107 protein-coding genes, 1 tRNA gene and 1 pseudogene (1 of these 109 cut by a window edge) are annotated in these 113,281 nt (G+C 62.2%); 50 read left to right on the top strand and 59 right to left on the bottom strand.

The genetic code is table 11. From position 1 onward, the window contains the following. The 6 genes in view from FF124_RS03365 to FF124_RS03340 are tightly spaced (at most 10 nt apart) and all read right to left on the bottom strand, a layout consistent with a single transcriptional unit that may run on beyond the window. Positions 1-871: the 5' portion of an alpha/beta fold hydrolase gene (locus FF124_RS03365; RefSeq protein WP_138747081.1), read on the bottom strand. Its footprint begins 5 nt before the window's first position; the window shows 871 of its 876 coding nt (coding positions 1-871); the start codon lies at positions 869-871; its stop codon lies beyond the left edge, outside the window. Continuing rightward, positions 871-1,941, bottom strand: a complete 1,071-nt coding sequence (locus tag FF124_RS03360; RefSeq protein ID WP_138747080.1) for a branched-chain amino acid ABC transporter permease — start codon at positions 1,939-1,941, stop codon at positions 871-873. Before FF124_RS03360 ends, FF124_RS03365 begins: the two co-directional genes overlap by 1 nt. Then, complete coding sequence (locus FF124_RS03355; protein WP_138747079.1) at positions 1,938-2,930, bottom strand: branched-chain amino acid ABC transporter permease; 993 nt, start codon at positions 2,928-2,930, stop codon at positions 1,938-1,940. The genes FF124_RS03360 and FF124_RS03355 overlap by 4 nt, the downstream gene beginning before the upstream one ends. Before the next feature lie 9 nt (positions 2,931-2,939). Further along, positions 2,940-3,647 (bottom strand): ABC transporter ATP-binding protein, encoded by a 708-nt coding sequence (locus FF124_RS03350; protein ID WP_138747078.1) that lies wholly within the window; start codon positions 3,645-3,647, stop codon positions 2,940-2,942. After that, entirely contained in the window at positions 3,644-4,411 is a 768-nt protein-coding gene (locus tag FF124_RS03345; protein ID WP_138747077.1) for an ABC transporter ATP-binding protein, read from the bottom strand. Before FF124_RS03345 ends, FF124_RS03350 begins: the two co-directional genes overlap by 4 nt. Positions 4,412-4,421: 10 nt before the next feature. Beyond that, positions 4,422-5,624: a substrate-binding domain-containing protein gene (locus FF124_RS03340; protein WP_210237427.1), complete on the bottom strand. Its 1,203-nt coding sequence runs from the start codon at positions 5,622-5,624 to the stop codon at positions 4,422-4,424. A gap of 104 nt (positions 5,625-5,728) precedes the next feature. Here FF124_RS03340 and FF124_RS03335 point away from each other — a divergent pair, with 104 nt between their 5' ends. After that, positions 5,729-6,325, top strand: a complete 597-nt coding sequence (locus tag FF124_RS03335) for a LuxR C-terminal-related transcriptional regulator (RefSeq protein WP_210237426.1) — start codon at positions 5,729-5,731, stop codon at positions 6,323-6,325. A 167-nt stretch (positions 6,326-6,492) separates the two neighbouring features. Here the strand turns inward: FF124_RS03335 and FF124_RS03330 are convergent, their stop codons facing one another. Then, entirely contained in the window at positions 6,493-7,938 is a 1,446-nt protein-coding gene (locus FF124_RS03330; protein ID WP_138747074.1) for an aldehyde dehydrogenase, read from the bottom strand. Positions 7,939-8,345: 407 nt separating this feature from the next. Between FF124_RS03330 and FF124_RS03325 the strand changes: the two genes are divergently transcribed. After that, a complete protein-coding gene (locus FF124_RS03325) occupies positions 8,346-10,019 on the top strand; it encodes an ABC transporter permease (protein ID WP_138747073.1) in 1,674 nt (557 codons plus the stop codon). Positions 10,020-10,051: 32 nt separating this feature from the next. Here the strand turns inward: FF124_RS03325 and FF124_RS03320 are convergent, their stop codons facing one another. Beyond that, positions 10,052-11,221: an ABC transporter ATP-binding protein gene (locus FF124_RS03320; protein WP_138747072.1), complete on the bottom strand. Its 1,170-nt coding sequence runs from the start codon at positions 11,219-11,221 to the stop codon at positions 10,052-10,054. A 50-nt stretch (positions 11,222-11,271) separates the two neighbouring features. After that, entirely contained in the window at positions 11,272-12,051 is a 780-nt protein-coding gene (locus FF124_RS03315; RefSeq protein ID WP_138747071.1) for an SDR family NAD(P)-dependent oxidoreductase, read from the bottom strand. A gap of 176 nt (positions 12,052-12,227) precedes the next feature. Between FF124_RS03315 and FF124_RS03310 the strand changes: the two genes are divergently transcribed. From FF124_RS03310 to FF124_RS03300, 3 genes are read left to right on the top strand one after another with little or no spacing between them, the layout of a single operon-like run. Further along, positions 12,228-13,073 (top strand): DeoR/GlpR family DNA-binding transcription regulator, encoded by an 846-nt coding sequence (locus tag FF124_RS03310; protein WP_138747070.1) that lies wholly within the window; start codon positions 12,228-12,230, stop codon positions 13,071-13,073. A 47-nt stretch (positions 13,074-13,120) separates the two neighbouring features. Next, on the top strand, positions 13,121-13,921 hold the full coding sequence (locus FF124_RS03305) for a BtpA/SgcQ family protein (RefSeq protein ID WP_138747069.1): 801 nt from the start codon (positions 13,121-13,123) through the stop codon (positions 13,919-13,921). 19 nt (positions 13,922-13,940) lie between these two features. Beyond that, positions 13,941-15,428: an FGGY-family carbohydrate kinase gene (locus FF124_RS03300; protein ID WP_138747068.1), complete on the top strand. Its 1,488-nt coding sequence runs from the start codon at positions 13,941-13,943 to the stop codon at positions 15,426-15,428. Positions 15,429-15,445: 17 nt separating this feature from the next. Here FF124_RS03300 and FF124_RS03295 read toward each other — a convergent pair whose 3' ends face one another. Further along, positions 15,446-16,129 (bottom strand): GntR family transcriptional regulator, encoded by a 684-nt coding sequence (locus FF124_RS03295; protein ID WP_246072163.1) that lies wholly within the window; start codon positions 16,127-16,129, stop codon positions 15,446-15,448. A gap of 112 nt (positions 16,130-16,241) precedes the next feature. Here FF124_RS03295 and FF124_RS03290 point away from each other — a divergent pair, with 112 nt between their 5' ends. The 7 genes from FF124_RS03290 (at position 16,242) to FF124_RS03260 (ending at position 23,636) form a co-directional block, all read left to right on the top strand. After that, positions 16,242-16,889, top strand: coding sequence for a GntR family transcriptional regulator (locus FF124_RS03290; protein ID WP_138747067.1), 648 nt, complete (start codon positions 16,242-16,244; stop codon positions 16,887-16,889). A 113-nt stretch (positions 16,890-17,002) separates the two neighbouring features. Further along, on the top strand, positions 17,003-17,836 hold the full coding sequence (locus FF124_RS03285; protein ID WP_138747066.1) for an ABC transporter substrate-binding protein: 834 nt from the start codon (positions 17,003-17,005) through the stop codon (positions 17,834-17,836). A gap of 78 nt (positions 17,837-17,914) precedes the next feature. After that, positions 17,915-18,607: an amino acid ABC transporter permease gene (locus tag FF124_RS03280; protein ID WP_138747065.1), complete on the top strand. Its 693-nt coding sequence runs from the start codon at positions 17,915-17,917 to the stop codon at positions 18,605-18,607. A 17-nt stretch (positions 18,608-18,624) separates the two neighbouring features. After that, entirely contained in the window at positions 18,625-19,515 is an 891-nt protein-coding gene (gene dapA / locus FF124_RS03275) for a 4-hydroxy-tetrahydrodipicolinate synthase (protein WP_138747064.1), read from the top strand. Between the two features lie 61 nt (positions 19,516-19,576). After that, complete coding sequence (locus FF124_RS03270; protein ID WP_246072162.1) at positions 19,577-22,453, top strand: FAD-dependent oxidoreductase; 2,877 nt, start codon at positions 19,577-19,579, stop codon at positions 22,451-22,453. After that, positions 22,450-23,178, top strand: coding sequence for an amino acid ABC transporter ATP-binding protein (locus FF124_RS03265; protein ID WP_138747062.1), 729 nt, complete (start codon positions 22,450-22,452; stop codon positions 23,176-23,178). Before FF124_RS03270 ends, FF124_RS03265 begins: the two co-directional genes overlap by 4 nt. A gap of 41 nt (positions 23,179-23,219) precedes the next feature. Next, complete coding sequence (locus FF124_RS03260; RefSeq protein WP_138747061.1) at positions 23,220-23,636, top strand: DUF3830 family protein; 417 nt, start codon at positions 23,220-23,222, stop codon at positions 23,634-23,636. A gap of 32 nt (positions 23,637-23,668) precedes the next feature. On the opposite strand, the gene FF124_RS03255 is transcribed toward FF124_RS03260, so the two are convergent. Continuing rightward, a complete protein-coding gene (locus FF124_RS03255) occupies positions 23,669-24,697 on the bottom strand; it encodes a phosphotriesterase family protein (protein WP_138747060.1) in 1,029 nt (342 codons plus the stop codon). A 141-nt stretch (positions 24,698-24,838) separates the two neighbouring features. Here FF124_RS03255 and FF124_RS03250 point away from each other — a divergent pair, with 141 nt between their 5' ends. The 3 genes from FF124_RS03250 to FF124_RS03240 are packed head-to-tail and all read left to right on the top strand — an operon-like array spanning position 24,839 to position 27,676. Next, positions 24,839-25,639, top strand: a complete 801-nt coding sequence (locus FF124_RS03250; RefSeq protein WP_138747059.1) for an aspartate dehydrogenase domain-containing protein — start codon at positions 24,839-24,841, stop codon at positions 25,637-25,639. 8 nt (positions 25,640-25,647) lie between these two features. Further along, positions 25,648-26,976: a M20 family metallopeptidase gene (locus tag FF124_RS03245; protein WP_138747058.1), complete on the top strand. Its 1,329-nt coding sequence runs from the start codon at positions 25,648-25,650 to the stop codon at positions 26,974-26,976. A gap of 4 nt (positions 26,977-26,980) precedes the next feature. Further along, entirely contained in the window at positions 26,981-27,676 is a 696-nt protein-coding gene (locus FF124_RS03240) for a GntR family transcriptional regulator (RefSeq protein WP_138747057.1), read from the top strand. A gap of 56 nt (positions 27,677-27,732) precedes the next feature. Here FF124_RS03240 and FF124_RS03235 read toward each other — a convergent pair whose 3' ends face one another. The 8 genes from FF124_RS03235 to FF124_RS03200 form a co-directional block, all read right to left on the bottom strand. Continuing rightward, positions 27,733-28,584, bottom strand: a complete 852-nt coding sequence (locus tag FF124_RS03235; RefSeq protein ID WP_138747056.1) for a fumarylacetoacetate hydrolase family protein — start codon at positions 28,582-28,584, stop codon at positions 27,733-27,735. A 15-nt stretch (positions 28,585-28,599) separates the two neighbouring features. Beyond that, positions 28,600-29,886 carry an L-fuconate dehydratase gene (locus FF124_RS03230; protein ID WP_138747055.1) on the bottom strand — a complete coding sequence of 429 codons (1,287 nt, stop codon included), beginning with the start codon at positions 29,884-29,886 and terminating at the stop codon, positions 28,600-28,602. A gap of 30 nt (positions 29,887-29,916) precedes the next feature. After that, on the bottom strand, positions 29,917-30,648 hold the full coding sequence (locus tag FF124_RS03225; RefSeq protein WP_138747054.1) for an SDR family oxidoreductase: 732 nt from the start codon (positions 30,646-30,648) through the stop codon (positions 29,917-29,919). Positions 30,649-30,665: 17 nt separating this feature from the next. Continuing rightward, complete coding sequence (locus FF124_RS03220; RefSeq protein ID WP_138747053.1) at positions 30,666-31,772, bottom strand: mandelate racemase/muconate lactonizing enzyme family protein; 1,107 nt, start codon at positions 31,770-31,772, stop codon at positions 30,666-30,668. A 2-nt stretch (positions 31,773-31,774) separates the two neighbouring features. Next, positions 31,775-32,866 carry an ABC transporter ATP-binding protein gene (locus FF124_RS03215; protein ID WP_138747052.1) on the bottom strand — a complete coding sequence of 364 codons (1,092 nt, stop codon included), beginning with the start codon at positions 32,864-32,866 and terminating at the stop codon, positions 31,775-31,777. Between the two features lie 4 nt (positions 32,867-32,870). Next, on the bottom strand, positions 32,871-33,737 hold the full coding sequence (locus tag FF124_RS03210; protein WP_246072161.1) for a carbohydrate ABC transporter permease: 867 nt from the start codon (positions 33,735-33,737) through the stop codon (positions 32,871-32,873). Further along, positions 33,734-34,636 carry a carbohydrate ABC transporter permease gene (locus FF124_RS03205; protein WP_138747051.1) on the bottom strand — a complete coding sequence of 301 codons (903 nt, stop codon included), beginning with the start codon at positions 34,634-34,636 and terminating at the stop codon, positions 33,734-33,736. Before FF124_RS03205 ends, FF124_RS03210 begins: the two co-directional genes overlap by 4 nt. Positions 34,637-34,743: 107 nt before the next feature. Next, the gene (locus tag FF124_RS03200; RefSeq protein ID WP_138747394.1) at positions 34,744-36,066 is read right to left on the bottom strand and encodes a type 2 periplasmic-binding domain-containing protein; all 1,323 of its coding nucleotides are present in this window, start codon (positions 36,064-36,066) and stop codon (positions 34,744-34,746) included. A gap of 187 nt (positions 36,067-36,253) precedes the next feature. Here FF124_RS03200 and FF124_RS03195 point away from each other — a divergent pair, with 187 nt between their 5' ends. The 3 genes from FF124_RS03195 (at position 36,254) to FF124_RS03185 (ending at position 38,289) form a co-directional block, all read left to right on the top strand. After that, positions 36,254-37,009, top strand: coding sequence for an IclR family transcriptional regulator (locus FF124_RS03195; RefSeq protein WP_138747050.1), 756 nt, complete (start codon positions 36,254-36,256; stop codon positions 37,007-37,009). Positions 37,010-37,085: 76 nt separating this feature from the next. Further along, a complete protein-coding gene (locus tag FF124_RS03190; protein WP_138747049.1) occupies positions 37,086-37,910 on the top strand; it encodes an amidohydrolase family protein in 825 nt (274 codons plus the stop codon). 49 nt (positions 37,911-37,959) lie between these two features. Further along, positions 37,960-38,289: an L-rhamnose mutarotase gene (locus tag FF124_RS03185; protein WP_138747048.1), complete on the top strand. Its 330-nt coding sequence runs from the start codon at positions 37,960-37,962 to the stop codon at positions 38,287-38,289. Between the two features lie 115 nt (positions 38,290-38,404). On the opposite strand, the gene FF124_RS03180 is transcribed toward FF124_RS03185, so the two are convergent. After that, positions 38,405-38,737, bottom strand: a complete 333-nt coding sequence (locus FF124_RS03180; protein ID WP_138747047.1) for a zinc ribbon domain-containing protein YjdM — start codon at positions 38,735-38,737, stop codon at positions 38,405-38,407. A gap of 267 nt (positions 38,738-39,004) precedes the next feature. Here FF124_RS03180 and FF124_RS03175 point away from each other — a divergent pair, with 267 nt between their 5' ends. Genes FF124_RS03175 through FF124_RS03160 form a run of 4 tightly spaced genes read left to right on the top strand, consistent with a single transcriptional unit; the run spans position 39,005 to position 42,802 of the window. Beyond that, complete coding sequence (locus tag FF124_RS03175) at positions 39,005-40,069, top strand: Gfo/Idh/MocA family protein (RefSeq protein WP_138747046.1); 1,065 nt, start codon at positions 39,005-39,007, stop codon at positions 40,067-40,069. After that, the gene (locus FF124_RS03170; RefSeq protein WP_138747045.1) at positions 40,066-41,229 is read left to right on the top strand and encodes a CaiB/BaiF CoA transferase family protein; all 1,164 of its coding nucleotides are present in this window, start codon (positions 40,066-40,068) and stop codon (positions 41,227-41,229) included. The genes FF124_RS03175 and FF124_RS03170 overlap by 4 nt, the downstream gene beginning before the upstream one ends. Before the next feature lie 17 nt (positions 41,230-41,246). Continuing rightward, a complete protein-coding gene (locus tag FF124_RS03165; RefSeq protein ID WP_138747393.1) occupies positions 41,247-42,356 on the top strand; it encodes an ABC transporter substrate-binding protein in 1,110 nt (369 codons plus the stop codon). Next, positions 42,356-42,802 carry a MaoC/PaaZ C-terminal domain-containing protein gene (locus FF124_RS03160; RefSeq protein WP_138747044.1) on the top strand — a complete coding sequence of 149 codons (447 nt, stop codon included), beginning with the start codon at positions 42,356-42,358 and terminating at the stop codon, positions 42,800-42,802. Before FF124_RS03165 ends, FF124_RS03160 begins: the two co-directional genes overlap by 1 nt. A gap of 9 nt (positions 42,803-42,811) precedes the next feature. Here the strand turns inward: FF124_RS03160 and FF124_RS03155 are convergent, their stop codons facing one another. Both FF124_RS03155 and FF124_RS03150 read right to left on the bottom strand, forming a co-directional pair. Then, positions 42,812-44,104, bottom strand: coding sequence for an alpha/beta fold hydrolase (locus FF124_RS03155; protein WP_138747392.1), 1,293 nt, complete (start codon positions 44,102-44,104; stop codon positions 42,812-42,814). A 187-nt stretch (positions 44,105-44,291) separates the two neighbouring features. Then, positions 44,292-45,338, bottom strand: a complete 1,047-nt coding sequence (locus tag FF124_RS03150; RefSeq protein ID WP_138747043.1) for a helix-turn-helix domain-containing protein — start codon at positions 45,336-45,338, stop codon at positions 44,292-44,294. A 362-nt stretch (positions 45,339-45,700) separates the two neighbouring features. Between FF124_RS03150 and FF124_RS03140 the strand changes: the two genes are divergently transcribed. Both FF124_RS03140 and FF124_RS03135 read left to right on the top strand, forming a co-directional pair. Further along, entirely contained in the window at positions 45,701-47,440 is a 1,740-nt protein-coding gene (locus FF124_RS03140) for an arylsulfatase (protein WP_138747041.1), read from the top strand. A 141-nt stretch (positions 47,441-47,581) separates the two neighbouring features. Continuing rightward, complete coding sequence (locus tag FF124_RS03135; RefSeq protein WP_138747040.1) at positions 47,582-48,607, top strand: HAD family hydrolase; 1,026 nt, start codon at positions 47,582-47,584, stop codon at positions 48,605-48,607. Between the two features lie 82 nt (positions 48,608-48,689). Here FF124_RS03135 and FF124_RS03130 read toward each other — a convergent pair whose 3' ends face one another. Continuing rightward, on the bottom strand, positions 48,690-49,247 hold the full coding sequence (locus tag FF124_RS03130) for an HNH endonuclease (protein WP_024708466.1): 558 nt from the start codon (positions 49,245-49,247) through the stop codon (positions 48,690-48,692). Positions 49,248-49,363: 116 nt separating this feature from the next. Beyond that, entirely contained in the window at positions 49,364-50,008 is a 645-nt protein-coding gene (locus FF124_RS03125) for a DNA-3-methyladenine glycosylase family protein (RefSeq protein WP_138747039.1), read from the bottom strand. A 34-nt stretch (positions 50,009-50,042) separates the two neighbouring features. Between FF124_RS03125 and gluQRS the strand changes: the two genes are divergently transcribed. Then, positions 50,043-50,933: a tRNA glutamyl-Q(34) synthetase GluQRS gene (gene gluQRS, locus FF124_RS03120; RefSeq protein WP_138747038.1), complete on the top strand. Its 891-nt coding sequence runs from the start codon at positions 50,043-50,045 to the stop codon at positions 50,931-50,933. Here the strand turns inward: gluQRS and FF124_RS03115 are convergent. Further along, on the bottom strand, positions 50,898-51,812 hold the full coding sequence (locus tag FF124_RS03115) for a YihY/virulence factor BrkB family protein (protein WP_138747037.1): 915 nt from the start codon (positions 51,810-51,812) through the stop codon (positions 50,898-50,900). The genes gluQRS and FF124_RS03115 overlap by 36 nt on opposite strands. Positions 51,813-51,904: 92 nt before the next feature. On the opposite strand from FF124_RS03115, the gene FF124_RS03110 reads away from it, so the two are divergent. From FF124_RS03110 to FF124_RS03080, 7 genes are all read left to right on the top strand, one after another. Beyond that, complete coding sequence (locus tag FF124_RS03110; RefSeq protein WP_138747036.1) at positions 51,905-52,738, top strand: SDR family oxidoreductase; 834 nt, start codon at positions 51,905-51,907, stop codon at positions 52,736-52,738. A 14-nt stretch (positions 52,739-52,752) separates the two neighbouring features. Then, a complete protein-coding gene (locus FF124_RS03105; protein ID WP_138747035.1) occupies positions 52,753-53,262 on the top strand; it encodes an O-acetyl-ADP-ribose deacetylase in 510 nt (169 codons plus the stop codon). Between the two features lie 102 nt (positions 53,263-53,364). Next, positions 53,365-53,562: a twin transmembrane helix small protein gene (locus tag FF124_RS03100; protein ID WP_024708460.1), complete on the top strand. Its 198-nt coding sequence runs from the start codon at positions 53,365-53,367 to the stop codon at positions 53,560-53,562. Positions 53,563-53,575: 13 nt separating this feature from the next. Continuing rightward, entirely contained in the window at positions 53,576-54,148 is a 573-nt protein-coding gene (locus tag FF124_RS03095) for a cob(I)yrinic acid a,c-diamide adenosyltransferase (RefSeq protein ID WP_138747034.1), read from the top strand. A gap of 185 nt (positions 54,149-54,333) precedes the next feature. Beyond that, positions 54,334-55,083, top strand: a complete 750-nt coding sequence (locus FF124_RS03090) for an electron transfer flavoprotein subunit beta/FixA family protein (protein ID WP_138747033.1) — start codon at positions 54,334-54,336, stop codon at positions 55,081-55,083. Between the two features lie 12 nt (positions 55,084-55,095). After that, on the top strand, positions 55,096-56,025 hold the full coding sequence (locus FF124_RS03085; RefSeq protein WP_138747032.1) for an electron transfer flavoprotein subunit alpha/FixB family protein: 930 nt from the start codon (positions 55,096-55,098) through the stop codon (positions 56,023-56,025). Positions 56,026-56,074: 49 nt separating this feature from the next. Continuing rightward, positions 56,075-56,497, top strand: a complete 423-nt coding sequence (locus FF124_RS03080) for a secondary thiamine-phosphate synthase enzyme YjbQ (RefSeq protein ID WP_138747031.1) — start codon at positions 56,075-56,077, stop codon at positions 56,495-56,497. Between the two features lie 3 nt (positions 56,498-56,500). On the opposite strand, the gene FF124_RS03075 is transcribed toward FF124_RS03080, so the two are convergent. Then, the gene (locus tag FF124_RS03075; RefSeq protein WP_187326792.1) at positions 56,501-57,229 is read right to left on the bottom strand and encodes an SIMPL domain-containing protein; all 729 of its coding nucleotides are present in this window, start codon (positions 57,227-57,229) and stop codon (positions 56,501-56,503) included. Between the two features lie 182 nt (positions 57,230-57,411). On the opposite strand from FF124_RS03075, the gene FF124_RS03070 reads away from it, so the two are divergent. Further along, a tRNA-Ile gene (locus FF124_RS03070) sits at positions 57,412-57,487 on the top strand. Positions 57,488-57,506: 19 nt separating this feature from the next. On the opposite strand, the gene FF124_RS03065 is transcribed toward FF124_RS03070, so the two are convergent. The 12 genes and pseudogenes from FF124_RS03065 to FF124_RS03020 all read right to left on the bottom strand — a co-directional run. Beyond that, on the bottom strand, positions 57,507-58,619 hold the full coding sequence (locus FF124_RS03065) for a tyrosine-type recombinase/integrase (protein WP_187326791.1): 1,113 nt from the start codon (positions 58,617-58,619) through the stop codon (positions 57,507-57,509). Continuing rightward, positions 58,616-58,789 (bottom strand): hypothetical protein, encoded by a 174-nt coding sequence (locus FF124_RS20500; protein ID WP_187326790.1) that lies wholly within the window; start codon positions 58,787-58,789, stop codon positions 58,616-58,618. The genes FF124_RS03065 and FF124_RS20500 overlap by 4 nt, the downstream gene beginning before the upstream one ends. Beyond that, entirely contained in the window at positions 58,789-60,003 is a 1,215-nt protein-coding gene (locus FF124_RS03060) for a phage portal protein (protein WP_138747028.1), read from the bottom strand. Before FF124_RS03060 ends, FF124_RS20500 begins: the two co-directional genes overlap by 1 nt. Then, the gene (locus FF124_RS03055; protein WP_138747027.1) at positions 60,000-60,536 is read right to left on the bottom strand and encodes an HK97 family phage prohead protease; all 537 of its coding nucleotides are present in this window, start codon (positions 60,534-60,536) and stop codon (positions 60,000-60,002) included. The genes FF124_RS03060 and FF124_RS03055 overlap by 4 nt, the downstream gene beginning before the upstream one ends. Beyond that, positions 60,533-60,808: a head-tail connector protein gene (locus FF124_RS03050; protein WP_138747026.1), complete on the bottom strand. Its 276-nt coding sequence runs from the start codon at positions 60,806-60,808 to the stop codon at positions 60,533-60,535. The genes FF124_RS03055 and FF124_RS03050 overlap by 4 nt, the downstream gene beginning before the upstream one ends. A gap of 2 nt (positions 60,809-60,810) precedes the next feature. After that, positions 60,811-61,194 (bottom strand): phage major capsid protein, encoded by a 384-nt coding sequence (locus FF124_RS03045; protein WP_187326789.1) that lies wholly within the window; start codon positions 61,192-61,194, stop codon positions 60,811-60,813. After that, positions 61,094-61,507: a helix-turn-helix domain-containing protein gene (locus FF124_RS20995; RefSeq protein ID WP_425462505.1), complete on the bottom strand. Its 414-nt coding sequence runs from the start codon at positions 61,505-61,507 to the stop codon at positions 61,094-61,096. The genes FF124_RS03045 and FF124_RS20995 overlap by 101 nt, the downstream gene beginning before the upstream one ends. Before the next feature lies 1 nt (position 61,508). Beyond that, a complete protein-coding gene (locus FF124_RS20725) occupies positions 61,509-61,673 on the bottom strand; it encodes a hypothetical protein (RefSeq protein WP_246072160.1) in 165 nt (54 codons plus the stop codon). A gap of 344 nt (positions 61,674-62,017) precedes the next feature. Next, on the bottom strand, positions 62,018-62,779 hold the full coding sequence (locus tag FF124_RS03035) for an aldolase/citrate lyase family protein (protein WP_138747023.1): 762 nt from the start codon (positions 62,777-62,779) through the stop codon (positions 62,018-62,020). A gap of 11 nt (positions 62,780-62,790) precedes the next feature. Then, a complete protein-coding gene (gene hpaH, locus FF124_RS03030) occupies positions 62,791-63,597 on the bottom strand; it encodes a 2-oxo-hept-4-ene-1,7-dioate hydratase (protein ID WP_138747022.1) in 807 nt (268 codons plus the stop codon). Continuing rightward, entirely contained in the window at positions 63,594-64,472 is an 879-nt protein-coding gene (locus FF124_RS03025) for a fumarylacetoacetate hydrolase family protein (protein WP_138747021.1), read from the bottom strand. Before FF124_RS03025 ends, hpaH begins: the two co-directional genes overlap by 4 nt. 31 nt (positions 64,473-64,503) lie before the next feature. Further along, a pseudogene (locus FF124_RS03020) lies at positions 64,504-65,019 on the bottom strand (VOC family protein); the annotation flags it as partial. A 284-nt stretch (positions 65,020-65,303) separates the two neighbouring features. On the opposite strand from FF124_RS03020, the gene hpaR reads away from it, so the two are divergent. Next, complete coding sequence (gene hpaR / locus FF124_RS03015) at positions 65,304-65,831, top strand: homoprotocatechuate degradation operon regulator HpaR (protein ID WP_425462500.1); 528 nt, start codon at positions 65,304-65,306, stop codon at positions 65,829-65,831. A gap of 42 nt (positions 65,832-65,873) precedes the next feature. Here the strand turns inward: hpaR and FF124_RS03010 are convergent, their stop codons facing one another. The 8 genes from FF124_RS03010 to FF124_RS02975 form a co-directional block, all read right to left on the bottom strand. After that, positions 65,874-66,779, bottom strand: a complete 906-nt coding sequence (locus FF124_RS03010; RefSeq protein WP_138747020.1) for a 2-oxo acid dehydrogenase subunit E2 — start codon at positions 66,777-66,779, stop codon at positions 65,874-65,876. A gap of 1 nt (position 66,780) precedes the next feature. Beyond that, positions 66,781-68,211 carry an NAD-dependent succinate-semialdehyde dehydrogenase gene (locus FF124_RS03005; RefSeq protein WP_138747019.1) on the bottom strand — a complete coding sequence of 477 codons (1,431 nt, stop codon included), beginning with the start codon at positions 68,209-68,211 and terminating at the stop codon, positions 66,781-66,783. Positions 68,212-68,227: 16 nt separating this feature from the next. Next, positions 68,228-69,571 carry a biotin/lipoyl-containing protein gene (locus tag FF124_RS03000; protein WP_138747018.1) on the bottom strand — a complete coding sequence of 448 codons (1,344 nt, stop codon included), beginning with the start codon at positions 69,569-69,571 and terminating at the stop codon, positions 68,228-68,230. Further along, the gene (locus tag FF124_RS02995) at positions 69,561-70,556 is read right to left on the bottom strand and encodes an alpha-ketoacid dehydrogenase subunit beta (RefSeq protein ID WP_138747017.1); all 996 of its coding nucleotides are present in this window, start codon (positions 70,554-70,556) and stop codon (positions 69,561-69,563) included. The genes FF124_RS03000 and FF124_RS02995 overlap by 11 nt, the downstream gene beginning before the upstream one ends. A gap of 12 nt (positions 70,557-70,568) precedes the next feature. Beyond that, positions 70,569-71,552 carry a thiamine pyrophosphate-dependent dehydrogenase E1 component subunit alpha gene (locus FF124_RS02990; protein ID WP_138747016.1) on the bottom strand — a complete coding sequence of 328 codons (984 nt, stop codon included), beginning with the start codon at positions 71,550-71,552 and terminating at the stop codon, positions 70,569-70,571. Between the two features lie 11 nt (positions 71,553-71,563). Then, positions 71,564-72,862: a M24 family metallopeptidase gene (locus tag FF124_RS02985; protein ID WP_138747015.1), complete on the bottom strand. Its 1,299-nt coding sequence runs from the start codon at positions 72,860-72,862 to the stop codon at positions 71,564-71,566. 76 nt (positions 72,863-72,938) lie between these two features. Next, positions 72,939-73,745, bottom strand: coding sequence for an SDR family NAD(P)-dependent oxidoreductase (locus FF124_RS02980; RefSeq protein ID WP_138747014.1), 807 nt, complete (start codon positions 73,743-73,745; stop codon positions 72,939-72,941). A gap of 44 nt (positions 73,746-73,789) precedes the next feature. After that, positions 73,790-75,580, bottom strand: coding sequence for an ABC transporter substrate-binding protein (locus FF124_RS02975; RefSeq protein WP_246072159.1), 1,791 nt, complete (start codon positions 75,578-75,580; stop codon positions 73,790-73,792). 246 nt (positions 75,581-75,826) lie between these two features. Here FF124_RS02975 and FF124_RS02970 point away from each other — a divergent pair, with 246 nt between their 5' ends. The 7 genes from FF124_RS02970 (at position 75,827) to FF124_RS02940 (ending at position 82,815) form a co-directional block, all read left to right on the top strand. Then, positions 75,827-76,789 (top strand): sugar ABC transporter substrate-binding protein, encoded by a 963-nt coding sequence (locus tag FF124_RS02970; protein WP_138747012.1) that lies wholly within the window; start codon positions 75,827-75,829, stop codon positions 76,787-76,789. 92 nt (positions 76,790-76,881) lie between these two features. Then, positions 76,882-77,679: an SDR family oxidoreductase gene (locus FF124_RS02965; RefSeq protein ID WP_138747011.1), complete on the top strand. Its 798-nt coding sequence runs from the start codon at positions 76,882-76,884 to the stop codon at positions 77,677-77,679. Between the two features lie 68 nt (positions 77,680-77,747). Continuing rightward, positions 77,748-78,722: an ABC transporter permease gene (locus tag FF124_RS02960; protein ID WP_138747010.1), complete on the top strand. Its 975-nt coding sequence runs from the start codon at positions 77,748-77,750 to the stop codon at positions 78,720-78,722. A gap of 10 nt (positions 78,723-78,732) precedes the next feature. Further along, on the top strand, positions 78,733-79,734 hold the full coding sequence (locus FF124_RS02955) for an ABC transporter permease (protein WP_138747009.1): 1,002 nt from the start codon (positions 78,733-78,735) through the stop codon (positions 79,732-79,734). Further along, a complete protein-coding gene (locus FF124_RS02950; protein ID WP_138747008.1) occupies positions 79,731-81,242 on the top strand; it encodes a sugar ABC transporter ATP-binding protein in 1,512 nt (503 codons plus the stop codon). Before FF124_RS02955 ends, FF124_RS02950 begins: the two co-directional genes overlap by 4 nt. Continuing rightward, on the top strand, positions 81,242-82,111 hold the full coding sequence (locus FF124_RS02945) for an NAD(P)-dependent oxidoreductase (protein WP_138747007.1): 870 nt from the start codon (positions 81,242-81,244) through the stop codon (positions 82,109-82,111). Before FF124_RS02950 ends, FF124_RS02945 begins: the two co-directional genes overlap by 1 nt. Then, on the top strand, positions 82,108-82,815 hold the full coding sequence (locus FF124_RS02940) for a ThuA domain-containing protein (RefSeq protein ID WP_138747006.1): 708 nt from the start codon (positions 82,108-82,110) through the stop codon (positions 82,813-82,815). The genes FF124_RS02945 and FF124_RS02940 overlap by 4 nt, the downstream gene beginning before the upstream one ends. A gap of 9 nt (positions 82,816-82,824) precedes the next feature. Here FF124_RS02940 and FF124_RS02935 read toward each other — a convergent pair whose 3' ends face one another. The 5 genes from FF124_RS02935 to FF124_RS02915 all read right to left on the bottom strand — a co-directional run bounded on the left by FF124_RS02935 (position 82,825) and on the right by FF124_RS02915 (position 87,534). Beyond that, the gene (locus FF124_RS02935; RefSeq protein WP_187326787.1) at positions 82,825-83,592 is read right to left on the bottom strand and encodes a phosphodiesterase; all 768 of its coding nucleotides are present in this window, start codon (positions 83,590-83,592) and stop codon (positions 82,825-82,827) included. Positions 83,593-83,631: 39 nt separating this feature from the next. Continuing rightward, a complete protein-coding gene (locus FF124_RS02930; RefSeq protein ID WP_138747004.1) occupies positions 83,632-84,495 on the bottom strand; it encodes an NAD(P)-dependent oxidoreductase in 864 nt (287 codons plus the stop codon). Positions 84,496-84,636: 141 nt separating this feature from the next. Beyond that, positions 84,637-85,674, bottom strand: a complete 1,038-nt coding sequence (locus FF124_RS02925) for a TRAP transporter substrate-binding protein (protein ID WP_210237424.1) — start codon at positions 85,672-85,674, stop codon at positions 84,637-84,639. 43 nt (positions 85,675-85,717) lie between these two features. Continuing rightward, a complete protein-coding gene (locus FF124_RS02920) occupies positions 85,718-87,001 on the bottom strand; it encodes a TRAP transporter large permease (RefSeq protein WP_246072158.1) in 1,284 nt (427 codons plus the stop codon). Beyond that, the gene (locus tag FF124_RS02915) at positions 87,001-87,534 is read right to left on the bottom strand and encodes a TRAP transporter small permease (protein WP_138747003.1); all 534 of its coding nucleotides are present in this window, start codon (positions 87,532-87,534) and stop codon (positions 87,001-87,003) included. Before FF124_RS02915 ends, FF124_RS02920 begins: the two co-directional genes overlap by 1 nt. A 126-nt stretch (positions 87,535-87,660) precedes the next feature. On the opposite strand from FF124_RS02915, the gene FF124_RS02910 reads away from it, so the two are divergent. Further along, a complete protein-coding gene (locus FF124_RS02910) occupies positions 87,661-88,518 on the top strand; it encodes a MurR/RpiR family transcriptional regulator (RefSeq protein ID WP_138747002.1) in 858 nt (285 codons plus the stop codon). Between the two features lie 106 nt (positions 88,519-88,624). Here the strand turns inward: FF124_RS02910 and hydA are convergent, their stop codons facing one another. From hydA to FF124_RS02880, 6 genes are all read right to left on the bottom strand, one after another. Then, positions 88,625-90,043, bottom strand: a complete 1,419-nt coding sequence (gene hydA, locus FF124_RS02905; RefSeq protein ID WP_138747001.1) for a dihydropyrimidinase — start codon at positions 90,041-90,043, stop codon at positions 88,625-88,627. 22 nt (positions 90,044-90,065) lie between these two features. Next, on the bottom strand, positions 90,066-90,845 hold the full coding sequence (locus FF124_RS02900) for an ABC transporter permease (protein ID WP_138747000.1): 780 nt from the start codon (positions 90,843-90,845) through the stop codon (positions 90,066-90,068). Beyond that, positions 90,845-91,714 carry an ABC transporter permease gene (locus FF124_RS02895; protein WP_138746999.1) on the bottom strand — a complete coding sequence of 290 codons (870 nt, stop codon included), beginning with the start codon at positions 91,712-91,714 and terminating at the stop codon, positions 90,845-90,847. The genes FF124_RS02900 and FF124_RS02895 overlap by 1 nt, the downstream gene beginning before the upstream one ends. Before the next feature lie 4 nt (positions 91,715-91,718). Beyond that, positions 91,719-92,825 (bottom strand): ABC transporter ATP-binding protein, encoded by a 1,107-nt coding sequence (locus tag FF124_RS02890; RefSeq protein WP_138746998.1) that lies wholly within the window; start codon positions 92,823-92,825, stop codon positions 91,719-91,721. Positions 92,826-92,827: 2 nt separating this feature from the next. Further along, entirely contained in the window at positions 92,828-93,910 is a 1,083-nt protein-coding gene (locus FF124_RS02885; RefSeq protein ID WP_210237423.1) for an extracellular solute-binding protein, read from the bottom strand. 136 nt (positions 93,911-94,046) lie between these two features. Next, a complete protein-coding gene (locus FF124_RS02880; protein WP_138746997.1) occupies positions 94,047-94,940 on the bottom strand; it encodes a MurR/RpiR family transcriptional regulator in 894 nt (297 codons plus the stop codon). Between the two features lie 115 nt (positions 94,941-95,055). On the opposite strand from FF124_RS02880, the gene FF124_RS02875 reads away from it, so the two are divergent. Genes FF124_RS02875 through FF124_RS02865 form a run of 3 tightly spaced genes read left to right on the top strand, consistent with a single transcriptional unit; the run spans position 95,056 to position 98,440 of the window. Continuing rightward, positions 95,056-96,276: a diaminopropionate ammonia-lyase gene (locus FF124_RS02875; RefSeq protein ID WP_138746996.1), complete on the top strand. Its 1,221-nt coding sequence runs from the start codon at positions 95,056-95,058 to the stop codon at positions 96,274-96,276. After that, positions 96,273-97,523 carry a Zn-dependent hydrolase gene (locus FF124_RS02870; protein WP_138746995.1) on the top strand — a complete coding sequence of 417 codons (1,251 nt, stop codon included), beginning with the start codon at positions 96,273-96,275 and terminating at the stop codon, positions 97,521-97,523. Before FF124_RS02875 ends, FF124_RS02870 begins: the two co-directional genes overlap by 4 nt. Beyond that, complete coding sequence (locus FF124_RS02865) at positions 97,523-98,440, top strand: N-carbamoyl-D-amino-acid hydrolase (RefSeq protein WP_138746994.1); 918 nt, start codon at positions 97,523-97,525, stop codon at positions 98,438-98,440. Before FF124_RS02870 ends, FF124_RS02865 begins: the two co-directional genes overlap by 1 nt. 106 nt (positions 98,441-98,546) lie before the next feature. On the opposite strand, the gene FF124_RS02860 is transcribed toward FF124_RS02865, so the two are convergent. Beyond that, on the bottom strand, positions 98,547-99,605 hold the full coding sequence (locus FF124_RS02860) for a LacI family DNA-binding transcriptional regulator (RefSeq protein ID WP_138746993.1): 1,059 nt from the start codon (positions 99,603-99,605) through the stop codon (positions 98,547-98,549). A 245-nt stretch (positions 99,606-99,850) separates the two neighbouring features. On the opposite strand from FF124_RS02860, the gene FF124_RS02855 reads away from it, so the two are divergent. From FF124_RS02855 to yicI, 5 genes are all read left to right on the top strand, one after another. Next, positions 99,851-101,062 (top strand): ABC transporter substrate-binding protein, encoded by a 1,212-nt coding sequence (locus tag FF124_RS02855; protein WP_246072175.1) that lies wholly within the window; start codon positions 99,851-99,853, stop codon positions 101,060-101,062. Between the two features lie 116 nt (positions 101,063-101,178). Continuing rightward, positions 101,179-102,081 (top strand): carbohydrate ABC transporter permease, encoded by a 903-nt coding sequence (locus tag FF124_RS02850; protein WP_138746991.1) that lies wholly within the window; start codon positions 101,179-101,181, stop codon positions 102,079-102,081. After that, positions 102,078-102,905 carry a carbohydrate ABC transporter permease gene (locus tag FF124_RS02845; protein ID WP_138746990.1) on the top strand — a complete coding sequence of 276 codons (828 nt, stop codon included), beginning with the start codon at positions 102,078-102,080 and terminating at the stop codon, positions 102,903-102,905. The genes FF124_RS02850 and FF124_RS02845 overlap by 4 nt, the downstream gene beginning before the upstream one ends. Continuing rightward, positions 102,902-103,969 carry an ABC transporter ATP-binding protein gene (locus FF124_RS02840; protein ID WP_138746989.1) on the top strand — a complete coding sequence of 356 codons (1,068 nt, stop codon included), beginning with the start codon at positions 102,902-102,904 and terminating at the stop codon, positions 103,967-103,969. The genes FF124_RS02845 and FF124_RS02840 overlap by 4 nt, the downstream gene beginning before the upstream one ends. Before the next feature lie 66 nt (positions 103,970-104,035). After that, complete coding sequence (gene yicI / locus FF124_RS02835) at positions 104,036-106,354, top strand: alpha-xylosidase (protein WP_138746988.1); 2,319 nt, start codon at positions 104,036-104,038, stop codon at positions 106,352-106,354. A gap of 257 nt (positions 106,355-106,611) precedes the next feature. Here the strand turns inward: yicI and FF124_RS02830 are convergent, their stop codons facing one another. Beyond that, positions 106,612-113,151: an autotransporter domain-containing protein gene (locus tag FF124_RS02830; RefSeq protein WP_210237422.1), complete on the bottom strand. Its 6,540-nt coding sequence runs from the start codon at positions 113,149-113,151 to the stop codon at positions 106,612-106,614. Positions 113,152-113,281 lie beyond the last annotated feature (130 nt).

Here is a 113,281-nt window from a genome sequence, read left to right as displayed (position 1 = left end):
CACCGGTCGCCCCCCTTCCGGCTGCCGCCTCAAGACGGACGATCTGTGCCTTCATCTCCGTGATCGCCTCGGACGACGACAGAGACGGCGCGTGACCGCAATCGGTGAAGGCGGTGACGAACGGCTTCGGGCCCTCGGCCTTCATCCGCGCCACGATCTGCTCTGTCAGCAGGTCGGACTGCGTGCCCCAGACCAGATGGGTCGGGAGCGTGATGCGGGAGTAGCGTTCCCAGCTTAAAAGCTCGTCGGACGAGGCCGTGAACTGAACGGTGATCCTCGGATCGTAATGGACGGTGAATCCGCCATCCGCGAGCCTTCGGACGGAATTTCGTGTCATGCGGATCCAGAAGGCCTCCGGGGCGGGGCCAAAGGGGAGATAGGTGCTGCGGAACCAGTTGTCGGCCCTCGCGAGGCCGTCGAATTGCGGCATGCTGTCGGAATATGCGATGATCCGCTCGACCGCCGGCTTCGGCAGTTCCGGACCGATATCGTTGATCACAAGGAAGGAAAGCCTGTCTGCGCAGGCCCCCGAGGCGATCCGCATGCCGATCAGTCCGCCCATGGACGTGCCGAGCCAGCCGGCCCGATCGATCCCGTAATGGTCGAGCAGGCCGATGGCGAGATCGGCATAGGATTCCAGCGAATAATCCGTTGCGGGATCATGCGCCCAGCTCGAAAGGCCGCGTCCGATCGTATCCGGGCAGAGAACGAAATGATCGGCGGAAAGCGCTTCGGCGAGCTCGTCGAAATCGCGGCCCGTGCGGGCCAGACCGTGCCACAGGACGATCGGCGGCGCGGCGGGATCGCCCCACTCGGTCACGTGGAGCTCATGGCGGCCGACCGGCACAAAGGCAAAGCGCGGCTGTTGCATTATCGTTTTCCCTTTTCCATCGCCGTTCCGGCAATCCCTTTGGGGAAGAAATAGACCAGCAGGATAAAGATCAGACCGAGCCAGAGCAGCCAGCGATCCGGGTCCATCAGCACCGCCGCCGGCGGGATTGCGGAGAGCGCCGACGCCGCCATCTCCATGAGATCGCGGAGATAGAACTGCGCCACGACCAGCAGGGAAGCGCCGATCACCGCGCCCCACATCGTGCCCATGCCGCCGATGACGACCATCAGCAGGATATCGATCATGATGGCAAACGAGAGCGATGTATCCGGCCCGGTATATTTCAGCCAGACGGCATAGACCGAACCGATGAGCGAGGCGGCGACGGCGGATATGCAGAAGACGAAGGTCCGGTAGGCCACAACCCGGTAGCCGATCGCCTCCGCGCGCCCCTCGTTTTCGCGGATCGCCTTCAAGACCGTGCCGAGCGGAGACACCACAAGGCGCAACATGGCGGCAAAGATCAGACCGGAAAACAGGAAGACGAAATAATAGGCGGCGATCTTGCCGTTGAGCCTGACCCCGAACAGGGTTGCGACCTTGCCGTCGGCATCGACCAGAAGCTTGGTTGCCGGCTTGAACAATGCGGGGACGCTGTAGGTGATTCCATCCTCGCCGCCGGTGAACTGCGACATCTGCGAGGCGAGCACCAGCACGACCGAGCCGGCCGCAAGGGTGATCATGGCGAAGAAGATGGCCTTGACGCGCAGGCTGAGAAGGCCGATGGCGGCCGCGACAATCACCGACACAACAAGACCTGCAAAGGCGCCGAGCGCGATCTGGCCCCATCCGGGACCGGAATGCTTGAGCGCGATCGCCACGCCATAGGCCCCGAAGCCGAAAAACATGGTGTGAGCGAAGGACACGATGCCGGTGTAGCCGATCAGGAGGTCGTAGCTTGCCACCAGGGCAATGAAGATCAGCACGCGGGCGGCGACCTCGATCGAGCGCACATCCTGAAACAGGAAGGGCGCGAAAAGCAGGACGGCCCAGATGAGGAGCGCTGCCGTCTTGACGCCGATGGCGCCGTAAGTGGTCCGGTTGATCATTTGACGGCGGGCCTCAATCCGTTGGGACGCCACAGAAGGATCGCGGTCATCAGGATCATGTTGGATGCGAGCGCCATCTTCGGCGCCAGGAAGCCGACATAATTGGTGACGAGACCGACCGTGATGGCGCCGAGCAGCGTGCCGCCGATGGAGCCGAGCCCGCCGATGATAACGACGATGAATACGATGATCATCATCTGGTTGCCGAGCGCCGGCGTGATCAGCGTCTGGTAGCCGCCCCACATGGCGCCGCCGAGGGCGGCGAGCGCCGAGCCGACCATGAAGACGGCGATGAACAGCCGGTCGACGCGGAAGCCGAGCGTTTCGACCATCTCGCGGTTTTCCACGCCGGCGCGGATCAGAAGTCCGATCCTTGTGTGATTCAGCGCCATGTGGAGCCCGACAAAGGCGACAAGTCCGAGGAGGAAGGCAAAGACGCGATAGACCTCGATCGACACGTCGCCGATGATCCAGGCGCCTTCAAGAAAATGCGGGCGCGGCACGGCGATCGGCGTGCCGCCCCAGATTGCCAGGATGATCTGCTCGGAGACGATCATCGCTCCCATTGTAATCAGGATCTGGCGCAGATGATCGCGATAGACCGGCTTGATCACGACGGTCTCGAAGAACCAGCCCGCCGCCAGCCCGAACGTGATGGCCGCGATGAAGGCGAGCGCGAAAGCGAGGCCGGACAGGACGACGCTGTCGGAACCGAGCCAGCCGTTCAGTGCCGCCAGAACGCTTGCGGCGACAAAGGCGCCGAAAGAGATGAAGGCGGCGTGACCGAAATTCAGCACATCCATCATGCCGAACACCAGCGATAGGCCGGAGGCCATCAGAAACACCATCATGCCCATGGCAAGGCCTGCCACCGTGAGCGTCGCCCACGAGGATGGCTGGCCGATCAGCACGAAGGCGATCACCGCCAGCAGAACCGGCAGCAGGTTGACCCCGCCAGCCCGATCGAGAAGTTTATTGAGTTCAGACATTCTTCTTCCTCAGGCCGACAGGCTCAAAAGCCGTTCCTGCAGAGCGCGGTCGGCAACGAAATCCGCCATGGCGCCCTGATGGACGACATGGCCGTCCTCGATCACCGCCACATTTGTTCCGAGCCGACTGGCGAAGTGAAAATTCTGTTCGACCAGCAGGATCGGCGTTGCTTTCGCCACTTCCGCAAAGGCGTCGGCCATCGCGTCGATAATGGCGGGCGCCAGTCCCTTGGTCGGCTCGTCGATCAGGATCAGCGCCCGCGGCTCGATTATCGCGCGGGCGACGGCCAGCATCTGCTTCTGGCCGCCGGAAAGCGCGCGCGCCGGCTTGGTCCAGAATTTCTCGATCGCTGGAAAAAGTTCGAAAATGCGGGCAAGACGTCCCTCTTCGGGCGTGCCGCCGGCCGTTGCCAGCACCAGGTTTTCCGCCACCGTCAATCCGCCGAAGATGCCCATATCTTCCGGCACATAGGCGATGCCGCGCCTGGCGATATCGGCGGTGTGCAGGCCGGTGATATCCTCTTCGCGAAAACGGACCGAGCCCGGCGAGGGCCGCCAGAGCCCCATGATCGAACGCAGGGTCGTGGTCTTGCCGGCGCCATTACGACCGAGCAGCACGAAGACGCCCTCTTGCGGCACGGAAAAGGAGACATCGTGCAACACCTTGTACTGGCCGATATCGGTTTTCATGTGCTCGATGGTCAAAAGCGCGCTCATGCCGCATGCTCCCCGGATTTCCCGAGATAGACGTCGCGGACGATGTCGCTCGCCATGATTGCCGCCGGCGGCCCATCGGCCAGAAGCGCGCCATTGTGCAGAACGATGATACGGTCGGCGAGCGCACGCACCACCTCCATCTTGTGCTCCACCAGAAGCACGGTCTTGGAATGGTCATGCTTGATCTCAGCAATCAGATCGAGCACATCCGGCGCATGGTCGAGCGACATGCCGGCCGTCGGTTCATCAAACATGTAGATATCCGGTTCCATGGCCATCAAAAGCGCCACCTCCAGCTTTCGCTGGTCGCCATGGGGCAGCGAGGCGGCGGGTTTGTAGGCCACGTTTGAGAGCCTGACGGCCTCGAGATAGCGTTCCGCACGCGCGTTGATCTCATGAAAGGCGGCAACGCCCCTGAACATGTGCCAGCCGGCCCCGGCGCGCGCCTGAACCGCGAGGCGGATATTTTCCAGAACGGAGAGCGCCGGAAACAGATTGGTCAACTGAAAGGCGCGGCCGACGCCATGGCGGGCGCGGGCGGACGGGGAAAGACGCGTGATATCGACGCCGTCTTTCATCACCCGGCCCGAGGTCGCCGCCAGCTGGCCGGAGATCAGGTTGAAGTAGGTGGTCTTTCCGGCGCCATTGGGACCGACGATCACGGTCAGCTCGCCGGGCCTGAAGGCGCAGTTCACCCGGTCGACGGCCACATGGCCGCCGAACCGAATGGTCAGTCCCTCAGTCACGAGAGTCGGGTTTGTCACGAGGATACCGTTATTCCTGATTGTTGCGGCCGACGGGAATCGTCATTTCGCCGGGTTCGATGATGCGCACGAGTTCCGGGATCGCCCAGTCGACATCGGGATCGACCCTGATCTTGAAATGAACCATCGACTGCATGGCCTGATGGTCTTCCGGCCGGAACTTCATCTCGCCCTTGGGCGTATCCCAGCTCATGCCTTCCATCGCTTCGATCAGCCCGTCCGTATCAAGCGTCTCGGCGGTTTCGATCGCCTTGACCACGGCCAGCGCCGCCGACATTCCGCCTGCGGTGAAGAAGTCGGGCGGCGTGCCGAAACGTTCCTCGTGGGTCTTCACCAACCAGTCATTGATCGGGTTGTCGTAGCTTTCGTAATAGTAATAGACGGCGCCTTCCATGCCGGGAACGCGCTTGTAGGTCGGCAGCACCGACAGGATGTTGCCGGTGGTCGACAGTTCGATGCCATAGCGCTCCGGCTCCATGGCCTGGATCTTGCCCATCGGATCGCCGCCGCCGGCGACATAGACGAGAATGACCTTGCGACCCGGCTGGTCCTTCAGCGCGTTGAACATGCGCTCGGTCGCGGCCGTGAAGTCGGTGGTCCCCTGCGGCACATATTCCTCGCCCACCACGGTGGCGCCTGATCCTTCCAGCGCGGTCTTGAAGGCAATGATGCCGTCGCGGCCGAAGGCATAATCCTCGGCGAGCGTTGCTACATAGAGGTTCTCATCCGGTTGCAGCGCCAGCGCCTGGGCCTGCATGTCCATCGATGAATTGCGCGAGGTCTTGAAGATATAGCGATTGCTGTCGGGTCCGGTCAGGCTGTCGGCGACCGCCGGCTCGACGATCAGCAGTTTTTCGTATTCCTCCGCCACCGGCAGCATGGCCGCGGTCACGCCGGACGACGTCGCCCCGACGGCCAGAAGCACATCGTCATCGCCATAGGCCTCGGCCAGCACGGCGCGACCGACATCCGGCTTGAACTGCGTATCCTTGTGAATGATCTCGATCGGATGGCCGTTGATCGCGTTGGTGCCGTTGGTCGCATATTCCAGCCCGAGCTCGAACCCGGTCTCGCTTTGCTTGGAAAAGGCCTCGAAGGTGCTGCCGGAAAGCCCGTGAACAAGGGCGATCTTGATCGGATCCGCAGCATGGGCGCCAGTCGCGACCGCCACACCGAGAACAAGCGGTCCGAAGAACCGCGACAAAATGGTCATCATTGTCTCCTCCATGAAGGGGCCGCCGCCAGTTGTAGGCAGGTTTCCCCTGACATATCCTCTGGCGAACAGCCTATATGAGACCAGCCTGTTTGGGGAATATCGTGAGAATACGTATCGAGGATGCTTTTGCAGAGGGCGATTTCGCGGAGCTTGCCTTCACCTTTGCCCCGGTCGGGCTTGTGGTCACCGAGAACCGCGTCATCCGCGACTGCAACCTCGCCTTTGCCCGCATGTTCGGCTATGAGCGGGCGGCGCTGAAGGAGCAGACGTTTTCACTGCTGTACCCCTCGGAGGCCGAATTCGAGAATATCCGTGATCGCGGCGTTGAACAGCTCAAGCAGGGCGGTGGCTACTGGGATGAACGGATCATGGCGCGAAAAGACGGCACGCTGTTCTGGTGCCGCGTGCGGGGCCATTCCTTCACCCCCGACGAGCCTCTGCAGCGCGCGGTGTGGAGCTTTGCCGATCTTTCCGCCTCCCGCCCCTATCTTGCGCTGACGCGGCGCGAGCGCGAGATCGTCTCGCTTCTCTCGGAAGGGCTGACCAGCAAGGAAATCGCCCAGCGGATCGAGCTTTCCCACCGCACGGTGGAGGTCTATCGCGCCCGGATGCTGAAGAAGTTCGGCGTCTCCAACACGAGTGCGCTTTTACAGGCGCTGGGCGATGCGGAGGCCGCCCACATCGTTGCCCGTGGCTGACCTCCCTTCGGCCTGCTCCGGAGCGAGGAAGCCCCTCGTTGGGCGCAGTGACTGGCGAAAGGGCGAGTCGACAGAACCGGCTCGCGATACCCCGTTGGCGGCCGCGCCGCCGAACGGAAAAGCCCCAGCGCACCGGGCGAACGCGCTGGGGCTGGTCTCGCGCCGTATCAGAACGGGTAGTGCTGGTTCGGGTCCTCGATCGTGATCCAGCGCAGGTCGGTGAATTCGGCGATCGCCGCCTTGCCGCCGAACCTGCCGTATCCGGAATCGTTCACGCCGCCGAAGGGCATCTGCGGCTCGTCGGACAGGGTCGGGCCATTGATGTGGCAGATACCGCTCTTGATCTCTTTCGCCGCCGACAGCGCACGCTGGATGTTCTGGCTGAAGACAGCGGCGGACAGGCCGTATTCGCTGTCATTGGCCACACGGATCGCCTCGGCATCACCCTTGACGCGGATGATCGACTTGACCGGGCCAAAGCTCTCCTCACTATAGATGCGCATGCCGGCGGTCACGCCATCCAGCAGGGTTGCGGAATGGATCGCGCCATCGCGCTGGCCGCCAGCGATGACAGTCGCGCCTTTCGACGTTGCATCCGCGATCAGGGCATCCATCTTTTCGCCAGCCTCGGGGTTCACAAGCGAACCCAGCACGACCTGCCCGCGCGGATCGCCATAGGGCAGTTTCGACGCCCGGTCTGCCAGCTTCTGCGCGAAAATATCGGCGATCTCTTCATCGACGATGATCCGTTCGGTCGACATGCAGATCTGGCCCTGGTTCATGAAGGCGCCAAAGATCGCGGCATTCACCGCGCCGTCGATGTCGGCGTCGGACAGAACCACCAACGGGGCCTTGCCCCCCAGTTCCAGCAGCGACGGCTTCAGGTTCTCGCCGGCAAGCCGCCCGATGATGCGCCCCACGGCAGAGGAGCCGGTGAAGTTCACGTGCTTGACCTCGGGCGCCTCGATCAGCGCCTTGACCACTTCGGCGGCATCGGCAGGCGCATTCGAGATGTAGTTGACGACGCCCTCGGGAAAACCCGCCTCGACAAAGCAGTCGACGATCATGCGGTGCGTCCTGGGGCAGGCTTCAGAACCTTTCAGGATCACCGTGTTGCCGCACGCAAGCGGCATGGCCAGCGCGCGGGCGCCAAGGATCACCGGAGCGTTCCACGGCGCGATGCCAAGGCAGACGCCCTTTGGCGTGGCCACGCCCATGGCCAGCGTGCCGGGCTTGTTCGAGGGGATGACCTCGCCGCCGATCTGGGTGGTCATGGCGGCCGCCTCGCGAATCCCGCCCGCCGCGAGCATGACATTGAAGCCCGCCCAAGGGCCGGTCGCGCCGGTCTCCGCGATCATGGCGGCGATGAACGCGTCGGACTTCGCCTCCATGATGTCCGCCGCCTTGTTGAGCAGAGCGCGACGCTCGCCCGGGCCGGTGGCGGCCCATGCGGGAAAGGCCGCGCCTGCCGCCTTTGCCACGATCGCGGCATCAGCCGCCTTGGCTGCCGCCGCAGTGGTCGCGACCGCACCGGTTACCGGGTCTATACGGTCAAAAGTGCCCTTGTCCGAGGCTTCTGCGTCTGAGTTGTTCACAACGAATGCAACTGTCATCTTGGTCTCCTCCTTGATTGGCCTGGCTGTCCGGGCGCGTTTATTCTGCTCCACGATTTCGTTCAATACTAGGTCCCGCGCATCCCGACCAGGGCAGCCTGCGCCTTCGTGAGCACGCCGGAGAGAACGGCAACGGACATCTCCTCTCGATGAAAAGGCATCAGTGGGGCGTTCTTTTGAACGTGCATTCGGAGCGCTCCCGGAAAACTGAGGCGCGGTAACTCCGGTCTCCCAGATCCGCTCCGAATGGACAACCTCCTGTAAGCGCAAATCTAGCAAGCGAGCCTTCTCAGGTTCCAGCTGCGGCAAGCGGACATATTGCGCAATTTGACGAGAGGCAATAAAACCGGCCGAAACTTGTCAACTTTGGCGCTTGAGAGAGCGTCAATCAGCGATGACCGGATAGAATGGCCCTCGATCTCGCCGAAAGCGCGACCCCAGCCCGCCCTTTACGGCGACGCGCGCTCCGCCCTTTGCCGCTGGCGGCCGGCCTCATCTGCGCGCTGATGCTGCTGCCGCTGGCGGCGATCGGCTGGCTGGCCTTGTCCTCGGATTTTTCCGCCATCGCCCATCTTGCCGAAACGGTTCTGCCGCGGGTTGCGGGCCGCACATTCTGGCTTCTCGTCCTCAACGGGCTTGCCACGGGGACGATCGGCGTCGTCGCCGCCTGGCTGGTCGTCTCCTTCGACTTTCCGTTCAGGCGGTTCCTCTCGGTCGCGCTGGTGCTGCCGCTTGCCATGCCGATCTACCTTTCGGCCTATGCCTTCGGCGAATTCTTCGATTTCACCGGCCCCGTGCAGACGCTCTACCGCGCCCTCTTCGGCTTTCGGTCGGCGCGGGACTATTATTTTCCGGATATCAGGTCGCTCGGCGGCGCGGTGCTGGTGATGTCGAGCGTGCTTTATCCTTATGTCTACCTGACGGCGCGCTCGGTGTTTTCCATGCAGGGCCGCAACGCAGCCGAGGTGGCGCGCACGCTCGGCGCCGGGCGGTTTCGCGTGTTCCGCACCGTGCAACTTCCGATGGCCCGGCCGGCGATCGTCGTCGGCCTCACCCTGGTGATGATGGAAAGCCTCAACGATATCGGCGCGGTGCAATATCTCGGCGTCAACACCCTGACCTTCTCGATATACGAGACATGGCTCAATCGCGGCAATCTTGCAGGCGCGGCGCAGCTTTCGGCGATCATGCTGGTTTTCGTGCTGGCGCTCATCCTTCTGGAACGGATCGCCCGGCGCAACCAGCGCTACAGCGCCGCCCGCTCGGTAACCGGCCAGAGCGAACGCCAGCGGCTGTCGGGATTTCCCGCTTTCATGGCAAGTCTCGCCTGCCTGCTGCCGGTCATCGTCGGCTTCGCCATTCCGGCGTTGGTGCTTGCCGATTTCGCCCTCAAACGGCTGGGAGATTTCCTCTCCGAGCGTCTGCTTCAGGCGCTCTTCACCTCGCTTGCCGTCGCCGGACTTGCCGCCGCCATCGCCGTCCTGTTCGGCCTGACGCTTTCCTATGCGGTCAGGACCCATCCCGGCGCGAGGATCCGCTCCGTCACGCGGATCGCCTCCCTCGGCTACGGCATTCCCGGCACGGTGCTCGCCATCGGCGTACTGATCCCGCTTGCCGGGCTCGACAACGCCGTGGACGGAGCCTTGCGCGCCAATTTCGGCATTTCCAGCGGGCTCATTCTCTCCGGCAGCGGCTTTGCCATCGTCTATGCCTGCACCGTCCGCTTTCTCGCCATGGCGGAAGGCAGTGTCGATGCCGGCTTCCACAAACTGTCGCCGAGCCTCGACATGGCAGCCCGCACGCTCGGCCGCTCACCGGCAAAGGCGCTCTTTTCCGTGCTGTTGCCGAACATGCGGCCAGCGCTGTGGACGGCGGCGCTCCTGGTGTTCATCGAAACGCTGAAGGAACTTTCGGCGACCATTCTGCTGCGCCCGTTCAACTTCAACACGCTGGCGACCCTCGTCTATGAGGACGCCTCGCGCGCCCAGGTCGAAAGCGCCTCCGTGCCGGCGATGATCATCATCCTCGCCGGTCTGGTGCCCGTCCTGCTGGTCTCGCGCGCCATGGATCGGCGCGCCTGACAATTCCACTGCAGCGGGACGCGAAACCGCGCTCAGTCCCGGATCGCGCCTTCCGTCTGGGCATTGAAGACATGGATGTGGCCGGCATCGACGGCGAGTGTGATCGTCTCGCCGGCCTTGACCCGCGTCTGGCCGTCAAGAACAACGCGCAGCCTCGGAGCGGAGAGCGCGCCGTCATCCTCGCCGTCATCGCCGATCTCGCGCAGGCTGCCGTCGGCGGAGCCGATATCGACATGGGCGAGCAGGGTGGAGCCCAGATCCTCGACGAAAATGACCTCGCCGGTCACGGTATTGACCGCACTGTCCGGGTTATCGACGGGCGTGAACATTTCCGGGCGGATGCCGAGGATCACCCGGTCGCCGGCCGATCGGTTGAGGCCCGGCCTTGCGGCAAGATCATCGGCCTCGAACAGGAACTCGAACGGGCCGACCCGCGCATCGATGCCGCCTTCCGTCTTTACCAGATCGGCGGCCATGAAATTCATCGACGGTGCGCCGATGAACCCGGCAACGAAGAGATTGGCAGGCGTATCGTAGAGCGCGCGCGGCGTGTCAAGCTGCTGCAGCACGCCGTGACGCATGACTGCGACGCGGTCGCCCATGGTCATCGCCTCCACCTGGTCATGGGTCACATAGACTGTGGTGACGCCGGTCAACTTCTGCAGGCGGGCGATTTCGGTGCGCATCTGCCCGCGCAGCCGTGCATCGAGATTGGAGAGCGGCTCGTCCATGAGGAAGGCCTTCGGGTCGCGCACCAGCGCCCGGCCCATGGCGACGCGTTGCCGCTGGCCGCCGGAGAGCTGGCCGGGCTTGCGCTTCAGATGTTCGGAAAGCTCCAGCAGTTCGGCCGTCTGGCGCACTTTCTCGGCCAGCGCCTTCTTTTCCGCGCCGCGCACCCTGAGGCCAAAGCCGATATTCTCCTCGACGTTCAGATGCGGATAAAGCGCATAGGACTGGAACACCATGGCGATGTCGCGGTCGCGCGGAGCGAGGTTGTTGGCGATCACGCCGTCTATGATCAGCCGCCCGTCGGTGATCTCCTCAAGGCCCGCGATCATCCGGAGCGCGGTCGACTTGCCGCAGCCGGACGGGCCGACAAGCACCAGGAACTCGCCGTCCCTGATGTGAAGGTCGAGATTGGCAATTGCGGCGAAACCGTCCGGATAACGCTTGCCGATGCCGTCGAAAATGATGTCTGCCATGCGCTTTTCCGCTCTTTCGTCGTCAGTTCAGGCCTGTCCGCAAAGCGGGATTACGTCATGTAGATGCCGCCGGTGACGTTCACGCCCTGTCCGGTCATGAAGCGGGCGGAATTGCTTGCGAGGAAGACGGCCACGTCGGCGACGTCTTCCGCCGTTTCCAGCCGGCCAAGCGGCGTCTGGGCAATATAGTCGGCGATCACCGCGTCCGGCGTCATGCCGCGCAGCTCCGCCTCCCAGGTAACCTCGCGATCCTGCATCGCGGTCTTGACGAGGCCCGGGCAGATGGCGTTGACGCGGATGCCGTCGCCGGCAAGCTCCTTCGCCAGCGCCTGGGTCCAGCCGAGAACGGCGAACTTGCTCGCCGAGTAATGCGCAAGAAACGGCGCGCCGACCTTGGCGGCAAGCGAGGCGGTGTTGACGATCACGCCCTTGCCATTCGCCTTGAACCGTCGTCCGGCGATCTGGTTGGTCAGGAAGATGCCCCGCGTGTTGACGTCGAAGTTGAAGTCCCACTCCTCGTCGGTGAGTTCCAGGGCGGCCCGCATGGTCGAGACGCCGGCATTGGCAAACAGCATGTCGAAGCCGCCAAGCTTATCTTCCGCCTCCGCGAAAGCTTGCTCGACTGACTCGCGCTTGCGCACATCAATGGAGAGGGCGACGGAGCCGGTCTCGGCAGCCGTCTTTCCGGCAGCGTCAGGATTGATATCGCACAGCGCGACACTGACCTTCTGGCGTCTCAACGCCTCGACAATGGCGCGGCCGATGCCGCCGGCGCCGCCGGTGACGACCGCCTTGCGGCCCTCAAGCTCCGGAAAGATCGGGTGAGTCATTTTTCGTTCCCCTTATTGTTTTGTTCGATCATATATCAACAAAAACATACACAACAAGAGAAAATAATGTTTGAATTTGTTCGAACCTGCTGCTAGTCATGAAGATCAGAATTGTTCAAGTCGTGGCGTCCTGAAAACGCTCGACCGAAACCTTTAGCGTACCGAAAGGATCCGTCTTGCAGGGTGGGCAGGGAGAAAAAACCAAGGTTCTCGCGCAGGTGCGCCATGCGCGCATCCTTGATGTTCTTGCCGAATTCGGCGCCCTTTCGGTCTCCGATGTTGCCGGGCAGCTCAACGTTTCCGAGATGACCATTCGCCGCGACCTCGCCGAACTAGAAAAGGAAGGCAAGCTTGCCCGCACCCATGGCGGCGCCGTGCGCTCCGAACAGGCGGCAGAACCCGCCTCCGTGCCGCCGGCCACGGCTCTTCCCGGCGAACCCTCCTTCCAGCTCAGAGCGGTAAAGAACGGCCTTGCCAAGCAGGCAATCGCGGCGGAAGCCGAAGCGCTTTCCGCCGGCGCCCGCACGATCGCGCTTGATGTCGGCACGACGACGCTGCTGCTTGCCCGAAGGCTTCAGGACCGCCAGCATACCAAGATCTTCACCAGTTCGGTGCGCAATGCCTTCTTCCTCGGCGAAGGGCTGGCGGAAGTCTACCTGCCCGGCGGGCGCATGCGCGGCGACGAGATGTCGATTTCCGGCCCATCGGCCATTGCCGAGTTCGAGGCCCTCTGGTTCGACATCGCCTTCATCGGCATTTCCGGCCTGACCGAACAGGGCATCTATGATTATTCCTTCGACGATGCGGAGATGAAGCGCGTGTTCCTCGCCCGCTCGACCCGCAAGGTGGTTCTCTGCGATGCCTCGAAATTTTCCTGCATGTCGCTCGTGCATGTCGCCGATCTCGAGCAGTTCGATGTGCTGATCACCGACGCCGAGCCGCCGGCGGATATCGCCAAGGCGCTCTCAAAGGCCGAGGTCGAAGTCCGTATCGCCAGTCCCGCCCGCAAGATGGCCTCCTGACCGCAATTTCCGGGTCATGCCGGACTTTTTATTGAATGGAGTTTTCAATGATTTTCGAGTTCTTCGGCGCCAAGAAGAAGGCCGTCATCGCCATGGCCCATATCGGCGCCCTGCCCGGCTCGCCGCAATATGACAAGGATGGCGGGCTCGACAAGCTGATCGCCGATGTTCTCGCCGATATCGAGAAGCTGCAGGCCGGCGGCGTCGACGCCATCATGTTCGGCAACGAGAATGACCGTCCCTATGTGAAGAAGGCCCCCGTCGAGGGCATTGCCGCGATGACCGCCGTGGTGCAGGCGCTGAAGCCCGAGATCAAGGTGCCCTTCGGCGTCAATTATCTCTGGGACCCGGAAGCCAGTGTTGCGATCGGCTCTGTGACGGGCGCAAGCTTCGTGCGCGAGATCTTCACCGGCGTTTTTGCCTCCGACATGGGCGTGTGGGCACCCGATTGCGCCACGCCCGCAAGGCTTCGCGCCAATCTCGGCGCAAAGGACATGAAGCTTCTGTTCAACATCAATGCCGAATTCGCCCATCCGCTGGACCAGCGCCCGATTGCCCTCAGAGCCAAGAGCGCCGTCTTCTCCTCCATGGCCGATGCCATTCTGGTCTCCGGCCCGATCACCGGCCAGCCCGCCGACCAGTCGGACCTGAAGACGGTGTGCGAGGCGATCGAGGAGGTGCCGGTCTTTGCCAATACCGGCGTCAATATCGACAACGTCACCGATGTCATGTCGGTTGCCGACGGCTGCATCATCGGCACGCATTTCAAGGTGGACGGCGACACCTGGAACCCGGTCGATCAGGACCGCGTCAGCCGCTTCATGGACAAGGTCGCAACGCTGCGCTGACCGCGCCCGGAGGCTCCGCATGGCTTATGTGATCGGTCTCGATATCGGGACGACATCCACGATCGGCATTCTCATCGAACTGCCGGAGCGGGTCGTGGGTCTTGCGAGCCGCCCGGTCACGCTTTCCTCGCCGCATCACGGCTGGGCCGAGGAAGACCCCGCCGAGTGGTGGGAAAATGTGCAGGCGATCACGCAGGAGCTTCTGGCGATCGAGGGAACGGACCCCGCCGATGTCGGCGCTGTCGGCGTCACCGGCATGCTGCCGGCGGTCGTGCTTCTCGACGAGGAAGGCAATGTACTCCGCCCCTCCATCCAGCAGAGCGACGGGCGTTCGGGGCGCGAGGTGGAGGCCATGCGCCGCGAGCGTGACGAAGCCGAATTCATCGCCAAGGCCGGAAACGGAATCAACCAGCAGCTTGTCACCGCCAAATTGCGCTGGATCGAAAAGCACGAACAGGAGGTTTTCTCCCGCATTGCCACGGTTTTAGGCTCCTACGACTTTATCAATTTCAAGCTCACCGGCAAGCGCGCGGTGGAGCAGAACTGGGCGCTGGAAGCAGGCTTCGTCGATGTTTCGCGCGGCGAGCTCGATGACGACCTGATCGGTTGGGCACATCTTCCGGCAGGCGCCATTCCGCCGAAGATCGCCTCCCACGAGGTGCTGGGCGGATTGACCGAAGAGGCCGCAGCGCTCACCGGGCTACAGGCCGGCACGCCGGTTGTCGGCGGCGCGGCCGACATGGTGGCTTCCGCCTTCGGCGCGGGCGTGCAGGAGGCCGGCGACGTTCTGCTGAAATTCGGCGGCGCGGTCGATATCCTGACGGCGACCGACAAGGTGCGCCCCGACCCGCGCCTGTTCCTCGACTATCATCTGATCCCCGGCCTTTTCATGCCGAATGGCTGCATGTCGACCGGCGGCTCGGCGCTCAACTGGTTCATCGCCAGTTTTGCCGGCAGGGAACAGCTTGCCGCCGAAGCCGAGGACATTTCCGTCTACCGCTATCTCGACCGGCTGGCCGAAAACCGCCCCGCAGGCGCGGAGGGCGTGGTCATCCTGCCTTATCTTCTGGGCGAGAAGACGCCGATCCACGATCCCGATGCCCGCGGGCTGATCTCCGGCCTGACGCTCTCGCACGATATCGGCCATCTCTGGCGGGCGCTGCTGGAATCCTATGCCTATGCGCTCAGGCACCATATCGATGTGCTCAACGACATGGGTCTTGAGACCACGCGTTTCCTGGTTTCCGATGGCGGTGCGCAAAGCGCCATCTGGATGCAGATCGTGGCCGATGTGCTGCAGCAGCCTGTGCATTGCCTCACCGGTCATCCGGGCTCCTGCCTCGGCGTTGCCTGGACGGCGGCGATGGGGGCGGGTCTTGTCGATGACTGGGCGGGCGTTTCCGCCTTCGTCGGCCAGGGGCCAACGATTACGCCGGATGCCGCGAACAAGACGGTCTATGACGAGGCCTATGCCCGCTTCCGCTCGCTCTACCAGCCGCACGCGTGACGGCAGGCTGAAAGCACTCAGCCCGTCCCCAGAACAAGGTTCCGGCGGGCAAAATCGATCAGGCTTTGCACATGGTTGGCAACCGAAATGCGGGTCGCCTCGAGGTCCTTTTTCTCGATCGCCTCGATGATCTCCAGATGCTCGGCGGAATCCGGCGTCAACCGGTCTTTCAGCTGGTCGATCTCGAACAGCCGCGTGGTCGCCCTCAGCTCGCGCAGAACCTTGGCCATGACCTGATTGCCGCAATAATCGATGATCATGTTGTGCAGATTATCGTCGGAGAACCAGTGCTCGTCGGTGTGGTAGCTGCTGGCCTCAAAAAGTTCCTGAACCTCGCGGCGCACCGCGATCAGCTTCGTCTTGGGGATCGACGGCACGGCAAGCACGGCGGCTTCCGGCTCGATCAGAAGGCGCAGTTTCAGGCTTTGCAGATATTCGCCGATATCGACCCGGCGCACCACGTAGTTGCGGCCGTTGCCCTTCAGCACCAGCCCCTCGCCCTCAAGCCGCTGCAGCGCCTCGCGAAGCGGTGTTCGCGAGATACCGAGCGCTTCGGCAAGCTTTGCCTCGACGATGACGGAGCCGCCGCGCAGGCGCCGGTGGCGGATCATGTCGGAGACGGCCCGGTAGGTCAGAGAGGCGAGGTTGTGCTGGCCTTTCCCCTCAAACTTCGGTTTATGTTGCGCTACGGAGCCAGTCACAGTTCACTTCCCGGAATTGTCGCGGTGCGGACGCCGACAGGACGCCCGACGCCTTTCAAGAATCACATATCTTGCATAATCTTCGTCATTTACCAAAGGACATCTGCCGCCGATGCTTCAGGACCCCGAAAGCCCACCCGAAACCAGCCTCGCCGAGGAAGCCTATCGCGCGCTCCTGGCGGAGATCCTGTCGGCGCGGCTTGCGGGCGGCACGGTCATCCAGCAGCGCCGGCTGGCGGCCGAGCATTCCGTGTCGCGCTCCCCCATGCGCCACGCCATCAGCCGGCTGGAGGGCGAAGGGCTTCTGGTGCGCACCGGCAAGGGGCTCTTGGCCGTCAGGGTCGTCACGCTGAAGGAATATCTCGACAGCCTCGCCATGCGCATGCTGCTTGAGCCGACGGCGGCCTCCCAGGCCTGCGGCAATATCGAAGCCGAAAGGCTTGCCGCGCTCACCGAGGAACTCGATGCGATCGACCGCTCGCCGGACCCCGACCCGGAGGATGTCTGGCGCTTCGATGACAACCTGCATCTGACCATCGCCCGACAATGCGGCAACGGCTTCATGGAAACGACCATCGCCGACATGCGTCGCTACACCACGATCTTCGAGCGGCAGGCAAGGACCGGCAGGTCCAAGCCGGGCGTGGCTGAACACCGCGCCATCATCGAGGCGCTGGCTGATGAAGACGCAGACCGCGCCCGCCAGGCCATGATCCGGCATCTGGACATGGTGCGGGAGGGTGTCCTCAGGAACTACTGACCGGGACGGCGTCAAAGGCGCTTGCATCGGACGGCGATTTATGCACTATAGTGGGATCCCACTTGAGCACATAATCGAGTGACGAGAACCATAACCCCAGAGGAAGAACACAGATGTCCAGAACACTTTCGATGAAATTGCTTTCCGCAACCCTTCTTCTCGGCGCTGCCTCCGTCGCGAATGCACAGGACTGCACGCCCGAGGTCGCCGACAGCGAACTGATCACGCCCGGCACGCTCATCATGTCGACCAACCCGACGCTGCCGCCGCTGCAGTTCGTTGATTCCAAGGGCGACCTTCAGGGCATGCGTATCGAGCTCGGCAAGGAAATCGCCAAGCGTCTCTGCCTGGAACCGGAATATGTCCGCATCGAGTTTTCCGCGATGATTCCCGGCCTTCAGTCCGGTCGCTGGGACCTTATCAACACCGGCATCTTCTACACCGAGGAGCGAGCCGGGCTGATGCAGATGATCCCTTACGAAAACCAGGCGATCAGCATCTCCGTCGCCCCTGACAGCGATGCCGAATATGCCACCAAGGAAGACCTCGACGGCATGACCATCGGCGTCGAGATTGGCGGCTTCGAGGAAAGCAAGCTGCGCCTGATGGACGAGGAGCTGAAGGGCGAAAACATGAAGGGCATCGACATCCGCACCTTCGACAATTTCGCCATGGCCTTCCAGGCGTTGCGCGCCGGCCAGGTCGACGGCGTGGTTTCGATCGACGCCGTTGCCAAGGAATATGACACGCGCGGCGACTTCAAGACTGCGCTCTCCGGCCTCTACCCTGCCCCGGTCGCCGTCGCGATGAAGAGCCCCGCGCTTGCCGATGCCGTATCCGAAACGCTGGTCGAGATGAAGGCCGACGGCACGCTCGGCGCGCTGTTTGAGGAATACGGCCTGCCGATGGTCGATGGCGACTATTCCGTCAAGGGCCCCGGCCGCTGATCGCTTCCGGTTCGCACGCATGAAAACGCGGACGCGGCCCTCCCCGGGCTGCGTCCGTTTCCAACGGAGTTTCCCCCAATGTCGCTTTGGAACTGGTCCGGTTTTTTCAGCTATCTCTTCAATCCGTTTCTCCTTGGCGGCGTGGTCACCACGATCTGGCTGACGGCGGTTTCGCTGGTCGCGGGCCTGGTTCTCGGCTTTGGCATCGCCATGATGCGCCGGTCGAACATCCGCATCGTCAAGATGATCGCGAAAGCCTATATCTGGCTTTTCCGCGGCACACCGCTGCTGGTGCAGCTGATCGTCATCTATACGGCGCTGCCGGTGATCGGCATCCGTTTTTCGGTGACGGAAGCCGCCCTTCTCGGCCTTTCGCTGAACGAGGCGGCCTATCTCGCCGAGATCATCCGCTCCGGCATCGAGGCGGTTTCCGAGGGTCAGTCGCGCGCCGGCCGCGCGCTCGGCATGACGGAACGGCAGATCATGCGCAAGATCATCATGCCGCAGGCCTTCCGCATCATCATCCCGCCGCTCGGCAATTCCGTGAACGGGCTGTTGAAAACCACTTCCGTCACCTCCGTCATCTCGATGGAGGAGCTTCTGCGCCGCACGCAAATCCTGATCCAGGAACGCTTCATGGTGCTCGAACTCTTCGCCGTTGCGGCAATCTACTACCTCTTACTGACAACGCTATGGGATCTGATCCAGGTTCGCATCGAACGGCATTTCGGCCAGTCGGACTCGCGGTTGACGCTCTCTGAGAAGCGCTGAATGACAGGACTATTGACATGACCAAGACTTTTCGCGGCGTCTTCACCGTGATGATCACGCCGCTCGCCGATGACGGCAGCGTCGATCTGGAAGCACTTGCAGAATTTACAGACTGGCAGATCAATCAGGGCATACACGGGCTCATCCCGCTCGGCTCTACCGGCGAATTCCTGTCGCTGAGCCAGGAAGAGCGCGACGGCGTTGCCCGCACCGTGATCGAGACGGCGGCCGGCCGCGTCCCCGTTCTCATCGGCACGGGCGCGGAAGATACAAGGGAGGCCGTGCGCCTCAGCCGCGAGGCCGAAGCCATGGGCGCGGACGGGGTGATGGTGATCCCGCCCTTCTATTCGACGCCCACCGACGACGAGCTGGTCGAGCACTACCGCCGGATCGCAGGCGCGATCGATATCCCGGTGATGGTCTACAACAACCCGGCAACGGCCAATGTCGACCTGAAGCCCGATCTGGTTGCCCGGATCGCCGAGATCGACGGCTGCGACTATATCAAGGAATCAACGCTCGAAATCTTCCGCGTTCGCGATATCATTCTCGGCGTTGGAGACAACATGACCGTTTTCGGCGGCATCATGGGGTATGAATCCTTCGTCATGGGTGCCAAAGGCTGGGTCGCGGTCGCCTCCAATGTCGCGCCCGGCCCGATGGCGCGGATCTTCGAGCTGGTGGCGGACGAGAAGAAATATGAAGAGGCGCGCGCGCTTTATCTCAAATGGCTGCCGGTCATCAACGCCGTGGGCGGCCAGGCTTATGTCGCCGGCTCCAAATCCCTGCTCAACCATATGGGCTTTCAGGCCGGCCCGCCCCGTCCGCCGCGCCTGCCGCTGCCCGACGACCGCGACGCCGAGATGAAGGCGCTTGTCGAGGCCTTCGGCCTCAGCTTCACGAACTGAAAGCCGTAATGTCATGGCCCCGCACGCGAACGCCGAAACAGGAGCCCAATCGAAGGTCCGAATGACCTTCGAAGGCACACCGCTTTCCGTCGAACCCGGAAGCTCGGTGGCGTCGGCGCTTGAGGCCTGGGGCTGCCATGGCTTTTCCCGCGACGTCAAGGGAGAAGAGCGAGGGCTCTTCTGCGGCATGGGCGCCTGCCATGATTGTCTTGTGACCATCAACGGCAAGGTCAGCCAGCGCGCTTGCATGCGCCGCGTCGAAGACGGCATGGACGTGAGACGGCAGGCGCCCCGACCGCAGGTCGCTAACCCAGCGATCGCCGATCTCGCACGTCTGCCCGAGGCAATCGAGACCACCGAGACGGACCTGGTGATCGTTGGCGCGGGCCCCGGAGGGCTGGCGGCTGCGGAAACGGCAGCGACAAGCGGGCTTTCTGTCGTCATGATCGACGAACGCCACGATGCCGGCGGCCAGTTCTACAAGCAACCCGCCACGGATGCCGCGAAGACAGCGCTTTCCTCCGATCGCCAGGCCGCAGACGGGGCCGATCTGATCGCCCGGGTCCGAGCCAAAGGCGTGATGATCCGCCATGAAACGCTGGTCTGGGGCGGATTTCACGAGGAAGACGGGCGCATCGTCCTTTCCTGTCTTGGGCCCGACGGCGCGTTTTACTGCCGGGCGCGCGCGGTCATCATTGCCACCGGCGCGCATGAACGCCCACCCGCCGTCAGGGGCTGGACGCTGCCGGGCGCGATGACGGTCGGCGCGGCACAAACGCTGTTGCGTAGCTACGGAACATTGGCCGGGCGCTCAATCGTCATTGCCGGCAACGGCCCGCTGAATTTTCAGGTCGCGCTGGAGATCGTCCGCGCCGGCGGCAGGGTCTCCGCCATCATCGAGGAGGCGGCCTCCCCCTTCAAGAGACCGATGGCGGGGCTCGAGCTGATGCGATCCGATCGCGCGCTCGCCATTGCCGGCACCACCCAGCTGGCGCGGCTGCGCGCGGCCGGCGTGAAGATCCACTGGAAGAGCCGTCTCGCAGGTATTGACGGCGGCGGTGCGGTGGAGACCGTCACGATCGAGACGGCGCGCGGCAGGACGACGATTGCCGCCGACACCGTGCTGATCGGCGGCCACTTTACCGCTTCCAACGAATTGCCGCGCCTGCTCGGCTGCGCCCACGAACCACGGGACGGCGCGCTTGAAACCCTGACCGATGCGACCGGCAGGACCTCGCTCCCCCACATTCATGTCATCGGCGAGGCGGCGCGTTTCGGCGGCGCTTTCGTGGCCATGAGCGAGGGCCGGCTGGCCGCAGCGGCGCTGATCGAAAGATTGAACGGAAAGACCGTCATCGATCAAGCGGCGGAAACCCGAATGCTTGCCCGTCATCGCCGCTTCCAGAGGGCGCTCTGGCGGCTCTTCGCCCCTGCGATTGAGGATGACGCAACGCCCGATGAGGACATGATCGTCTGCCGGTGCGAGGGCGTCAGCCTCAAAGCGCTCAACGACCTCGTTGAGCGCGGCGTTTCGGATATCGCTAGCCTGAAGCGCCTGACCCGCGCCGGCATGGGGCGCTGCCAGTCGCGCTATTGCGGCAAAGCGCTCGCAGAAATCGCCAATGCCGGAAAGCCCCTTCCTTCACAAACGAACGGCTTTCTCGCCCCGCAAATGCCGCTCAGACCCATACCCCTTGCGGCCCTCGCCGTGGAAAAGGGCGAATGGGGCGGCCACAAGCATGCGATGTTGCCAGACCGGCCGCCATTGCAGGCAGACCAACCATTGCCGCGTTCAAAAGCCGCGACCGTCATCATTGGCGGCGGCATTGCCGGCATTTCGACGGCGCTCTACCTGGCGCGCGCCGGCGAGGATGTCGTTGTACTGGAGCATGCCTATCCGAACGCAGTCGCTTCCGGCGGCAATGCCGGCAGTCTCCATGCCCAGCTTCTCTCCTTCGATCATGGCGCGCGTGCCGAGGCCGGCGGCGGCCCGGCAGCGCGCACCCTTCCTCTGCAGAGGGAGTCGATTGCGCTGTGGCAGGCGCTTCAAAAAGAGACCGGCGGCGATTTCGAAATGAAGATCACCGGCGGGCTGATGGTTGCAGAGACTGAGGCGCATCTCCGTTTCCTCGAGGAAAAGACCGAGGTTGAAAGGCGTGCGGGCATCGACTGCCATGTGATCGGACAGGGCGAATTGCGCAGGCTCGAACCCGCGCTTTCCGACCGCTTCATCGGCGCGGCCTACTGTCCGCAGGAAGGCAAGATCAATCCGCTGGTGGCGACCGACGGCGTCCTGCGGGAAGCCAGACGCCATGGCGCGCAGCTCTTCGACCGCTGCTCGGTTCTGTCGATCGAGCGCGACGATGACGGCTTCACCCTCGCCACCTCACGCGGTCCCATCAAGGCGGAGCGCGTCGTCAATGCGGCGGGCGCCTTCGCCTCAAGGGTCGGCGCCATGCTCGGGCTCGATATCCCGGTCTTCGGCGCGCCGCTGCAGATGGTCGTCACCGAGGCGGCGGAGCCGACGATTACCGCTCTTGTCGCCCATGCAGACCGGCACCTGACGCTGAAACAGGCGGCAAACGGCAATTTCATCATCGGCGGTGGCTGGACGGCGGGGCTCGATCCCGTCCACCAGCACCCGCGTCCGCTGCCGGAGAGCCTGGAGGGCAATCTCTGGGTCGCCCAGCATGTGGTGCCGGGTCTTCGCAAGCTGCATGTGATCCGCAGTTGGGCGGCGATGAACATCAATATAGACGGCGCGCCGATCCTGGGCGAACATCCCGCCTGCCCCGGTTTTTTCAACGCCGTCACCTCGAACGGCTACACGCTTGGCCCGCTGGTCGGCAAAACGACGGCGCTCAGCATTCTCGGCGAGGATGCCGGGTTCGACCTGACGCCCTTTTCAATCGAACGCTTTACGGGAACCACCAGATGATAGAGATCAACGGCCTCACCAAATCCTATGGCGATTTCGACGTCTTGAAGAGCTGCACGACCAAGGTCGATCGCGGCGAGATCGTCGTCGTCTGCGGACCGTCCGGGTCCGGCAAATCGACGCTGATCAAATGCATCAACGGACTTGAGCCCTTCGACAGCGGCTCGATCCGGGTCCACGGCATTGAGGTCGGCGATCCGAAGACGGATCTGACGGAACTGCGCGCGCAGGTGGGCATGGTGTTCCAGAACTTCGAGCTTTTCCCGCACCTCACGGTGATCGAGAACATCAAGTTGGCGCAGAAGATCGTGCTCGGACGTTCCGACGGCGCGGCCAACACCAAGGCGATGCAGCTTCTCGATCGCGTCGGCCTTGTTGACCATGCGCAGAAATATCCGGGCCAGCTTTCGGGCGGCCAGCAGCAGCGCGTCGCAATCGCCCGTGCGCTTGCCATGGACCCGATCGCCATGCTGTTTGACGAGCCGACCTCGGCGCTTGATCCGGAAATGATCTCCGAGGTGCTGGACGTGATGACGGATCTGGCCAAGGACGGCATGACCATGATCGTCGTCACCCACGAGATGGGCTTCGCCCGCCGCGTCTCCACCCGCGTCGTGTTCATCGACCAGGGCGAGATCGTCGAGGACCGGCCGAGCGAAGACTTCTTCTCCGGCAATCATAATCCGCGCACCGGCGCTTTCCTGAGCAAGATCCTGCAGCACTGAGGCGCAAAACCGATCCAACCGAAAAAAAAGCAAGGCAAGACATGAAACTGAAGATCACCGCCGGCCCGCACACATTCGATGCCGTCCTGGAAACCGAGAAGGCTCCGAAAACCGTCGAGGCTTTCCTGAAGCACATGCCCTTCACAGGGCAGGTCGTGCATGTCCGCTGGTCCGGGGAAGGCGTCTGGATCCCGCTCGGCGACAAGGATTTCGGCGTCTCCTACGAGAACCATACCAGCCATCCCGCTCCCGGCCATATCATCCTTTATCCCGGCGGCATCAGCGAGACGGAAATCCTGCTGGCCTATGGCGGCGTCGATTTCTCGTCCAAGATGGGCCAGCTTGCCGGCAACCACTTCATCACGATTACGTCGAACCTCGACAAGCTGTCCGAGATCGGCCGGCTGACGCTCTGGGAAGGCGCGCAGGACATCCGCTTCGAACTGGCGGAAGACTGAGAGAAGGCGGGCGTCGCCAGCGGCGCGCCCTCTCAGCCCGGCAGGGTCAGAAGGCGGCGGGGCGTTTCGACCAGCAACTGATCGATTTCCGCCTGTCCGAATCCGCGATCCTTCATCAGCGGCACGACATTGCGCAGGAGATGGCTGTAGCCGTGGCCGCCATGGGATTGCAGGCGGCCGCGCGTGCAGATGTCGTGCGACAGGGTCACCCTGTCGCCGAGACCGGCGTCGAAAAGCTTGGCGATCGTCCTGATCCGCATCCAGTCGGTCGGAAGATCGAGAATGCCGAGCCAGTAATTCGATTGCTCGATGCCGAAGAAATCATATTCGACCACGCAGCCGCGCCTTGCCAGTGCCAGCACCTCGGGTTCCAGCAGCGTACGCTCCATGTGGTCGATGATCACCCGGGCGATATCGGCGCCGTTTTTCTCCAGAATGTCGAGAATTTCATGCGGGGCGTCTGGGTGTCTGCCGGGATGGACCGTGATCGTCGCTCCGGTCTCGCGCTGGGTGCGGGCGGCGGCTGCCAGGCTCCTGGCCTCGAACGGCGTCAGCGGCCATGAACAGCCGATCTCGCCGATGATGCCGCAGCGGATGCCGGTCTCGCCGTCCACCATCTGCGCCAGCATGATGTCGAATAGCGCATCTTCCGATAAAGACAGCGTGTCGGCATCCAGAAAGGGTTCGGTGTAGAAGCCCGCACCCATGACGATATTGACACCGCTTGCCCTTGCCACCCGCGCAAGGCCCGCAGGGTCCGGCACGATCCCGCCCGTCGTGACGTCGACGATCGTGCCGCCGCCCGCCTCTGCGAACCACCGGGCCTCGCGGATGGCTACGTCCTCATCCTGCAGGCGATGATTGCCCGGATAGTCGTTCGGCCGCCAGTTCACGTCGAACACGTTCTGAAACGTGATCTCGACCTCCCTGCCGCCGCGCCGGGCAGGCGGAGTCAGGTCGCAGAGAACATGCTCGTGCATCAGCGTGGGCCCGAGCGCATCCGGGCGGATCGGACCCGTTACAGTTTGCACATAGCCTTTCTGCCGATTGTCTTTCGTCATCCGTCATTCCTGTTCGGTTCCGGGTGGCCGGAGGGGCAAGGCGGAGCGCGCTTGCCATAAGGTACACTAACGGTATACAATTGTTATACATTGAATGATGCCGTGACAAGCCGGCACGCCACAAGGACCCCGGGCGCCCGCATGACCGATCCCCTTTCCGAACACCGCGAGACCTGCGTGGTCCTCGGCTATGGCCGCATCGGCCGCCGCGTGGCCCGAGCGCTCGCTGCCGGTGACAACGGCCCGGTCCTCGCCGGCGTCGTGGCGCGCGACGCTCAGGCGGTCGCCGCCGACCCCGCCGTCCGGGTCTTCGCCGACCTTGACGCAGCGCTCGCGACCGCACCGGATCTGATCGTCGAATGCGCCTCGCCCGCAACCCTCGCCGCCGCCGGTTCGGATATCCTGGTCGCAGGCGTCGATCTCGTGGCGCTCTCGCTCACCGCCTTTGCCGATCCGGCCGTCGAGGCACGGTTGCGCGAAGCCGCTGACGCGGGGCCGGGCCGACTTTCCATCCCATCGGGCGCTGCCGCCGCGCTGCCGCTGCTTCGCGTCGCACGCAAGGCCGGGATCGAAAAGGTCCGCTTTCGCCAGACCTACCTGCCCTCCCACTGGGCCAAGATCTCCGGCGAGACGGATGCGTTGCAGTTTACCGGGTCCTTCTTCGAAGGTTCGGTGCGCGCCGCGGCGTCCCGCTTTCCTTTCAATCTCAACGCCGCCGTCGGCGTTGCGCTGGCGGGGCTCGGCCTCGATGACACGACTATCGAGCTCGTCGGCGATCCCGCCATCGGCAATATGCGCTACGCGCTCGATATCGAAAGCCTCGGCGCGCCGATCCGGCTTGATATCGGCCCCTATCGCGACAGGCCATCGGAAGGTCCGGATCACACGGCCTATTCGATCCTCGCCATGCTTGCCGCCCGCAGCGATGCCATCATCTTTTAGGAGCCGCCATGCCCGTGCCGACAGAACTCGTTTTAAAGGCAAAGAATGTGGTCGAGAACCGGCAGGACGAGACGCTCGCGCTTCTCGGCGCGCTGATTGCGGACCAGAAGACCGGCGGCGGCAATGTCCAGAGCCGTCTTGCCGGCCGTTTCGCCGAAAGCGGCTGCAGGGTCGAGACCATCCGGTACCGCCCCGAAGACGTGAGCCTCGTCGATGAATTCGCCCACCCCTCCCTGCTCCCCGACCACGAGCAGACGGCGGTGGTCGCCCGCCTCGGCAATCCAGACGCCCAAACCCGGATCCTCGTCTTCGCCCATCCCGATGCCGAGACGGTGAATGCCCCTGAAAGCTGGTCGCGCGATCCCTTCACCCTCGACATCAGAGACGGGCGCATGCATGGCTGGGGCATTGCCGACGACCTCGCGGGCGTAGCCGCCATGGCGGCCCTTCCGGCCGTCCTCGAAGCAATCGCGCTGCCCTCCGATGTCGAGGTGATCTTCGCCTCGGCGCCCAGCAAGGCGCTCGCGCGCGGCACGGCGGCGCTTCTCTGCGATCACGGCGTTGACGCCGACGTCGCAGTCTATCTGCACCCGGCCGAATCCGGCGCGGGGCTTGGCGAGATCAAGGGGCTCTCTTCCGGCCATGTCGAATTTTCAGTCACTGTTGCCGGCCGCCAGCCGCCGACCACCGAGCCGCTGCAGACCGCACTTGCCCATCTCGGCATCGATCCGCTGGAGAAGGCCCAGTCTCTGATCGCGGCGCTCAGGCGCATGGACAGGGAGCGGGCAGAACGGATCCGCCACCCGGTTCTGGAACAGGCAGTGCAGCGCTCCACCAACCTGATGATTTCGCACATGGCGATGGGCAGACCGAAGGCTCTCGCGCGCTATCCGCAAGGCGCAATCTTTTCAGCCGCGCTTTCCTTTCCGCCGGGCGAAACGCTCGCCTCTGTCTGCGCCGAGATCGAGACAACGATCAAAGCGGCAGCTGAAGGCGATGAGTGGCTGGCGGTCCACGCGCCGGAACTGACCTTCCTGACCGGCGTCTCGCCGAGCGAGGTCGATCCCGATGCGCCGCTCTTTTCCGGACTTGCCGATTGCGTGGCCTCCGTCACCGGTGAGCGCCCCGCGCTCAATGCGCTTCATACCGGCAGCGATATCCGCAACCCCTTTGTCCAGAAGGCGATCCCCGCCGTCGGTTTCGGCGCGCTTTGCGGCAACCTCACCCAGAACGGTTTCTCCGACGAATGGGTCGACCGCAGCGAATTCCTCGACATGATCGCCGCAACGGCACTGTTCATCGCGACCTGGGCGGGGGCGTCCGCAACGAGGACCTGAGCAAATGAGCGCTGTTCCTGAAAACGATCTTCAGACTGCCGACGGGGACAGGATCTCCCTGCTTGCGCCAAAGACCAGAGAAAACCGGGCAGCACGCGCCTATGGGGAAATCGCGCGGCTGATCGAGCAGAAAGTGCTTCAAAGCGGCGAGGTCCTGGTCGAGCAGTCGCTCGCCGCCTATCTCGGCATTTCCCGCACGCCGGTGCGCCAGGCCTTGCAGCGCCTGGAGATCGAGGGCCTGCTGGTCAAGGCGAACAACAAGTCCTTCGTGGTGCGCAAGGTCGACCTGAAGGAGTATCTGCAGAGCCTGAGAGCGCGCGAGATCATCGAGTCCGAAGCTGCCGCCATGTGCGCCGGCCGCGTGCCGCAGGAGCGGCTAGCGGTCGCGCAAGCCATGACGGCGGCGCTGAAGGGCGATCAGGCCTATAGTCCCGAACAGCACTGGGCGGCCGACAAGGTCGTGCATGATCTGGTCACGGATTTCTGCGGCAATGAGGTTGTCGCCGGGATCATCCGTTCGCTGAGGGTCACGACCAAGCTGTTCGAGGTCGACCGGCTCGCTGAACGGCTGGAGCCCGATATCCGCCAGCACGAGGACATCCTGGGAAGGATCGAGAAGGGCGACGGGCCCGGCGCCAGGGAGGCCATGGCGCTCCACCTGCGTTCGCTCGTCCGCTTCGCCGTCGACAGGATCACCTGACCTGCTTCGGCGAAAGACAGGCGGCGCAGTTTCTCTCAGCGCCGCCTTGCAAAGTGTCAGGCGTTCCAGGCGATGGTCTTCTGGCTCTGTTCGCCGAGGCCTTCGATGCCGAGCGTCATCGTCTGGCCTTCCTTCAGATAGACCGGTTCCGGCTTGATGCCCATGCCGACGCCGGGCGGCGTGCCGGTGGTGATGATGTCGCCGGGCTGCAGGCTCATGAACTGCGACAGATAGCTGACGAGGTGCGAGACGCCGAAGATCATCGTCTTGGTCGAGCCGTCCTGATAACGATGTCCGTCAACCTCGAGCCACATGGCGAGGCTCTGCGGGTCTTCCACCTCATCACGCGTCACCAGCCAGGGACCGATCGGGCCGAAAGTGTCGGCGCTCTTGCCCTTCACCCACTGGCCGGATCGTTCGATCTGGAATTCGCGCTCGGACAGATCGTTGACGACGCAGTATCCGGCGACGTGGTCCATCGCATCGGCTTCATCCACATAGGATGCCTCCTTGCCGATAACGACGCCGAGCTCGACTTCCCAGTCGGTCTTCTTCGAGTTCCTCGGAATGCGGACATCGTCATTGGGGCCGATGATGGCGCTGGTCGCCTTCATGAACACGATCGGCTCCTTCGGAATGTCGGCGCCGGTTTCGGCCGCGTGGTCGGCATAGTTGAGCCCGATGCAGATGAATTTTCCGACCTTGCCGACGCAGGGACCGATCCGGCTCGACTGCGGCAGGACCGGCAGGCTGGAGATATCGGCAGCGGCAATGCGCGCCAGCCCGGCAGCCGTCAGCGCGTCGCCGGCAATGTCGACGACGACGGAGGAAATGTCGCGGTAAGTGCCATCGGAATGCAGGATGGCGGGCCGTTCGGCGCCCCTGGCGCCAAGGCGAAGCAGTTTCATGTCAATTCTCCCGTGTTACGACGCCCGGGGCGTCGGGTGTGCGTAGTTATGAAGCGTTTCCGGCTTCATCTCAATGGAAAAGCCCGGCATTTGCGGCGGCATATAGGCCGCGCCCTCAATCCGGCAGGGATCGACGAAATGCTCGTGCAGATGATCGACATATTCGATGACCCGGCCGTCCTTTGTGCCGGAGACGACCAGATAATCGATCATCGACAGATGCTGGACATATTCGCAAAGGCCGACGCCGCCGGCATGCGGCCAGACCGGCAGGCCGTATTTCGCCGCCATCACCAGAACCGAAAGCACCTCGTTCAGCCCGCCAATGCGGCAGGCATCGATCTGGACGATATCGATGGCGCCGCCGGCGATGAACTGCTTGAACAGGATGCGGTTCTGGCACATCTCGCCGGTCGCGACCTTGATCGGGACCACCGCCTCACGGATCTTCCTGTGGCCGGCGACGTCGTCGGGGCTGGTCGGCTCCTCGATGAAATAGGGCCGGAACGGCGCAAGCGCCCTCACCCAGTCGATCGCCTGGTCGACCTCCCAGACCTGATTGGCATCGATCATCAGCGTGCGATCCTCGCCGATCACCTCGCGCACGATCTTCAGCCGGGCGATGTCCTCGTCACGATCCTGCCCGACCTTCATCTTGATGAAGGTGAAGCCGCTGTCGACGGCCTCCTGCACCAGACGACGCAGCTTGTCGTGGCTGTAGCCGAGCCAGCCGGCGGACGTCGTATAGCAGGGATAGCCGTTCTTTTTCAGCTCAGCGATGCGTTCCGCCTTGCCGGCCTCGGCCTTGCGGAAAATCTCAAGCGCCTCGTCCGGCGTGATCGCGTCCGTCAGGTAGCGGAAATCGATAATAGAAACGAGTTGTTCCGGTGTCATTTCGGCGACAAGCTGCCAAACCGGCTTGCCTTCAGCCTTTGCCATCAGGTCCCAGACGGCGTTGACGACGGCGCCGGTCGCCAGATGCATCGCGCCCTTGTCCGGCCCGATCCAGCGCAACTGGCTGTCGCCGGTGACGTGACGCCAGAAACGGCCCGGGTTTTCGGCGATCCAGTCGAGCCTCAGCCCCTTCACGCGGTTTTCAAGCGCGGCGATCGCGGCACAGACCACTTCATTGCCCCGGCCGATGGTGAAGGTCAGGCCGTGGCCTTCAAATTCGCCATCCGTTTTCAGCGCGACATAGGCAGCGGAGTAATCGGGATCGGGGTTCATGGCATCCGAACCGTCAAGCTTGGCGGAGGTCGGGAAACGCAGGTCGTGGACGGACAGTCCGGTGATTTCGGTCATGGTCTGAACTTCGGTTGTTATCGGTGCGGATCAGCAGGTCCAGCCGCCGTCAATGGCGTAGGCCTGGCCGGTGGTATAGGTTGCGCCGGCAAGGTAGACGGCGAGATCGGCGATCTCCTCCGGCGCGCCAATGCGGCCGATCGGCTGGCGGGCGATGAAATCGGCGCGCGCCTTTTCATAATCGCCGGTCGCCTTCAGCCGTTCCTGCAGCGAGGGGCTGTCGACCGTGCCGGGGCAGATGGCGTTGCAGCGAATGCCCTTGGAGACAAAATCGGCGGCGACCGACTTGGTCAGGCCGAGAACGGCGGCCTTGGTGGTGGTGTAGGCAAAGCGGTTGGGAACGCCCTTCATGCTGGAGGCGACAGAGGACATGTTGATGATCGCCCCGTCGCCGCGCTCGAGCATGCCGGGCAGGAAGGCGCGGATGGTGCGCACCATGGCCTTGACGTTCAGGTCATAGGCAAGGTCGAGATCGCCTTCATTGCTCTCAAGAATCGAGCCGTTGTGGACGATGCCGGCGCAGTTGAACAGGATATCGATCTCGCCGATTTCCTGCGCGGCGATGGTGACCGCCTCATCCGACAGCACGTTCAGGACCCGTGTCGAAATGTTCTCGATGCCATCAAGCTCCTTCAGCTTCTCGGCGTTGACATCGGTAGCGATCACCTTCGCGCCGGCCCTGGCAAACGCCTTGGCCGATGCCGCGCCGATGCCTTGCGCAGCGGCGGTGATGAAACAGGTTTTTCCGGAAAGGTCGGTCATGATCGCTCCCTTGAACGTCAGTTGATTGTCTTTTGCGAGCCCTCTACGGCCATGCGGCCGATGGCTTCGAAATCCCATGCGATGCCGAGGCCCGGCGCGGAAGAGGGAATGGCGCGACCATCGCGAATGGTCATGCCCCCAAGCGTGATCGCATCGAGTTGGGGAATATATTCCACCCAGCGCGCATTGGGCACCGCCGCGCACAGCGAAACATGCAGTTCCATCAGGAAATGTGGCGCCACGGCGACGTTGAAGCATTCGGCCATATGCGCAACCTTGAGCCAGGGCGTGATGCCGCCGATGCGCCCGACATCAACCTGAATGACGGAACAGGCCCGCCGCTCCAGATATTCGCGGAAATGAAGCGCCGAATAAAGGCTTTCTCCGACGGCCACCGGCACGCTGGTGTGGCGTGAGAGCACCGAATGCCCCTCGATATCATCGGCGGGCAAAGGCTCTTCCAGCCAGCCGATATCGAGCCGCTCATAGGCGGCGGCCCGGCGCACGGCCTCGTCCAAGGCAAAGGCCTGATTGGCATCGGTGAAAATCTCGAAGGCCGGGCCGACAGCCTCGCGCACCGCAGAGATCCGCGCGACGTCTTCCGACAGCGGACGACCGACCTTGAGCTTGCAGCCGGAGAATCCGTTGGCCTTGGCCTCAATCGCATCGGCGACAAGCGCTTCGGTTTCCAGATGCAACCAGCCGCCTTCCGTCGTGTAAAGCGGTATTTCGTCCTTCGCCCCGCCGGCCAACCTGTGGAGCGGCAGGCCAAGTTTAACCGCCTTCAGGTCCCAGAGCGCTGTGTCGATGGCGGCAAGCGCGATCGCGGTGATCGCGCCGACCGTTGTGGCATGGGTCAGGAAGGAAAGATCACGCCAGATGCGCTCGATGTCATACGCCTCGCGACCGATGATCGCCGGCAGCAGCGTCTTCTCCAGAAGCGCCATCACCGAGGGCCCGCCCGTGCCGATCGTGTAGGAATAGCCGGTGCCGGTCACCCCGTCGGCATCGGTGAGGCGCACGATCGGGGTTTCCTGGGAAACGAAGGACTGGATCGCGTCGACGCGCGTTACCTTCGGCCTGAGGTCAACCATCACCAGCTCGGCGCGGACGATCTTTGCCATTGTCAGGCCCTCAGGCTCTTGCCGCTCTCGGCGTCGAAGACGTGGAGACGTTCGAGGTCGAGCGTGAAGGTCAACGTTTCGCCATCGTTCAGCGGGCGCGGGTCGAGCATCTTGGCCTGCACTTCCTTGCCGCCGAACTCGGTGAAGATGATGGTTTCGGTTCCGAGCGGTTCGGAAATGATGACCGGCGCCTCGACCGCGATCGAACGGTCTTCCGGATGCAGTGAATGGCCCTTGGGCGCAAAGGCATCCGGGCGGAAACCGACCACGACCTTCTGACCGTCGGAAAGCTTCGCGGCAATATCCTCCGGCAACGGCACGAGAGCCCCATCGTCAAGCCGCGCGGCACTTTTTTCCACCACGCCCTCAAGCTGGTTCATCGGCGGCGAGCCGATGAAGCCGGCAACGAAGGTGTTGGCCGGGTTCTCGAACACCTCCGTCGGGGTCCCGACCTGCTCCACATAGCCATCGCGCATGATCACGATCCGGTCGGCCAGCGTCATCGCCTCCACCTGATCGTGGGTGACGTAGATGACCGTTGTCTTGACCCGCTGATGCAGCTTCTTGATCTCGACGCGCATCTGGCCTCTGAGCTTGGCATCCAGATTGGAGAGCGGCTCGTCGAACAGGAAGACATCCGGATGGCGCACAATGGCGCGGCCCATGGCCACGCGCTGGCGCTGACCGCCGGAGAGATTGGCTGGCAGCCGGTCCATGAAGCTTTCGAGGCCGAGGATCGCGGCGGCCTCATCGACGCGCGGCTTGATATCCTCCGGCGTCATGCCGGCGATCTTCAGCCCGAAGCCGAGATTTTCGCGCACGGTCATATGCGGATAAAGCGCATAGGACTGGAACACCATGGAGATGTTGCGCGATCTGGGCGGCAGGGAATTGACGACGCGGTCGCCGATCTTCAGTTCGCCGCCGGAGATTTCCTCCAGACCGGCGATCATCCTGAGCGTCGTCGACTTGCCGCAGCCGGACGGACCGACGAGAACGACGAATTCGTTGTGCGCGACTTCAAGATCGATGCCGTGAACGACTTCCAGCGATCCGTAACGCTTGACGATTTTGGAAAGGTGCACTTCGGCCACGGGATTATCCTTTCACACCACCGAACGTCAGTCCGGCAATCAGATGCTTTTGTACGATGAAGGTGAGAACGAGCGCGGGAATGATGATCAGCACCGCCATGGCGCTCATCCCGGTCCAGTCAACGGTGAACTGGGCGGTGAAATCCATCAGCCCGACCGGCATGGTCTTCGACGCGGTGGTGCGCGTCAGCTGGCTTGCCAGCGCGAACTCGTTCCAGGCGGTGAGAAAGGCGAAGATGCCGGCAGACGCCAGCCCCGAACGGGCAAGCGGAAACTCGACCTTCCAGAAGGCCTGCCAGCGCGTGCAGCCGTCGATCTGCGCAGCCTCGGAAAGATCCGCCGGGATCTGCCGGAAGAAGCCGTCCGTCAGCCAGATCGTGAAGGGGATATTGATCGCCATATAGACCAGGATCAGGCCGAACTTGGTATCGATCAGCCCGATCTTGCTCCAGAGAATGAAGAGCGGCAGCGACAGCGCCACGCCGGGCACGGTGCGCGACAGCATGAAGGAGAGGAACAGCGCGCCCTTGCCCTTGAACCGATAGCGGGCGAATGCATAGCCGCCCATCATGCCGATCAGGATGGCGACAAAGGTGGAGGTGAGCGAGATCACCAGCGAGTTGATGAAATAGCTTGGAACCGGCAACCCCTGCTGGCGATCTGGCAGAAAGCCGAAAATGCCGAGAAAATTGTTGAGCGTCCACTGCTGTGGGATCCAGACCGGCGGCCGCGCCATGACCTCGACATTGGGCCGGAAAGCGGTCAGCACCACCCATGCGCCGGGCACGACGAGGATCATCATGGCGATGAACAGCGTGATCCTGAGCAGCCAGCGCTGCCAGGGCCTCTCGATGGTCATTGCGCTATTCATTGTGCGCCTCCCATGAACAGCCGCGATTTGGAGAGATTGCGGTAGAAGATGATGGTGAAGGCGATCGACAGCAGAATGGAGACGTAGCCCATGGCATTCGCCATGCCCATCTGCGCGTTCTGGTAGCCGGTGCGCGTCATCAGCGTCCAGATCAGTTCCGTGCGGCCCGCAGGCCCGCCATTGGTCATGATCTTCACCATGTCATAGGCGCGCGCGACGTCGAGCGAGCGGATGGTCATCGCAATCCAGATGAACGGCATCAGGAAGGGCAGCGTGATGTGACGAAAGACCTGGATGGCGTTGCAGCCGTCTACCTTGGCCGCTTCGATCGGCTCCTTCGGCATGGCCAGCAGGCCGGCCATCAGCAGGATGGCGAAGATCGAGGTCGACATCCACATCTCGGCGACGATGATGGAGAAATTGGCGAGCCAGCCATTGACCAGCCAAGGGATCGGTTTTTCGATCAGGTTCAGCGCGAACAGCGCATTGTTCACCAGGCCGACGGAATCGTTGAACAGGTATTTGAACTGGAAGCCGACAAGGATTGGCGAGAACATCATCGGGAACATCATGATGGTTCTAAGCGTCCGCTGGCCCCAAGTGATGCGGTTGACCAGGAGCGCGAGCCCCAGCCCCATGACCATTTCGAGATTGAGCGCAATGGTGATGAACACGACGGTGCGCCCGAAGGCCCACCAGAAATCGTCATTGCCCATCAGCCGCTCGTAATTGCGCAGGCCGACAAAGTTATAAAGCGTTTGGGGACGCACCAGATTATAGCTGGTGAAGCTCGTCCAGAACGACACGAGAAGCGGCACCAGCACGACCGCCAGAATGACGATGATGGCTGGCAGCAGCAGAAGATAGGGCGTCGCCTGCGGAGACCTGAAAAACTTCATGTCGCGCCTTCGAGAATTGAAAAGAATGGGAGGAGTGCCGGCACCGGGGCCGGTCAAATGCCGCCGGCCCGAAGGCCGGCGACGTCATGCCTTGGAAGGGAGCGGGATCAGTAGTAGCCCGCGTCTTCCATGATGTAGGTCGCTTCCTCGGCTGCATCGTCGAGGGCTTCCTGCGCCGTTTTCTCGCCGACGATGGCGGCCTGCAGCTCGGGCCACAGGACATTGGAGACCTGGATCCACTCCGGAATGAGCGGCGGCGTGCGGGCGTCGTCAAGCGAGCCCTTCCACACCGTGAACATCTCGGCGAGGTTTTCCTTGCCGTTTTCGTTGAACCACTTGACGACTTCGTCATAGGTCGCCGTGCGAGTCGGCAGATTGCCGGCCATGGCTTCCATCAGTTCGCTCTCGTCATTGGTCATGAACACGGCGAAGGAAACGCCGGCGTCCTTGTTGTCGCAATCCTGCGTGACCGAGAAGGAATGCGAGCCGGACCAGCCGCCGCGCTTGCCCGACGAACCGACGGGCGAGACCGCATAGCCGAGATCATCGGCGATCTTGGAGGCTTCCGGATCAGCGAAGAAGGCGGCCCAGCCCGGCCAGTCGAGGTCGACGGCAAGCTGACCGGCGGCCATGGCCTGGCCGATATCGTCCCAGGTGTAGTTGACCGTACCGGCAGGAACCGCGCCGGCCTCGTAGATGTCGATGAACCACTGCAGCGCTTCAACGCCGGCTTCGGAATTGAACACCGGCTTCATGTCCTCATCAAACATATCGCCGCCATTGGCGCGGAGAATTTCCATGAAGCGGCCCGACATGCCCTCGTCCTTGCCGGCAAAGGCCGTGCCGTAGAGGTTCGGCGGATCGGCGAAGAAGATCACCTGGTCGCGGAACTCGTCGAAGGTCTTCGGCGGCGCCAGTTCGGTGCCATACTTCTCTTTCCACGCGGCCTGGTTTGCCGGATCGGCATAAAGGCTCTTGCGATAATAGATGTTGGAAACGTCGGTAACGCGCGGCAGCTGCACCAGACGGCCATCGACGGTGGAAGCCTTCAGCGTGCCCTGGACATATTTGTCGAGCTCGGACTGGGGGATATGTTCGGCAAGGTCGATATAGAGATCGCCATATTGCGGGGCGAAGCTCGTATGGTTGGAGCCGACGCACCAGGAAATGCCACCGGCGGCAATGTCCTGCTTGATCTCGCGGTCAAGATCGAAGTGGTTCTTGGACGAAACGATCTCGACCTTGGCGCCCGTCATTTCTTCCCATTCAGGGATACGGGTATAGAGCTTCTCATACTGAGTGCCGCCGATCAGCTTCACCTTCAGCGTATAGTCCGGAAAGCTGCCATAGTCGAAATCATCGGCCTGGGCCGATGCGGCAAGGCCGCCGGCCGCGCAGCACGCAATGAGCGACGCCTTCAATAACTTCAGTCGCATATTTGTCCTCCTCAATTTCAAGTCCAGAAAAGACTTGATCCTCCATATTTGAAAAGTCTATTTGTATATAAGCATCATTTCGGCGAAGCCGTCAACGCCGCTCTTGATATTGGACAGGAACACCGGCAATTTCGCAGCAATTTCAGGGTGAAAAGGATCACCCGCCGCTTGAGGATCGACCATGGCAACAGATGAATCCGACCGTTACCGCGCTCCGGCGCTCGACAAGGGACTCGATATTTTCGAGCTGCTCGCGGAAACGGACGGTGCGCTCAGCCAGGCGGAGATCGCCAAGTCGCTCGAACGCACCCCGAACGAGATCTACCGCATGCTCGACCGGCTGGTGCGCCGCGAATATATCCGCCGCACCCCGGAGGACCGTTACGAAATCACGCTGAAAATGTTCGAACTGGTCCATGCCCGCCCGCCGCTGCGGCGGCTCGTGAACCAGGCGATGCCGTTGCTTCAGCAGGTCGCGCAGGAATCGGGCCAGTCGTGCCACCTCGTGGTCTTCGACCGCAACGCCGCCGTGGTCGTCGCCCAGGTGGATGCGCCGAGCTACTGGTCTCTCGCCGTACGCGTCGGCACCCAGCTCAAGCTGACCTCGACCGGTTCCGGTCTCGTCTTCCTGGCTTTCTCCTCGCCTGAGAACCGGGCGCTGATGCTGAAGGGCGCGGGCGAGACGATGTCGCCGCAGGTCGAGGCATTGCTCGAAACCATTCGCAGGGACGGCTACACGATGATGCCGTCGGAACAGATCGCCGGCGTCACCAACCTGTCGGCTCCTGTCATCGGCCCGCTCGGCTCGGTGATGGCGGTCGTCACCTCTCCCTATACCGAGCGGCTCGACCGCGAAGGCCGCGAGGACCGCGCCCATACGCTGGAACTGGTGCGCGCGGCCGCCGCCAGCCTGTCGAAGGGACGGCCGGAGGACTGACATCAAGCCCGCCCGCCCCGATAAGGTTGGGCGAACCGAGGCAGACACGCCCGCCCGCGGGCCAAGGGAGGACCAAATGCGCATCATCGATACCCATCTCCACCTCGTCTACAAGGACCGCTTTTCCTATCCCTGGCTGAAGGAGGCCCCGGCCCTTGACCGCCAGGCAACGGCGGAAGACTACTTCGCCCGTGCCGAAAAGCTCGGCATCGAAAAGGCGCTGCACATGGAGGTCGATGTCGCGGAGAACGACATGGAGGCCGAGAGCGCCTTCATCGTCGGCGCACATGAGAGAATTGCCGGCGCGATTGCCGCCGGCCGGCCGGAAAGCCCGGACTTTCCCGCCTATCTGGAGCGCATCGCCGCGATCGACGGGGTCAAGGGCCTGCGTCGCGTGCTGCACATCATGCCCGACGAACTCTCGCAGTCGGAGATTTTCGTCGAGAATATCCGTCGGCTTGCCGCCCATGACATGACATTCGATCTCTGCGTGCTGGCCCGCCAGCTTCCGCTCGCCATAGACCTGGCGCGGAAATGTCCGGAAGTGCAGTTCGTGCTCGACCATTGCGGCGTGCCGGACATCGAGAATGACGGACTGGACCCCTGGCGCGATCATATCGGCGAGATCGCGAAACTTGCCAATGTGACGGCGAAAATCTCCGGCGTCATTGCCTATGGCGGCGCGGACTGGAGCGTCGAAAGCCTGCGCCCCTATGTCGGCCATGTGCTCGACACCTTCACTTTCGACCGCGTCGTCTGGGGCTCGGATTTCCCGGTCTGCACGCTGTTTGCAAGCCTTGAGGACTGGGTGGCGGCCTCGAAGGAACTGGTCGCCGATGCCAGCACGGACGAGCAGAAGAAACTGTTCAGCGTCAATGCGGAAAAGGTCTACCGGCTTTAGAGGGCATGGACGCCACTTCATCTTATTTTGCTGAAACAGGGAGGAACCCATGCAGCGCATCGGAATGGTGATCAAACTCAACGCCGACAAGATTGACGAATACAAGCGTCTGCACGCCAATGTCTGGCCGGACGTGCTGGACATGATCAAGACGTGCAATATCCAGAACTACACGATCTTTCTGCGCGAGCCGGAAAACCTGCTGTTTTCCTATTATGAATATACCGGCAACGACTATAAGGCGGACGTGGCGAAGATGGCCGCCGATCCGAAGACGCAGGAATGGTGGTCGGTCTGCATGCCCTGCCAGAAACCGCTCGACACCGCCAAGGACGGCGAATGGTGGATCGAAATGGAAGACGTTTTCCATCTCGCCTGAGGCGGCAACGCCCTGGTCCGTTCCAAGCGGCAGCCAACCGTCGCATCGCCGCATCGGAAGCGGTGGCGGCTGAGGCGAAGACATCAAGAAACTGAGGCCCTTGCCGGAGCGGACCTCAGATCTTCTTCACGAACTCCGATTTCAGCTTCATGGCGCCGAAACCGTCTATCTTGCAGTCGATATTGTGATCACCTTCCACAAGACGGATGTTTTTCACCTTGGTGCCGACCTTCAGAACCTGACTTGAACCCTTGAGCTTCAGGTCCTTGATGACGGTGACCGTATCGCCATCGGCCAGTCGATTGCCATTGGCGTCCTTGAATTCCGGTTCGCCGCTCATGTCCGCCCCAGGCGACCATTCATTGCCGCATTCAGGGCACATCAACAGCGCGCCGTCTTCATAGGTGTAAACCGACTGACATTTGGGACAGGGTGGCAATTCGCTCATGATCATCCTCTTAATCGTTGGCGCTGCGACGAGCAGGATTGGCGCCACGAAGACTGCACGGCGCTTATTGCGATGGTCGAAAAAACAAGGCTTCGTAGTGCGAAAAGGAACACCTGTCGAGTGCAGACGTGTGGCTCTGCAGCAGCACGATCGGGAACAGCGACCGGAAGGAAAACACACGGAGCCACATGCGCCCCCTTGAATTCCATCCAAATTTAAATAATCTCTTCACATAAGAATGACACTCTCGCCTGAAGGAGGAGCAGGTTGTCAGAAATATCTCGCAGCCCGGCGCAAAGCTGGGCAGCGGCAGGGTCGCCGCGCCCAATCGTCATCATCGGCGGCGGCTCGATCGTCGCCGATGCCCATCTTCCCGCCTATCGCATGGCCGGCCTGCCGGTCGTCGGCCTGTTCGATCTCGATACCGAACGCACCGCCAAGGTTGCCGCCGAATGGGGCATCACGCCGTTCGCCAGCCTTGACGAGGCGATCGCGACGGAAAACGCCGTCTTCGACCTGGCGCTGCCGCCGGTCGCTCATCGAGGCGTGATCGAGAAGCTGCCCGAAGGGGCGCCTGCCCTTCTGCAAAAGCCGATGGGCCGCGACCTTGCCGAGGCGACCGCGATCCTGAAGGCTGCACGCGAGAAGAAGCTGACGGCCGCCGTCAATTTCCAGCTTCGCTTCTCGCCGATGATGCTGGCGATCCATGACCTCTACACAAGCGGCGCGCTGGGCGAAATCGTCGATGTCGAGCTCCACGCCAACATCATGACGCCCTGGCACCTTTGGCCGTTCCTGAAGGGCATGGAGCGCGTCGAGATCCTGCTGCACTCGATCCACTACCTGGACCTGATGCGCCATTTCCTCGGCGATCCGCGCGGCATCCACGCAAAAACGCTCGGCCATCCGGAGACGACCGTTTCGCAGTCGCGCACGTCGGCGATCCTTGACTATCCCGAGCCCGTGCGCGCGGTCATGTCGGTCAATCACAACCATGATTTCGGTCCGAAATTCCAGGATTGCTATTTCCGTTTCGAGGGCACCAAGGGGGTCGCCATCACCACGCTTGGCGTTAATCTCGATTACCCCAAGGGCGTTCCGGACGAACTCTGGTTCTGCGAAAAGGGCGGCGACTGGGAAGAGATCCCGCTATCCGGCACCTGGTTCCCCCACGCCTTCATCGGCGTGATGAACAATCTCCAGCGTTTTATCGCCGGTGAGGACGACACCCTTCTGACAAGCGTCGAGGACGCCTGGAACACCATGGCGCTGGTCGAGGCCGCTTATGAGAGCAGCGCCCGGCCGGCGACCCCGATCAAGGAAAAACCATGACCGCAGACAAGACTGACCTGCCGCTTTCGGGCGTGCTGGTTCTCGACATGTGCCAGTTTCTCTCCGGCCCCTATTGTTCGCTGCGCCTGCAGGATCTCGGCGCGCGGGTCATCAAGATCGAGCGGCCCGGCCTCGGCGACCTTTCCCGCCGGCTTTACCTGTCCGACACCGAGATCGGCGGCGATTCGACCATATTCCACGCGATCAACCGCTCCAAGGAAAGCCTGGCGCTGGACATGAAGGACCCGAACGACCTTGCCGCGCTGAAAAGGCTGATCGGCAAGGCGGATGTGGTGCTGCAGAACTTCCGTCCGGGCGTGATCAAGCGGATCGGGCTCGATTACGAGACGCTGAAGAAGGACTTTCCCGGCCTCGTCTATGGTTCGATCACCGGCTATGGCGATGAAGGCCCCTGGGTCAGCCGACCGGGCCAGGACCTTCTCGCGCAGGCGCGCTCCGGCGTGATGTGGCTGAACGGCGACGCCGACCAGGGTCCTGTGCCCTTCGGCCTCGCCATTGCCGATATGCTGGCGGGCGCGGCACTGGCGCAGGGCGTTCTCGCGGCGCTGGTGAGGCAGGGCCGCACCGGAAAGGGCGCGCATGTGGAAACGAGCCTGCTGGAGGCGATGATCGACTTCCAGTTCGAGGTGCTGACCACGCATCTGAATGATGGCGAGCGGCCGCCGAAGCGCTCGTCCTTCCGCTCCGCCCATGCCTATCTCTCCGCCCCCTACGGCGTCTATCAGACCGCCGACGGCTGGCTGACGCTTGCGATGATGCCGATCGACCAGCTCGCCGATGTGCTGAAGCTCGAAGATCTGGCGCCCTATCGCGGCAAGCCTGACCTCTGGTTTACCGCGCGCGACGACATCAAGCGCATCATCGCCAGGCATCTTGCCACCGAGACCACGGATCACTGGCTCTCCATTCTGGAACCGGCCGATGTCTGGTGCGCCAGGGTGCTCGATTGGCCGGAGTTGATGCACCATGCCGGCTTCAAGGTGCTCGACATGCTGCAGACGGTGACGCGCGAGGACGGGGTTTCGATCCGCACCACGCGCTCGCCGCTGAGGGTCGACGGCAAACGCATGCAGACCGACCGCGCTGCACCGAAGATCGGCGAGCAGACGGCAGCAATTCGGGCGGAGTTCGGCCTGTGACGATCAGACTGAAAGGCATGACCTGGAGCCATCCGCGCGGCTACGACCCGATGGTGGCAAGCGCTGCCGAATGGCGGAGGAAGACCGGCGTTGCAATCGAATGGGACAAGCGCAACCTGCAGGATTTCGAGAGCTTTCCGGTCGAGGAACTGGCGCGGCAATATGACATGATCGTCATCGATCATCCGCATGTGGGCCAGATCACGGCGGAGAACTGCCTTGCGCCGCTTGATGTCCCCGGGCGCGGGGATGAACGGGAGGCGATTGCAAGAGGCTCCGTCGGCGCGTCCTATCCGAGCTATCACTATCACGGCCATCAATGGGCCTTCCCTCTGGATGCCGCTGCCCAGGTGATGGCCTACCGGGCGGACCTGATTTCGGCGCTGCCGCAAGACTGGGAAAGCCTGATCGCGCTTGCCTGCGAGGGCCGCGTCGTGCTGCCGCTGCGCCCGCCGCACAATCTGATGACCTTTTACACGCTCGCCGCCAATACCGGCAGGCCCTGCCAGACGGAACACCCCGGCCCGCTGATCGGCGTCGATGATGGCATCGCCGTCTATGAAAAACTCGCCGAACTGGCCAGCATGGTCCCTGCGGAAAATTTTGCCATGGACCCGATCGCCGTGCTTGAGGCACTCGCGGAACCCGAGCCGAAGGCCGCTCTTTCGCCCTATATCTACGGCTATGTGAACTACGCCATCGACGGCTTCCGCCCGCACCGGCTGACCTTCACAGACATTCCGGCGCTTGGCGATAACGGCCCCTGCGGTTCCGCACTGGGCGGCACCGGCATTGCCGTCTCGGCGTTTTCCGAAAACAGGCAAGCCGCCATCGACTACGCCTATTGGGTGGCAGGCGGCACGGTGCAGTCGGGGCTTTATCCCAAGGCCGGCGGCCAGCCCGGCCATGACGCCGGCTGGACCGACGATGCCGTCAACGCGAAGACCCACGACTTCTACCGCAACACGCGGCAAACGCTGGAGACATCGTTCCTGCGCCCGCGCCATAACGGCTACATGCGCTTTCAGGCAGAAGCCTCCGATGCGCTCAACGAGGCGCTCAGAGACGGGGTCGCCGCCCATGCGGCCATCGCGCGGTTCAACACACTGTTTGAGGAGAGTTTCTGATGGAGCGGCCACGCCATTTCGAGGATATCAAGGTCGGCGAGGAGCGCCGCACCTGTGGAAGGACGATCACGGAGACCGATTTCGTCGTCCACGCGGGTCATACGGGCGATTTCTTTCCCCACCACATGGATGCGGAATTCATGAAGGATCATCCCTTCGGCCAGCGCATCGCCCATGGCACCATGACCTTCGCCATTGGCATCGGGCTGTCGGCGTCCGAGATCAACCCCCTCTCCTTCACCTATGGCTATGAGCGGCTGCGCTTTCCAAAGCCCGTCTTCATCGGCGATACGATCCACACAGTCCTGACGATCACGCGCTGCGAGGACGATCCGAAACGGCCGGGCCATGGCCGGGTGATCGAGGAGGTCCGGGTCTGGAACCAGCGGCAGGAAGTGGTGATGGCCTGCGACCATGTCTATCTGGTGGAAAGGCGCGGCAAGTAATACCAGGGATCAGAGCGGGCCGCCGCGTTCCTGCACGAGCTTGCGCAGGCGGCGGAAGACATCCGGACTCTGGCGCAGCCCGTCATGCTCGTATTCGTTCGTGACCCAGGCCTGGCAATTGCCGAGACGGCCGGCCGTCTCCAGCGAAAGCCCGGCGTCGACATACATGTCGTCGTGGTAGACGGCAGCGGCAACCGGAATGTCATTGGCAAAGAGCCGGGTCGCGTCATAAAGCGGCGGATAGTCGGTCCGCGCGGCAAGCGCTTCCGCCGCATCCCGAAACGGACGCAGCGACCGGATTTCCTCGAACATCCACGGATAGACCATTTCGCCGGTCATCATCAGCGGTCGCTGATCGGGATGGAAGCGGGGAAACTCGGCCCGGATGCGTTCGGCGGCCCAGTTCGTCGGGGCGCTCCCCTGCCCGTAAATGCTTTCCTGCAGAACGGCGTAGAGCGGATTGGCATCGAAACCCGTCGCCGCCATGACGGAATAGAGGAAGCTGTCGGAGAGCCTCGTTTCATCGGGATCGGAAAAGGCTTCATCCATCAGCCAGTGAACGCTTTCGAAACCGGTCGCCCCGCCAAAGGCGAACCCCAGCGTCTGCAGCCGACGCACGGTCAGCCGGTCGCCGTCCGGCAGGCGGACGTCATTGGCTTTGATGTGATCGGCGATGCGCGAGAACAGGCCTGAATCATGGGGATAGCGCTTGTGATAGTGCCGGTTCTTGGCAAGAACGCGCGGATAGGTGCGGCGATAGACCTCGTCCGCCGAGGCAGAAAGGCCGGAAAGACCGCCGGTCACATAGCAGGCGGAAAGCCCCTCCGGCGCCTGGGACAGATAGGTGAGCGTGATGAAGCCGCCGAAACTCTGGCCGAGCGTCTCCCATTTGCGATCGCCCATCAGGTTCTTGCGCACATGTTCGCAATCGGCAACGATGCTGTCGGCGCGAAAATGCATCAGATAGTCGGCCGCCGCCTCGCCGCTCTCAAAGCGCGCCATGGTTTCGGCCTCGATGCGGCTGCTGCGCCCTGTGCCGCGCTGGTCAATCAAAATAACGCGATGTGTCTTCAGCGCCTCGGCAAGCCAGGACGGCCCGCCGCCGATGGGCCGTGGCGACTTGCCGCCTGGCCCGCCCTGCAGGAAGGCGAGCGTCGGCAGGTCATCGCGCCGTTTCACCGGATCAACGATCTCGCGCACGAAAATCTGGATAAAAGCGCCGTCCGGTTTCGACCAGTCGAGCGGCACCGGCACCAGCATGTCCCGGATCATCATCCCGGGAATGATATATTGCTTCGGCATCATCGCGCGTCATCCTGACCTGTCAGATTGCTCGGCCTTTCAGCCATCTCCCGAGCCCTATCCGCTTTTGCGGCATACGAAAAGGGCAGGTCCGCAGAAACGCAGCGAAAGAAAGACAGGCCTGTTGCCGCACAGGTCCCGATGGACCGCGGGCGCCGGCGTGATGGCTGCCGTCTGAAATGTCGGCCTATGCCCGCGGACGACTGGTATTCGCGACCCTCGCCCTGAACGCGGAGGGCGAACACCCCATCCACCGCTGGAAGGCGCGGCTGAAATTCGCGTGCTCCTCGTAACCGAGCGCGAACGCGATCTGCGAGACGGAAAGGTCAGTCTCAGACAACAGCGTCTGAGCCCGCTTGCACCGGGCCGTCTCAAGAACTTCACGATAGGTATAACCCGTGATCCGCAGGCGACGCTGAAGGCCCTGAACGCCATAGCCGGCGATTTCGGCGGCGCCCTCTATATCGCTCTCGCCCGCCAGCAAACGCAAGGTCACGATGGCTGAGAATGAACGCGCCGGCTCCGGCGCGTCCTTGAGCAACACGTCATCCGTCACCGCCTTCAGCGTCAAAGGCCGCAACGAGATCGCAGCCATGGCAGGATGCGGTCGCGCGAGTTCTTCTTCGGAAAAGGGAATGGCAACGCCGCGCCGGCCGCACCGCAGTCCGGTCTGAAGCGCGGTCTCGATGCTCAAGGCGGCCTTGTCCCGCGGATAGCCGACCTCGATATAATCCGGCCTCCAGTCCGCGCCAAGATAAATCCGGGCAAAGGCCAGCATGGGAAAGATGATATGGTCTGAATATTGAACACTGTTTTCGCGGCCAAGCCGCGGCGTGACCCTCCAGAACCAACGATCGTGTTCCCGGCCGAATTCCATCTTTGAACCGAGCAACTGAGAGCCGACGGTTGCACATGCGCGTTGCAAGGCGCCCGCCAGGTCGCCCGCCTGACCGCTGTAGTCGGACCAATGCCCGTAGACCCTGTAGGACATGCGCCTGCCGACCGACAATCCGAAGGTCCGGTCGCCAAGCGTTCTGGCACCGTTCTCGAAAAGCGCGCTCATCAGACTGAGCGGGATCGGCATATCCTTGTGGTCGAGCACTTCAAGCGGAAGGCCGGCGTCCCGAAACGTCCTGATCAGACCGCGGTCGCCAGCGGCATCCTCGATCATGGCCGGCAACGGGCCGATCCCTCTCAAGCGCGCCAGCGCGACCGGGTTTCCACTTTTCGGCATCGGCTACTCCAAAGTGACGTCAAATGAAAAGCGACCTTTGTCAATTGGCGATAGTTTCAACAAGCACCAAGGGACGGGTGCGAACCGATCTAAACTGAACAAGTCCAGATGCCGATGACCATTCCGGCAGAAGGGATGCATTTGTTGGGGCTTTCGCAAGACATAGCAATTCCCGGCGTCAACCTCAACGCGCATATGACGGAAAAACAAGTTCAGGCAGGTGGGGGCGGATCAGTATCCGCTTCAGGGATCACACCGAATTCGGCCGCGCGCAAGCGCACTGTCCGACACGTCAGTCAATGAATTCACAATCATTCTAGCGACGCCCGGACCAAAGCCGGAGCAAGATGGAGGGACTATCCATGACACTGAGTTTCAAGCCTGGACGCCTGGCAAGGACGGGGGCCGTGATGGCTGCTGCCCTTTGCGCATCGGCGCTGACCGGGGTTAGCGCCCTGGCGCAGGACAGCGCTAGCACCAAGCCGTCCCAACCCAACATCATGTTCATCATGGCAGACGATGTCGGCTACATGCAGCCGGGCATCTACCACCGCGGACTGATGGTCGGCGAAACGCCGAATATCGACCGCATTGGCCATGAAGGCGCGATGTTCACCGATTATTACGCCGAGCAGAGCTGCACGGCTGGCCGCACCGCCTTCTTCACCGGCATGAACCCGGTGCGCGCAGGCATGCTGCTGCCGGAAATCCCGGGCTCTGAATCCTATCTGCGCAAGGGGACTCCGTCTCTGGCCCGCTTCCTGATGGATCTCGGCTATTCCACCGGCGAGTTCGGCAAGAACCATCTCGGCGACACGGCCGAATCCCTGCCGACCGCGCACGGTTTCGAAGAATATTGGGGCTATCTCTACCATCTGGACGCCATGCAGGCCGCCAGCTTCCCCGATATCAACTCGAGCCCGACCGAACAGGCGCTCGTTGCACCGTGCACCAACACCCCGGTTCCGGGTCTGTCCGATCCGCCCGGCGCCATTGATCCGTCCGACGGTCTGTGCATGACGCCGCCGCGTCCGATCATTTCCTGCAAATCCTCCGACGGTACCGAGGCGAACCAGAGCTGCACGGATGAAGGTCCGATGACACTGGAGCGTTCGGCATCGGTCGATGAGGAAATTTCGGCGAAGGTTGTCGACTTCCTCGACCGCAAGGACCCGGACAAGACCGGCAAGCCCTTCTTCGTCTGGTACAACCCCGCCCGCATGCATGTCACGACGGTTCTGTCGGACAAGTACAAGAACATGCTGGGCACCAGGGGCGGCAAGGACTGGGGCGTCAACGAAGCCGCGATGAAGCAGCTCGATGACAATATCGGTCTCGTGATGCAGAAGCTCGAAGACATGGGCGAGCTCGACAACACAATCCTGGTTTTCACCACCGATAACGGCGCGGAAACGATCACCTTCCCCGATGGCGGTGTCACACCGTTTGCCGCGGGCAAGCTGTCCACCTGGGAAGGTGGCATGCGCGTGCCGCTCGTGGTCCGCTGGCCCGGCCACATCGAACCTGGCACCGTCAACAACGACATCTTCGCAGCGCTTGACTGGTTGCCGACCCTGGTCGAAATCGCCGGCGGTCCGAAGGGCGACGATCTGAACAAGCAGATCCAGGCCGGCGAATATCCCGGCATCGTCAAGACCCGGCTCGACGGCGTGAACCAGTTCGGGGCCATGACCGGCAAGAACCCGCCGGTGCGCGATACCTTCTTCTACTATTCCGGCCAGACGCCTTCGGCGGTGCGCTACAAGAACTGGAAGATGTATTTCGCCATGGTCGATCAGGATCCGACCAAGACCTTCAATGGCGTCGAGCAGTACAGCTGGACCCAGGTGGTCAACATCAAGCGCGATCCCTTCGAGCAGTCGATCGGCTCGTTCACCAAGACGCTTACCGGTGTCGGTGGCGCACTCGGCGGCCCGCTGACAGCCTATATCTACGATTGGAACATGCTGCCGATCGGACAGGCTCTGTGGCTGCAGGAACTGGAAACCTACAAGGAATTCCCGCCGCTTCAAAACCCCGCCAGCTACAACCTCGACCAGGTCATGCAGCAGGTCAAATCCGCCAATCCGGCGCATGACTAAGCCAGACTGAGTGAGCCGGGCCGGTCCTTTCGGGGCCGGCCCGGTTGGCACATAAGCGACCTGGCGCCTGGGGGTCTGCCGGGCCTTATGCTGCCTGCATTATGCAAATCTGCACCCGCATACCATAACTGGAGGAATGAGATGAGCATTGTTGGCCCGATACGCGCGGCTCTGATTGCGCCGGTCTTCATGGCCGGTCTGCTGGTTCCTGCGATGGCGCAGGACACCGAACCGCTGCCCTCATGGAACGCAGGAGACACCAAGCAGGCCATTCTCGATTTCGTCGCAAGCGCGACGGACGAGACCGGCCCCAACTATGTCGCGCCCGCGGACCGGATCGCCGTTTTCGACAATGACGGCACGCTGTGGACCGAGCATCCCATGTATACCCAGCTTGCCTTCGCGCTCGACCGCGTCAAGGCGCTTGCGCCGCAGCATCCGGAATGGAAGACGACCGAGCCGTTCAAATCCGTGCTTGCCGGCGACATGAAGGGGCTCGAAAAAAGCGGCAAGAAGGGCGTGGTCGAACTGATTGCCGCGACCCATACCGGTATGAGCACGGCAGACTTCGAGCAAATCGTCGCCGATTGGTTCAAGACGGCAAAGCATCCGCGTTTCGACCGGCCCTATACCGAGCTCGCCTACCAGCCGATGCTGGAAGTGCTGGACTATTTGCGCGACAACGACTTCAAGACCTATATCGTCTCCGGCGGCGGCATCGAGTTCATGCGCGTCATCACCGAGGATGTCTACGGCATTCCGCCCGAGCAGGTGGTCGGTTCTTCGGTCAAGACCAAGTTCGAGATCATCGACGGCGAACCGCAACTCACCAGGCTTGCCGAACTTGCCTTCGACGATGACAAGGACGGCAAACCCGTCGGCATCAACGCCTTCATCGGCAAGCGCCCCGTCGCGGCCTTCGGCAATTCGGATGGCGACCGCCAGATGCTGGAATGGACCGCCGCTGGCCCTGCCGCCACATTGATGATGCTGGTCCATCACGATGACGGGACCCGCGAATATGCCTATGGGCCCGCAGGCGGCCTACCCGATTCTCCCTTTGGTCACATGTCGCAGTCGACCCTCGACGAGGCGGATGCCAGCGACTGGACCGTGATCAGCATGAAGAATGACTGGTCAACGATCTTCCCGTCCGCGGCGAAGTAACCCACCTTGGTCGCGGCGCGAATGCCGCGACCTTTTTTTGTGACTTTTATGGGTGCATTTACAATCCCACCCGAAACCCTGCTTACGGTTCCAGTTCGCTGTCCCAGTAGAGATAGTCGAGCCAGCTTTCGTGCAGATAGTTCGGCGGGAACAGGCGGCCGTTGTTGTGCAGGTCCTGCACCGTTGGCTGGAACGGCTTCTGGTGGGGGATCATGCCGGCCTGTTTGGGCAGGCGCGAACCCTTCTTCAGATTGCAGGGCGAACAGGCGGCGACCACGTTTTCCCAGGTGGTCTGTCCGCCGCGACAGCGCGGGATAACATGGTCAAAGGTCAGTTCGTCGCGGGTTCCGCAATACTGACACTGAAACCGGTCGCGCAGGAACACGTTGAAGCGGGTAAAGGCCGGATTGCGCGAAGGTTTTATGTAGGTTTTCAGGCAGACCACGCTCGGCAGGCGCATGGAAAAGCTGGGTGACGAAACGGCCTGATCATATTCGGCAATGATGTTCACGCGGTCAAGAAAGACAGCCTTGATCGCGTCCTGCCAGGACCACAGCGACAAGGGGTAATAGCTCAGGGGCCTGTAGTCGGCGTTCAGAACAAGCGCCGGCAAGGCCTGAGGCGAGACTGCAATCGTCAAGTTGCTCTCCTGATCGATTCGGCATCTTTCTCCTGTATATTAGGCTTGTTGTTACAGCATTGTGAAGCCTGATAAATCGAGGCGTCGAATGCAGTGGGTAAATGACAGGTAATTCTTTATCCCACCGGAAGAACGTCTTTTTTCATGACGCGGGCGTAATAGGCCCAGAGGATTCGGGCCGCCACGGCGCGGCAGGGACGCCAGTCCTCGGCAAGCGTCCTCAGCGCGTCGATGTCGGGCCTGCGACCAAGCGAGAAGGCCTGCGCGGCAGCGGCGCGCAACGCCAGATCGCCGGCCGGAAAGATGTCGATATGTCCGGCGGAGAACATCAGATAGACCTCCGCCGTCCACGGCCCGATGCCGCGATGGACCGTGAGCGCGGCAATGGCCTCCTCGCTCGGCATGTCGGCAACGCGCGCAAGGTCGAGACGGCCGTCAAGGATGGCCAGAGCAATCGCCTCAAGGCTTGCCTGCTTGGCGCGGGTGAGGCCGAGGCCCGCGCGCGTTTCGGGTAAGAGCGTAAGAAAGGTCTCCGGCGTCAGCGGATGACAGGCCGCCTTGATACGGGCAAAAATGGAAGCTGCCGCCTGTTTGGAAATCAGCTGACCGGTGACCACCTCCGCAAGCCCCTCGAAACCGCCGGGCCGCAGCCTGAGCGGGATTTCGCCGCTTTGTGCCGCGATGCTTGCCATTGCCGGCGCGCTTTCGCATAACCGGACCACGGCGCGATCAAGATCGGCTCTGTTGCTGATGCGCTGCATCGGTCTTGTCCCTCCCGGCGAACAGTGAAAGCGAATGCCTCATCGCATGAACCAGAACCACGATCGACCCGTTTTCCGCTTTGCGCCGAGCCCGAACGGCCGCTTGCACCTGGGCCACGCGCTTTCCGCCCTCGAGAACGAGCGGCGCGCGAAAGCGGCAGGCGGCAGGCTGCTGCTGAGGATCGAGGATATCGACCGCGCCCGCTGCACGCCGGCTCTGGAGAAGGGCGTCATCGAAGACCTGCGCTGGCTTGGGATCGGCTTTGACGGGCCGGTCTTCCGCCAGTCCGAACATTTCGCCGATTACCAGAACATGCTGCAAATGCTGATCGACCGCAAGCTCGCCTATCCGGCCTTCATGACGCGCGGCGAGGTGAAACGGCTGGTCGGCGAGAGCGAGGCTTCCGGAAAAACCTGGCCGCGTGATCCCGATGGCGCGCCGCTTTATCCGGACCGCGATCGCCGACGTTCCCGGCAAGAGCGACAGGATCTTCTGGCCACGGGCATGCGCCATGCGTTCCGGCTCGATATGGAAGAGGCCCTCAACACGCTGGAAGCGCCGCTTTTCTGGATGGAGGAGACGGCGGACGGCATTGTCGAAGTACCGGCAAACCCTTCGGCCTGGGGCGATATCGTGCTGTCGCGCTCTGATGCGCCTTCGAGCTATCACCTTTCCGTCGTCACCGATGACGCCGCACAGGGCATAACCCATGTGGTGCGCGGCATGGACCTTTATCACGCCACCGCCGTCCACCGGTTGCTGCAGGCGCTTCTCGGCCTGCCTGCCCCGATCTACCACCATCACCGGCTGATGCTGGATGAGGACGGCCGCAAGCTTTCGAAATCGAACGGCGACACCGCGCTTTCCGAACTGCGCGCAAACGGCGCCTCACCCGCTGCCATTAGGGTCATGTGCGGTTTCTGAATGCCTTGCCTTGCGGGCGTGATGGCGACTCCATGGCGCGTGCTTGATGACCTTGTATTTCAAGAGCGCCGCATTCACCTCCGCGCCCAAGAGCAGGATCACGCCGATCGAATAGAGGAAGACCAGCAGGATCATCGGCGTCGCGAGACCGGCATAGGTGGCGCTGTACTGGGCGAAGGTGCCGAGATAGTAGGCGAAGCCGGACGCGAAGACCGACCAGACGACCAGCGTCAGGATGACGCCGGGCAGCACATCGACAAGCCGCCTTCTGCCGGCCGCCAGAAAGAGGTGCGCGATCACCAGGCCGAACATCAAGAGCAGGAATGTGCCGAGCAGGCGAGCGTTGGAAAGAAGGTTGAGCGCGTCCTCGAGCCAGGGGAACCAGCGCTCGGCGAAATGCAGCGCGATCGGCACCACCACGAACATGATGCTCAAGAATGCGAAGATGATCGACGCCAGAAACACGAAGCCGAGGCTCCTGATGCGCAGCCACCACCAGCTGCGCGTCTCCTCCACGCGATAGGCGCGGTTGAGCGACAGGCGGACCGCCTCGACGCCGTTCGAGGCGAAATAGGCCGCCGCCAGAACCGAGACCGTCAGAAGCCCGCCGCGCGGCACCGTCAGCACCTCGCGGATCTGGTTCGACACCGGCTCTGCAATCGCCTCCGGCCAGGCGCCGACGATGAAGTTGATGGCCACATTGGCAAATTCGTCGGCGCCGAGAAAGCCGGCAAGCGTCGTGCCGAAGATCAGGAAGGGAAACAGCGCCAGCAGCGTGGACAGCGCCACATGGCTTGCCATTGCCCACCCGTCATCCTCGCTGAAGTGATAGAGCGCATCATAGGCAACCTTCCACGTCATCCGGATCGCTGTCTTCATTCTGGCTCCCAATGGCGGTTCAACTGCATTTGTGGCGCTCTTGGCTTCCTTATATAGGATGATGAAGGGCATCATGTACCGGAGAGTGTCAATTGACTGAAGAATCCACGATAATCGTCACCGGCTGTTCCAGCGGCATCGGCGCCTATTGCGCCCGCGCGCTGGCGAAAGACGGCTGGCGCGTTTTCGCCACCGCAAGGCGCGCAGAGGATCTGGCGGCGCTTGAGGCCGATGGTCTGGAGGCGCTCTATCTCGACTACACCGACGAGGCCTCGATTGCCGCCCTTGTCGAGGCCGTGCTTGAACGCACCGGCGGCAGGCTCGACGCGCTGTTCAACAACGGCGCCTACGGCCAGACCGGCGCGGTGGAAGATGTTTCAACCGATGTGCTGCGCGCCCAGTTCGAGGCAAATGTCTTCGGCTGGCACGCGCTTACGCGCCGCATCGTGCCGGTGATGCGCAGGCAGGGACATGGCCGCATCGTGCAATGCTCCTCCATCCTCGGCCTCTTGCCCTATCGCTATCGCGGACCCTATTCCGCGTCCAAATACGCGCTCGAAGCCCTCTCGCTCACCTTGCGCATGGAGCTTGAGGGCAGCGGCATTTTCGTCAGCCTGATCGAGCCGGGGCCGATCGCCTCGCAATTCACCGCCAACGCGCTGAAGCATATCAGGGCCAGCATCGACATCGAAGGCTCGGTCCATGCCGAGGACTATCGCAAGCAACTGGCCCGGCTGGACGGTTCCGGCCCGCCCAACCGGCACAAGCTGGAACCGGACGCGGTGCATGCCGTTTTGCTAAAGGCGCTGACGGCGAAGCGGCCGAAACCGCATTACCTCGTGACCACGCCCGCCAGACAGGGCGCTTTCCTGAAACGGGTCATGCCGGCCGACTGGTTCTACCGCCTGATGGGGCGCATGAGCTAAAGGAGGCCGACGCAATGCATGGAATCTCCGTGATCCGGGCCGACATCACGCGGCTGGAAGTCGACGCCGTCGTCAACGCCGCCAACAGCACGCTTCTGGGCGGCGGCGGTGTCGACGGCGCCATTCACCGCGCGGCCGGCCCCGGTCTTCTTGCCGAATGCCGCAGCCTCGGCGGATGCCCCACCGGAGAAGCGCGCATTACCGGCGGTCACGGTCTGCCCGCCCGCCATGTCATCCACACGGTTGGACCCGTCTGGCGCGATGGCACGAACGGAGAGGCCGCACTGCTGGAAAGCTGCTACCGAAACGCGCTGCGGCTTGCCATCGAGCACGACTGTCGTACGATCGCATTCCCGGCGATCTCGACCGGCATATACGGTTTTCCCGCCGACAGGGCGGCCGCGATCGCCGCGAGCACGATCGCCGAAACGGTCGCCGAACATACCGTCATCGAGGCGGTTTATCTGGTCGCTTTCGATCAGGGTACAGAAACGCAGCTGAAGAAGGCCGTTGCCGCCCTTTGAACCGTTTGAACGCAGTTTGCCAAGTGTCAGGCCCTTGCATGCACGGTGAATTTGTCGTCTGATGCGCCCTCCCCGCCAGGCAGGGAACAATGGAGGAGAACCATGTCCAGCTTTTTCATATTCGTGACAATCATTGCGATGATGCTGGTCGTGTTCTTTCTCGTGCGCGGCCTCATCAACATGATGAAGGGCGGCAGCGGCGAATTCTCCAACAAGATGATGCAAGGCCGCATCGCCTTCCAGGCAATCGCCATCGTCCTCATCATGTTCACCCTCTGGCTCATCCAGTCCGGACACTGATTTCAAGAACAGCATGGTCAAACTCAACAGGATTTATACCCGCACCGGCGACGGCGGCACGACCGGACTTGCGAGCGGCCCGCGTCGCAGGAAGTCCGACGCAAGGCTTGTCGCCATCGGCGATGTGGACGAAACCAATGCGGCGCTCGGCCTTGTGCGGCTCGAGGCGAAAGACGGCAACCCGCTGGCCGAGGCGTTGAAGCGCATCCAGAACGACCTCTTCGATCTCGGAGCCGATCTGGCCACGCCCGAGACCGGCGAGGCGCTCTCCTACGAACCGCTGAGGATCGTCGATGCCCAGGTCGCGTGGCTTGAAGCCGAGATCGACCGGCTGAACGCGCGCCTTGCGCCGCTCACCTCCTTCGTGTTGCCCGGCGGCAGCCGGCTCGCAAGCGGCCTGCATATGGCCCGCACCGTCTGCCGCAGGGCCGAACGCGCCATCGTGGCGCTGGGCGAGCGCGAAGCGGTCGGCGCTCCTGCCCTTTCCTATATCAACCGGCTTTCCGACTATCTCTTCGTTGCCGCCCGCCATGCCAATGATGACGGCGGCGCGGACATTTTGTGGGAGCCCGGCAAGAACCGCTGAATTGCTGAAAAATGCCCGGGATTGGGCAATGATTCTTTGTCAAAGCAGGCAAATGAAATTATTCATGTCGCCCATTGGCAAGCGAGCGCGGTCGAAAGTCCGCAATCTCACCCCACGCCGGAACGCTATTTCCGGCCCTTGAAGTCTCGATTAAGGCCATTCGGCCCTGATCCAGGAGGAAAAAGATGAAGGTTCTGGTCCCGGTAAAGCGGGTTGTCGATTACAACGTCAAGATACGCGTGAAGCCCGATGGCTCCGGCGTTGAACTCGCCAATGTGAAAATGTCGATGAACCCGTTCGACGAGATCGCGGTGGAAGAGGCGCTCCGCCTGAAGGAAGCGGGCATTGCCACGGAAGTGGTTGCCGTCTCCATCGGCCCGGCCAAGGCCGAGGAAACCATCCGGACCGCCCTTGCCATGGGCGCCGATCGCGGCATCCTGATTGCCACCGACGAGACCGTCGAGCCGCTTGCCGTCGCCAAGCTCCTGAAACAGGTGGCCGAGGCGGAAGAGCCCGGCCTCGTCATTCTCGGCAAACAGGCGATTGACGATGACAGCAACCAGACCGGCCAGATGCTTTCCGCCCTTCTTGGCTGGGGCCAGGCAACCTACGCCTCCAAGCTCGAAGTCGGCGACGGCGAAGCGACCGTGACCCGCGAGATCGACGGCGGCCTGCAGACCATCACCGTCAAGCTGCCGGCGATTGTCACCACGGATCTGCGCCTGAACGAACCGCGCTACGCCTCGCTGCCGAACATCATGAAGGCGAAGAAAAAGCCGGTCGACAAGAAGACCCCGGCTGATTTCGGCGTCGACATTGCCCGCCGTCTGGAGGTGCTGAAGACCGAGGAGCCGGAAGCCCGCAAGGCCGGCATCAAGGTGGCGAATGCCGCCGAACTGGTCGACAAGCTGAAGAACGAAGCCGGCTTGCTGTAGGGAGAAACCACCATGACCATTCTTCTCATCGCAGAACACGACGGAGCGACCGTCTCCGAACAGACCGCCAAGGCCGCAACGGCCGCTGCCGCGATCGGCGGCGACATCCATGTCCTGGTCGCCGGCAAGGGCTGCACGGCAGCCGCCGAAGCGGCCGGGAAGATCGACGGCGTTTCCAAGGTGCTGGTTTCGGAAAGCGATGCGCTGGCCGAAAGCCTCGCCGAACCGCTCTCCGCCACCATCCTTGCTCTTGCCGACGGCTATGACGTGATCATGGCGGCCGCCACCACCACCGGCAAGAACGTGCTGCCGCGCGTCGCCGCTCTTCTGGACGTGATGCAGGTTTCCGAGATCATCGAGGTGGTTGCGCCGGACACGTTCAAGCGTCCGACCTATGCCGGAAACGCGATCGAGACGGTGAAATCGCTCGACGCCAAGAAGGTGATCTCCGTGCGCACCGCCGGCTTTGCCGCTGCCGGCATGAACGGCTCTGCGCCGGTGGAGACCGTCAGCGCGGCGGAAGACCCCGGCCTGTCCTCGTTCGTGAAGAACGAGATCGCCAAGTCCGAGCGTCCGGAACTCACCTCGGCGAAGATCATCATCTCCGGCGGCCGCGCGCTCGGCTCGTCGGAGAAATTCCGGGAGGTGATCCTTCCCGTCGCCGACAAGCTGGGCGCCGCCGTCGGCGCCTCGCGCGCGGCCGTTGACGCCGGTTACGCGCCGAATGACTGGCAGGTTGGCCAGACCGGCAAGGTCGTCGCGCCCGAGCTCTACATCGCCTGCGGCATTTCCGGCGCCATCCAGCATCTGGCGGGGATGAAGGATTCCAAGGTCATCGTCGCCATCAACAAGGACGAGGAAGCGCCGATCTTCCAGGTGGCCGATTACGGCCTTGTCGGCGACCTGTTCGAGATCCTGCCCGAGCTCGAAAAGGCGCTCTGATCTGTTTCGCGCCGGTCTTTCAAAAGACCGGCGCGACAAAGGGAAAAACATGCCCCAGACCCGACTGAGCGTTCAGACCCGCGGACAGGGCCTTTATGAATTCACCGACGAGGCCTGCCGCTTCGTGCGCGCCAACACCGACGATGACGGGCTTTTGACCGTCTTCGTGCGCCATACGTCCTGCTCGCTGCTGATCCAGGAAAATGCCGACCCCGACGTCAAGCGTGATCTTTCGGAATATTTCGCAAGGCTGGTGCCGCGCACGGATGACCCGGCAATGGACTATCTCGTCCACCGGCTGGAAGGGCCGGACGACATGCCGGCCCATATCAAGACGGCGCTGACGCAGGTTTCGCTTTCAATTCCCGTTTCGGATGGCAGACCGGTGCTCGGAACCTGGCAAGGCATTTACCTGTTCGAGCACCGCGACCGCCCGCATCGCCGCGAAATCGTGCTGCACCTGTCGTCGTGAGGCCTATTCCTGTTCGATCGCCAGCGTCATGTTGACCGTGATCGTGTAGGTGTTCTCGCCGGCGGCGATCGGCGGCGCGCCCTCGGCCTTGGCCATCATCATGTCGGAGCGGGCGAACATGACCGGGGACGGCATGGAGCTTTGTTCGGAGATGGAGAGCACATCGCCGAGCGAGACGCCGGCGGCCTCGGCAAGGGTCTCGGCCTTGGCGAGCGCATTGGCCACCGCCTCGCGTCGCGCCTCGTCCTCGGCGGCAGACGGATCGCTGTTGGACAGAGAGATGCCGCCGCCGGAATTGACCCCGAGCTGGACGGCCCGGTCAAGAACGGCGCCGAGCTTGGCAAGATCGCGCACCTTCACGCTCAGCGCATTGCGAACCTCATAGCCGACGATCTCGCTCTGCATCGAGCCGTCGGAGGCCTTGACCTGCTGGTAGCGCGGGCTGACGGAGAAATTGGCGGTCTGGATATCCTTTTCCGCGATCCCGTCTTCCTTCAGGGCGGCGATCACCTTCTGCATGGCGCCGGCATTGTCGGCCATGGCGGTGGACGTGTCATCGGCGTCGGTGACGACGGCGAGCGAGACGGTCGCCATGTCGGGCACCAGATTGGCGTCGCCCTCCGCCGAGACCGAGATCGTCGCCGGGGCAGACTGGGCAAGCGCTGCCCCACCGGCAAGCGGAAGCGCGAGAAGAAGCCCGGCGGCGGCGATGCGAACCGGAAGATTGGCCATGAGAAATCCTTCCTTGAGAAAAAGCCTTGGCATATTCTTGTCCGGCAATTGTGAAGTCAATGCGGCAGGCTCGACGGCAGGCCCGGCGAGACTTGCCGTGGTTTTGAATTTGGGGTAGTCGGAAGAACCGCGCCCGGAGCCATTGCCGACGCGGCTCCGGTCAGACCATCTGATGGCCGGACGGGCCTGTAGCTCAATGGTTAGAGCCGGCGGCTCATAACCGCTTGGTTGGGGGTTCGAGTCCCTCCAGGCCCACCAAAAATTCTGATTTTGTGTTTCATTTCAGCACCTTACTGTTATTTTTGGCGAACCTTGACTGAAGGTTCACCACAGTTTGTTCCCGGTTCGGTCGAGAAATCAGCTTCTCGAAAGCCGAGTCAGCTAAGCCCTCGCGCATCGCTGCATCGGTATACCGTTGCACTTCGGCTAGTGTTTTGTGTCCGGTAACGGACATGATTTCATGGGCGCTCGCTCCGGCCTCAGCGAGTCGTCGAGCGCAAGCCTTGCGAAGTCCGTGCGCCGAACAGGCATCAAGTCCCGCCTTGTCGCACCACTGGCGCATTTTATTGCCCAAACCCTCAGCCGATCTTGCCTTTCTATATGCCGTGGCAAGGAATGGTCTGTCGTCAGCGCTTGCGGAAAGCACCTCTGCCAAGTCTGGATGAAGCGGAATGGAAATCAGAACACCATTGCTCTTGAGGGTCTTCTGGCGGCGATATTCGAAACGCGGTCCATCGGCGGATTGTTTGAGGTTCCATGGGCCAAGCTTCACCGCATCCACGCGGGCGGCTCCTGTGTAGAGCATCAGCGTGACCGCCGTATGCGCCATGGTTCCCGGCTCATACACTTGGAAGAACCGGGCTATCTCGCCCTCATCCCATGTATGGAAACCCGAACCATCCAGCTTGTAGGGTTTGACCAGCCGCGCGGGATTGGTTGAAATCCAGTCAAGGGCAATAGCATGGTCCAAGAGCTGCATGAGGCGCTTCCGCAAGTTGTTTGCAGCTGCCGGAGTATCCGCCTTCTCTGCCAGGATTTTCATGACGTGGCGCCGTTCAAGCTGATTCACAGGCTTGTCGCCGTGCTTCATGCGAAAAGGCTCTATGTGTCCGCGATAGGTGCGCTTGGTGCTATCAGAAAGCGCCTTCCATACAGGGGACTTGTAGAACGAAACAACAAGGTCGTTCACGCTGCCGGGAATGGTGCGATCAATGCCGACAGGGCGACGGATTGACTTCACCGCCGCCTCATAACGTTCTACAAAATCATCCGACCCATATTCAGTGCCGAGTTCGACCGAGCGGCCACCCTTCCTGTACCGCCACCGCCTTTTCCCGTGACGGTCAAAGTAGGGTGTTGCGCCCGGAAATTTCTTTCTCAGGGGCTTCATTCTTCGTCCCATGGGTTCGTTGCCTTCTCGGTCGCCTTATCGGGAATGATGACAACATGCCCCGTCCGTGGATCGACCTCAATCCGGCCAATCTCCACACCAGCGCCAACAACGCCTTTCAATAGACGCGTCAGTTCTGCCTGCTTGATTGGTAAAGCCCGGTTTGCCATTAGCCTTCTCCACCTTCCCCACGGTTGCCGAGCGTGGTCATGTTGAGCGGCGAGAGGTATTCGCTGCCGCCTTCGATTTCGGACATGTTTTCCAGCCCGCGGATTTCGTTCGGAGAAAGCCAGCCCCATTCCCGGCCCACGCGGTAAGCCTCATAACGGGCCTTCATGTCGCCGCGCAGCAACCCGGCAAGGTCATGCTCCACAAACAAAGCCTTGCGGCTTGTCGCTGTCAGGAAAGCCGCGTTCATCGCCTGTTCCAGCCTGCGCGCCAGCGGTGAGAGGCAGCGCACGACAAAAGCCCGGCTTTCCTGATCGATGTTGGAATAGGTCGCATTGTCGGTGATGCCGGCAACGGACGGCGGAACGTTGTAGACCCGGCAGATATCGAGGTTCGAAAGCTTCATGCGCTCGATAAATTCGGCATCCTTTGCAGACATGGACACCGCTTTGAAGTCAGCGCCGCCGTCGAGAACATGGACCCCGGACGTGGTGTTATTCGCTTCAAGCTTCTGGCGCAGCTTGTCGAGAACATCGACTTTCTTGTCCATCGGAAGCGGGTTCGGAAAGGTAAACAACCCCTCCATGCGAAAGCTCTTTGCCGCCTGTTTGGCGGCTGCGTCCTGCTGCGACAGGGAGAGGTTGAAGGCTTCGCGGGTGATCTGGATCGGGGAAAGCCCCATAACGCCGTCACGGCCAAGCCTGTAGCGTATATGCAGCATTTCTTCCTGAAGGTAGACCCGAACGCCCCGGCGTTCCGTGACGCGGTAGCGCAGGCGTCCGCTTTCAAGCTGTTCAACGGCCACCGCGCCGGGATCGAGCGGGTAAAGTGCCGTCACCTGTCCGCGATTGTTGCGGGCAATCCGGGCAAAGGCGTTGCCGTGGATCAGAAGCGCGGCAATCATGTATTCCCGTGCCTCGAAGGCCGTTTGAGTTTCATTGGCCTGATCATGCAGAACGCCATAAAGCGGGTGTTCGCTGGCGCGTTCACGTCCGCCATTGTCCGCGCGCCGGTAAAGGTTCAGCGGCATCGCTGCCAGCGTCTGGGTGATCACGGCTATGCAGGCATGGGCGACAGCCTGCCCGGAAGCGCGTTCGGGATCGACATAACCGCCGATGCCGCCGCGCAGGCCAAAGAATTCGCCAAGGTAGGGATCATCGCTCTTGATCGTGGCCGTGCGGGTTTCGCGTTTGAAAATGCTGGGAATAAGTTTCATTGGCCAAGCTCCAGAAGACGAAGCGAACGCGCTGTATAGGCTTTGAAACCGTTTCCGGACTGGCGAGCCCGTGCGTTGATCACCGTGCCGTCATAGGCGGGCCACGCCAGCACAACAGAGATTTCGAACAGATCCACGGCGCGCAGCTCCCGGCGGTTGCCGTCGCGGCCTTCATCCAGTGCGGCAAAGCCGAATGACATGCCGCCAAGGTCGCCGCGTTCGGCCAGCGCCAGCACATCGCGGCCCGCCTGCGTGTCGGGAATGTCGAGGTCGAAGGCAAGGCCGTGCGCGTCTTCTGACAAGCGCAAGGAACCGGAACGGGTGCGCGCCAGAACGCGGCCAGGATCGTGATCGACAAGGGCGAGAATATCCCCCTTCGAACGGATCGAGCCGGAGAAAGCCCCCGGCGCAATGGTTTCGCTGAATGCGCCGCCGATCATGGCGGGGTTGTTGAAGGTCGCGGCATAGCCTTCCAGCCTGCGCCCCTTGGCGCGGATTTCAGCGGCAAGGCCCCGCTTTTCGAAAGTGGTCATGCAAAGCTCTCCCGGTAAGGAGCAATCAGGCGGTCAACGGCCAGCGGCGTTTCGATCAGGTGCGCATCGGCGGTTGCTTCGCGGTTCATGTAGAAATGGCCGACAAGCATCAGCACGGCCATTGAAAGCGGTTCGGGCAGAGGATCGGCGTTCATATCAACGCCGATGGATGCCAGATGCGCGCTTGCCGCCGCGATGAAACGTTCAATCGCGGCTTCATCATCATCAAAATCAACGCTCAGATGCGTCTTCGCGGCAGCAAGCGTCACCATGATCAAACCTCCGCGAACGCGAAGGCTTCGCCGTGGCGAACGGTTACGTCGGCATCAAGGAAGGCATGCAGAAGCGCGCCGCCATTGCTGGCAACGTCGGGGTGATAGGGATTGATCAGGATATCGACCGCCGACCAGTACCCCATGTAGAGTTCGCCCCACTGGCCATAGATCAGTGCCGACTTGTCTTCATCGGCCCCAAGATCGGCGGGAACCTGTGTCGAGGCTTCCACCGGCTTGCCGTGGAACAGTTCGGCCATGGTGTAACCGTGGCCGTCGCCATCCTTAAGCTTGCGGCAAGCGTTCATGACACCGGGATTGGTCAGAAACGCCGTGGTGCCGGTCACGTCGTCCAGTTCGAGCGCGGCAATCAGGTCCGCCGTCAAGTTGGAAATCCTCGACAATGGCCCTGAAATACGCCCAGTTCGGCTTGTAGCTGGCACGATGCGCTTTGCCGCCATGACTGTCCTTCTCGATCAGGCCGAGTTCGTCCAGTTTCTCCGTCGCACGGATGACGGTTGAACGGTTCAAACCGAGCATGCGCGACAGCCGTTCAATACCCGGATCGCATTGCCCGTCCTTCTTGTTGAAGTGATCGAGGATCGCACCGGCAACGCGCCGTGAGGCTTCCGGCAGACCCGGAATAAGGTTCAGCGCCTTGTAGGCAAACAGGACGTCATTTTCTCGCAAGAGCGCCATGTCACACCCCCGCGTTTCGATGGGCGGACGCCTCGATTGCATCAGCCGCTTGAGCCTGATAAAAACGTTGTGCACTGTTTTCGGCATTCGTGCCGTTATTGTCGCCGCCCCGATAGCCGTCGCGGGCGGCGATTTCATTTGAACCGGCGTCAAACTGGTTCGCCAAGCCTGCATTTTTTCTAATGTTTTCAGTGGCCGGGCTTCCCGCGTTCGCCACCCTAACGCTTTGTTCTTCTGGGCCTTTCAGAAGTCCTCCAGGCCCACCAAAAACTCTAATTTTTTCTTTCTGTCGTCCGACACGGAAACGCCGAATTTGCGACAAAAGTCGGTTTTTCGATTTGTAGCACGCAAAATCGCATGACGCGGAGCGCAACATCGAGTGGCAGCACTTTTCGGCCTCTATTTTGGTTGCGCACCTTCTGCCTGTCCTGTTTCAGGCCCGGCCCGGGCACGGCCATGCCGGCCCAGGCGATCGAATACCGGGACACTGCCAGCTGAAACGGGCAGCGACTAGAATTGCTGGCGCAGCGCCTTCAACCCGTTCACGAAGACGCCGACATCCGTGCCGACGGCGAGAAACTCGACGCCCATCTGCTGGTATTTCTTCGTAAGCTCGGCATCGCCGATGAGAATGCCGGCGGCCTTGTCCGATGCCTTGATGCGTTCCAGCGCGTCCAAGACCGTCTCCTGCACCTCCGGCGCGCCGACATCTCCGGGAAAGCCCATGTCAGCGGCAAGATCGGAGGGACCGACGAACACGCCGTCGACGCCCTCTGTGGCGAGAATATCGTCAAGAGCGGCGATGCCCGCACGGCTTTCGACCTGGAGCAACACGCAAATCTCGCCGTTCGCCGTTGAAAGATAGTCGGAGACGGTGTTGTAGAGCGAGGCGCGGGCAAGCGCGGCGCCGATGCCGCGCACGCCTTCGGGCGGATAGCGGACGGAGCGCACGACTTCCGAAGCCTGGAGGCCGCTCTCGATCATCGGCACCAGGAAATTGCGCACGCCGATATCCAGATACTGCTTCATGAGCGCCCGGTCATCAGAGGGCGGGCGCACCACGACGGCCGGATCAAAGGCGGCCAGCGCACGAAGCTGATCGAGGATCGAGCGAAGGTCGTTCGGCCCGTGCTCGCCATCGACCAGCAGCCAGTCGAAACCGGCCTGGGCGCAAAGCTCCGCCGTCGTCGCTTCGCCCAGACCGAGCCACAGGCCGATCTTCTGTTCGCCGCGCTTCAGCGCGGCCTTGAATTCGTTTTTCTCTACAGGCATCTGTGCCTCTCCTATTCGAACCGGCAACCGACCCTGCCGAAAGCCCCGAAATCCGCCTCGATCACGGAACCTGCCGGACATTCGACGGGGCGGATAAAGGAGCCCGACAGAATCACCTGCCCCGCCTCGATCCGCTGGCCGTATTGAGCCATACGACGGGCCAGCCAGACAATCCCCTCGACCGGATCATTCAGCACGCCGGCGCCGAGCCCCGTTTCCTCCACAGCGCGGTTGCGGGAGACGATGCTGCCGACCCATCTGAGGTCGAAGGCATTGACCGCGTGGCGTTTGTTGCCGAGCACGATCCCGGCGTTGGCGGCGTTGTCGGAAATCGTGTCGACGATCGTGCGCGTCTTGCCGGTCTCGGGGTCCGCGCGCAGGATGCGCGTGTCGAGGATCTCGATCGACGGCGCGACATGATCCGTGGCAGCGAGCACATCGTCGCGCGTTACGTCGCCGCCTGCAAGCGGGGCCTTCATGACGAAGGCGATCTCGGCCTCGATGCGCGGCTGGATGAAACGACCCTTCGGTACCGTCGCGTCATTGTCGAAGGCCATGTCATCGAACAGCACGCCTGAATCGGGCGTCGAAATATTGAGCGCATATTGCATCGCCTTCGAGGTGAGCCCGATCTTCCAGCCGATGACTTTTCGTCCGCCCCCGGCTTTCAGCCGCATCAGTTCGGTTTGCACCGCATAGGCGTCGTCCATGGTCATGCCGGGATAGGCTAGGCTCAGCAAGCCGATCTGCTTTCCCATCTTCTCCGCATCGAACAGCCGTTCGGCGGCAGCGCGGACATCTTCCCGATCAAGGCTCATCCCTCATCCTCCACGCCGTTGCGCAGCACGCCGATGCCATCGGCCTCGACCTCGATCACGTCGCCCGGCTTGAGCCAGACCGGTGGATCGAAGCGCGCCCCCGCCCCGGTCGGCGTGCCGCAGACGATGACATCGCCAGGCACAAGCGTGGCGAAAGTGGAGATGTAGGAGAGGATATAGCGGAAGGAGAACATCATCCGGCTCGTGCGGTCGTGCTGGCGCACCTCGCCGTTGACGCGGGTGGTCAGTTCGATGTCGTCGAGTTGGGCGGCATCGGTGAAGGGCACAAGCCAGGGGCCGATGGAGCCGGAACGGTCCCAGTTCTTGCCCTGGGTGACGTTGAACTTCGCGTGTCGCGCCCAGTCGCGGATCGTGCCTTCATTGCAGAGCGACAACGCGGCGATGTGATCATAGGCATCGACTTCGGCGATGCGTCGCCCGCCCTTGCCGATGACGATGACAATCTCGCCTTCGTAATCGAGCTGCTCGCTTTCCGGCGGCCGGATCAGCGGTCTTTCGTGGCCGGTGAAGGACCGCGGGAACCGGATAAACAATGACGGCTTCGAAGGTGCCGCCTGCCCGTCCTTGTATTCCTCGTTGCGATCAGGAAAATTGACGCCGACGCAGATGAGCTTTTCCGGATTTGCAATCGGGATCAGATATTCGATCTCATCAAGCCGGACGTCAGGCTTCCGGCCTTCGCCGGCAGCCACCAGGCGGGCAAGCGCGCCGGCTTCGATGACCGCGCGCAGATCGGGAAAGTTTGGCAGAAAATCCTTCGACAGGTCGATCACGCCCTCATCGGTGACGAGGCCGCAACCGATATGGCCATGCACCCTGAAGCTTGCGATGCGGGCGGGGATTTGACGGGTCATATTTTCTCCTCGGGCAATGCCGCTGAAGCAATCAGGGTGCGATGATCGGCTGAGCCTTCAGGAGCGGCTCCGCCGGCTCCACATCGGCAAACAGCGAGCCGTGCTCGAACCAGCTCTTCGGCGCCGGCGCGCCCCAGAGCGTCTGGCGCTGCGGGTCCTTCAGGTCCCATTTGATCGGCTCGAGATCGGGGGCGACCGTCTGGTAATCAGAACAGTAGATCTCGATGCGATGTCCGTCGGGATCGAGGATGTAGAGGAAGAAGGCATTGGAGATGCCGTGGCGGCCGGGCCCGCGCTCAATGTTCGAGACATAGCCGGTCGTCGCCATCAGGTCACAGAGGTCGATAATGTTGAGCGGCGGCGGCACCCAGAAGGCGGTGTGGTGCAGGCGCGGACCGCGCCCATTGGTAAAGGCGATATCGTGCACGCCGCCCTTGCGATGGGTCCAGGCGGCCCAGAGCTTTCCGGTCTCCTCGTCCTCGGTATATTCCGTCACGCGGAAACCGATCTCGTTGTAGAAGGCAACCGAGGCATCGACATCCGGGCTGCGCGCAAGGTCTCGCACAGGCCAGCCATGTCCGTCTCCAGCGCCAGGGGCGCGGAATAGTCAAGTCTCAGATGTGGCACGTTGCTCCTCCCAGCCCGCCTCCGCCGGCCGGAGCGTTCTCACGCCTGGCGTGAACCGCTCTCTTTCTCGGCAGTTCCGCATGAGGGATCCATGGTCATTCATGCCGGAACCCGACATACAATTAACGTGTTAAGTTTTAAGTCTCTTGTCAAGCCGGTTTTTTTTCAACATGAGGAAGAGAATGAAAATAGAGGGGAGACAAAGTGGCGAACGAAAACCGGGCTGAAGGCGCAAAGCGGGAGACGGCCGTCTATAAGGACGGCTTTCAGCTTGCCGAGACGCGGCGAACCCTGCCGATCGCGCTTCTGCGCTCCCGCGAGGCGGTCATGGAACTGTTCCGGCCGATGCTCAGAAAATACGACGTGACGGAGCAGCAGTGGCGGGTCATCCGCGTGCTGTTCGAGGCAGGCTCCCTTGATGCCTCCAAGCTTGCCGGAGCGGCCTGCGTGCTGCCGCCGAGCCTGACGCGCATCTTGAAGGCGCTGGAGGCGCGCAATCTCATTCTCGTGAGCAAGGATCCCGCCGACCGGCGGCACACGATCGTTCAGCTCTCGCAAGAGGGCAAGGCGCTGATCCGCACCGCCTCGAAAGACAGCGTCGCGATCTATAACGAGATCGAGGCGCTTCTCGGTCGCGACAGGATCCAGGCGCTCCTGAACGAACTCGAATTCGTGCTCGACACGCTGTCCGAGCGCGCGAAAAGAACAGATGAGACGGACGAGGCCCCGTGAGCGTTTTGCGGCCGGACGGAAACATCTGAGATCCGCTAAGCCTCAGGCAAACAGCATACGCCGCGGATCGGCGAGCAACCGGGCATAATGGCTGAGGAAACGCGCGGCATCCGCGCCGTTGATCACCCGGTGATCATAGGAAAGGTCGAGCGGCGCCATCAGCACCGGCTGCCAGGCCTCGTTCTCCCAGACCGGCACGGTTTCCGCCCGCGTGATCCCGAGAATGGCGACCTCCGGCGGGTTGACGAGCGGCGTGAACGCCGTGCCGCCAATGCCGCCGAGATTGGAAACGGACATCGACGCCCCGCCCATTTCGTCAGGCCGAAGCTTGCGCTCGCCGGCCCTCTTCGCCAGATCTGCGATTTCGGCGGAGATCTGCCACAGCCCCTTGCGGTCCGCGTCGCGGATCACCGGCACCATCAGCCCGTGCGGCGTGTCGACGGCGACGCCGATATGGCAATACTGCTTGCGGATCAGGGTCGTGCCGTCGGCTGAAAGCGAGGAGTTGAACAGCGGAAAGGCCTGCAGCGTCAGCGACAGCGCCTTGATGTGAAAGGCAAGCGCGGTGAGCTTCAGACCTTTGACCGAAGCCTCCGCCTTGAGGCTTTTGCGAAAGGCTTCGAGCGCGCGCATGTCGGCGCGATCGTGGTGGGTGACCTGCGGGATCATCCGGTTGGCGGCTGAAAGATTGTCGGCGGCTAGGCTCGCGATCCGCGTCACCGGCTCTTCGGTAACCGGGCCGAAGGCGGCGTGGTCGACATCCCAGTATCTCTGATCTCCCCCACCGACGTTTGGGCCAATGGGTGCGGAACCGTCCAGATGCTGGTCGACATCCTCACGCGCCAGATTGGTGCGGCCCGATTTTCGGGCCACATCGGAAAGGTCGACGCCCTTGCGACCGGCATAGGCCACGACGGCCGGGCTTGCGATGAAATCCTTGTCGCTCATGTCACCATTCCGCCGAGATATACTGGGTTTCCATGAATTCGAGCATGCCCTCATGCCCGCCTTCGCGCCCCAATCCGGACTGCTTGACCCCGCCAAAGGGCGCTGCCGGATCGGAGACGAGGCCGCGATTAAGGCCGACCATGCCGTATTCCAGCCGTTCGCAGACCCGCATGGCGCGTTTCATGTCCTGGGAGAAGACATAGGCCACCAGCCCGTATTCGGTGTCATTGGCGCGCCGGATCACGTCTTCCTCGTCACTGAAGGTCTGCAGCGCCGCGACGGGGCCGAAAATCTCGTCATGCACGCAATCAGCGGTTTCCGGCACGTTCGACAGCACGGTCGGGGGATAGAAAAAACCCTTGCCGTTCGGCTGCGTGCCGCCAAGCTCGATTTTCGCGCCTTTTGATACGGCGTCCTCGACAAAGCCCGCGACCTTGTCCCGGGTCGATGCGTTGACCAGCGGCCCGACATCAATGCCATCTTCCAACCCGTTTCCGAGTTTCAGCGCGGCCATGGCGGCGGTGAATTTTCCCGTGAACTCCGCGCTGACCTTTTCATGAATGTAAAACCGGTTCGCCGCCGTGCAGGCCTCGCCGAGATTGCGCATCTTCGCCAGCATGGCGCCTGCGACCGCCTTGTCGATATCGGCATCCTCGAACACCAGCAGCGGCGCGTTTCCGCCGAGCTCCATCGCCGGCTTGACCACCTGATCGGCGGCCGACTTGAGCAAGGTGCGCCCGACGCCGGTCGAGCCGGTGAAGGAGACCACGCGCACGCGCGGATCATGCAGCATGTGGTCGACAATCCGGCCGGAATGTTTCGACGGCAGGACATTGACCAGCCCCTTGGGCACGCCGGCTTCTTCCAGAAGCGGCATCAGCGCCAGCATGGTGAGCGGCGTTTCCGTCGCCGGCTTGATAATCACCGCGCAGCCTGCCGCCAGCGCCGGCGCGATCTTGCGCGTGCCCATGGCCGCCGGATAGTTCCACGGCGTGACCAGAACCGAAATACCGGCCGGCTTGTGCTGCACGACGATGCGCGCGCCGGATGCCGGGGCATGGGTGATCAGCCCGTCGGCGCGTACCGCCTCTTCGGCGAACCAGCGGAAGAACTCGGCCGCATAGGTCGCCTCGCCCATGGCATCGGCCCGCGCCTTGCCGTTTTCCAGCGTGATCAGGCGGGCGAAATCGTCCAGTCGCGCGGTCATCAGCTCCCACGCCTTGCGCAGGATTTCGGATCGCTCGCGCGGCTTTTTCGCCTGCCATAAGGCCATCGCCTTTTCGGCGGCATCAAGCGCCCGATCGGCATCGGCTGTGTCGGCAGAGGCGACGGAGGCAAGGACCTCTTCGGTGGCCGGGTTGATGACGTCGAAGCGCTCGCCGCTTGCGGCCTCGCGCCAGCTTCCGTCGATATAGAGATTGGTAAAGTCCATGATATGGCTCCGAATTTCAAAGAAGATGGCGCAGCGGTTCTTCAAGACGACCGGCAAAACCTGTCACGAAAGCAAGGGCCGCCGCCTCGCTCAATTGGCCGTCGTGATAGTCGAACCCGATGATGAAATCCTCACGGTCGCGGCCGATAGTCAAAACCGGCGCTGTTGCGGCCCGGGCCGTGGCGCGGATCACCGCAGAACCCGTTAGGTCGCGCAGGATGATGTCCGCATCACCGCCTTCGGCTTCCTCAAGTGTCGCGCCAAGACGCATGCGGTCCGCATCGGCAAAGCGCATTGTTGCCCCGCCCGGCGTCTCGATGTCGGCAACGATCGTGTCCCTCGCATCGGCGCTGCGCAGGGCGGCCGAGGCGAAGCCGAGCCAGATCCGGGACGACGATGGCACATCGGTCGTCTCTTTTCGCAGCCAGTCCAGCAGGGCCATAAAGCCTGAAGCCGCAACCCGCGCCTCGATATGCAGCGGCACGCTTGCCGGGGCCACAGCCGACGGGGCGTCCGCTTGTGCGCCCAGTCGGCGCAAGGTTTCCAGGTCGGAAACATGATATGGCTGGGCCACGCCCTCCCCGGCAAGCCGCGCCAGATCAAGGCCCTGCTCCTGCGCAAGCCGCCGCGCTTTCGGCGAAGCAAGGACGCGGCCCTCGACAGGGGTGACGGGCTTAGGCGCGGACTTCTTCGCCGGCTTGGATACCGGCGCTTCTTCTGAAGTCGTTTCCGGCTTTGAAGCCGCGACCTTCGTGCCACCGGAGCGACGCACCGGCCTTTCCGCCTTCTCAGCCGAAATCACCGCGATCACCGAGCCGACGGGGACGGCCTCATTCGCTTCGGCAAGAATGGCGGCGACATAGCCGTCATGCCCGGCCTCGACCTCCATGACCGACTTGTCGGTCTCGACCTCCAGCAGAATGTCGCTTGCCGAAACCTTGTCGCCTGCGTCCTTGCACCAGTTGACGATGAGCCCGGTGTCCTGCGCCATGCCGAGCGCGGGCATGATGATCTCCGCGCCCTCCGGCAGGGGCTCTTCATCGTCTGCACCGGCGTGCTCCTCCGCATTCGCCTCAGGCGCTTCAGGCGCTTCACCGGACATGGCTTCCCGGACGTCGGCCTCGCTCTCGACGATCACGGCGACCACGGAGCCGACCGGCACATCCTCGCCGTCGCCCGCCGAAACGGCGCTCAGAAAGCCATCGGCAGCCGCCTCGACCTCCATGACCGCCTTGTCGGTCTCGACCTCCATGATCGCCTCGCCGGCGGCAACGGGATCGCCGCTCTTCTTCAGCCAGCGGACGATCTTGCCGGTGTCCTGCGCCATGCCGAGCGCGGGCATTATCACATCATGCGGCATGGAAAAGCTCCCCGCGGACAGAAAGCCGTGCCTTCTCCGCCACCCGCTCCGGCGTCGGCACGGTGATGTCCTCAAGCGCCGGCGAGAACGGCACCGGCACATCCATAGCCCCCATGCGCAAGACCGGCGCATCCAGATGATAGAAGGCCTTTTCGGCGATCCGACTGGCGATCTCGCCGGTGATGCCGTAGCTCTGGTGACCCTCGTCGATCACCATCGCCCGGGACGTCTTCTTCACCGATTTGAGGATAGTTTCCTCGTCCAGCGGCACGATGGTGCGCGGGTCGATGACCTCCGCCGAAATCCCGTCCTTTGCCAGGAGGTCGGCCGCAGCCAGCGCCACCTGCACCATGGAGGAGGTGGCAACCAGCGTGATGTCCCGGCCCTCGCGCAGGATCGCGGCCTCGCCGAAGGGGATCAGATATTCCTCCTCCGGCACCTCGGCCTTGTCGTTATACATCAGCTTGTCTTCGAAGATGACGACCGGATTGTTGTCGCGGATCGCCGTCTTCATCAGCCCCTTGGCCTCATAGGCGGACGATGGCAGCGCCACCTTGAGGCCCGGAATATGGGCGACAAGCGCATGCAGCGACTGGGAATGCTGGGCGGCAGAACGCCGCGTCGCCCCCAGATTGGTGCGCACCACCAGCGGCACGTTGAGCTTGCCGCCTGACATGTAGTGGATCTTGGCCGCCTGGTTGCAAAGCTGGTCCATGATCAGGAACAGGAAGTCGCCGAACATCAAATCGACGATCGGCCGCGAGCCGGTCATGGCCGCGCCGACGGCAATGCCCATGAAGCCGGGCTCCGCGATCGGCGTGTCGATGATCCGTTCGGTCCCGAACTCCTCCACAAGGCCGGACAGCACCTTGAACGGCGTGCCGGCCTCGGCGACATCCTCGCCGATGATGAAGGTCGTGGGATCGCGGCGCAACTCCTCCGCCAACGCCTCATTCACGGCCTGGGATAACGTGATCTTTCGCATGGAATGTCCTCCTCAGTCCGCAAAGACATGCATGTCGACTTCATGCGTGTCCGGATATTTCGCCTTCAGCGCATAGTCGACGGCGGCGGCCGCATCGTCGCGGATCTCGGCCTTCAGGGTTTCAAGCTCGTCCTTCGACGCAATCCCTTCGCCGGTCAGCCATTTGGAAAACTTCTCGATCGGGTCGCGTGTTTCCTTCCATTCCTTCTCCTCGGCCTTGGAACGGTAGTATTCGCGGTTGATGTCGCCGACATGGTGACCGTGATAGCGATAGGTCCGGAGTTCGATGAAGAACGGCCCCTCACCCCTGCGGCAGCGTTGCACCAGGTCGCGCGTCAGTTCATTGACCGCCAGCACATCCTGCCCGTCGACATCGAAGGCCTGGATGCCGAAGGCCCGTGCCCGGTCGGTGATCGAACCGGCGGCGATCTCGGCTGTTTTCGTATATTCCGAATAGCCGTTGTTCTCGCAGGCATAGATCACCGGCAGGTTCCAGAGCGCTGCCATATTCATGACCTCGTAGAGGAGCCCCTGCGCCGTAGCCCCGTCGCCGAAGAAGCAGACCGTCACATCGTCGGATTGCTGCAGTTTGGCGCGGAGCGCGGAGCCGGTGGCAATGCCCATCGAGCCACCGACGATGGCGTTGGCGCCGAGATTGCCATGGCTCTGGTCGGCGATATGCATCGACCCGCCCTTGCCCCGGCAATAGCCCTCTTCCTTGCCGAGAAGCTCGCAGAACATCGCCTGAAACTCCGCCCCCTTGGCCACACAATGACCGTGGCCACGATGGGTCGACGTGATCCGGTCGCTGTCGGTCAGTGCCTCGCAGATGCCGACGGCCACCGCCTCCTCGCCGGAATACATATGCGTCAGCCCCGGCATCTTGGCCGAAAGGTAGAGCTGGTTGGCATTATCCTCGAAGGTGCGGATGCGGACCATCTGCCGGTACATGCGCAGATAGTCCTCGCGATTATGCTTGTTGTCTGAAGCGCTCATGACATCCCGCCTCAATACCGGTTGGCAATCGGCAGTTCCTCTGCCGGAAATAGCGAGATGACCTCGCACCCCTTGTCGGTGACGACGACCTCCTCCTCGATGCGGGCGGCGGAAAAGCCGTCAGCGGCCGGGCAATAGGTTTCCAGCGCAAAGACCATGCCGGTCTGGATTTCCATGGGGTTGTCGAGCGAAACCGCGCGCGAGATGATTGGGCGCTCGTGCAATGCCAGACCCAGACCATGGCCGAATTGCAAGCCGAAAGCGGACAGTTCATCGGGAAAACCGAATTCTTCCGCCTTGGGCCACGCCTTGGCCACCACGTCGGTGGTCACGCCCGGCTTGATCAGCGCGATCGAGGCGTCGATCCATTCGCGCGCCTTCACATAGGCGTCGACCTGGGCGGGCGTGGAGCGGCCGATATTGAAGGTGCGGTAATAGCAGGTGCGGTAGCCTTGATAGCTCTGCAGGATATCGAAGAAGGCCTGATCGCCGGGCCGGAACAGCCGGTCGGTGAAATTGTGGGGGTGCGGATTGCAGCGCTCGCCGGAAATGGCGTTGATCGCCTCCACATCATCGGAGCCCATTTCGTAGAGCATCTTGTTGGACAGCGCGACGATCTCGTTCTCGCGCACGCCCGGTTTCAGTTCCTCGTAGATCATGTGATAGACGCCATCGACCATGCTGGCGGCCTGGGTCAGAAGCTGGATCTCGTCCCAGTTCTTGATCTCGCGCGCCGACAGCATGATCTGCTGGCCGTCGACGACATTGATGCCTGCAGCCTTCAGCGCCTCGAACATGGCGGTTTCGGCATAGTCGACGCCGACCGGCATATCGGCCATGCCCGCATCGCGGATGAGGCCGGCAATCTCCTCGGCATATTTTTTCATCAGCCCGAAGGAAGGCGGGATGGTGCCGCGCATGCCGACGACGCCCGCCCGGCAATGATCCGGCACCAGCCAGTCGGAAAACTTGCGGTGATGCACGGCTGCGGAGCCGAAATCCCAGACATAAGGCGCGTCATCGCCCGTCAGCAGGCAGAAGCGGCACATCTTGTCGCGTTCCCACTCGCCGATCTTGGTGGCGGAGACATAGCGGATATTGTTGACGTCGAAGAGCAGCAGCGAGCCGGCATCGCTGTTCTTCAGCGCCTGGCGGGTGCGCGACAGGCGGTAGCGCCTCAGCCGGTCATGGTCGACGCGGCGTTCGAAGTCGACGGACGTATGGCCCCATGCGGGAAGCCGCCCCTCCCAGTTCCAGTGGGGCTGAAGGTCCTGCGGGGTGAGCACGTTGGGTGTCAGTGCGCGGTTCATGAAATCCTCCCTCAGGCAGCGCGATCGCCTGCCTGCTCGGTTGAAAGTGTCGTCTGCAAATCGGTGCGTCGCGGCGCTACTGGATCACCCAGCCGCCATCGATATGGATCATCTGGCCGGTCATGTAGTCGCTGTCGTGGCTGGCGAGGAACGCGGCCGTGCCCTTCACGTCGTCGGGATAGGAGACCTTTTTCAGCGCCAGAGCATTCTCCGCGAGGTCTTCGAAAGCCTGGCCTTCCTTCTGCTTGAAGCCCATCTCGACCAGATCCTTGTCGAGCTGCGCCCAGAGCGGCGTCTTCACCACGCCCGGCGCATAGCCGTTGACCGTGATGTTGTGCTCGGCAAGCGTGACCGCGCCGCAATGGGTGAGCGCCAGGCAGCCATATTTCGAGGTGCAGTAGACCGTCACATCGTAAAGCGGCTTGCGCGAGGCGACCGAGCCGACATTGATCAGCTTGTAGACATGCTCCTGCTTGCCCTGCTTGATCATCTGCCGGGCCACGGTCTGCATGCCGAGCCACATGCCCTTGGTGTTGACGTTCATGATGAAGTCCCAATTGTCCTCATCGATATCCATGAAGAATTTCGGCTTGTTGACCCCGGCGTTGAACAGGCCGACATTGATCATGCCGAACGCCTCGACCGTGGCGGCAACCGCTGCCTCGTTGTCATCGCGGCTCGTCACATCCATCTTCACGGCAATCGCCCGGCCGTTGCCGGCGGCGTTGATCTTGTCGGCGAGCGCCTTGCCCAGTTCCAGGTCAAGGTCGCCGATGCAGACATTGGCGCCCTGCTCGGCGAAATGCTCGGCATTGGTCGCGCCCATGCCCTGGGCGCCGCCGGTGATCAGGATGTTTTTGCCTTTGAGGCGATTGGGGTCCATGGTCTCTCCTCCCGTGTTGACCGGCCCTTTGCTATGCAAAGAGCCTATGTGACGCGTTTTCGCATGGCCTCTTCCGCGCGCGACTGAGCGCGCGAAAGGGCCTGTTTCGGACTGACGATGCCGCGCAGCATGTCGTGCAGCTCGTGGCCGCAGATCTGGATGATGTCGGAAATTTCCGGGACCGGCGGGCGCGGCCAGAACTGCAGCTCGTCGCGCCAGGACATCTGGTCGACGCTTTCGAAGATCGGTGAAAGGCGGCGCACTTCCGGATCGGAACCGACCGAATAGCGCGGCGCGGTACGGCTGCCGTTCTGGATGAAAAGTTTCTGGGCCTCCGGCGAGGTGAAGGCGACGAGCGCCTCGACCGCCTCGTCCACCCGCTCCGCCGGCAGGTTGGCGGGAACGCCGAAGACATAGCCGCCGACCGGCGCGATCGGCGTGCCGCCGGGTCCATGCGGATGCGGCAGATAACCGGTATTGCAGAAGGCGGGCGATTGCGGATCGAGCTCGAAATAGGGTGCCAGAAGCGTGTAACCATAGGCCATCGCCACCTTGCCCTCGGCATAGGGCCGCACGCGCTCGTACCAGGACATGGACAGGATATCGGGCGGCGAGAATTCCATCAACGCCAGCAGATATTCCGCCGCTTCCAGCGCCTTCGGCGTGTCGATGGTCGGGTAAAGATCATCGCGCTCCAGATGATCGGCATCGAAGCCGCCGGCGATCTCTTTCAGGTTGATGATCGGCTGGCCGAAATCGGCGCAGGCCATCATGAATGTGTGGCCGAGCGCCGTGCCGCGCGCCGCGTTCCAGGCAATGCCGTAGACGCCCATGCGCGGCTCGTGCAGCTGAGCTGCGGCCTCCAGCACGGCTTCCGTCGTTTCCGGCGGCTCAAGGGCGGCTTCCGCGAACAGGTCGCGGCGGTAGAAGAACAGTTCCGGCGTCGTCTGGCTCGGCACGCCATAGGCCACGCCGTCCCAGTGCGCGGCCCGCCAGCCGGCGGTGTGAAAATCGCCGGGATCGAGCCGTTCCAGATCCATGATCGAGGACAGCGGCCGCAACACGCCCTTCTTGACGAACTCGCCGAGCCAGGGCAGGTCGACGGCGATCAGGTCATAGCGGCTGACGGCGCGCTCGGCGTTGCGCAGCGCCTCGCCGCGCAGACGGTCGATCGAAAAGGCGCGCTGGTGAATGTTGCAGCCAACCAGATGTTCGAACTGGCGCTTCAGATTGCTCATCACCATGAAGGTCGGGTCGCCGTGGACGAGAATGCGCAGGCCGCCGGACAGCTTCATCGGCGTCGGCAGCGCCTGCGGCGGGCCGATCAGCATCTTGCCCGGCTGATACGAGCCGCCGAAATAATAGTCGGCATTTTCCTGGGTGAAACCGTCGGCGCCGAAACGCACGGCCGCCAGGCGGTGGATGCGGCGGGCAAGCTGGCACCAGTTGTCCAGCATTTCCGGGCTTGGATGCAGGGAAACGCTCTTGCCGGTTTTCGAACGCGGGCGCTGCTCGACCGCGCCCGATTCCAGCAGTTCGGTGAGCTTGCGCGTCGCCGTCGCATAGGGCACGCCGGAGGCGGCGATGATCGACGAAGGGATCACCATCCGTCCTTCCAGATGGCGGCGCAGAAGATGCAGGCACATGTTGAGATAGGGGTTGGGGGCATTCGGCGTGGTGGCGTCGTCGACCTCGACCAGCACGTCTTCCATGAACCGCACCACGGCCTCCAGCTCGGCGGAAACGGAAGACTTTGCCTCCGCTCCGCCGGCAACGGCAGCGCCATATCCATTTTGAATATTTTGTGCGATATCCTGATTCATCTGTCCCGGCAAACCGTGCTCCGGTCTGCGCCTCGTTGGCGATGCCATTTTCTCTCCTCCCTATTTGTCCAAAACAGCGATCCTGAAATATCGCTAAAAAATCCAATATGGATAAGTGCAAATTCATTTTGGATATTTTAGGCAGGTCCATTGCCGCCGAATTAGTGGTGTATGAAAGCCCATTGCCCGGGAGAGGCCCGACCGGTTGCCGGAGGGCCGCGGCAATGCATCCATTTTATCGTTTGGGAGGAACGGAATATGAGATTTACAGTCAGGCTCACCTTGGCCGCAACGACCGCGATTGCAGGGCTTGCCCTTGCCGGCGCTGCATCCGCCGAGAGCTACAAGATCGGCATCACGCAGAACAATGTCGGCGTCGACAGCTATCAGACAACGTATGAGCAGGCCTTCATCAACGCAGCCGACGCCAACCCCGATGTCGAAACCGTTGTCCTCGACGCAGGCGGCGACGTCGCTCGCCAGATCGCCCAGGTGGAAGACCTGATCCAGCAGAAGGTCGACGCCATCATCATCTGGCCAACCAATGGCGAGGCCGTCATTCCGGCCGTGCGCAAGGCCCACAAGGCCGGCATTCCGGTGATCGTCACCAATTCCAACATCGCGGAACCCGGCTTCGATTTCGTCGCTTCCTTCTCCGGTCCGGACAACATCACCCAGGGCGCGCGTTCGGCCGAAATCATGTGCGACAAGTTCAAGGACATGGGCATCGCCGACGAGGCGAAGATCGTGCAGATCTCCGGCCAGCCGGGCTATACGACCGCGATCGAGCGCGCCAAGGGCTTTGAGGATCGCCTTCCGGAGGTCTGCCCGAATGTCGATCTGGTCGAGACCCAGCCGGGCGATTGGAACCGGGAAAAGTCGCAGAAGGTCATGGAAGCCTTCCTCGTCAAATATGACGATATCGACGGCGTCTATGCCGGCGACGACAATATGGGCGTCGGCGCACTCAACGCCGCCAAGGCAGCAGGCCGAGACGGCATCATCTTCGTCGGTGCGACCAACTTCTCCGTCGGCTACGAGGCCATGGAAAACGGCGATTACTGGGGCTCGATCTACCAGTCGCCGGTCGATGACGCCGAGGCCGCGCTTCAGACCGCAATCGACGTGCTCGACGGCAAGGACGTGCCGTTCCTCAACTATTTCGACACGCCGAAGATCACCCAGGACAATATGGACCAGTTCACCAAGCCGGTGTTCTGAGCCTTATCCCTGATTGCGGCAGCGCGGGGCGCGAAGTCGGCGCGCCCCGCCTTTTCCAAATAAACCAAACATGAAATGACGGGAGAGGCTCAGTGGGTCGTGTCTCTGGACGTTCCTGCATCGTGACGGGAGCGGCGCGCGGTATCGGCCGCGCAATCGGCGAAGCGCTGCTGGACGAAGGCGCCGATGTCTGCTTTGCCGACATCAACGCCGAGAAGATCGCCGCAGTGGCGCAAGACAATCGCGAGCGGGCGAAACGAAACGGCGGGCGGGTCACCCATGCCGTCGTCGACGTGACGAAACGCGACCAGGTGCGCGCCATGATCGCCCATGCGGTTTCGGTCTTCGGCAAGCTCGACGTCAAGTTCAACAATGCCGGCGTCAACCGGCCGATGAATTTTCTCGATGTGACCGAGGAGAACTGGAACTTCATCATGTCCGTCAACGGTCTCGGTTGCCTGATCGGCATGCAGGAGGCGGCGCGGCAGATGATCAGCCAGAAGACCGGCGGCAAGATCATCAACACGACCTCGATCGCCGGCAGGCAGGGCTTCGACAATGTCGCGCCCTACTGCGCATCGAAGGCGGGCGTGATATCGCTGATCCAGTCCGGCGCGCGCGATCTCGCCAGGCACAACATCACCGTGACCGGCTTCGCGCCCGGCGTGGTGGCGACGGAAATGTGGGAACAGGTCGACCGCGATCTGATGGAGATCGGCGCGGCGGAGAAGCCCGGCCAGGCCATGGCCGAATTTTCCGCCGACATTCTGCGCGGCAAGGTGGCCCGGCCCGACGACATTACCGGCACGACCACCTTTCTCGCCTCGCCCGACAGCGATTATATGACCGGGCAGGTGGTCATGATCGACGGCGGCATGACCCTCGTTTGAGGCGCATGCGAAGACAAGGGCGGATAGCGCCCGCGATGGCCTGAAAACCGGAGCTTTGGGAGGAGCTTGTGGCGAATTTTACGCGAAAAGATGTGGGCGCATTGCTGGCCCGGCAAGGGATCCTGATCGCCTTCGTGGTGTTCATGGTCGGCTTTGCCCTGATCAACCAGCGCTTTGTCGCGCCGGACAATATTCTGGGCGTGATCCGCTCCTCGGCCATTCTGGGCGTCATCGCGCTCGGCGTCACCTTCGTCGTCATCGGCGGTAATCTTGACCTGTCCGTCGGCTCGATGATGTCCTTTTCCACCATTGTCGTGCTCGACCTGCATGACAGGCTCGGCCCGGTTCTCGGCATTCCGGCGATGTATGCGATGACGCTGGCGCTCGGCGCCTTCAACGGCTTCCTGATCGGTTACCTCCGGCTCAACTCGCTGATCGTCACGCTCGGCATGCTGTCGGCGATCTACGGGCTGACGCTGACCTATTCCGGCGGCAAGAACATGGATATCGCCGACAAGGAAGGCACCTGGTTTTCCGTCTTCGGCCAGGGCGACATTCTCGGCATCCCCTCCCCGATCGTCATCTTCGCGGGTCTGGCCATCATTCTTGCCCTGCTGCTTGCCAAGACGCCCTTTGGCCGCAAGGTCTATGCCGTCGGCGGCAACGGGGTCGCCGCGACCTTTTCCGGCATTCCGCGCGCCCGCATCGTGTTCTTCACCTATCTGATCTCCTCCTTCTGCGTGGCGACCGCCGGCCTCATCCAGGCCAGCCGCTCGCTCGGCAGCCAGAACACGGTCGGCCAGGGCATGGAACTGGAGGTTCTGGCGGCCGTCATCCTCGGCGGCGCGTCGCTGCTCGGCGGATCCGGCACCGTGTTCAAGACCGTCATCGGCGTACTGATCCTCGGTTTTATCCAGAATGGACTTCTGCTCGCCGGCCTGCAGTTCTACGTTCAGTATGTGGTCACCTGGGTGATCATCATTCTCGCGGTCTGGCTCGATATCGCCGCCAAGCGCGGCCGTCTCTGGTCGCCGATCGCGTGAGGAGATGACCATGACCAGCCAGAGCTACAGCAAATATATCAAGCAGGGCGCGATCTGGGGCTTCATCCTCGTCGAGCTGATCTTCTTCTCCGTCGCCGGACACTTCCTGTCGCTGTCGGACACCGCCTTCATGGATTTCGACAATATGCTTCTGCTCTTGAAGCAGTCGGTCCCGATCGGCATCATCGCCATCGGCATGACGGTGATCATGATCAACGGCAATATCGACCTGTCCGTCGGCGCGACCTTCGCGCTCGCCGGGATCGTCATGCTGGATTCGATGACATGGCCGATCTTTGCCGGGCTCGGCGACTGGGTGATCCCGATCTCCTGGGCGCTGGCGCTTCTGACCGGCGCCATTCTTGGCGGGCTCAACGGCCTCATCGTCTGGAAAACCGGCGTCGATGCCTTCATCGTCACGCTTGGCGCCATGCTCGGCTATCGCGGCCTCGTCTTCATGTATAATGGCGAGAACCCGACATCGCATCTGAACTGGACATTGGTTGATTTCGCCGAAGCGCAGTTTCTCGGCATTCACACCGCCAGTTGGTTCTTCCTCGCCGTCACCGCCATCATCTGGCTGGTGATGACGAAGACGGTGCATGGCCGAAACGCCTATGCGATCGGCGACAACCGCGAGGCGGCGATCAATGCCGGCATTCGCGTCGGCCCGCATTTCCTGCGCAATTTCATCCTGATCGGCTTTCTCGCGGCATTGAGCGCCGTGGTGTTCTACTCCGAAAGCGGCTCGGTCAACCCCAATGACGGCGAGCTTTATGAATTGTGGGCGATCACGGCTGTGGTCCTCGGCGGCACAAAGCTTGCCGGCGGTTCGGGCTCGATCCTCTCCACTTTCGGCGGCGTCATCGCCATCCAGCTTCTGCGCAAGGGCCTCGGCTATATCGGCGCGGACACCGAAACCGTCAATCTCGTGATCGGCCTCATTCTCATCGCCGTCCTGTTTCTGGACCGGCAGTTGAACCGCAAAGGCAGAGGGGAGCTCAGGATATGAGTGACATCAAACCGGCGCTGAGGCTCGACAATATCGTCAAGACCTTTCCCGGCGTGCGCGCGCTCGACGGCGTCTCGCTCGACATCCGTCCCGGCGAGGTCCACGCGCTTGTCGGCGAGAACGGCGCCGGCAAATCGACGCTGATGAAGGTGCTCGGCGGCATCCACCAGCCAGACGAGGGCCGCATCCTGATCGACGAGCAGCCGGTGGTGATGACCTCGCCGCTGCAGGCGAAATCGAAGGGCGTCGTCTTCATCCACCAGGAGCTCAGCCTGGCAACCGAGCTGACGGTGGCGGAAAACATCTTCCTCGGCGAATTGCCGCTGAAGCGCTTCGGCCTTGTCGACTGGAAGACATTGCATGACGACACGCAGCGCATCCTCGACAAGCTGAGGACGGGCTTTACGCCGGAAACCCGCGTCGGCGACCTCTCCATTGCCAACCAGCAGATGGTGGAAATCGCCCGCGCCCTGACGGTCGAGGCCAAGGCCGTGATCTTCGATGAGCCGACGGCTTCGCTGACCGATGCGGAAAAGGTCGTGCTCTTCGACGTGATCGCCGACCTGAAGGCCCAGGGCGTCGGCATCATCTATATCTCCCACCGCATGGAGGAGATTTTCAACATCACCGACCGCATCACCGTTCTGCGCGACGGCGAGTGCCGGGGCACGCTGGTGACGGCGGAAACGAACGAAGACGAGATCACCCAGCTGATGATCGGCCGATCGCTCGACCTCACCCGAAACCACGAACATGTACAGCTGGGCGAGGTCGCTCTCGCCGTCGAGAACCTCTCCTGCAACGGGCTTTTTCGCGATATCAGCTTCGATGTCCGAAGGGGCGAGGTCGTCGGCTTTTACGGCCTCGTCGGCGCCGGCCGCACGGAAATCGCCGAAACGCTGTTTGGCCTTCGCGAGCCGAGCGGCGGGCGCATTCTGCTGCAGGGCAAGCCGGTGAAGCTGCATTCGCCGATCGACGCGATCAGGAACGGCATCTCGCTGGTGCCGGAAGACCGCAAGGGCCAGGGCCTGGTGCTCGGCATGAACTGCCGCGACAACATGACATTACCGCAGGTCGGTGATCTCACCGCCGGGCCATTCGTCTCCGATGGCGCGGAGATCGCGATCTTCGACCAGTATCGCGACAAGCTCGATATCCGCACGCCAGGCTGGCGGCAGCTGGCGGGCAACCTCTCCGGCGGCAACCAGCAGAAGATCGTCATCGGCAAATGGCTCTCCATGCATCCCGATATCCTGATCGTCGACGAGCCGACCCGCGGCATCGACGTCGGCTCGAAATCCGAGATCCATAACCTCATCCGGGCGCTCGCCCGCCAGGGCTATGCCGTGATCGTCATCAGCTCGGAAATGCCGGAGGTGCTGCATGTCTCCGACAGGATCGTCGCCATGTATAGCGGCCGGATCACCGAGATCTTCACCGCCGAAGAGGTCTCAGAAGACAAGCTGATCCAGGCCATTTCCGGCCTCGAGGTCGAGAAGGCGAGTTGATGCGGATCGGATTTGCCGGGCTTGGCCGCATGGGCGCGGCCATGGCGCGCAATCTGGTGCGCGCCGGACATGATGTTATCGTCTGGAACCGCTCCGCCGGCAAGGCGAAGGGCTTTGCTGCGGAGACCGGCGCACGCACCGCTGAAACGCCGCGGGAACTGGCAGACAAGGCCGACATCGTCATCACCATGCTGGCGGATGATGCCGCCTCCGAAACGGCGCATTTCGGCGATGACGGGCTTTTCGCCGGCAAGCGCGCGCGCTGGTTCATCGAGATGGGCACGATGAGCCCCGACCATATCACAAATCTTGCCACCCGAGCTCCAGACGGCGCGACTGTGATCGATGCACCCGTTTCCGGCGCGACAAAGGCAGCCGAAGATTCTGCCTTGCTGATCATGGCCGGGTGCGATGCGGAAACCGGCACGCCGCTTCTTCCCGTGTTCGATGCGCTCGGCAAGAGGACCATTTTCCTCGGCGAAGGCGGCCGCGGCGCGGTGATGAAGCTCTCCGTCAACGCCCTGATCCACGGCATCAACCAGACGCTTGCCGAAGCCATGACGCTTGCGGAGGCTGCCGGCATTCAGGCGGAAGCGGCCTTCGACGTGATCGAGGCCTCGGCGGCGGCGGCTCCAATGCTGACATATCGCCGCCCGCTCTATCTCGATGAAACCGCCCATGACGTGACGTTCACGGTTGCCCTTGCCCGCAAGGACATGGCCGTCACGGCGGCGCTGGCCGAGCGACTCGGCACCGCGATGCCGCAGGGGCTTGTGACGCTCGACAAGCTGAAAGAGGCCGAGCGTGCCGGCTATGGCGCCCGCGACATGGCCTCGATCCTGAATTTCATGCGAAAGGAACAGACATGAAAGCCGTCCTTTTTGTCGGTGGCTGGGAAGGCCACGCGCCGAGTGCGTTTTCCGGCTGGTACGCCGACCTTCTGAAGGAGAACGACTTCAGCGTCGATGTCTACGACACGATGGAGCCGCTGGAACGCCCGGAGGAGCTGGCCGGCATCGACCTCATTACCCCGATCTGGTCATCGGCCCGCTCCGGCCACCGCGAGGAATTCGGCACGATGACCAAGCCGCAGGAAGATGGCCTGCTGAAGCTGATCGGCGATGGCTGCGGCATTGCCGGCTGGCACGGGCATATGGGCGACGCCTTCCGCGACCGCCCGACCTATCACTTCCTCATCGGCGGCCAGTTCGTCGCCCACCCGCCCGGCTGGCCCGACAACCTGCAGCCGCGCGAGGACTATATCGACTACGACGTCACCATCTGCCGTCCGTCCGACCCGATCGTCGCGGGCATCAGGAGCTTCCGGCTGCGCTCCGAGCAGTATTACATGCTGACGGACCCGTCGAACGAGGTTCTCGCGACCACGACCTTTTCCGGCGACCATCTCTGGTGGATCGAGGGCACGGTCATCCCCGTCGTGTGGAAGCGCCGCTGGGACAAGGGCCGCGTGTTCTACTGCTCGATCGGCCATGAACTTGCCGACCTGCAGGTGCCGCAGGTGACCGAGATCATCCGTCGGGGAGCGCTTTGGGCGGCGCGCGCGAAGACCTGACTTTCCCGCTCATACCGTGACGAGATGACTGATGATCGGCTTTCCCGGCGCAACGAGATGAAGCGCGTATTGCGCCGGATCGGTGGAAAAGCGGTAGGGCTGGCCTTCGCGCAAGTCCAGCGCCAGCTGGTGGGACGCCGACGGCGCAATGAAGACCGGCACGCCGGCGAGGCTGCCGGTGATCGCCCGGTGCATGTGACCGCAGAGGATGCCCTTGATGCCGCCATGGCCGGCAACGAGTTCTTCGAAACGCGCCCGCCCTTCGCCAAGCGCGATCGCATCCATATTGCGCTGGCCCGTCGCGATCGGCGGGTGATGCATGAAGATCAGAACCTCCGCGCCGCTGTGCCGTTGCAACGCATCTTCCAGCCATTCGAGCCGCGCGGCGCACAGCGCGCCCTGCGGCGCGCGGTCCACCAGCGTATCAAGGCCCAGAATGGTGACCGGATGAGCAGCATCCTCGATGCAGAGATGCCCGGAGCCTGTCTCCCCCACCATGCCTTCGAGACCCTTCAGCATCGGCGCGCGGGCATCGTGATTGCCCGGCACCGCCAGCACCGGAACGCCGAGTGACCGGAGCGCCCGGCCGATATGAAGGCATTCCGCCTCCCCCGCGTCTTCGCACAGATCGCCCGAAAACAGGATCAGGTCGGGCTTTACCGGCTGATCGGCAAGGCTTTGCAACAGGCGGTCGAACGCGGCCTCGGTATCGAACCGCCCGGCAAGCTTTCGCCCGCCGAGAACAAGATGCGTATCGGTGATCTGCGCAATCAACATCGCGGCTTTCCCTTCCGGCGGCAGACCTGCCATGCGCCCTTATTTCAGCCGCTTGATCAGGCTCGACGTATCCCAGCGGCCGCCGCCATCCTTCTGGATATCGGCATAGAACTGATCGACAAGGGCCGTGACCGGCAGGGACGCGCCGTTGCGGCGGGCCTCCGTCAGGCAGATATCGAGGTCCTTGCGCATCAGGTCGACGGCAAAGCCGAAGTCGAACTTGCCTTCATTCATCGTTGCGCCGCGATTTTCCATCTGCCAGGAGCCGGCTGCGCCCTTGGTGATGATGTCGAGCACGATGCCGACATCGATTTCGGCCTTCTGGGCGAAGTGAATGCCTTCGGAAAGCGCCTGCACCAGCCCGCCGATGCAGATCTGGTTGACCATCTTGGCAAGCTGGCCGCTGCCGGCCTCGCCGACGCGGCGGACAGAGCGTCCGTAACTTTCCATCACCGGACGCGCGCGCTCGAAATCGGCCTCGTCGCCGCCGCACATGACGGTCAGGACGCCATTGACCGCACCGGATTCGCCGCCGGAGACCGGAGCGTCGACAAAGGCGATGCCCTTTTCCTTCGCGGCCGCATAAAGCTCGCGCGCGACTTCGGCCGAGGCAGTGGTGTGATCGACGAAGACCGAGCCTTCCCTCATGGTCGAAAACGCGCCGTTCTCGCCAAGAACGACTTCGCGCAGATCATCATCATTGCCGACGCAGCAGAACACGATCTCCTTGCCGGAGGCCGCGGCGGCCGGGGTATCAGCCGCGCGTCCCTGGTAATCCCCGGTCCACCTTTCAGCCTTTAAGGCCGTGCGGTTGTAGACCGTGACAGTGTGTCCGTTTTTCACCAGATGACCGGCCATCGGATAACCCATCACGCCGAGACCGAGAAATGCAACATCTGCCATTGCGCCTGCCTTTCGTCTTTTCAGAATGCTGCCGACACCATCGCAATTTGCGGCCGTTTCGCAAGACCCTGCGGCCCGGGAACGCAAAAAAGCGCCGGTCGCCCGGCGCTCTCTGCGCAATTCTCTGCCTGCCAGTCCGGCTCAGTAAGTGGCGTCGGCCTCGTCGGCGGTTTCAAGCATCAGGTCGAGCATGACGATGCCTTCCTCACCGTATTTTTCCTCGATCAGGGCGCGCACGGCCGGCTGCGAGGCTTCGGCGAACTTCTCGAGCTCTTCCGGGGCGACGACATTGACTTCCATGGTTTCCGAGAGCGTCGGCAGACCCTTGTCGGAGGCTTCGATCACGCGGCTCATCGAGCGGCCGGCATCGGTTGCGACATCGGCGGCCCAGGAGACCAGATACTGGTTTTCCGGGCTGAGGCCGTCAAAGAACTCCTGGTTCATCGTCCAGATATAGGGCGTGATCAGGTGGTTGGTGATCGACAGGTATTTCTGCACTTCCTGGAACTTGGCGAAGGCAATGATCGGGATCGGGTTCATCTCGCCATCGGCAACGCCGGTCTGCAGCGCGGTATAGACTTCCGCCCAGGGCAGCGCCGTCGGCTGGCCGCCGAGCGAGGCAATCAACGCCTCATGGGTCGGCAGCGTCATGGTGCGGATCTTCAGCCCTTCCATATCTTCTACCGTCGCGATCGGGCGCTCGGAATTGGTGAATTCAAAAAAGCCGCCGGAATCGAGCAGGCCCAGAACCTTCAGTCCGGTCTTGCCTTCAAGGTCTTCGGAAAAGGCCTGGCCGAAGGCGCTGTCCTTGTCGATCACCTGACTGGCGACGCCGATATTGGGGAAGGCAAAGGGAATATCGAACACGCCGACCAGCGGATAGTGCTCGGCCATGCCGCCGGCGGACGAAATGGTGCTTTCCACGAGACCGGAACGCACCTGGTCGATGACCTCCGAATCCTTGCCGAGCTGGCCGTTGGGGAAGAGCTGGACCTCGATCTCGCCATTGGAATTGCTTTCCACCAGCGACTTGAACACTGCGGCCATGGCGCCCGAATGACTTTCGAAGGGGTCTTCGGGGTTGAGATGGGCAAGGCGGATGGTGATGTCTGCGGCAAAGGCCTGGCCCGCAAGGCAGGCAGCGGCGACGCCGAGGGTCAATGTCTTGATAAGCTTCACGGTATTGCTCCTGTTTCAGTTCCACTCTTTTGGTTGATTTCTGCTAGAGCCCCAGAAGATGAGGCACGAACAAGGTCATTTTTTCCCAGTAGGCCACGCCGAGAAGGACGATCACTTCGGCGAGAATGAAGGGCCAGAGTTCGCGCGCAATGGCCTCGACCTTCTCGCCCGTCACCGAGGCAAGGACAAAGAGGCAGGCCCCCACCGGCGGCGTCATCAGCGAGATATTGAGGGCGAGGATGATCATGATGCCGGCATGCACCGGCTCCATGCCGAGCTTGGCCATCAGCGGCGCGAGCACAGGCGCCAGAATGATCAGCGTGGCATTGATATCCATCACCAGACCGATCATCAGCAACAGCGCAACGATGAGCCCGATGACGACATAGCGGTTTTCCGAGACCGCCAGCAGCGTCTCGGCGATCGCCTGCGGCACGCGGTTATAGGTCATCCACCAGCCGAGGATGGTCGCCGAGGCGATGATCAGAAAGATGACGCCGGTGATGCGCGCGGTGCGCACGCCGATCTGATAGAGATCCGCCCATGAAAGAGAGCGGTAGATCACGCCGCCGACGAAGAGCGCATAGGCAACGGCAACGGCGGCCGCTTCCGTCGGCGTGGCAAAACCGCCGAGGATCGAGCCCAGGATGAAGACCGGCAGGAGGGCCGCGAGAAAGCCTTCGCGGAAGGCGCTGATGACGGCCTTGAACGAGGGGCCGCCCTCCCCCTTCGGCAGGTTCTTGCGCCGCGCCGTCAGCGCGATCACGCCCATGCAGACGACGCAAATGAGAAGTCCGGGCAGGATGCCGGCGGCAAAAAGCCCGGCAATCGACACACCCATGATTGATCCGTATATGATCGCTAGCGTCGAGGGCGGGATCGTCGGTCCGATGATCGAACCGGCGGCCGTCACGGCGCAGGCATAGGGCCTTGAATAACCGCCCTTGACCATGGCCGGCACCAGCGTATTGCCAAAGGCGGCCGCATCGGCGGTCGCAGACCCGGTGATGCCGGCAAACATGACGGAGGCCACCATGTTGGAATGGGCCATGCCGCCGCGCATCCAGCCGACCAGCGCATCAGCCAGACGCACCAGCCCGTGGGTGATGCCGGACCGGTTCATGATCTCGCCCGCCAGGATGAAGAAGGGCATCGCAAGGAATGGAAACAGGTCGAGACCGGCGAACATCCGGTCCGGCGCCATGGCGAGAAAGCGCGGGCCGATATCGAACATGCCGATGAGGCCGGCAACGCCGATGGTGATGCCCACCGGAAGCCCAAGCGCCAGAAGGCCGAAGAACGCGACGGGAACAAGGATCATCGCCATCAGTCAAGCTCCCCGCCAACGCTCATCGCGCCGGTCGATTGCGGTGCGCGTGCGGCAAGCGCATCACTGATACCGTTCAATGCAATCTGGATTGCGGCGATGGCGGCAGCCGCCGGCACCGCTGAGAAGGCATAGCCCTTGGGCATGGCGTAGATCATCGTGACCCGCGAGAAGCCCTTCTCGGCAAAGCCGAGCCCGTACCAGAACAGGATGAAGAAGAAGACGAAGCTCAGCACATCGAAGGCGATCGCCAGGAAGCGGCGCGTTGACGCCGGCATGCGTACGAAAAGAAACTCGACGCCGATATGCTCGCGATGGACAATGCCGCAGGAAATGGCCAAGAGCGCCATCCAGATCATCAGATAGCGCGCCAGCTCCTCGGTAAAGGTCAGCGGCAGCGGAATGAGATAGCGCGAGACAATGCCGAGCCAGACATCGAAGACCAGCAGGACCAGCAGCACGACGCAGGCGACCTCGACGACGCGATTGAGCCTGTGACTGGCGCGCTTGGCTTTGACTGCAAATTCGCTCATCAATTGGGTCCTGCGGAAGGAAATTCGGCGGCGACGGGAGTATGAAAACTCAATTGCATTTCATTTGCAACGACGAAAATTTGTTTTCATAAATGTTTTTGACACATGGGAGAGATCGAGAGACGAATGACAGCAGAAAGCAAGAACCCGCCGCTGACGGAACGCCTGCATGCGCTTTACGCCGACCTGCCGGCGCGCGAACGCCAGATCGCCGATTTCATTCTCGAAAGCCCGGGAGAACTGGCGCTGATCAATGCGAATGAGTTGGCCGAACGCACCAGCGTCTCCAATGCCACGGTGACGCGGCTTTTCCAGCGGCTCGGCTACCAGAGTTTTGACGAGGCCCGCCGTGCGGTGCGCGAATTGCGCGCACAGGGATCGCCCTTCTATCTGGCGGAAAAGGAGGCCGGCCCGCGCGGCCAGGGGATTTCACAAACCCTTGCCGGCGAGATCCAGCGGCTCGAGGCATCGCTTGCCATGCAGTCGCCGCTCACCGTCAGCGCGGTCTGCGAAGCCATTGCCAAGGCCCGCACGGTGCGGGTCGCGGGTTTTCGCAACAGCTATTTTCCGGCGGCCTATTTCTGCACGACGTTGTCCGCCATGCGACCGGATGCGTCCATGCTCAACAGTGCCGGGCAGACGCTGGCGGAAACGGCGGCCGGTCTTGGCAAGGAGGACGTGGTTGTGCTCGTGGCGCTCCGCCGGCGTCCTGCCGGTTTTCTCAACCTTGTGAAGACGCTTGCCGCCTCCGGCTGCCGCATCGTGCTGATTGCCGACCGCAGCATTCGCGAGGCCCCGGCTCATGCGACGTGGACGCTTTATTGCGCGGTTGAAACCCCACAACTGCTCGATTCATACGCGGGCGCGATGGCCGTGCTCAGACTGCTGGCGCTGGAGACCATGCGCAAGCTCGGCCCCGATGCCCGCCGAAGGCTGGCGGACATCGAGCAATTGCATGACACGCTGAACGATCTTGAAAGTTAGAGCGCCGTGCGTCCATTCGGACGCACAAAGGACGCTCTAACCTATTGAATCTACGCATCGTGCTTTCCGAAAATCGATTCCGATTTTCGGGCCGATGCGCTAGGCTTTATTTCGCCGCATAGGGCGAAATTTCGCGCGGCAGGAATTCGCCATCCCCAAGCGCGCCCGTGATCTTGCCGTCCTCGCACACGGTCTTGCCGCGCAGGATGGTCATCACCGGCCAGCCCTTCACCTTCAGGCCCTCGTAGGGCGTATAATCGGCCCCGTGGTGCATGCCGGTTTGCGTGATGGTTTCCTCGCGGTTGGCATCCCAAAGCACGAGATCGGCATCGAAGCCGGGCGCGATCGAACCCTTCTTCGGGTAGAGGCCGTACATCTTCGCGTGATTGGTCGAAGTGAGCGCGACGAACTCGTTCAATGAAATCCGCCCTTCGCTGACGCCCTTGGAGAAGAACACCTGCATGCGGTTTTCAACGCCCGGAATGCCGTTCGGCACCCAGCGGAAGGACGTTTTGCCCTTGCCCGACATCTTGCCGTCCGGCCCGTCGAAGAAGAAGGGGCAGTGGTCGGAGGAAAAGGTCGTAAACACGCCGCCGCGAATACCTTCCCAGATGGCGTCCCAGCTGTCGCGATCGCGCGGCGGCGGCGAGCAGACATATTTGCCGCCGGTTTCGTCCATGTTGAAACCCTTCATGTCGTCTGCCGTGAGCGCGATATACTGGGTGCAGGTCTCGCCATAGATCTTCAACCCCTTCTGCTGCGCCCAACGGATCTGCTCCATCGTCTCGCGACCGGAAACATGAACGATCATGATCGGCACGTCGACAAGCTGCGCATGGCTGATGGCGCGGTGGGCGGCCTCGCGCTCCACCACTTCCGGACGGGAAACGCCATGATAATAGGGCGCGGTCTTGCCGGCCTTTTCCAGCTTTTCGGTCATGAAGCGGATGGCGTCATAGCCCTCGCAATGGACCATGACGAGGGCCTTGCAATCGCGCGCGCAATCGAACACCTCCAGAAGCTCGCGGTCGTTCAGCACCATGTCGTCATAGGTCATGAACACCTTGAAGGAGGTGTAGCCGCTTTCCACCAGCCCCGGCAGGTCCTGGCCGAGCGCCTGCGGCGTCGGGTCCGTGATGATCAGGTGGAAGCCGTAATCGCAATAGGACTGGCCGCGCGCCTTCTCGTGATAGGCGGCAACGGCCTCGCGCAGGTTTTCGCCGCGCGACTGAAGCGCGAAGGGAATGACGGTCGTGGTGCCGCCGGCGATCGCCGAGCGCGTGCCGGTTTCAAAACCGTCGGCCATCTGCGGACTGCCCGGCGCGGAAGGTTGGGCAAGATGCACATGGCTGTCGATGCCGCCGGGCATGACCAGCAGGCCCGATGCGTCGATCTCCCTGTCCGCCGTGCCGAGATCCGTGCCGGCGGCGACGATCTTGCCGCCTCTTACAGCGATGTCGGCATTGAACGTGTCCGCTGCGGTCACACAGGTGCCGTTGCGGATCAGAAGGTCAAAATCAGCCATGAAAAGCTCCTTGGTACGCAAATCATTTCTGCGACCTGAGCCGGATAAACTCGCCAAGCCCGATCAGGGCGATATTGGCAACCACCAGCATCAAAGCGATCGCATCAAGCGCGGGGGAAATATTGAAGCGGAAGTCCGAAGCCACCAGGATGGATAGCGGCTGCGCCCGCCCGCTCAGGAAAGATGTGAGCACATATTCTGCCGAAGAGAGCACAAATGCAATAAACCAGGAGGCCATCAGACCGTTTTTCATCAGCGGCAGCGTGACCCGGCGAAAAGCGGAGAAATGGCTGGCGCCGAGATCGAAGGCCGCTTCCTCAAGTCGGCTGTCGATCCGCATCAGCACCGAGGCATTCACCAGCGTCGTAAACGGCAAGATGATGACCGTCTGCCCGGCAATGATGGTCCAGATCGAGCGGTCAATGCCGAGATCGGAAAGCAGGATGAGCTGCGCCACCGCCAGAATGAGCTTGGGGATCAGGAAAGGCAGCAGGATCACGACCAGCAGCAACATGCGCCGTTTGATCGGAAAGCGCGTCAGCGCCAGTGCGGCCATCGCCCCCAGAACGGTGGAAAAAAGCGCTGTCGGAATGGCGACCAGGAAGGTGAGCTTCAGTCCACCGAGAAGCCTCAGATCGGTGAAGGTCTCGTCATACCACTGAAGCGTAAACCCCTGCAGCGGGAAGGCGATGATCTCCGAATTGTTGAAGGAGAAGATCGCGATCATCGCCACCGGCAGGTACATGAAGATGTAGACAAGCCAGACCCAGGCGGTCGCGATGCTGGTTGCACGGCCTTTCATCAGGCTTCTCCCCCGACCATGGCCCTGCCGAGCGACGAGCGCGAAATGGCGACGACGGCGGCGGCGAAGAAACAGAACAGGATCGCCAGCATGGTCCAGGCAATGGCGGAACCAAGCGGCCAGTCAAACGCCGTGCCGAAGAGATCATTGATTGCCGAGATGATGGTGACGCCGGACGCGCCGCCGACAAGCTGCGGCGTGAGATAGTCGCCGACCACCATGACGAACACCATCAACCCGCCGGCAATGAGGCCCGGGGCCGTCAGCGGCAGCGTCACACGCCGGAAGGCCGACCATGTCCCCGCGCCCAGATCGGTCGCCGCTTCGACCAGCCGGTCGTCCAGCGCCTCGAAGGCGAGCCACAGGCCGATGACCATGAAGGGCAGATAGTTATAGGTCAGCACGATATGGGTGGCGAGCGGGGAGAACAGCAGGCTGCTGAGGGGGCGGGCAATTGCGCCTGTCCACATCAACAGCGAGTTCAGCACGCCTTCCGCGCCCAGCAGCACCCGCCAGGCGAAGATGCGCACCATATCGCCGGTATAAAGCGGCACCAGAAGCAGGGTCAAAAGCGCCGACTTGTAGTGAACCACGCGCTTGGCGATAAACCAGGCGACCGGATAGCCGATGACGGCCGTCAGCGCGGTGATTGCAAGGCCGGAGAGGAAGGCCTTGGCGATCAGCCAGCGATAGGTGCCGCTTCCGGCAATGCGCGCATAGTTCTTCAACGTAGGATCGGTGACGATGGCGACGAAATCGACCTGAAAGAAGGAATAGGCAAAGAGGATGGCCAGCGGCGCGAGGCAAAGTGCCAGAACCGCGACAAAGACCGGAGCGGCCAGCCATCCGCCGATACGGGCTTTTTCCATCGGCCTAGCCCCCATTTCCCGCAGCCGCGATCCAGCCGCGCCCGGCTTCGAAGGAAAGGCCGACCGTCGCACCGACTTCAGGAGGCCCTTCGTCACGCGCAATCAGGGAAATCTCGGTCCCATCCTCAAGCGTGGTTTCGACCAGCCATTCCGAGCCCCTGAACACAGTGTGGGTCACCTTTGCCGGAATGCCGGAGGACGCGGAGAGTTCGACCTGCTCGGCCCGCAGCGTTAGAACCGCCTCGTCGCCTGCACCAAGACCGCTGACGGCGGGACACGCAAACTCGCCCGCAGATGTGGCAATCGTGGCCGTGTCTTCCGCCACGGAGACGATCCGGCCGGGGACGAGATTGGCGCCGCCGATGAAATCCGCGACATAGGCCGTTGCCGGCTTGCGATAGATATCCGCCGGCGCGCCCTGCTGCTCGATCCGCCCGTCATTCATCACGATGATCCGGTCCGACAGGGCAAAGGCCTCTTCCTGGTCGTGGGTGACATGCAGGAAGGTCATGCCCAGGCGGCGCTGCAGATCCTTCAGTTCGATCTGCATGTCCTTGCGCATGCGCCGGTCGAGCGCGGAAAGCGGCTCATCGAGCAGAAGAATGCGCGGCTCGTTGACGATCGCGCGCGCCAGCGCCACGCGCTGCTGCTGCCCGCCGGACAACTGCCGCGGGCGCCGATCGGCCATTGCCTCCATCTGCACCATGGAAAGAGCCGCATCCACCTTCGCCGAAAGTTCGGATTTCGAAAGGTTGCGATAGGCGAGCCCGAAGCCGACATTTTCCCGCACGTTCAGATGCGGAAACAGCGCATAGTTCTGGAAGACCGTATTGACCGGCCGTTGCGCCGCGCCAAGGCCTGCAAGCGAGCGGCCGTCAAGCTCGATCAGGCCCGAGGAGATTTCCTCGAACCCGCCGATCATCCTCAAAAGTGAGGTTTTTCCGCACCCCGACGGGCCCAGAAGCGTGACATAGGAATTGGCCTCGATGGCAAAATCGATGCCGCGCACGGCATGAACCTTGCCATATTCCTTGTGGACAGCCACGCCCTTCAAAAGGGGCGCGGCGGGTTTTGCGGCCTCGACCGGTTTCGTCGGGGATGCGGACTGCATGCTTAGCTGGCCTTTACTTCGTTCCAGATGGCGACCCAGTCATTGTAACGCGGCGGGTTCTGCTTCCAGACGAAGCTGTCCATCACCGAGAGATCGCTGATGAAGATCTTTTCCTTCTGGTCGTCCGGAATCAGATCGCGCGCGGCAGAGGTCGACTGGGCATAAGGACCGCCGAAAGCGAGCTTTTCGCCATATTGCGGGCCGAGCAGATAGTTGACGAGATTGAAGACCGCATCGAGCTTCTCGCCTTCGACGCCGGCGGGAACGGCAAGCGTATCGCACCAGCCGATGACGCCCTGTTTCGGCTTGGCCATGCCCATGTCCAGGCCGCGTTCCTTCAGGTCGTAATAGGGCGGCACCCAGGAGAAGGCGCAGACGACTTCCCCGGAGGCAAAGAGGTTGGTGAGGTCGCCGATCGAATTCCAGTAGGTGCGCAGAAGCTTCTTCTGGGCCATCAACGCCTTCTTGACCTCGGCGAGTTGCTTGTCATCCATGACGAACATTTCGTCGCGCGGAATGCCGAGATACATGGCGGCGATCATGATGCCTTCCAGCGCATAATCGCGCATGGCGAGCTTGCCGGCATATTTGTCGCCCTCGAAGAAGACCGACCAGTCCGGCTCTGCGTCCATCAGATCGGCGCGATAGACGATCGGGTTGATGCCCCAGTAGAAAGGAATGCCATAGGTCTTGCCGTCCTTCTTGCCGAGATGGGTGTTCTTGAAGGTGTCGTAAAGCAGGTCGCCATTGGTGACCTTGGAAAAGTCAATCGGCTGCAGCAGGTCGGATGCGACGTAATATTCCACCTTGTCGAGGCCGGGCGTGATCAGGTCGACCGAGGACGCGCCGCCGGCGCGCAGCTTGGCGAACTGTTCGTCATCCGTACCGATGAAGGTCTTGGTGATATCGATGCCGGGATTTTCGTTGAGGAAAGCGGCGAGATAGTCCGGCTTTGCCAGGTTTTCCCAGGTCATCCAGGCAATGTCGGTGGCGGCGAAGGCGCGGCCGAGCGGTGAGAATGCGCTCAGCGCGGCACCGGCAGCAGCCGTTTTCAGAAGTCCGCGGCGATTGATGTCAAAAGTCATTGCTCGATCCCTTTTCAAAGGTTCCCCATTGTCATTCGAGGTGATGGCCGACGGTTTTCGCGCGACCCGGATCAAGTAAAAACCTTTTTCATAAAATCATCAACATGAAAAATGTGTTTCATTTTTCGGCAATTGACTAAGCCTTGGGCAATTTGCGCGTCACAAGCGGCGCGCCGAGCTGATCAAGCGCCGAATGCAGTTCCTCGATTTCCGCCAGACGATCGACCGCCGCCTCGCCCAGAACCTGGCTGGTTGTCGAGCAGAGATAATTGATCAGGCTCATCGGCGCGACATAGCTGTCAAACAGCGCATGGCCGCGATTGTGGCAACGCAGCGTCAGCGTGGCGAGTTGCGCCGTGCGCGCCGCCGTCATATCGGCAATCAGCAGGATCGGCGTGCCGGCCTTCTGCACGGCGGCCATGATGTCGCGCAACTGTGCCGGCCGGCGGCGAAAGCCGAAGACCAGGAAAAGATCCTCCGGCCCCATGCCGGCAAGCTCCTCGCCCATGGACATGCCGGCGGCGGGAATCAGCCGGACATCAGGCTTCAGATTGACCAGCAGCGCCCGCGCATAGGTGGCAAGCGCCATGGAATTGCGGAAACCGAGGATCCAGATGCGCTTTGCCCCGGCCAGCATGGCCACCGCGCGCTCGATCTCGTTTTCGCCCAGCATTTCCGCCGTGCGCGTCAGGTTCTGCAGGTCCTGGGCGATATGCAGGCCGAAATCGCCGGCCGAAAGCCTTTTGCCGCCCGTGCCCGTCAGTTCGTAAAGCGGCGAGCCCCAGTCCTCGCTCTGGCGCGCCATCACCCGCGCCTCGTTGTAGCTGGCATAGCCGAGCCGCTTGAAGAAGCGCGCCGCCGTGGCGTTGGAAATGCTGGCCTTCGCGGCCAGTTCACCGGCGGTGAAGCTTGCCAGATTGTTCTGCGATTCCATCACCACTGCCGCGAGGCGTCGCTCCGATGCGGTCAGTTCGTCATAGATCTCCATGATCCGCACGTCGATCGGTCGGCTGTCATCCTGCTCGCTCATGGCCCGCTCTTTTCATGATATTTAATTTACGAAAAAATATTTTCATTTTTTGTTGACTGATCAATCGCCGGAGCTATCCTTCGCATAGTTTCGTGATTTTTGGAATGTTTCCGCAATGACCAAAGACTTCTCCGCCTTCCGGATACGCCTTGTTTCCGGCCGCCCTCAGGGCAAAGGCCCCTACCCTGCTGCGTTCAAGGAAATACTCAGCCTTGCTGCCGGAAAGCACGCCTTTGAGACCGTGACCGCCTGGTCCGGCTATGCCGAGACGCCGCTTGTCGCGCTCGCGCCGCTTGCCGCAAAGACTGGCGTCGGCGCGATCCATTTCAAGCACGAGGCCGGGCGCTTTGGCCTCGGCTCGTTCAAGGCGCTTGGCGGGGCCTATGCGGTTTTCCGTTTGCTGGAGGCCAGGATTACCGAGAAGACGGGCAAGCCCGTTGAGATCGCCGCCCTGCTCGATGGCGACTATGCAGACATCGTGTCCGGCATCACCGTCACCTGCGCCACCGACGGCAATCACGGGCGGTCTGTCGCCTGGGGCGCGAGCCTTTTTGGCTGCCAGGCGGTGATCTTCATCCACGAGACCGTTTCCAGGGCGCGCGAGGATGCGATCGCCCATTACGGCGCACAAGTCGTGCGCGCAAAAGGCAATTACGACGACAGCATTCGCGAGGCAGCCCGCCAGGCCAACGCAAACGGCTGGTTCGTGGTCTCCGATACCTCCTATCCGGGCTATACGGATATCCCCCGCAATGTGATGCAGGGCTATAGCGTGATGGCAGAGGAGGCGATCCGCCAGATGGACCGCAAGCCGCCGACCCATATCTTCATTCAGGGCGGCGTCGGCGGGCTGGCAGCCGCCGTCACCGCGCATTTCTGGGAGACCTTTGGCGCCGATGCGCCCCGCGTCATCGTCGTCGAGCCGGAAAACGCAGCCTGTCTTCTCGAAAGTGCCGCGGCCGGCAAGCCCACCGTGGTCGGCGGCGCGCTGGACACCATTATGGCCGGCCTTGCCTGCGGCGAGCCATCGATCATCGCCTGGCCGATCCTTGAGGCAGGCGTCTCGAATTTCATCGAGATCGAGGACGAGGCTGCGGCCGAAACCATGCGGCTTCTCGCCTCCGGCGACGCCGGCAAACCGCTTGCCAGCGGCGAAAGCGGCGTTGCCGGGCTTTCCGGCTTCCTCTGCGCCGCCGCCCGACCAGACTGGAAAGAAACGCTCGGGCTAAGCCCCGACTCCGTCATCCTCTGCTTCGGCAGCGAGGGCGACACCGATCCCGCGCTTTACGAAGAAATCGTCGGCCGTCCCGCAAGCGACGTGGAGCAGGCCCGATGATGGTCAATGACCTGCGCATCAATGGCGCCCGCCTTGTCACCCGCCTCGAAAAGCTCGGCGCGATCGGCGCGCTTGAAGGCGGTGGCGTGTCGCGTCTGGCGCTGACGGCGGATGAAAAACGCGGCCGCGATCATCTGGTCAGCGAAATGAAGGCGCTCGGCCTTGAGGTGAGTATTGACCCGATCGGCAATATTTTCGGCACCCGCAAGGGACGCACCGACGGCCCGGTCGTCATGCTCGGCTCGCATATCGATACGGTTGCGACCGGCGGACTTTACGATGGCGCGCTCGGCGTTCTGGCCGGCCTCGAAGTCGTCGCCACGCTGAATGACGCCGGGATCGAGACCGAACACACGGTCGTGGTGGCCGCCTTCACCAATGAGGAGGGCGCGCGTTTTCAGCCGGACATGCTCGGCAGCGTCGTCTTTGCCGGCGATATGTCGCTGGAAGAAGCGCTCGATATCGTCAGCATCGATGGCAAACGGCTTGGCGACGAGCTCGCGGCGATCGGCTATGCCGGAAAAGACGCCGGGCCGAAGGATATCGCCGCCTATTTCGAACTGCATATCGAGCAGGGTCCGGTGCTTGAGGACGAAGGCCTGCAGATTGGCGTTGTGCGCGGCGTGCAGGGCATATGCTGGACCGAGATCACCATTGCCGGCCGCTCGGCCCATGCCGGGACCACGCCGATACGCCTGCGCCGAGATGCGGGCCTTGCCGCGGCCCGCATTGCCGCCGGCGTCGGCGACCTGGTGCGCGAGATCGGCGGCGAGATGGTCGGCACGGTCGGCGCCATCAATCTTGCCCCCAACCTCGTCAATGTCGTTGCCGAAAAGGCCGTGATCACCGTCGACCTGCGCCATCCCGATGCCGAAACCCTGGCAAGGGCCCGGGCGTCGCTCGCCAGCCTTGTCAGCGATGTGGCGCTGAAGGAGGACGTCGAGATCACCGCCCGCACGCTTGCCGATTTTCCCCCGACCGATTTTGCGCCGGCGCTTGTCGACTGCGTGGAGCAGACGGCCCTCGGCCTTGGCCTTTCGACCCGGCGGATGTTTTCCGGCGCCGGCCATGATGCCCAGATCATCGCGAGCCTTGCGCCGGCGGCCATGGTGTTCGTTCCGAGCGTCAACGGCATCAGCCACAACGTCACGGAATTCACGGCCCCGGCAGATCTCGAGAATGGCGCGAACGTGCTGCTGCAGGCAGCGCTTCACAAGGCCATGCCAACCAATGGAGAAAATGCCTGATGGCAAGATATGTTGTTGTCGGCGCGGCCCAGCTCGGCCCGATCGCCCGTTCGGAAACCCGCGCCAGCGTCGTCGAGCGCATGATCGCGCTGATGGAAAAGGCTGCAAGCCGGCAGTGCGATGTCGTTGCCTTTCCGGAACTGGCGCTGACGACCTTTTTTCCGCGCTGGTTCATGGAAGATCAGGCCGAAGTCGATGCCTTCTTCGAAAAATCCATGCCAAATGACGATGTTGCGCCGCTTTTTGCCCGCGCGAAAGAACTGAAGATCGGCTTTTCGCTCGGCTATGGCGAACTGACCGAGATCGACGGCGTCACCCATCGCTACAATACGACGATCATCGTCGAAAAGACCGGCGAGATCGTGCACCGCTACCGCAAGATCCACCTGCCCGGCCACCCCGAACACGAACCCTGGCGGCCGTTCCAGCATCTGGAAAAACGCTATTTCGAGCCGGGACCCGAGCCGTTTTCAACGGCAGAGGCCTTCGGCGGCATCTTCGGCCAGGCGATCTGCAACGACCGCCGCTGGCCGGAGACTTACCGCGAACTGGCGCTGCGCGGGGCGGAAATGGTGCTGATCGGCTACAACACGCCGGTGCACTACCCGCTTGCCCCCGAGCATGACCACCTGCAGAATTTCCACAATCACCTCAGCCTGCAGGCCGGCGCCTACCAGAACGGCATGTGGGTCGTCGGCATCGCCAAGGCGGGCAAGGAGGAAGGCTGCGACCTGATCGGCCAGAGCTGCATCGTCGCCCCCACCGGCGAGATCGTCGCCATGGCCGGCTCGCTGTCCGACGAGCTGATCACCTATGACTGCGACCTCGACCGCTGCAAGGAAATCCGCGAGAACATCTTCAACTTCCGCCTGCACCGGCGGCCGGAGCTTTATACGGCGCTGACGAGGACGGACTGAGTTCAGTCGCGAACAAAGTTGGTAACGGCCTCTTCGGCGGGCGTCTCACCGCCCTTGAGCTCGATGATCTCTCGCCGCCCCCCTGTCGTCACGAACGACAATGAAATCAACCGTCAGACAGAAGCGTTTCTTTCATCTCCAGCGGCGGATCGCTTTCGCCTTCGACCAGTTCCAGTGGCCAGATCTTGCCCTTTGGCACGTCCTTGTAGTTCTCGGCAAAGGTCGGCAGGTTGGAAAGGAGCATTTCGCCGAGCATGCGTCCCAGCGCATCGAGATCGAGGCGGAAACAGGTCAGTCGCGGCAGCAGAAAGCGGCCCACCGGGCTTTCGCGCTCGGCGATCACGGCAAGGTCGCGGCCGGGCGTCAGCCCCGCCTCGCCCAGGCGGCGATAAAGGCCGACCGACATCAGTTCGGCAATCAGAAGGATCGCGGTCGGTCGATCCTCGGTCGCCAGCACCTTTTCGGCGACATCATAGCCGCCCTCCTCGCTGGTCTCGGCATGAAAGACGATGTTTTCGTCGAAGGGCAGGCCGCAATCGGCAAGTCCCTGCCGGTAGCCTTCGAGGAATAGCGGGCCGAGATTGGCATCCACATTCGGCACGGCCACGGCGATGCGCCGGTGCCCTCGGCCGAAAAGCCGGGTCACCGAACTGCGGGCGATCCCCTCGAAATCAAGGTCGATCCAGGAGGCGTCGCCGAGGCTTTCACTGCGTCCGAGCGTCACGAACGGCATGTTCGCGCGTCGCAGAATATCGAAGCGTTCATCGTGCGTACGGGTCGCCGTCAGGATCACCGCGTCAACGATGCGTTGCGCCACCATGCGCTGGAGAAAACTGTCGGGATCCTCGTCGCGCGAACACAGAAGAAGCACAAGATCGAGCTTGTGTTTCTTCAATGCGGTCTGCAGCCCATGAATCACGCCAAAAAAGAAGTTGTCATTGTTTTCGCCAAGGCTGTTGCCTTGCGTCAGGATCAGACCGACCGTGCTCGTTGTCCCCTTCCTGAGGCTGCGGCCAGACTGGTTGGGCACATAGCCGAGCTCCATCGCCGCCTTCAAAACCCGCTCGCGCGTCTGCGCATTCACGTCCGCCTTGCCGTTCAGCGCACGCGACACCGTACCAATCGAAAGTTGCAGGTGATCAGCGAGCTGGCGGATGCCCGTCATGGTTTCTCCAATTTTGAGGTTCGTACCTCTATTGACAGCAGAACCGGTCCGTGTCTATTGTCGTAAACGTTTACGGAGCGTGTTTTAGCGATTTCGGGACTGAAAAGTCAATGACCGTGAAAGGGTCCGCGCTTGCGGGAACTGGATCGGACCATTCCCGATCGCCAGAAAACGAAATCCGTCGAAGCCGGCCGGGAACGGCCGGAAAACCTATACGGGAGGTAACTATGAATCGCGCCAAACTCATGCTGTGTGTATCCGCTGCTGCCCTGAGCCTTGGAACGGCTGTTCCGACGCTTGCGCAGGAGCCGGTTACGCTGAATATCTGGACCGTCGACAAGACCGGCCAGCCGACGCCGGATCTCGCTCGCGAATTTGACGAAAGCGAACCCAATATCGACGTCGTCTACCGCGAGGTCAACTTCGCCGACCTGATGAGCGAGGCGATGCGCGCCTATTCGGTCGGTCGCGCGCCGGACGTCTTCGCCGTCGACAATCCCGACACGGCCATGCTGGCCGCCAACGGCGCCCTGTTGGACCTGACGGACATGATCGAACAGTCCGATGTCATCAATGTCGATGAGTATTTCGAAGGCCCGATGGCGTCGGCCACCTGGGACGGTCGCATCTACGGCGTACCGAAGGCGACCAACACGATCGCCCTTTACTACAACAAGGACATGTTCGAGGAAGCCGGCATCGAAGAGCCGCCGAAGACCTGGGACGAACTGATCGAGGATGCCCGGATCCTGAACGATCCGGAAAATGATGTTTACGGCGTAGCGTTCTCGGCCAAGGCTTCCGAAGAAGGGACCTTCCAGTTCCTGCCTTTCGTGCAGATGGCCGGCGGCAGCTACGACAACATCAATTCCGAGGGCGGCGTCGAAGCGCTGACCTTCTTCAAGACGCTGCTGGACGAAGGCCTTGCTTCGCCTGATACGGTGTCGCGTACGCAGTGGGCATCGACGGCAACCTTCAACGCCGGCAATGCCGCCATGGCGATCTCCGGCCCCTGGGAGATCAACCGCATGGCCGATGAGGCCGAGTTCGACTGGGGCGTTACGCTTCTGCCGACGCCTGCCGAAGGCTCCCCGCGTTCGTCCGCCATGGGCGACTATAACTGGGTGATCTTCTCCTCCACCAAGCACCCGGAAGAAGCCTTCAAGGCGCTTGAGTTCTTCGCCGAGCAGGACAAGGATCTGTTCGAACGCTTCGGCCAGATCCCGGCCCGCAACGATATCGAGATCCCGCCGACCGGCAACGAGGCCAAGGACGAAGCGCTGCATGTCTTCCTGGAGCAGATGCAGTACTCCCAGCCGCGCGGCCCGCACCCGCAATGGCCGAAGATCTCCAAGGCCATCCAGACGGCCCTGCAATCGGCACTCGCCGGCTCGCAGACGCCGCAGCAGGCGCTTGACCAGGCTCAGGCGCAGATCGACAAGATCACCGGAAAGTAATCTGCTTTTCCTGAAAGCCGGGATTTACCGCCACGCCCCCATAGAGGGCGTGGACGGGGAGGGCTTGCCTGATATCCCGGTTTTCATCCGTTTAATCGCCCAAGGGAGCTTCAACAATGCGCAAGGCGCTCTCAACGCTCTGGGACGGACGCGGTTTCGATCTGATACTGGTGGGCATTCCGCTCATCTTTCTGATCGCGATTTCCGGTTCGGCTCTGGTCTACAACGTGATCATGAGCTTTCAGGAAGTGGACATCTTCAGTCTCGGCACCTTCTTTCGTCCCTTCGTCGGCCTCGACAACTACATCGCAGTGCTGACCGATCCGCAGGCCTGGCCGATCTTCGGCAACACGCTGATCTTCGTGCTCTGCTCGCTTGGAGGACAGTTCCTCTTCGGCTTCTTCCTGGCGCTGTTCTTCAATATGCAGTTTCCGGGTTCGACCTATCTGCGCGGCCTGTTTCTGGTCTCCTGGGTCATGCCCGGCCTTGTCACCGGCGCGATCTGGAACTGGCTTCTGGCCGGCGATTTCGGCGTGATCAACTTCTTCCTGCAGTCGATCGGCGTCATTGACGACCCGATCTTCTGGCGCTCGTCCCCGGACTTTGCGCTCTGGAGCGTGATCATCACCAATATCTGGTTCGGCACCGCCTTCAACATGATCCTGCTTTCGGTCGGCCTCGCCGCCATCCCGAAGGATCTCTATGAAGCCGCAAGCCTTGACGGCGCCAACGCATTCCGTCGCTTCCACACGATCACCCTTCCGATGATGCGCCCGACGATCGGCGCGCTCCTGTCGCTCGGCCTGATCTTCACCCTGCAGCAGTTCGACCTGTTTGCCGCGATCACCGATGGCGGTCCGAACAATTCGTCGAACGTCGCCCAGTACTGGGCCTGGCAGCTTTCCTTCCGTGAATACGATTTCGCACGCGGCGCGACCGTTTCGGTGCTGATGATCACACTCGTCATCATCGCGGCCGTCTTCTATGTGCGCTCGACCCGCCATGAGGTGCGCGGATGACCCCGACAACCCGAAACACGCTGCTGATCGCCTGCGGTCTGGTCCTGGCAGCCATCTATCTCTTCCCGCTCTACTGGATGTATGTGACCGCGCTGAAAACCAGCACGGCGATGTTTGCCGCACCGCCGAGCTTCGTACCGCCGAACCCGCAATGGGACGTCTTTTCCGGCGTCTGGGTCGAGCGTCATATGGCGACCTATCTGAAGAACTCGTTGATCATCGCAAGCTGCGCCGTCCTGTTCATCGCCACACTCGGCTCGGGCTGCGCCTATGTCCTGGCCCGCTACCGCAGTGTGTGGGTCGATGTCGGCCTGTTCCTGGTGCTGATGCTGCAGGTCCTGCCGGCATCCCTGATGGTCACGCCGATCTTTGTCGGTTTCTCGCAGATCGGCCTGCTCGACTATCCGCGCATCGCCGTCATCGTGGCGATCACCGCCAAGGCCATGCCGTTCTTCGTCGTGTTGGTGCGCGCCACCTTCATGAACGTGCCGGCAGAGCTGGAAGAGGCAGCCCTCGTTGACGGCAATTCCCGCTTCGGCGCCTTCATCCACATCGTGCTGCCGCTTGCCCGCAACGGCATCCTCGTCAGCGCGCTGTTGATCTTCATGCAGGCCTTTGGCGAATTCGTCTACTCCAAGTCGCTGATCCAGGATGTCGAGCTGCAGCCGGCAAGCGTCGGTCTCTCCACCTTCATGGGTCCGAACTCGGTCGATTGGAACCGGATCATGGCCTACGCCTCGATCTACGTCACCCCCATCCTCGCTGCCTTCGTGCTGCTGCAGCGCAAGATCGTCTCCGGCCTGACCTCGGGAGCTTTGAAATGACAACCCAGATCGAATTCAACGCGGTCGAGAAGTATTACGGCCGCTACCACGCCCTCAAAAACGTCAACCTCACGATCGAAAAGGGCGAGTTCGTCGCGCTTGTCGGCCCGTCCGGCTGCGGCAAGTCCACTTTGCTGCGCACGCTGGCCGGTCTGGAAAAGATCTCCGGCGGCGAGGTGAAGATCGCGGGCGAGAAGATGAACGACATGCCGCCGCGCCGGCGCGATATCGCCATGGTGTTCCAGTCCTATGCGCTCTATCCGCATATGACGGTCGAGGAAAACCTGACATATAGCCTGCGCACCCACGGCATGAAGAAGAAGGATGCCCAGGTGAAGGCCCGCGAAGTGGCCGAGACCACGGGGCTTTCCAACCTGCTGGAACGCTATCCGCGCGAACTCTCCGGCGGTCAGCGTCAGCGCGTGGCCATGAGCCGCGCCATCATCCGTGATCCGAAGGCCTTCCTCTTCGACGAGCCGCTGTCCAACCTCGATGCGGCGTTGCGCGTTCACATGCGCAAGGAAATCCGCACGCTGCATGATCGCCTCGGCGCAACCTCGGTCTATGTCACCCATGACCAGATCGAGGCCATGACCATGGCCGACCGCGTCGTTTTGATGAAGGAAGGCCGGATCGAGCAGCAAGGCGCGCCGCTCGAACTCTATGACAGCCCGGCGAACCAGTTTGTCGCCGGCTTCATTGGTTCTCCGGCGATGAATTTCCTGCCGGCAGTTGTGGGCGAGGATGGCCACAGCCTGAAGCTAGAACTCGGCGACGGCGACGTTCTGCCCTATGCGGGCAAGCTGGAAGCCGGCCGCAAGGTGACCGTGGGCTTACGGCCTGAACATCTCGAGCTGGTTTCGGCGGAAGAAGCCCAGTTCAGCCTGCCGCTCAGGATTGCCGAGGCGACGGGCGCGACGACTTTCCTGTTCACCGCCAGTGACCCGGAGATCGCCGTCGTCATCAACGACCGCGCCGCCGTGACGCCCGGCGAGCCGCTGAACATGCGGATCGCCCCCGAACTCATCCACATCTTCGACCGCGAGACCGGCATCCGGCTCTGACCGGTCCCGCGCGCAGCGATGGCGCCTCCCCGCCATCGCTGCCCGAATTCATAAGGACTTACCAACATGAAAATCATGGACGGCAACTGGCATGTGCGCCAGAATTTCGACCTCAACCAGCCGCTTGAGGTCTTTGATGCCCGCGTCAAGGACGGCAATCTGGTCATCCGCGCCACCACCTGGCCGATGAACGATCGCGCCAACCAGATCAATGCCCGCCTGATCATCCTCACCTTCTCCGCACCGATGGAAGGCATGATCGGGGTGAAAAGCGAGCACTTCCGCGGCGGTCTCGACAAGGGACCGCATTTCGACCTCTATCCGGACGAAGGCTTTGCGCCGGAAATCGAGATCACGGACGAATTCGCCACCCTGAAAAGCGGCAACCTCACCGCCCGTGTCGCCATGAACGGTCGCTGGAACCTCGAATTCCTGCGCGACGGAAAACCGATCACCGGATCCGACTACAAGGCCGGCGGCCATGCCATCGACCATGACGACAATGACCGCACCCATATGTTCGAGCGCTTGAGCCTCGGTGTCGGCACCAAGGTCTACGGTCTCGGCGAGCGCTTCACCGAATTTGTCAAAAACGGCCAGATGGTCGATATCTGGAACCGCGACGGCGGCGCCAACACCGACCAGGCCTACAAGAACATTCCGTTCTTCCTGACCAATCGCGGCTGGGGCGTGTTCGTCAACAATCCGGGCCGCGTCGAGTTCGAAATCGGCTCGGAGAAGGTTCACAAGGCGCTGTTTTCGGTTCCGGGCGAAAGCCTCGAATATTACGTCATCGACGGGCCGGACCCCAAGGGCGTCATCGACCGCTATACGAAACTCACCGGCCGCCCGGCGCTGCCGGCCCGCTGGTCCTTCGGCCTGTGGCTGACGACATCGTTCACCACCGAATATGACGAAGCGACCGTTACCGGCTTCCTCGACGGCATGGCCGAGCGCGACATTCCGCTCCACGTCTTCCATTTCGACTGCTTCTGGATGCGCGGCCTGCACTGGTGCGATTTCGAATGGGACCCGGAAACTTTCCCGGAACCGGAAGCCATGCTGAAGCGCTACAAGGAGCGCGGCCTTAACATCTGCGTCTGGATCAATCCCTATATCGCCCAGGAATCCAAGCTCTTCGACGAGGGCAAGGAAAACGGCTACCTGATCAAACGTCCTGACGGCTCCGTCTGGCAGTGGGACCGCTGGCAGCCCGGCCAGGCCGTGGTCGACTTCACCAACCGGCAAGCCTGCGACTGGTATGCCGGTTATCTGAAGGATCTGGTCGGCCAGGGCGTCGACTGCTTCAAGACCGATTTCGGCGAGCGCATTCCGGTCGACGTTGCCTATCATGACGGCTCCGACGCCGAGACCATGCACAACTACTATACCTTCCTCTACAACAAGGTCGTCTATGAGGCCCTGCAGGAGACGAAGGGCGAGGACGAGGCGGTGCTGTTTGCACGCTCGGCCACCACCGGCGGCCAGCAATTCCCGGTTCACTGGGGCGGCGACTGCTATTCGGACTATGAGTCCATGGCCGAATCCCTGCGCGGCGGCCTGTCGCTCGGCCTTTCCGGCTTCGGCTTCTGGAGCCATGATATCGGCGGTTTTGAGGCAACGGCCGAAGCCGATGTCTACAAGCGCTGGTGCGCCTTCGGCCTGCTCTCCAGCCACTCGCGCCTGCACGGCTCCAAGTCCTACCGCGTGCCGTGGCTCTATGATGAGGAAGCCGTCGATGTCCTGCGCTTCTTCACAAAGCTGAAGATGCGCCTGATGCCGACAATCTACGAAGCTGCCTGCGAAGCGCCCAAGACCGGCCTGCCGGTGATGCGCGCCATGATGCTGGAATTTCCGGAGGACCGAAGCTGCGACGCGCTCGACCGCCAGTACATGCTCGGCGAGAAGCTTCTCGTGGCGCCGGTTCTCGACAGAGCGGGCAATGCCGAAATCTACCTGCCGAAGGGCCGCTGGACGCACCTCCTGTCCGGTGAGGAAGTTGAAGGCGGTAGCTGGCGTGTCGAAAACCACGACTTCATGAGCCTGCCGCTCTACGTCCGCCCCTCAAGCCTCATCGTCTGGGGCGCGGTCGACGACAAGCCGGACTATGACTATGCGGAAGGCGCCCTCTTTGCTCTCTACGCGCTCGAAGACGGCAAGACGGCAAAAGCCACGATCTTCGCCGACAAGGGCGTGAAAACGCAGGCGCTGGCCGTTTCCCGCGATGGCAACACGCTGACGGTCAATGCATCGGACGCGGACCGTCCGTGGCGCCTGCGTTTGCAGAACGTCACTTCCGTCGCCAGCGCCGGGGATGCCGGCATTGCGGAAACCGCCGAAGGCGTGATCCTCGAAGGCAAGGGCAATATCACTGTGACGCTCTGAGAACAGCTGCGCGTTTTCCGACATTTGTCCATACGCGCGCAAGAAAGTTGTAAAAGATCGCAGCGCATCGGTCCGAAAACCGGAATCGAGTTTCGGGCCGATGCATAGAAACAATAGGTTAGCGCATCCTTTGTGCGTCCGCACAGACGCACGGCTCCCTAGGCCTGTTTCTGATCCGAGAGGCAGCGGCCTCTCGTACCCGCCCGCATTTTGCCGTCGAAGCGGGGGCGTTGCGGAGAACGCCCCCGGTTTACTGGTCAGAACTTGATCTGGATCTGCCCGGTGAGGTTCTGGCTCTTGTAGCCGCCGCCGAACTGGCCGGTATAGCTGACGCCGACGCTGACATTTTCGGAGAAATCGGTCGTCCAGCCGACGGAGAAGACCGCCTGATCCTCGGCGAGCGGCGCGCCCGACATGTTGAACACATCCCCTCCGTTAAAGCGCAGCGCGGCGGTCGGATCGATGTCGCCATAGGCGTGTCGCCAACCGGCCGAACCGGTCAGTTGGCTGCGATAATCGCCGAGGGGAATGTCCCAGGCGCCGCGCAGGCCCACCGTGGTGAAACCGGTATTCATCTCGGAAGCGCTGCGCGAGAAGGCTGCAGGACCGCCGGTTTCGGTGAAGCCGTCGGACGTCTGATGGATATAGCTCGCATCGGCATAGGGCTCGAGACGGAAATTGTCGCCCATGTCGAATGTATATCCGAAGCTTCCATAGACCTGGAAGGTGCCGGCATCGTAGCTGCCCGATATCCTGTCGGAGAAAGCCGAAAAATCGATGCTGCGGCTGGTGGAGATGTCGTGCCATGTATAGGCGGCGCCGAAATCGGTTCCCCATCCGCCCCATTGTCCGCCCCCGTAAAGGCCGAGCGTGTAGTCGTCGCTGGAGCCTTTGGCATTCTGACCCTCCACCTCGTAGGTGGATTGACCATAGCCGAAGACGCCGCCGAAGCGCATCGAGCCAAAGGCGCCGACATCGACGCCGATGAAGGTGCCGCCGACGGAATCCGTCAGGGCGGCGCTGCCGGCCGTGCCGTCAAGCTTTGACCACGAGCCGTAGCCCGTTGCCCAGACGCCAATGCCGCTATTGGTTTCCTCGAAGGTTCCGAAGGGGGTTTCGACGGCGGGAGCTGCGGCATAGTTGGAGACCGCGGAGGCCTGCCGGCCGTCGGCGATGCCGCCGAGCGCGGCACGGACCTGCCGACCGGTGGTATCGCTGAGATAGCGGCTGTTGGCGATCATGGCAGCGTCGCTCGAGGCATAGATGCTGCCTGAAAGCTGGTCGAGCGCCGCAAGAAGCGTCGGACCGTCGTCCTCCAGCTCCCGCAGAAGGGTCCGCAGGTCGCCGCCGACATTGTCGAGCACAAGGCAGGCAGAATGGTGCGCCGAGCAATCGAGGCGGTTGCGCGACGTGGTGGCCGTCACGATCAACTGATGATTGTTAAGGGGGTTTACCTGGATGAGGCCGCCGACGCCATTGTCGGAGAAGGTGGTCGTCTCTGTCCAGGTGATATTGCCGGTGGCCTGGATCAGAACGAACTCGTCGCCGAGCTCAAGGTGTCCACTGATCGGGGAGACCGAAACATTGGCGCCGGTGGCGATGGTCACGGATCCTGACGCCACGATCTGGCTTGCCATGTTCCCGGCGTAATCCATGATAAAGGTCAGCGTTGCCGACGAATCCACGTCGAGGATGTCCAGCGTGACGGTCCCCGTCGAGGCCACCGGTGTCTGGCTGCCGATGATCATGCTGCCGTTTGCGGCGACATGGACCGAACCGAGCGAAGAATCCTTGGCAGTCAGCCGCGCGCCGCCCATGACGTTGATCGTCCCGCCGAGCGCGGCGTTTGCCGGAACAAACAGAAGGCCGGAAGTGATGTTGGTCGTGCCGGAGAACTGATCGCTCGCGCCGGTGAGCGTGAGGGTATTGCCTGAGCCGGCATTGATATCGAAGGTTCCCCCGGGCGCCACGGCATCGGAGATCACGCCGCCAAAGGTCGCATCGGTTGTGACATTCCAGCTCCACGTCGCGGCGCTGGCAATCGAGATGTCGTGGGGAACTGAGTTTTCATTGACCGAAGTCAGCGTGCCGGCGGAGACCGTGGTCTCGCCATCATAGTTATTGTCCCCGGCAAGGATGAGCGTACCATCGCCTTTCTTGTTCAGACCGGAAGATCCGATGAGCGGAACGTCGATCGTCGCCGTCGTCGTCCCGCCGCCAGACGGGTTGACGACGTCGATCTCGGCGTCGGCGCCACTAGTCTGGGGCACGAGGTTGAGCACATCCTGCGTTGAACTGGCGGCGAGTGTGTAACCATTCGCCGTGAACTGCATGCCGGAAACTGCGATTACATTGTCCGGAGCGTTCGGACTGACCACGGTGACCGGGCCACCGGCATTGCCGCCGAACACGCCGTACCCCCCGCTGCCCCATTCTCCCGGCGGCGATCCCTGGGCATCGGTCCAGTTCTGGTTGGACATGGTCCAGGTGCCTCGCCCGCCAGCGCCCATTGGCGTGCCGGGATTGGCGGTGAGGCCGTTCCAGTAGAGATAGGCGTCTTCACCGACAAGAAGGTCTATCTGGCCGGGACCGTTAGGGGTCATTTCGTTGGCCTTCAGCCGATAATAGACGTCATTGACGGTTGCGATGCCGGACGCGGCAATCAAACTCAATTCTCCAAGCCGCCGCGTCGCATAGGCGATCAACGGATAGGTTCCGTCATTCAGCGCTGGTCCGTTGTCGATAGTCACCTGCAGCGTCGCGCCGCTGATGAACAGCTGCCCGGTCTGAATGACCGCGCTTGCATTGGCGGTTTCATGCAGTTCGACCGCGAGGATCGATGCGGTCGAGCCGGTCTTCACCAGTGTGAGCTGCGTTCCGGCTGTCAATGCGCCTCCATTGACCGAGCCGGAGATCGTGCCGCCGCCTTCGATGAAGACGGAGCCGCCCAGTGTGCCATGCCCGGTCAGCGTGGTGTTGCCCTGCACCGTCGTGGTGCCACCGAAATTGCCGCTGTTGCTGTTTAAAGCAACTGTGCCGCTGGCGATGTTGAAATTGGCGTTCGACGCAGTACCCGAAATGACGTTGGCGGCTCCAAAGGTCACCGGTCCGTTCGTGTTGACCTCCAGAGTCGCTCCGGGATTCTCAAGATTGATGCCGGCAGGCAACGATCTGCTGCCGCCAATCACGAGCGTCCCCGCCGAAACCGTCGTTTCACCCGTATACTGGTTATCCGCCGTCAGGACGAGCGTGCCCGCGCCGGTTTTCGTCAGGCCGGCGTTCCCGGCCAGAATGGTGTTGATGGTGGCGGTTTGACCCGAAGTGTCGACATCTACCGTCACCGCATTGCTGCCGGCGGGGGCAAGTGTGAGCTGGTCCACGGCGGCGTTCGGATTGATGTCGTAGCTGACGCCGGTGAATGTCATGCCGCCGACATTGATCGCGGCCCCACTGCTGTCGACGGTCACGGTTCCATCGTTCCTCTCGAAGATCGCAGTCGCGCCCTGCGTCCAATCATGAGGAGCTGGCACAGGATTACTGTCACTATCCGACCAGAAACGATCAGCGGTCCAGCCGCCGCTGCCGCCGAGGTTCTGCGGCACCGTTGTCTGTCCGGGGTTCCAGAAGTTGTCGCCCGGCGCGGTCACGGCGAGGACAATCTGGTTCGTGCCTTGTTGTTGCAGGTGATAGTTTGGATTGGTTCCTGGCGCGAAAGCAAGAAGGGTGAGATCCGTCGTACGGCTCCCGCTGTACTGGAACAGAACGTAGTGATTGTTGAGCGGCAGATCCGCCCCGTTCAAGACATCGACCGTGATCGTGCCGCCATTGTCGAAATGGAAGTCTCCGACGCTGAAGAGCGGTGTGTTTCCCGGTGCCTGTGCGTTCAGCGAGACGATGATCATCGACATCGAATCCGTAAGCGTCAGACTTCCGGCTCCGACGGTGAAGGTAGGATCGGCCTGCGCGCCGGAAAGCGTGGCGCCGCCCTGAACCGTCACCGCGCCGCCGATCCCGCCGCCGCTCGTGCTCATGAGCGTTGCCCCGGTGGCAACGGTGGTCGCCCCAGTGAAATTCGTCGCGCTGGTACTTTGGAAATCAACCGTTCCGGTTCCGCCGATCGCAAGATTGGCGCCGGCGACGCCCGAAAGCGCGTTCGTGAACACAAGCGTGCTCATATTCTGAGCGAAGAGGGACAGCGTCGCAGTCGAATCGACGCTGATGTCATTCAGTACCGCCCCGCCGCCGGCGGTGCTGCCGATCTGCAGGATGCCCTGCGCGACCCGCGTGCCGCCGGAAAAGGTTTTGTCGCCATTCAGGATCAGTGTGCCTGTTCCTGCCTTGCGAATGCCCGCTGTACCGGTGAGATCGACATCGAGCGTGGCCGTAAAATCCTGACGAACCTCGATTTTTGAAAGGTTGTCGGAGAAATCAGAGAAAAGCGTCAACGCGTCCGTTTGCTGGGGGCCGCTGAGCGTGTAGCCGTCCACGGCGAAAGACAGTCCGGCGACCGTGATCGCCCCGCCGGCGCCCGCCGAACTGTCGATCGTGACAACGGCAGGCGGCGGCAAATCCGATCCCTCAAAGACGGCGACGGTCTTCTGGTTCCACGGTCCGTGCGGATGCCCGCTGCTATCCGTCCAGTTGCGATCAGTGCTGCTGGCCGTCCAGCGGCCATTGCCACCCACAACGGGTTGCAGTCCGGAGTCTCTACTTCCGTTCCAGTAGCTCTGGGCGCCTTCGCCGATCACGATGGCGACGATATTGCGCATGCCAACGGTCATCATCGAGACGGTCACGTCCTGGCTGTTGACGCCAATGCCCGTCGAGTTCACGTCGATCTTGAGATCATCGATACTGTTCGTGAGATTCCCGTAGGAGATCAGGTAATAGGCGCCATCGCCGAGCTCGCCGCCGACGGGATTCGCATTGGTGACGTTGACCAGACCGCCAAGCGTCAGGTCTCCCGAAGCATCAAACAGCGGCGTCGCCGCCGGCGCCTGGAATGCAGCACGAATGACAGAGCCGCTGCTTCCGGCTATGCCATCGGTCAGGACAAGATTATCCATCCCGAACGGCTGGTTCGCAATTCCGGAAAGGAACGCACCGTCGGAAACCGTCGTCGTTCCGCCGATACTGCCGTTGTTTCCGGTGAGTGTCGCCCCGCTTTGAACGGTCGTCTGGCCCGTAAAGCCAGTAATGCCGCGGTTAAGGCTGTTAAGGCTGACGGTTCCGGTGCCGCCGATATTGAACTGGGGGGCGGTCCCCCCGCCGGCGCCGCTGGCCAGCATGTTGTTGATTGTAACGGTTGATGTTCCCTCCGCCATAATCGTAAGCGTGGCATTTGGGTTGACCGTGATGGTTGAGGCGCGGTTGATCGAACCGTTGGTCGTGCCGTCACCAAGCTGAAGCGTGCCCTGCGAGACCGTCGTGGCGCCGGTATACTGGTTGTCCGCCGTCAGCACGAGCGTGCCCACGCCGGTCTTGGTGACCGGACTAGCCGTCATGCCATCATCTATCATTCCAACGGCGATCGTCGCCATTGCGGCGTTGACCGCGATATCCACCGACGCGCCATTGGCGTTGAGCGTGAGCACATCCGCCTGACCAGTCCTCGAAATCAGGCTGTAGCCGGTGGTATCGAACGTGAGGCCATTGACAAGGATGGGCGCGCTGCTGTCGACGGTGATGGCGGCGGAGAGGGCTCCCTGAAAAATGGCGTTGGCGCTCTGGGTCCAGGGACCGGGAGACTGGCCCTGTGAGTTGGACCAGTTCTGGCCACCGCTCGCGGTCCAGCTTCCGGGGCCGCCGAAATTGCCGGAACCCGGTGGCGTTTGCGGATGCCAGTATGCGCCCTGCCCGACGGGGCTTTCTGGTATGATATAGATGAAAGTACCGTCGTTTCCGAGACTGTAGTTCTGCCCCATTGGATTCTGCAGCGTGAGATTGCCAAGACTTCCGGCCGGATCAAATGTCGTGTACCGGATCAGATTATAATGCTGACCGATGTCGGTCAGCATCGTCGGCATGTACATGACCGTTCCGCCCTGAAGGTTCAGCGTATCGACCGTGATCAGCGGAGCTGTATTGGCCGTGGCGTTGAGCGTCACCGACAAGCTGGAGCCGGGATTGAGCGTCAGGGTTCCGCTGATCGCAAGTGGCGTGGCGTTGGCGACAGTGCCCGAAAGCGTGCCGCCGGTGACGCTGACATTGCCACCGATCGTGCCGGTCCCCATGAGCGTTCCACCGGTGACGTCGACATTACCGCCGAGTGTCCCCATAACGTTGAGCGTGCCGCTTTCCACAGTCGTCGTGCCGGCGAAGTTGGTGCTCGGACTTAGGAAGTTCACAGTTCCCGTGCCGATGACGCGCATGGCCGCCGTGGTCGAGCCGTTGCTGTCGACGATCGTGCTGAATCCAAGCGTCGGCGAGGCATTGAAGACGAGTGTGCCACTCGCTCCGACACTGATGTTGCCATCAACCCCGCCATTGGTCGTGCCGTCGCCGAGTTGAAGCGTGCCACCGGAAATGGTGGTCGTACCTGTATAGGTTTTTGTTCCGGTGAAGACCAGCGTGCCGCCGCCCGTCTTCTCCAGCGTGCTGACGGCGGCGTTGGCATTGTTCTGTCCGTTCTGGATGTTGACGCCGATGGTCGCCGTCACGAGATTGTCGACCTGCAGCGTGCCGGAAGAACTTGAATAGGGAGACAGCGTCAGCAGACCTCCTGCCCCGCCGAGCAGCACATAGCCCGTAGGCGACATTGCTGTCACAGCCTGGAACTCCAGCCTGTCGAATCCCATTGTGCTACCGACTGTCACCTGGCCGCCGTTTTGACCGGCGAAGATACCGACGGAGCCTGCCCAGGCAGCATTGCCCTCACCGTTGATGGTCGACCATTTGTTGGAGGCGGTTGTCCAGGAGCCGCTTCCG

This window comes from Martelella lutilitoris (genome assembly GCF_005924265.1).
GTDB lineage: Bacteria > Pseudomonadota > Alphaproteobacteria > Rhizobiales > Rhizobiaceae > Martelella > Martelella lutilitoris.
Note: the sequence above shows the minus strand (reverse complement) of the source record. Positions and strands in the feature narration are given on the sequence as shown.

Excerpts from the sequence above, each read along its gene's own strand:
- FF124_RS03125 (WP_138747039.1), bottom strand. The coding sequence starts at position 50,008 with ATGCAGCGCATCAGCAACAGAGCCGATCTTGATCGCGCCGTGGTCCGG.
- FF124_RS03010 (WP_138747020.1), bottom strand. The coding sequence starts at position 66,779 with ATGAGCGACAAGGATTTCATCGCAAGCCCGGCCGTCGTGGCCTATGCC.
- FF124_RS03055 (WP_138747027.1), bottom strand. The coding sequence starts at position 60,536 with ATGACCACTTTCGAAAAGCGGGGCCTTGCCGCTGAAATCCGCGCCAAG.
- FF124_RS03260 (WP_138747061.1), top strand. The coding sequence starts at position 23,220 with ATGAAACTGAAGATCACCGCCGGCCCGCACACATTCGATGCCGTCCTG.
- FF124_RS03355 (WP_138747079.1), bottom strand. The coding sequence starts at position 2,930 with ATGTCTGAACTCAATAAACTTCTCGATCGGGCTGGCGGGGTCAACCTG.
- FF124_RS03280 (WP_138747065.1), top strand. The coding sequence starts at position 17,915 with ATGTCGCTTTGGAACTGGTCCGGTTTTTTCAGCTATCTCTTCAATCCG.
- FF124_RS02860 (WP_138746993.1), bottom strand. The coding sequence starts at position 99,605 with ATGACGGGCATCCGCCAGCTCGCTGATCACCTGCAACTTTCGATTGGT.
- FF124_RS03225 (WP_138747054.1), bottom strand. The coding sequence starts at position 30,648 with ATGACCGACCTTTCCGGAAAAACCTGTTTCATCACCGCCGCTGCGCAA.
- FF124_RS03195 (WP_138747050.1), top strand. The coding sequence starts at position 36,254 with ATGGCAACAGATGAATCCGACCGTTACCGCGCTCCGGCGCTCGACAAG.
- FF124_RS02845 (WP_138746990.1), top strand. The coding sequence starts at position 102,078 with ATGACCCCGACAACCCGAAACACGCTGCTGATCGCCTGCGGTCTGGTC.
- FF124_RS02865 (WP_138746994.1), top strand. The coding sequence starts at position 97,523 with ATGGCAAGATATGTTGTTGTCGGCGCGGCCCAGCTCGGCCCGATCGCC.
- FF124_RS02840 (WP_138746989.1), top strand. The coding sequence starts at position 102,902 with ATGACAACCCAGATCGAATTCAACGCGGTCGAGAAGTATTACGGCCGC.
- FF124_RS02935 (WP_187326787.1), bottom strand. The coding sequence starts at position 83,592 with ATGTTGATTGCGCAGATCACCGATACGCATCTTGTTCTCGGCGGGCGA.
- FF124_RS20995 (WP_425462505.1), bottom strand. The coding sequence starts at position 61,507 with ATGGCGCTCTTGCGAGAAAATGACGTCCTGTTTGCCTACAAGGCGCTG.
- FF124_RS03325 (WP_138747073.1), top strand. The coding sequence starts at position 8,346 with ATGGCCCTCGATCTCGCCGAAAGCGCGACCCCAGCCCGCCCTTTACGG.
- FF124_RS03350 (WP_138747078.1), bottom strand. The coding sequence starts at position 3,647 with ATGAGCGCGCTTTTGACCATCGAGCACATGAAAACCGATATCGGCCAG.
- FF124_RS03230 (WP_138747055.1), bottom strand. The coding sequence starts at position 29,886 with ATGACCGAAATCACCGGACTGTCCGTCCACGACCTGCGTTTCCCGACC.
- FF124_RS03005 (WP_138747019.1), bottom strand. The coding sequence starts at position 68,211 with ATGGACTTTACCAATCTCTATATCGACGGAAGCTGGCGCGAGGCCGCA.
- FF124_RS03265 (WP_138747062.1), top strand. The coding sequence starts at position 22,450 with ATGATAGAGATCAACGGCCTCACCAAATCCTATGGCGATTTCGACGTC.
- FF124_RS02910 (WP_138747002.1), top strand. The coding sequence starts at position 87,661 with ATGACAGCAGAAAGCAAGAACCCGCCGCTGACGGAACGCCTGCATGCG.
- FF124_RS02880 (WP_138746997.1), bottom strand. The coding sequence starts at position 94,940 with ATGAGCGAGCAGGATGACAGCCGACCGATCGACGTGCGGATCATGGAG.
- FF124_RS02855 (WP_246072175.1), top strand. The coding sequence starts at position 99,851 with ATGCTGTGTGTATCCGCTGCTGCCCTGAGCCTTGGAACGGCTGTTCCG.
- FF124_RS02885 (WP_210237423.1), bottom strand. The coding sequence starts at position 93,910 with ATGACTTTTGACATCAATCGCCGCGGACTTCTGAAAACGGCTGCTGCC.
- FF124_RS03095 (WP_138747034.1), top strand. The coding sequence starts at position 53,576 with ATGGTCAAACTCAACAGGATTTATACCCGCACCGGCGACGGCGGCACG.
- FF124_RS03250 (WP_138747059.1), top strand. The coding sequence starts at position 24,839 with ATGACCGATCCCCTTTCCGAACACCGCGAGACCTGCGTGGTCCTCGGC.
- FF124_RS02920 (WP_246072158.1), bottom strand. The coding sequence starts at position 87,001 with ATGGCGATGATCCTTGTTCCCGTCGCGTTCTTCGGCCTTCTGGCGCTT.
- FF124_RS03220 (WP_138747053.1), bottom strand. The coding sequence starts at position 31,772 with ATGGCAAAGATCGTCCGCGCCGAGCTGGTGATGGTTGACCTCAGGCCG.
- FF124_RS03155 (WP_138747392.1), bottom strand. The coding sequence starts at position 44,104 with ATGCCGAAGCAATATATCATTCCCGGGATGATGATCCGGGACATGCTG.
- FF124_RS02900 (WP_138747000.1), bottom strand. The coding sequence starts at position 90,845 with ATGAAAGGCCGTGCAACCAGCATCGCGACCGCCTGGGTCTGGCTTGTC.
- hydA (WP_138747001.1), bottom strand. The coding sequence starts at position 90,043 with ATGGCTGATTTTGACCTTCTGATCCGCAACGGCACCTGTGTGACCGCA.
- FF124_RS03210 (WP_246072161.1), bottom strand. The coding sequence starts at position 33,737 with ATGAATAGCGCAATGACCATCGAGAGGCCCTGGCAGCGCTGGCTGCTC.
- FF124_RS03285 (WP_138747066.1), top strand. The coding sequence starts at position 17,003 with ATGTCCAGAACACTTTCGATGAAATTGCTTTCCGCAACCCTTCTTCTC.
- hpaH (WP_138747022.1), bottom strand. The coding sequence starts at position 63,597 with ATGAGCCTTGATCGGGAAGATGTCCGCGCTGCCGCCGAACGGCTGTTC.
- FF124_RS03255 (WP_138747060.1), bottom strand. The coding sequence starts at position 24,697 with ATGACGAAAGACAATCGGCAGAAAGGCTATGTGCAAACTGTAACGGGT.
- FF124_RS03245 (WP_138747058.1), top strand. The coding sequence starts at position 25,648 with ATGCCCGTGCCGACAGAACTCGTTTTAAAGGCAAAGAATGTGGTCGAG.
- FF124_RS03060 (WP_138747028.1), bottom strand. The coding sequence starts at position 60,003 with ATGAAACTTATTCCCAGCATTTTCAAACGCGAAACCCGCACGGCCACG.
- FF124_RS02950 (WP_138747008.1), top strand. The coding sequence starts at position 79,731 with ATGAGTGACATCAAACCGGCGCTGAGGCTCGACAATATCGTCAAGACC.
- FF124_RS02940 (WP_138747006.1), top strand. The coding sequence starts at position 82,108 with ATGAAAGCCGTCCTTTTTGTCGGTGGCTGGGAAGGCCACGCGCCGAGT.
- FF124_RS02995 (WP_138747017.1), bottom strand. The coding sequence starts at position 70,556 with ATGCGAAAGATCACGTTATCCCAGGCCGTGAATGAGGCGTTGGCGGAG.
- FF124_RS02980 (WP_138747014.1), bottom strand. The coding sequence starts at position 73,745 with ATGGACCCCAATCGCCTCAAAGGCAAAAACATCCTGATCACCGGCGGC.
- FF124_RS02895 (WP_138746999.1), bottom strand. The coding sequence starts at position 91,714 with ATGGAAAAAGCCCGTATCGGCGGATGGCTGGCCGCTCCGGTCTTTGTC.
- FF124_RS02830 (WP_210237422.1), bottom strand. The coding sequence starts at position 113,151 with ATGGGATTCGACAGGCTGGAGTTCCAGGCTGTGACAGCAATGTCGCCT.
- FF124_RS03290 (WP_138747067.1), top strand. The coding sequence starts at position 16,242 with ATGCTTCAGGACCCCGAAAGCCCACCCGAAACCAGCCTCGCCGAGGAA.
- FF124_RS03305 (WP_138747069.1), top strand. The coding sequence starts at position 13,121 with ATGATTTTCGAGTTCTTCGGCGCCAAGAAGAAGGCCGTCATCGCCATG.
- FF124_RS03315 (WP_138747071.1), bottom strand. The coding sequence starts at position 12,051 with ATGACTCACCCGATCTTTCCGGAGCTTGAGGGCCGCAAGGCGGTCGTC.
- FF124_RS03050 (WP_138747026.1), bottom strand. The coding sequence starts at position 60,808 with ATGGTGACGCTTGCTGCCGCGAAGACGCATCTGAGCGTTGATTTTGAT.
- FF124_RS03105 (WP_138747035.1), top strand. The coding sequence starts at position 52,753 with ATGCATGGAATCTCCGTGATCCGGGCCGACATCACGCGGCTGGAAGTC.
- FF124_RS02970 (WP_138747012.1), top strand. The coding sequence starts at position 75,827 with ATGAGATTTACAGTCAGGCTCACCTTGGCCGCAACGACCGCGATTGCA.
- FF124_RS03100 (WP_024708460.1), top strand. The coding sequence starts at position 53,365 with ATGTCCAGCTTTTTCATATTCGTGACAATCATTGCGATGATGCTGGTC.
- FF124_RS03000 (WP_138747018.1), bottom strand. The coding sequence starts at position 69,571 with ATGCCGCATGATGTGATAATGCCCGCGCTCGGCATGGCGCAGGACACC.
- FF124_RS03300 (WP_138747068.1), top strand. The coding sequence starts at position 13,941 with ATGGCTTATGTGATCGGTCTCGATATCGGGACGACATCCACGATCGGC.
- yicI (WP_138746988.1), top strand. The coding sequence starts at position 104,036 with ATGAAAATCATGGACGGCAACTGGCATGTGCGCCAGAATTTCGACCTC.
- FF124_RS02985 (WP_138747015.1), bottom strand. The coding sequence starts at position 72,862 with ATGAACCGCGCACTGACACCCAACGTGCTCACCCCGCAGGACCTTCAG.
- FF124_RS02850 (WP_138746991.1), top strand. The coding sequence starts at position 101,179 with ATGCGCAAGGCGCTCTCAACGCTCTGGGACGGACGCGGTTTCGATCTG.
- FF124_RS03075 (WP_187326792.1), bottom strand. The coding sequence starts at position 57,229 with ATGGCCAATCTTCCGGTTCGCATCGCCGCCGCCGGGCTTCTTCTCGCG.
- FF124_RS03235 (WP_138747056.1), bottom strand. The coding sequence starts at position 28,584 with ATGAAACTGCTTCGCCTTGGCGCCAGGGGCGCCGAACGGCCCGCCATC.
- FF124_RS02915 (WP_138747003.1), bottom strand. The coding sequence starts at position 87,534 with ATGAGCGAATTTGCAGTCAAAGCCAAGCGCGCCAGTCACAGGCTCAAT.
- FF124_RS03180 (WP_138747047.1), bottom strand. The coding sequence starts at position 38,737 with ATGAGCGAATTGCCACCCTGTCCCAAATGTCAGTCGGTTTACACCTAT.
- FF124_RS03080 (WP_138747031.1), top strand. The coding sequence starts at position 56,075 with ATGCCCCAGACCCGACTGAGCGTTCAGACCCGCGGACAGGGCCTTTAT.
- FF124_RS02955 (WP_138747009.1), top strand. The coding sequence starts at position 78,733 with ATGACCAGCCAGAGCTACAGCAAATATATCAAGCAGGGCGCGATCTGG.
- FF124_RS03340 (WP_210237427.1), bottom strand. The coding sequence starts at position 5,624 with ATGACCATTTTGTCGCGGTTCTTCGGACCGCTTGTTCTCGGTGTGGCG.
- FF124_RS02930 (WP_138747004.1), bottom strand. The coding sequence starts at position 84,495 with ATGGCAGATGTTGCATTTCTCGGTCTCGGCGTGATGGGTTATCCGATG.
- FF124_RS03270 (WP_246072162.1), top strand. The coding sequence starts at position 19,577 with ATGACCTTCGAAGGCACACCGCTTTCCGTCGAACCCGGAAGCTCGGTG.
- FF124_RS03190 (WP_138747049.1), top strand. The coding sequence starts at position 37,086 with ATGCGCATCATCGATACCCATCTCCACCTCGTCTACAAGGACCGCTTT.
- FF124_RS03135 (WP_138747040.1), top strand. The coding sequence starts at position 47,582 with ATGAGCATTGTTGGCCCGATACGCGCGGCTCTGATTGCGCCGGTCTTC.
- FF124_RS20500 (WP_187326790.1), bottom strand. The coding sequence starts at position 58,789 with ATGGCAAACCGGGCTTTACCAATCAAGCAGGCAGAACTGACGCGTCTA.
- FF124_RS02990 (WP_138747016.1), bottom strand. The coding sequence starts at position 71,552 with ATGAGCGCTTCAGACAACAAGCATAATCGCGAGGACTATCTGCGCATG.
- FF124_RS03160 (WP_138747044.1), top strand. The coding sequence starts at position 42,356 with ATGGAGCGGCCACGCCATTTCGAGGATATCAAGGTCGGCGAGGAGCGC.
- FF124_RS03330 (WP_138747074.1), bottom strand. The coding sequence starts at position 7,938 with ATGACAGTTGCATTCGTTGTGAACAACTCAGACGCAGAAGCCTCGGAC.
- FF124_RS03320 (WP_138747072.1), bottom strand. The coding sequence starts at position 11,221 with ATGGCAGACATCATTTTCGACGGCATCGGCAAGCGTTATCCGGACGGT.
- FF124_RS03205 (WP_138747051.1), bottom strand. The coding sequence starts at position 34,636 with ATGAAGTTTTTCAGGTCTCCGCAGGCGACGCCCTATCTTCTGCTGCTG.
- FF124_RS02890 (WP_138746998.1), bottom strand. The coding sequence starts at position 92,825 with ATGCAGTCCGCATCCCCGACGAAACCGGTCGAGGCCGCAAAACCCGCC.
- dapA (WP_138747064.1), top strand. The coding sequence starts at position 18,625 with ATGACCAAGACTTTTCGCGGCGTCTTCACCGTGATGATCACGCCGCTC.
- FF124_RS03140 (WP_138747041.1), top strand. The coding sequence starts at position 45,701 with ATGACACTGAGTTTCAAGCCTGGACGCCTGGCAAGGACGGGGGCCGTG.
- FF124_RS02945 (WP_138747007.1), top strand. The coding sequence starts at position 81,242 with ATGCGGATCGGATTTGCCGGGCTTGGCCGCATGGGCGCGGCCATGGCG.
- FF124_RS03170 (WP_138747045.1), top strand. The coding sequence starts at position 40,066 with ATGACCGCAGACAAGACTGACCTGCCGCTTTCGGGCGTGCTGGTTCTC.
- FF124_RS03115 (WP_138747037.1), bottom strand. The coding sequence starts at position 51,812 with ATGAAGACAGCGATCCGGATGACGTGGAAGGTTGCCTATGATGCGCTC.
- FF124_RS03240 (WP_138747057.1), top strand. The coding sequence starts at position 26,981 with ATGAGCGCTGTTCCTGAAAACGATCTTCAGACTGCCGACGGGGACAGG.
- FF124_RS03090 (WP_138747033.1), top strand. The coding sequence starts at position 54,334 with ATGAAGGTTCTGGTCCCGGTAAAGCGGGTTGTCGATTACAACGTCAAG.
- FF124_RS03185 (WP_138747048.1), top strand. The coding sequence starts at position 37,960 with ATGCAGCGCATCGGAATGGTGATCAAACTCAACGCCGACAAGATTGAC.
- FF124_RS03150 (WP_138747043.1), bottom strand. The coding sequence starts at position 45,338 with ATGCCGAAAAGTGGAAACCCGGTCGCGCTGGCGCGCTTGAGAGGGATC.
- FF124_RS03065 (WP_187326791.1), bottom strand. The coding sequence starts at position 58,619 with ATGAAGCCCCTGAGAAAGAAATTTCCGGGCGCAACACCCTACTTTGAC.
- gluQRS (WP_138747038.1), top strand. The coding sequence starts at position 50,043 with ATGCCTCATCGCATGAACCAGAACCACGATCGACCCGTTTTCCGCTTT.
- FF124_RS02870 (WP_138746995.1), top strand. The coding sequence starts at position 96,273 with ATGATGGTCAATGACCTGCGCATCAATGGCGCCCGCCTTGTCACCCGC.
- FF124_RS03035 (WP_138747023.1), bottom strand. The coding sequence starts at position 62,779 with ATGCCTGTAGAGAAAAACGAATTCAAGGCCGCGCTGAAGCGCGGCGAA.
- FF124_RS03165 (WP_138747393.1), top strand. The coding sequence starts at position 41,247 with ATGACCTGGAGCCATCCGCGCGGCTACGACCCGATGGTGGCAAGCGCT.
- FF124_RS03025 (WP_138747021.1), bottom strand. The coding sequence starts at position 64,472 with ATGACCCGTCAAATCCCCGCCCGCATCGCAAGCTTCAGGGTGCATGGC.
- FF124_RS03085 (WP_138747032.1), top strand. The coding sequence starts at position 55,096 with ATGACCATTCTTCTCATCGCAGAACACGACGGAGCGACCGTCTCCGAA.
- FF124_RS03360 (WP_138747080.1), bottom strand. The coding sequence starts at position 1,941 with ATGATCAACCGGACCACTTACGGCGCCATCGGCGTCAAGACGGCAGCG.
- FF124_RS02875 (WP_138746996.1), top strand. The coding sequence starts at position 95,056 with ATGACCAAAGACTTCTCCGCCTTCCGGATACGCCTTGTTTCCGGCCGC.